The 111110-nt window shown below is 65.9% G+C and carries 114 protein-coding genes (1 of these 114 running past the window's edge); 58 read left to right on the top strand and 56 right to left on the bottom strand.

Features of this window, described 5'->3' with window-relative positions:
* The 3 genes from HMJ39_RS17245 to HMJ39_RS17235 form a co-directional block, all read right to left on the bottom strand.
* On the bottom strand, window positions 1–974 hold the 5' portion of the coding sequence (locus tag HMJ39_RS17245) for an AraC family transcriptional regulator (protein WP_194298242.1). Its footprint begins 82 nt before the window's first position; 974 of the gene's 1056 nt are visible here — the first part of the coding sequence; its start codon is at window positions 972–974; the stop codon falls past the left edge of the window.
* Window positions 975–1051: 77 nt separating this feature from the next.
* Window positions 1052–1864, bottom strand: coding sequence for a 2,5-didehydrogluconate reductase DkgB (gene dkgB / locus HMJ39_RS17240; RefSeq protein WP_194298241.1), 813 nt, complete (start codon window positions 1862–1864; stop codon window positions 1052–1054).
* An 82-nt stretch (window positions 1865–1946) separates the two neighbouring features.
* Window positions 1947–2825 (bottom strand): LysR family transcriptional regulator, encoded by an 879-nt coding sequence (locus tag HMJ39_RS17235; protein ID WP_194298240.1) that lies wholly within the window; start codon window positions 2823–2825, stop codon window positions 1947–1949.
* A 105-nt stretch (window positions 2826–2930) separates the two neighbouring features.
* Here HMJ39_RS17235 and HMJ39_RS17230 point away from each other — a divergent pair, with 105 nt between their 5' ends.
* Both HMJ39_RS17230 and fghA read left to right on the top strand, forming a co-directional pair.
* Window positions 2931–4040 carry an S-(hydroxymethyl)glutathione dehydrogenase/class III alcohol dehydrogenase gene (locus tag HMJ39_RS17230; RefSeq protein WP_194298239.1) on the top strand — a complete coding sequence of 370 codons (1110 nt, stop codon included), beginning with the start codon at window positions 2931–2933 and terminating at the stop codon, window positions 4038–4040.
* Window positions 4041–4171: 131 nt separating this feature from the next.
* Complete coding sequence (fghA, locus tag HMJ39_RS17225; protein WP_306801141.1) at window positions 4172–5029, top strand: S-formylglutathione hydrolase; 858 nt, start codon at window positions 4172–4174, stop codon at window positions 5027–5029.
* 62 nt (window positions 5030–5091) lie between these two features.
* On the opposite strand, the gene HMJ39_RS17220 is transcribed toward fghA, so the two are convergent.
* The 8 genes from HMJ39_RS17220 to HMJ39_RS17185 form a co-directional block, all read right to left on the bottom strand.
* Window positions 5092–6366: an MATE family efflux transporter gene (locus tag HMJ39_RS17220; protein ID WP_194298261.1), complete on the bottom strand. Its 1275-nt coding sequence runs from the start codon at window positions 6364–6366 to the stop codon at window positions 5092–5094.
* A 205-nt stretch (window positions 6367–6571) separates the two neighbouring features.
* Window positions 6572–7663 carry a patatin-like phospholipase family protein gene (locus tag HMJ39_RS17215; RefSeq protein ID WP_194298238.1) on the bottom strand — a complete coding sequence of 364 codons (1092 nt, stop codon included), beginning with the start codon at window positions 7661–7663 and terminating at the stop codon, window positions 6572–6574.
* Between the two features lie 76 nt (window positions 7664–7739).
* Window positions 7740–8531 carry a hypothetical protein gene (locus HMJ39_RS17210; protein ID WP_194298237.1) on the bottom strand — a complete coding sequence of 264 codons (792 nt, stop codon included), beginning with the start codon at window positions 8529–8531 and terminating at the stop codon, window positions 7740–7742.
* The gene (locus tag HMJ39_RS17205) at window positions 8528–9637 is read right to left on the bottom strand and encodes an AI-2E family transporter (protein ID WP_194298236.1); all 1110 of its coding nucleotides are present in this window, start codon (window positions 9635–9637) and stop codon (window positions 8528–8530) included. The genes HMJ39_RS17210 and HMJ39_RS17205 overlap by 4 nt, the downstream gene beginning before the upstream one ends.
* Before the next feature lie 27 nt (window positions 9638–9664).
* Window positions 9665–10657, bottom strand: coding sequence for a calcium/sodium antiporter (locus tag HMJ39_RS17200; RefSeq protein ID WP_194298235.1), 993 nt, complete (start codon window positions 10655–10657; stop codon window positions 9665–9667).
* A gap of 96 nt (window positions 10658–10753) precedes the next feature.
* Window positions 10754–11341, bottom strand: coding sequence for a 16S rRNA (guanine(966)-N(2))-methyltransferase RsmD (gene rsmD / locus HMJ39_RS17195; RefSeq protein WP_194298234.1), 588 nt, complete (start codon window positions 11339–11341; stop codon window positions 10754–10756).
* Window positions 11316–12731, bottom strand: coding sequence for a M16 family metallopeptidase (locus HMJ39_RS17190; protein ID WP_228462441.1), 1416 nt, complete (start codon window positions 12729–12731; stop codon window positions 11316–11318). The genes rsmD and HMJ39_RS17190 overlap by 26 nt, the downstream gene beginning before the upstream one ends.
* Complete coding sequence (locus HMJ39_RS17185) at window positions 12728–14050, bottom strand: M16 family metallopeptidase (RefSeq protein ID WP_194298233.1); 1323 nt, start codon at window positions 14048–14050, stop codon at window positions 12728–12730. The genes HMJ39_RS17190 and HMJ39_RS17185 overlap by 4 nt, the downstream gene beginning before the upstream one ends.
* Before the next feature lie 192 nt (window positions 14051–14242).
* Between HMJ39_RS17185 and ftsY the strand changes: the two genes are divergently transcribed.
* The 8 genes from ftsY (at window position 14243) to trmB (ending at window position 20677) form a co-directional block, all read left to right on the top strand.
* The gene (ftsY, locus tag HMJ39_RS17180; RefSeq protein ID WP_194298232.1) at window positions 14243–15424 is read left to right on the top strand and encodes a signal recognition particle-docking protein FtsY; all 1182 of its coding nucleotides are present in this window, start codon (window positions 14243–14245) and stop codon (window positions 15422–15424) included.
* A gap of 17 nt (window positions 15425–15441) precedes the next feature.
* Entirely contained in the window at window positions 15442–16173 is a 732-nt protein-coding gene (gene ftsE / locus HMJ39_RS17175; protein WP_161382534.1) for a cell division ATP-binding protein FtsE, read from the top strand.
* The gene (gene ftsX, locus HMJ39_RS17170) at window positions 16163–17143 is read left to right on the top strand and encodes a permease-like cell division protein FtsX (protein WP_194298231.1); all 981 of its coding nucleotides are present in this window, start codon (window positions 16163–16165) and stop codon (window positions 17141–17143) included. The genes ftsE and ftsX overlap by 11 nt, the downstream gene beginning before the upstream one ends.
* A 243-nt stretch (window positions 17144–17386) precedes the next feature.
* A complete protein-coding gene (rpoH, locus tag HMJ39_RS17165; protein ID WP_161382536.1) occupies window positions 17387–18253 on the top strand; it encodes an RNA polymerase sigma factor RpoH in 867 nt (288 codons plus the stop codon).
* A 142-nt stretch (window positions 18254–18395) separates the two neighbouring features.
* Window positions 18396–18764 carry a DUF423 domain-containing protein gene (locus tag HMJ39_RS17160; protein WP_161382537.1) on the top strand — a complete coding sequence of 123 codons (369 nt, stop codon included), beginning with the start codon at window positions 18396–18398 and terminating at the stop codon, window positions 18762–18764.
* Between the two features lie 30 nt (window positions 18765–18794).
* Window positions 18795–18995: a sulfur carrier protein ThiS gene (thiS, locus tag HMJ39_RS17155; RefSeq protein ID WP_194298230.1), complete on the top strand. Its 201-nt coding sequence runs from the start codon at window positions 18795–18797 to the stop codon at window positions 18993–18995.
* 173 nt (window positions 18996–19168) lie between these two features.
* On the top strand, window positions 19169–19954 hold the full coding sequence (locus HMJ39_RS17150; protein ID WP_194298229.1) for a thiazole synthase: 786 nt from the start codon (window positions 19169–19171) through the stop codon (window positions 19952–19954).
* 6 nt (window positions 19955–19960) lie between these two features.
* Complete coding sequence (trmB, locus tag HMJ39_RS17145; RefSeq protein WP_194298228.1) at window positions 19961–20677, top strand: tRNA (guanosine(46)-N7)-methyltransferase TrmB; 717 nt, start codon at window positions 19961–19963, stop codon at window positions 20675–20677.
* On the opposite strand, the gene HMJ39_RS17140 is transcribed toward trmB, so the two are convergent.
* A complete protein-coding gene (locus tag HMJ39_RS17140; RefSeq protein WP_194298227.1) occupies window positions 20674–21273 on the bottom strand; it encodes an outer membrane beta-barrel protein in 600 nt (199 codons plus the stop codon). The two genes, trmB and HMJ39_RS17140, sit on opposite strands and share 4 nt — an antisense overlap.
* 162 nt (window positions 21274–21435) lie before the next feature.
* Between HMJ39_RS17140 and HMJ39_RS17135 the strand changes: the two genes are divergently transcribed.
* Entirely contained in the window at window positions 21436–22029 is a 594-nt protein-coding gene (locus HMJ39_RS17135) for an exopolysaccharide biosynthesis protein (RefSeq protein WP_194298226.1), read from the top strand.
* Between the two features lie 14 nt (window positions 22030–22043).
* Here HMJ39_RS17135 and HMJ39_RS17130 read toward each other — a convergent pair whose 3' ends face one another.
* The gene (locus HMJ39_RS17130; protein WP_194298225.1) at window positions 22044–23378 is read right to left on the bottom strand and encodes an MFS transporter; all 1335 of its coding nucleotides are present in this window, start codon (window positions 23376–23378) and stop codon (window positions 22044–22046) included.
* A 102-nt stretch (window positions 23379–23480) separates the two neighbouring features.
* Here HMJ39_RS17130 and HMJ39_RS17125 point away from each other — a divergent pair, with 102 nt between their 5' ends.
* Window positions 23481–23996: a hypothetical protein gene (locus HMJ39_RS17125; protein ID WP_194298224.1), complete on the top strand. Its 516-nt coding sequence runs from the start codon at window positions 23481–23483 to the stop codon at window positions 23994–23996.
* A 50-nt stretch (window positions 23997–24046) separates the two neighbouring features.
* Here the strand turns inward: HMJ39_RS17125 and HMJ39_RS17120 are convergent, their stop codons facing one another.
* The gene (locus tag HMJ39_RS17120) at window positions 24047–24619 is read right to left on the bottom strand and encodes a type 1 glutamine amidotransferase domain-containing protein (protein ID WP_194298223.1); all 573 of its coding nucleotides are present in this window, start codon (window positions 24617–24619) and stop codon (window positions 24047–24049) included.
* Window positions 24620–24794: 175 nt separating this feature from the next.
* Between HMJ39_RS17120 and metX the strand changes: the two genes are divergently transcribed.
* The 6 genes from metX (at window position 24795) to HMJ39_RS17090 (ending at window position 32755) form a co-directional block, all read left to right on the top strand.
* Window positions 24795–25949 carry a homoserine O-succinyltransferase MetX gene (gene metX, locus HMJ39_RS17115; RefSeq protein ID WP_194298222.1) on the top strand — a complete coding sequence of 385 codons (1155 nt, stop codon included), beginning with the start codon at window positions 24795–24797 and terminating at the stop codon, window positions 25947–25949.
* Window positions 25942–26538: a methionine biosynthesis protein MetW gene (metW, locus tag HMJ39_RS17110; protein WP_161382547.1), complete on the top strand. Its 597-nt coding sequence runs from the start codon at window positions 25942–25944 to the stop codon at window positions 26536–26538. The genes metX and metW overlap by 8 nt, the downstream gene beginning before the upstream one ends.
* 14 nt (window positions 26539–26552) lie before the next feature.
* Window positions 26553–27152: an RdgB/HAM1 family non-canonical purine NTP pyrophosphatase gene (rdgB, locus tag HMJ39_RS17105; RefSeq protein WP_161382548.1), complete on the top strand. Its 600-nt coding sequence runs from the start codon at window positions 26553–26555 to the stop codon at window positions 27150–27152.
* A gap of 23 nt (window positions 27153–27175) precedes the next feature.
* Window positions 27176–28321, top strand: a complete 1146-nt coding sequence (gene hemW / locus HMJ39_RS17100) for a radical SAM family heme chaperone HemW (protein ID WP_194298221.1) — start codon at window positions 27176–27178, stop codon at window positions 28319–28321.
* A gap of 193 nt (window positions 28322–28514) precedes the next feature.
* Complete coding sequence (locus HMJ39_RS17095) at window positions 28515–29663, top strand: efflux RND transporter periplasmic adaptor subunit (protein WP_228462440.1); 1149 nt, start codon at window positions 28515–28517, stop codon at window positions 29661–29663.
* A gap of 8 nt (window positions 29664–29671) precedes the next feature.
* A complete protein-coding gene (locus HMJ39_RS17090) occupies window positions 29672–32755 on the top strand; it encodes an efflux RND transporter permease subunit (protein ID WP_194298220.1) in 3084 nt (1027 codons plus the stop codon).
* A gap of 189 nt (window positions 32756–32944) precedes the next feature.
* Here the strand turns inward: HMJ39_RS17090 and HMJ39_RS17085 are convergent, their stop codons facing one another.
* The 3 genes from HMJ39_RS17085 to mutM form a co-directional block, all read right to left on the bottom strand.
* Window positions 32945–33502: an outer membrane beta-barrel protein gene (locus tag HMJ39_RS17085; RefSeq protein ID WP_194298219.1), complete on the bottom strand. Its 558-nt coding sequence runs from the start codon at window positions 33500–33502 to the stop codon at window positions 32945–32947.
* Window positions 33503–33509: 7 nt separating this feature from the next.
* Window positions 33510–33875, bottom strand: a complete 366-nt coding sequence (locus HMJ39_RS17080) for a hypothetical protein (RefSeq protein ID WP_161382552.1) — start codon at window positions 33873–33875, stop codon at window positions 33510–33512.
* Between the two features lie 173 nt (window positions 33876–34048).
* On the bottom strand, window positions 34049–34858 hold the full coding sequence (gene mutM / locus HMJ39_RS17075; RefSeq protein WP_194298218.1) for a bifunctional DNA-formamidopyrimidine glycosylase/DNA-(apurinic or apyrimidinic site) lyase: 810 nt from the start codon (window positions 34856–34858) through the stop codon (window positions 34049–34051).
* Window positions 34859–34966: 108 nt separating this feature from the next.
* Between mutM and HMJ39_RS17070 the strand changes: the two genes are divergently transcribed.
* Together HMJ39_RS17070 and HMJ39_RS17065 are read left to right on the top strand one after the other, a co-directional pair.
* On the top strand, window positions 34967–36931 hold the full coding sequence (locus HMJ39_RS17070; protein ID WP_194298217.1) for a hydantoinase/oxoprolinase family protein: 1965 nt from the start codon (window positions 34967–34969) through the stop codon (window positions 36929–36931).
* Window positions 36932–36954: 23 nt separating this feature from the next.
* Window positions 36955–38157, top strand: coding sequence for a DesA family fatty acid desaturase (locus tag HMJ39_RS17065; protein ID WP_194298216.1), 1203 nt, complete (start codon window positions 36955–36957; stop codon window positions 38155–38157).
* A 21-nt stretch (window positions 38158–38178) separates the two neighbouring features.
* On the opposite strand, the gene HMJ39_RS17060 is transcribed toward HMJ39_RS17065, so the two are convergent.
* From HMJ39_RS17060 to radC, 15 genes are all read right to left on the bottom strand, one after another.
* On the bottom strand, window positions 38179–40044 hold the full coding sequence (locus HMJ39_RS17060) for a hypothetical protein (protein WP_194298215.1): 1866 nt from the start codon (window positions 40042–40044) through the stop codon (window positions 38179–38181).
* A gap of 50 nt (window positions 40045–40094) precedes the next feature.
* A complete protein-coding gene (locus HMJ39_RS17055) occupies window positions 40095–41822 on the bottom strand; it encodes a pilus assembly protein TadG-related protein (RefSeq protein ID WP_194298214.1) in 1728 nt (575 codons plus the stop codon).
* Between the two features lies 1 nt (window position 41823).
* The gene (locus HMJ39_RS17050; protein ID WP_161382558.1) at window positions 41824–42096 is read right to left on the bottom strand and encodes a hypothetical protein; all 273 of its coding nucleotides are present in this window, start codon (window positions 42094–42096) and stop codon (window positions 41824–41826) included.
* Window positions 42093–42767, bottom strand: coding sequence for a tetratricopeptide repeat protein (locus tag HMJ39_RS17045; RefSeq protein ID WP_161382559.1), 675 nt, complete (start codon window positions 42765–42767; stop codon window positions 42093–42095). Before HMJ39_RS17045 ends, HMJ39_RS17050 begins: the two co-directional genes overlap by 4 nt.
* A gap of 21 nt (window positions 42768–42788) precedes the next feature.
* A complete protein-coding gene (locus tag HMJ39_RS17040) occupies window positions 42789–43658 on the bottom strand; it encodes a type II secretion system F family protein (protein WP_194298213.1) in 870 nt (289 codons plus the stop codon).
* A complete protein-coding gene (locus HMJ39_RS17035; protein ID WP_194298212.1) occupies window positions 43651–44568 on the bottom strand; it encodes a type II secretion system F family protein in 918 nt (305 codons plus the stop codon). The genes HMJ39_RS17040 and HMJ39_RS17035 overlap by 8 nt, the downstream gene beginning before the upstream one ends.
* The gene (locus tag HMJ39_RS17030) at window positions 44561–45727 is read right to left on the bottom strand and encodes a CpaF family protein (RefSeq protein ID WP_194298211.1); all 1167 of its coding nucleotides are present in this window, start codon (window positions 45725–45727) and stop codon (window positions 44561–44563) included. Before HMJ39_RS17030 ends, HMJ39_RS17035 begins: the two co-directional genes overlap by 8 nt.
* Window positions 45728–45730: 3 nt before the next feature.
* Entirely contained in the window at window positions 45731–46918 is a 1188-nt protein-coding gene (locus HMJ39_RS17025) for an AAA family ATPase (RefSeq protein ID WP_194298210.1), read from the bottom strand.
* A 3-nt stretch (window positions 46919–46921) separates the two neighbouring features.
* Entirely contained in the window at window positions 46922–48091 is a 1170-nt protein-coding gene (locus HMJ39_RS17020) for a type II and III secretion system protein family protein (RefSeq protein ID WP_194298209.1), read from the bottom strand.
* Window positions 48081–48992 carry a Flp pilus assembly protein CpaB gene (gene cpaB / locus HMJ39_RS17015; protein WP_161382565.1) on the bottom strand — a complete coding sequence of 304 codons (912 nt, stop codon included), beginning with the start codon at window positions 48990–48992 and terminating at the stop codon, window positions 48081–48083. Before cpaB ends, HMJ39_RS17020 begins: the two co-directional genes overlap by 11 nt.
* A gap of 45 nt (window positions 48993–49037) precedes the next feature.
* Window positions 49038–49514, bottom strand: coding sequence for a TadE/TadG family type IV pilus assembly protein (locus HMJ39_RS17010; protein WP_161382566.1), 477 nt, complete (start codon window positions 49512–49514; stop codon window positions 49038–49040).
* A 17-nt stretch (window positions 49515–49531) separates the two neighbouring features.
* A complete protein-coding gene (locus tag HMJ39_RS17005) occupies window positions 49532–49780 on the bottom strand; it encodes a hypothetical protein (RefSeq protein ID WP_161382567.1) in 249 nt (82 codons plus the stop codon).
* A 420-nt stretch (window positions 49781–50200) separates the two neighbouring features.
* On the bottom strand, window positions 50201–50371 hold the full coding sequence (rpmG, locus tag HMJ39_RS17000; RefSeq protein WP_161382568.1) for a 50S ribosomal protein L33: 171 nt from the start codon (window positions 50369–50371) through the stop codon (window positions 50201–50203).
* A gap of 21 nt (window positions 50372–50392) precedes the next feature.
* Complete coding sequence (rpmB, locus tag HMJ39_RS16995; protein WP_161382569.1) at window positions 50393–50629, bottom strand: 50S ribosomal protein L28; 237 nt, start codon at window positions 50627–50629, stop codon at window positions 50393–50395.
* Window positions 50630–50728: 99 nt separating this feature from the next.
* On the bottom strand, window positions 50729–51406 hold the full coding sequence (radC, locus tag HMJ39_RS16990) for a RadC family protein (protein ID WP_194298208.1): 678 nt from the start codon (window positions 51404–51406) through the stop codon (window positions 50729–50731).
* Between the two features lie 221 nt (window positions 51407–51627).
* On the opposite strand from radC, the gene coaBC reads away from it, so the two are divergent.
* The 5 genes from coaBC (at window position 51628) to slmA (ending at window position 56937) form a co-directional block, all read left to right on the top strand.
* Window positions 51628–52824 (top strand): bifunctional phosphopantothenoylcysteine decarboxylase/phosphopantothenate--cysteine ligase CoaBC, encoded by a 1197-nt coding sequence (coaBC, locus tag HMJ39_RS16985; RefSeq protein ID WP_161382571.1) that lies wholly within the window; start codon window positions 51628–51630, stop codon window positions 52822–52824.
* Between the two features lie 115 nt (window positions 52825–52939).
* Complete coding sequence (gene dut, locus HMJ39_RS16980) at window positions 52940–53392, top strand: dUTP diphosphatase (RefSeq protein WP_161382572.1); 453 nt, start codon at window positions 52940–52942, stop codon at window positions 53390–53392.
* Between the two features lie 93 nt (window positions 53393–53485).
* Window positions 53486–55366, top strand: coding sequence for a phosphohexomutase domain-containing protein (locus HMJ39_RS16975; RefSeq protein ID WP_194298206.1), 1881 nt, complete (start codon window positions 53486–53488; stop codon window positions 55364–55366).
* Window positions 55367–55386: 20 nt separating this feature from the next.
* On the top strand, window positions 55387–56286 hold the full coding sequence (gene argB / locus HMJ39_RS16970; RefSeq protein WP_194298205.1) for an acetylglutamate kinase: 900 nt from the start codon (window positions 55387–55389) through the stop codon (window positions 56284–56286).
* 63 nt (window positions 56287–56349) lie between these two features.
* Window positions 56350–56937 (top strand): nucleoid occlusion factor SlmA, encoded by a 588-nt coding sequence (gene slmA, locus HMJ39_RS16965; RefSeq protein ID WP_194298204.1) that lies wholly within the window; start codon window positions 56350–56352, stop codon window positions 56935–56937.
* A gap of 5 nt (window positions 56938–56942) precedes the next feature.
* Here slmA and HMJ39_RS16960 read toward each other — a convergent pair whose 3' ends face one another.
* From HMJ39_RS16960 to rph, 3 genes are read right to left on the bottom strand one after another with little or no spacing between them, the layout of a single operon-like run.
* The gene (locus HMJ39_RS16960) at window positions 56943–57563 is read right to left on the bottom strand and encodes a hypothetical protein (RefSeq protein ID WP_194298203.1); all 621 of its coding nucleotides are present in this window, start codon (window positions 57561–57563) and stop codon (window positions 56943–56945) included.
* On the bottom strand, window positions 57560–58231 hold the full coding sequence (gene pyrE, locus HMJ39_RS16955; RefSeq protein ID WP_161382577.1) for an orotate phosphoribosyltransferase: 672 nt from the start codon (window positions 58229–58231) through the stop codon (window positions 57560–57562). The genes HMJ39_RS16960 and pyrE overlap by 4 nt, the downstream gene beginning before the upstream one ends.
* 14 nt (window positions 58232–58245) lie before the next feature.
* Window positions 58246–58965, bottom strand: a complete 720-nt coding sequence (rph, locus tag HMJ39_RS16950; protein WP_161382578.1) for a ribonuclease PH — start codon at window positions 58963–58965, stop codon at window positions 58246–58248.
* Window positions 58966–59128: 163 nt separating this feature from the next.
* Between rph and HMJ39_RS16945 the strand changes: the two genes are divergently transcribed.
* The 3 genes from HMJ39_RS16945 (at window position 59129) to HMJ39_RS16935 (ending at window position 60760) form a co-directional block, all read left to right on the top strand.
* The gene (locus HMJ39_RS16945; protein ID WP_161382579.1) at window positions 59129–59992 is read left to right on the top strand and encodes a YicC/YloC family endoribonuclease; all 864 of its coding nucleotides are present in this window, start codon (window positions 59129–59131) and stop codon (window positions 59990–59992) included.
* Between the two features lie 220 nt (window positions 59993–60212).
* On the top strand, window positions 60213–60470 hold the full coding sequence (locus HMJ39_RS16940; RefSeq protein ID WP_161382594.1) for a type II toxin-antitoxin system Phd/YefM family antitoxin: 258 nt from the start codon (window positions 60213–60215) through the stop codon (window positions 60468–60470).
* The gene (locus HMJ39_RS16935; RefSeq protein WP_161382595.1) at window positions 60458–60760 is read left to right on the top strand and encodes a type II toxin-antitoxin system RelE/ParE family toxin; all 303 of its coding nucleotides are present in this window, start codon (window positions 60458–60460) and stop codon (window positions 60758–60760) included. Before HMJ39_RS16940 ends, HMJ39_RS16935 begins: the two co-directional genes overlap by 13 nt.
* A gap of 47 nt (window positions 60761–60807) precedes the next feature.
* Here the strand turns inward: HMJ39_RS16935 and HMJ39_RS16930 are convergent, their stop codons facing one another.
* Window positions 60808–62190: an aminotransferase-like domain-containing protein gene (locus HMJ39_RS16930; RefSeq protein ID WP_323370928.1), complete on the bottom strand. Its 1383-nt coding sequence runs from the start codon at window positions 62188–62190 to the stop codon at window positions 60808–60810.
* A 126-nt stretch (window positions 62191–62316) separates the two neighbouring features.
* On the opposite strand from HMJ39_RS16930, the gene HMJ39_RS16925 reads away from it, so the two are divergent.
* From HMJ39_RS16925 to HMJ39_RS16890, 8 genes are read left to right on the top strand one after another with little or no spacing between them, the layout of a single operon-like run.
* Window positions 62317–63603: a hydroxymethylglutaryl-CoA reductase, degradative gene (locus tag HMJ39_RS16925; RefSeq protein WP_194298202.1), complete on the top strand. Its 1287-nt coding sequence runs from the start codon at window positions 62317–62319 to the stop codon at window positions 63601–63603.
* Window positions 63600–64508 (top strand): hydroxymethylglutaryl-CoA lyase, encoded by a 909-nt coding sequence (locus HMJ39_RS16920; protein ID WP_194298201.1) that lies wholly within the window; start codon window positions 63600–63602, stop codon window positions 64506–64508. Before HMJ39_RS16925 ends, HMJ39_RS16920 begins: the two co-directional genes overlap by 4 nt.
* A 39-nt stretch (window positions 64509–64547) precedes the next feature.
* Window positions 64548–65777 carry a CaiB/BaiF CoA transferase family protein gene (locus HMJ39_RS16915; protein WP_161382598.1) on the top strand — a complete coding sequence of 410 codons (1230 nt, stop codon included), beginning with the start codon at window positions 64548–64550 and terminating at the stop codon, window positions 65775–65777.
* Window positions 65778–65820: 43 nt separating this feature from the next.
* On the top strand, window positions 65821–66972 hold the full coding sequence (locus HMJ39_RS16910; RefSeq protein ID WP_194298200.1) for a C4-dicarboxylate TRAP transporter substrate-binding protein: 1152 nt from the start codon (window positions 65821–65823) through the stop codon (window positions 66970–66972).
* A 47-nt stretch (window positions 66973–67019) separates the two neighbouring features.
* Window positions 67020–67475 carry an FAS1-like dehydratase domain-containing protein gene (locus HMJ39_RS16905; protein WP_194298199.1) on the top strand — a complete coding sequence of 152 codons (456 nt, stop codon included), beginning with the start codon at window positions 67020–67022 and terminating at the stop codon, window positions 67473–67475.
* A gap of 5 nt (window positions 67476–67480) precedes the next feature.
* Complete coding sequence (locus HMJ39_RS16900) at window positions 67481–67891, top strand: hotdog family protein (RefSeq protein ID WP_194298198.1); 411 nt, start codon at window positions 67481–67483, stop codon at window positions 67889–67891.
* A gap of 39 nt (window positions 67892–67930) precedes the next feature.
* Window positions 67931–68509 carry a TRAP transporter small permease gene (locus HMJ39_RS16895; protein WP_194298197.1) on the top strand — a complete coding sequence of 193 codons (579 nt, stop codon included), beginning with the start codon at window positions 67931–67933 and terminating at the stop codon, window positions 68507–68509.
* Complete coding sequence (locus HMJ39_RS16890; protein WP_161382603.1) at window positions 68502–69809, top strand: TRAP transporter large permease; 1308 nt, start codon at window positions 68502–68504, stop codon at window positions 69807–69809. Before HMJ39_RS16895 ends, HMJ39_RS16890 begins: the two co-directional genes overlap by 8 nt.
* A gap of 43 nt (window positions 69810–69852) precedes the next feature.
* On the opposite strand, the gene HMJ39_RS16885 is transcribed toward HMJ39_RS16890, so the two are convergent.
* On the bottom strand, window positions 69853–70815 hold the full coding sequence (locus HMJ39_RS16885; RefSeq protein ID WP_194298196.1) for an MBL fold metallo-hydrolase: 963 nt from the start codon (window positions 70813–70815) through the stop codon (window positions 69853–69855).
* A 32-nt stretch (window positions 70816–70847) separates the two neighbouring features.
* Complete coding sequence (gene doeB, locus HMJ39_RS16880; RefSeq protein WP_194298195.1) at window positions 70848–71843, bottom strand: N(2)-acetyl-L-2,4-diaminobutanoate deacetylase DoeB; 996 nt, start codon at window positions 71841–71843, stop codon at window positions 70848–70850.
* A gap of 108 nt (window positions 71844–71951) precedes the next feature.
* On the opposite strand from doeB, the gene gmk reads away from it, so the two are divergent.
* From gmk to HMJ39_RS16850, 6 genes are all read left to right on the top strand, one after another.
* Window positions 71952–72584, top strand: a complete 633-nt coding sequence (gene gmk, locus HMJ39_RS16875) for a guanylate kinase (protein ID WP_161382606.1) — start codon at window positions 71952–71954, stop codon at window positions 72582–72584.
* Window positions 72585–72613: 29 nt separating this feature from the next.
* Complete coding sequence (gene rpoZ, locus HMJ39_RS16870; RefSeq protein WP_161382607.1) at window positions 72614–72877, top strand: DNA-directed RNA polymerase subunit omega; 264 nt, start codon at window positions 72614–72616, stop codon at window positions 72875–72877.
* A gap of 184 nt (window positions 72878–73061) precedes the next feature.
* Window positions 73062–75185 carry a bifunctional GTP diphosphokinase/guanosine-3',5'-bis pyrophosphate 3'-pyrophosphohydrolase gene (gene spoT, locus HMJ39_RS16865; RefSeq protein WP_194298194.1) on the top strand — a complete coding sequence of 708 codons (2124 nt, stop codon included), beginning with the start codon at window positions 73062–73064 and terminating at the stop codon, window positions 75183–75185.
* A 42-nt stretch (window positions 75186–75227) separates the two neighbouring features.
* Window positions 75228–75614, top strand: coding sequence for a RidA family protein (locus HMJ39_RS16860; protein ID WP_194298193.1), 387 nt, complete (start codon window positions 75228–75230; stop codon window positions 75612–75614).
* 337 nt (window positions 75615–75951) lie between these two features.
* A complete protein-coding gene (locus HMJ39_RS16855; protein WP_228462439.1) occupies window positions 75952–77700 on the top strand; it encodes an alpha/beta hydrolase in 1749 nt (582 codons plus the stop codon).
* Between the two features lie 183 nt (window positions 77701–77883).
* Window positions 77884–79362 carry an alpha/beta hydrolase family protein gene (locus tag HMJ39_RS16850; protein ID WP_323370927.1) on the top strand — a complete coding sequence of 493 codons (1479 nt, stop codon included), beginning with the start codon at window positions 77884–77886 and terminating at the stop codon, window positions 79360–79362.
* 77 nt (window positions 79363–79439) lie between these two features.
* Here HMJ39_RS16850 and HMJ39_RS16845 read toward each other — a convergent pair whose 3' ends face one another.
* The 3 genes from HMJ39_RS16845 to HMJ39_RS16835 all read right to left on the bottom strand — a co-directional run bounded on the left by HMJ39_RS16845 (window position 79440) and on the right by HMJ39_RS16835 (window position 82008).
* Window positions 79440–80546, bottom strand: coding sequence for a 5-(carboxyamino)imidazole ribonucleotide synthase (locus HMJ39_RS16845; protein ID WP_194298191.1), 1107 nt, complete (start codon window positions 80544–80546; stop codon window positions 79440–79442).
* Entirely contained in the window at window positions 80543–81043 is a 501-nt protein-coding gene (purE, locus tag HMJ39_RS16840) for a 5-(carboxyamino)imidazole ribonucleotide mutase (RefSeq protein ID WP_194298190.1), read from the bottom strand. Before purE ends, HMJ39_RS16845 begins: the two co-directional genes overlap by 4 nt.
* Before the next feature lie 137 nt (window positions 81044–81180).
* The gene (locus HMJ39_RS16835) at window positions 81181–82008 is read right to left on the bottom strand and encodes an NAD-dependent epimerase/dehydratase family protein (RefSeq protein WP_194298189.1); all 828 of its coding nucleotides are present in this window, start codon (window positions 82006–82008) and stop codon (window positions 81181–81183) included.
* A gap of 51 nt (window positions 82009–82059) precedes the next feature.
* On the opposite strand from HMJ39_RS16835, the gene HMJ39_RS16830 reads away from it, so the two are divergent.
* Together HMJ39_RS16830 and recG are read left to right on the top strand one after the other, a co-directional pair.
* Window positions 82060–82962 (top strand): hydrogen peroxide-inducible genes activator, encoded by a 903-nt coding sequence (locus HMJ39_RS16830; RefSeq protein WP_194298188.1) that lies wholly within the window; start codon window positions 82060–82062, stop codon window positions 82960–82962.
* Between the two features lie 10 nt (window positions 82963–82972).
* The gene (gene recG, locus HMJ39_RS16825) at window positions 82973–85054 is read left to right on the top strand and encodes an ATP-dependent DNA helicase RecG (RefSeq protein WP_194298187.1); all 2082 of its coding nucleotides are present in this window, start codon (window positions 82973–82975) and stop codon (window positions 85052–85054) included.
* 13 nt (window positions 85055–85067) lie between these two features.
* Here the strand turns inward: recG and HMJ39_RS16820 are convergent, their stop codons facing one another.
* A complete protein-coding gene (locus HMJ39_RS16820; RefSeq protein ID WP_161382615.1) occupies window positions 85068–85544 on the bottom strand; it encodes a sll1863 family stress response protein in 477 nt (158 codons plus the stop codon).
* Window positions 85545–85639: 95 nt separating this feature from the next.
* Between HMJ39_RS16820 and HMJ39_RS16815 the strand changes: the two genes are divergently transcribed.
* Window positions 85640–85933 (top strand): hypothetical protein, encoded by a 294-nt coding sequence (locus HMJ39_RS16815; protein ID WP_194298186.1) that lies wholly within the window; start codon window positions 85640–85642, stop codon window positions 85931–85933.
* A gap of 96 nt (window positions 85934–86029) precedes the next feature.
* A complete protein-coding gene (locus HMJ39_RS16810) occupies window positions 86030–86920 on the top strand; it encodes a DUF3298 and DUF4163 domain-containing protein (protein ID WP_194298185.1) in 891 nt (296 codons plus the stop codon).
* Between the two features lie 3 nt (window positions 86921–86923).
* Here the strand turns inward: HMJ39_RS16810 and HMJ39_RS16805 are convergent, their stop codons facing one another.
* Window positions 86924–87814: a LysR substrate-binding domain-containing protein gene (locus HMJ39_RS16805; protein WP_194298184.1), complete on the bottom strand. Its 891-nt coding sequence runs from the start codon at window positions 87812–87814 to the stop codon at window positions 86924–86926.
* A gap of 149 nt (window positions 87815–87963) precedes the next feature.
* Between HMJ39_RS16805 and HMJ39_RS16800 the strand changes: the two genes are divergently transcribed.
* The 4 genes from HMJ39_RS16800 (at window position 87964) to HMJ39_RS16785 (ending at window position 92101) form a co-directional block, all read left to right on the top strand.
* On the top strand, window positions 87964–88740 hold the full coding sequence (locus HMJ39_RS16800; RefSeq protein WP_161382620.1) for a ferredoxin--NADP reductase: 777 nt from the start codon (window positions 87964–87966) through the stop codon (window positions 88738–88740).
* Window positions 88741–88964: 224 nt separating this feature from the next.
* A complete protein-coding gene (locus tag HMJ39_RS16795; protein ID WP_228462438.1) occupies window positions 88965–90170 on the top strand; it encodes an ISL3 family transposase in 1206 nt (401 codons plus the stop codon).
* Window positions 90171–90273: 103 nt separating this feature from the next.
* Entirely contained in the window at window positions 90274–90894 is a 621-nt protein-coding gene (locus HMJ39_RS16790) for a hypothetical protein (protein ID WP_194298183.1), read from the top strand.
* Between the two features lie 7 nt (window positions 90895–90901).
* Window positions 90902–92101, top strand: coding sequence for an FAD-dependent oxidoreductase (locus tag HMJ39_RS16785; RefSeq protein ID WP_194298182.1), 1200 nt, complete (start codon window positions 90902–90904; stop codon window positions 92099–92101).
* Between the two features lie 33 nt (window positions 92102–92134).
* On the opposite strand, the gene HMJ39_RS16780 is transcribed toward HMJ39_RS16785, so the two are convergent.
* The 3 genes from HMJ39_RS16780 to prlC are packed head-to-tail and all read right to left on the bottom strand — an operon-like array spanning window position 92135 to window position 94668.
* Window positions 92135–92410: a YrhK family protein gene (locus HMJ39_RS16780; RefSeq protein ID WP_194298181.1), complete on the bottom strand. Its 276-nt coding sequence runs from the start codon at window positions 92408–92410 to the stop codon at window positions 92135–92137.
* Between the two features lie 18 nt (window positions 92411–92428).
* Entirely contained in the window at window positions 92429–92623 is a 195-nt protein-coding gene (locus tag HMJ39_RS16775; RefSeq protein ID WP_194298180.1) for a YheV family putative metal-binding protein, read from the bottom strand.
* Window positions 92624–92631: 8 nt separating this feature from the next.
* Window positions 92632–94668: an oligopeptidase A gene (gene prlC, locus HMJ39_RS16770; protein WP_194298179.1), complete on the bottom strand. Its 2037-nt coding sequence runs from the start codon at window positions 94666–94668 to the stop codon at window positions 92632–92634.
* Between the two features lie 50 nt (window positions 94669–94718).
* Here prlC and HMJ39_RS16765 point away from each other — a divergent pair, with 50 nt between their 5' ends.
* Entirely contained in the window at window positions 94719–95255 is a 537-nt protein-coding gene (locus HMJ39_RS16765; protein WP_161382626.1) for a gamma carbonic anhydrase family protein, read from the top strand.
* Window positions 95256–95365: 110 nt separating this feature from the next.
* On the opposite strand, the gene HMJ39_RS16760 is transcribed toward HMJ39_RS16765, so the two are convergent.
* The 6 genes from HMJ39_RS16760 to HMJ39_RS16735 form a co-directional block, all read right to left on the bottom strand.
* Window positions 95366–96352 (bottom strand): lipid A deacylase LpxR family protein, encoded by a 987-nt coding sequence (locus HMJ39_RS16760; protein WP_194298178.1) that lies wholly within the window; start codon window positions 96350–96352, stop codon window positions 95366–95368.
* A 194-nt stretch (window positions 96353–96546) separates the two neighbouring features.
* Window positions 96547–97359 carry a shikimate dehydrogenase gene (gene aroE / locus HMJ39_RS16755; RefSeq protein WP_194298177.1) on the bottom strand — a complete coding sequence of 271 codons (813 nt, stop codon included), beginning with the start codon at window positions 97357–97359 and terminating at the stop codon, window positions 96547–96549.
* A complete protein-coding gene (gene hemF / locus HMJ39_RS16750) occupies window positions 97356–98264 on the bottom strand; it encodes an oxygen-dependent coproporphyrinogen oxidase (RefSeq protein ID WP_194298176.1) in 909 nt (302 codons plus the stop codon). Before hemF ends, aroE begins: the two co-directional genes overlap by 4 nt.
* Window positions 98265–98290: 26 nt before the next feature.
* Window positions 98291–98836, bottom strand: coding sequence for an L-threonylcarbamoyladenylate synthase (locus HMJ39_RS16745; RefSeq protein ID WP_194298175.1), 546 nt, complete (start codon window positions 98834–98836; stop codon window positions 98291–98293).
* Window positions 98837–98876: 40 nt separating this feature from the next.
* Entirely contained in the window at window positions 98877–99926 is a 1050-nt protein-coding gene (dprA, locus tag HMJ39_RS16740; protein ID WP_194298174.1) for a DNA-processing protein DprA, read from the bottom strand.
* A gap of 45 nt (window positions 99927–99971) precedes the next feature.
* Window positions 99972–101045 carry a LysM peptidoglycan-binding domain-containing protein gene (locus tag HMJ39_RS16735; protein WP_194298173.1) on the bottom strand — a complete coding sequence of 358 codons (1074 nt, stop codon included), beginning with the start codon at window positions 101043–101045 and terminating at the stop codon, window positions 99972–99974.
* A 167-nt stretch (window positions 101046–101212) separates the two neighbouring features.
* Between HMJ39_RS16735 and def the strand changes: the two genes are divergently transcribed.
* Genes def through HMJ39_RS16710 form a run of 5 tightly spaced genes read left to right on the top strand, consistent with a single transcriptional unit; the run spans window position 101213 to window position 106833 of the window.
* Window positions 101213–101719, top strand: a complete 507-nt coding sequence (gene def / locus HMJ39_RS16730; RefSeq protein WP_161382632.1) for a peptide deformylase — start codon at window positions 101213–101215, stop codon at window positions 101717–101719.
* The gene (gene fmt, locus HMJ39_RS16725; RefSeq protein WP_194298172.1) at window positions 101719–102675 is read left to right on the top strand and encodes a methionyl-tRNA formyltransferase; all 957 of its coding nucleotides are present in this window, start codon (window positions 101719–101721) and stop codon (window positions 102673–102675) included. Before def ends, fmt begins: the two co-directional genes overlap by 1 nt.
* Window positions 102668–103999 carry a 16S rRNA (cytosine(967)-C(5))-methyltransferase RsmB gene (gene rsmB, locus HMJ39_RS16720; protein WP_194298171.1) on the top strand — a complete coding sequence of 444 codons (1332 nt, stop codon included), beginning with the start codon at window positions 102668–102670 and terminating at the stop codon, window positions 103997–103999. Before fmt ends, rsmB begins: the two co-directional genes overlap by 8 nt.
* Window positions 103996–105372, top strand: a complete 1377-nt coding sequence (trkA, locus tag HMJ39_RS16715) for a Trk system potassium transporter TrkA (RefSeq protein ID WP_161382635.1) — start codon at window positions 103996–103998, stop codon at window positions 105370–105372. The genes rsmB and trkA overlap by 4 nt, the downstream gene beginning before the upstream one ends.
* A gap of 9 nt (window positions 105373–105381) precedes the next feature.
* The gene (locus tag HMJ39_RS16710) at window positions 105382–106833 is read left to right on the top strand and encodes a TrkH family potassium uptake protein (RefSeq protein WP_161382636.1); all 1452 of its coding nucleotides are present in this window, start codon (window positions 105382–105384) and stop codon (window positions 106831–106833) included.
* Between the two features lie 134 nt (window positions 106834–106967).
* Here HMJ39_RS16710 and HMJ39_RS16705 read toward each other — a convergent pair whose 3' ends face one another.
* Window positions 106968–108116: an alkane 1-monooxygenase gene (locus tag HMJ39_RS16705; protein WP_194298170.1), complete on the bottom strand. Its 1149-nt coding sequence runs from the start codon at window positions 108114–108116 to the stop codon at window positions 106968–106970.
* A 196-nt stretch (window positions 108117–108312) separates the two neighbouring features.
* Between HMJ39_RS16705 and HMJ39_RS16700 the strand changes: the two genes are divergently transcribed.
* Together HMJ39_RS16700 and HMJ39_RS16695 are read left to right on the top strand one after the other, a co-directional pair.
* Window positions 108313–108978: a GntR family transcriptional regulator gene (locus tag HMJ39_RS16700; protein WP_161382638.1), complete on the top strand. Its 666-nt coding sequence runs from the start codon at window positions 108313–108315 to the stop codon at window positions 108976–108978.
* Between the two features lie 38 nt (window positions 108979–109016).
* Window positions 109017–109184 carry a hypothetical protein gene (locus HMJ39_RS16695; RefSeq protein ID WP_194298169.1) on the top strand — a complete coding sequence of 56 codons (168 nt, stop codon included), beginning with the start codon at window positions 109017–109019 and terminating at the stop codon, window positions 109182–109184.
* Here the strand turns inward: HMJ39_RS16695 and HMJ39_RS16690 are convergent.
* From HMJ39_RS16690 to HMJ39_RS16680, 3 genes are all read right to left on the bottom strand, one after another.
* Entirely contained in the window at window positions 109181–109570 is a 390-nt protein-coding gene (locus HMJ39_RS16690) for a DUF2834 domain-containing protein (protein WP_228462437.1), read from the bottom strand. The genes HMJ39_RS16695 and HMJ39_RS16690 overlap by 4 nt on opposite strands.
* Window positions 109571–109958: 388 nt before the next feature.
* A complete protein-coding gene (locus HMJ39_RS16685; protein WP_194298168.1) occupies window positions 109959–110369 on the bottom strand; it encodes a DoxX-like family protein in 411 nt (136 codons plus the stop codon).
* On the bottom strand, window positions 110344–110781 hold the full coding sequence (locus HMJ39_RS16680) for a thiol-disulfide oxidoreductase DCC family protein (protein WP_228462443.1): 438 nt from the start codon (window positions 110779–110781) through the stop codon (window positions 110344–110346). Before HMJ39_RS16680 ends, HMJ39_RS16685 begins: the two co-directional genes overlap by 26 nt.
* Between the last annotated feature and the right edge of the window lie 329 nt (window positions 110782–111110).

Raw genomic sequence — 111110 nt, 5'->3', positions numbered from 1 at the left:
TCGATGGCGTCGCTGGGCGTCATGGCGAAGGCGCGGCGGAACAGCCGGCAGAAATGGCTCTGGCTGTCGAAGCCCCAGCGCAGAGCCACGTCCACCACCCGGTCGCCGGTGATCGGGGCGCGGCGCAGATCCCGGAAGCAGCGCTCCAGGCGCTGCTCGCGGACATAGGCGGCGATGCCGCCCAGGGGCTGGAACAACCGGTAGAGCCGGCTGCGCGAGCAGCCAAAGCGACGGCACAGCCGCGTCGGCGACAGGTCCTCATCGAGATGGGCCCGGATGTAGACGAGCATGGCGTCCAGCCCGGCCCGCTCCAGGGCCAGGCCGCCGGCCTCCGACGGCCGGGCGCCCGGGGCGTCCGGGCCGGCGAAGGCGCCGGCCACGGCCCCCACCAGAAGGCGGTTGACGCCGTCCAGGTCGGCCAGGGTCAGCGACGGCAGGCTGTGCCACACCGACACCAGATGATGGGCGAGGATGGTGGTCACCGGACGGCCCGCCGCCAGCACCTGGCCGTGGCGGGGCCGCACCCCGGGGGTCAGCGCCGCGAACACTTCCCGGGGAATCACCACGGACAGCACCTGGGAGGTGGGCGCCCGGGTCTCCAGGGTGCGGCCCAGGTCCAGCAGGCCGATGTCCCCGGCGCCCACACGCACCGGCCGGTCGCCGTTGTGGCCCAGGTAACCACCCTGCTGGTAGAGCTGCACCAGCCAGTGATCACCGCCCTCGGCCTCGTCGCGGCCGGGGTGGCGTTGAAACGCCAGCGGCGTGAACCCGCAGCGGGCCATGAACACCTCGCGCAGGTCGTAGCTTTCCACCCAGGCGTGGAAGTCACCGCCGGCGGCGGGCACGGAATCGAACAGGGGGCGCACGCTTTGCCGCCAGACCGGGAAGCGGTCCGCCTCGGGAAAGCGTTCGGCGCGGAACAAATCGTGGGGCAGACCAGCCTCCTGGCGGTCCGCCTGCCCGGAAGACGTCACCCTCGACCTCCAAAAACCGGAACCAGTTCAAAGAACAGGTACCATGGAGGCCAGTGGCGTACAAGTCACGGCGCGGCCTAGCGGTCCCAGTCCGGGGCGAAATCCGGGTCGGCGATGCGTTCGCCGCGATCCAGGCTCTCGATGATGGCCACGTCGTCGTCCTCGATGCGCAGATCCAGGGCCGCCAGGTTGGCCTTCAGGTGCGCTTCCTTGGTGGACGAGGGGATCACCACGATGCCCTGCTGGTGCAGCCAGGCCAGCACCAGCTGGGCCGGGGTGGCGTCGTACTTCTCGGCCAGCTTCTTGAGGGTGTCGTCCTCCATCACCTTGCCCACCGCCAGGGGCATGTAGGCGGTAACGGTGAGGCCGGCGCTCTTCACCGCCTCGATCACCTTGCGGTTGGTGAGGAAGGGGTGCACTTCCACCTGGTTGGTGATCAGGTGCTCGCCGCCGGGCAGGCCGCGTGCTTTCTCAAGCTGGGCGACGGTGAAGTTGGATACGCCCACTTGCCTGGCCAGGCCCCGTTGTTTGGCCTCCGCCAGGGCGCCGATGTATTCCTCCATGGGCACTTCGTCGCCGGGGCTGGGCCAATGGATCAGGGCCAGGTCCACGCTGTCGACGCGCAGCCGGTTGACGCTTTCCTGCAGGCTCTTCAGCAGGTCGTCGTGGCGCAGCCGGTCGTGCCAGATCTTGGTGGTCAGGAACACCTCATCGCGGGGCACGTCATGGGCGTCCAGGGCGGCGCCCACGGTTTCCTCGTTGTCGTACATCTGGGCGGTGTCGATGTGGCGGTAGCCCAGATCCAGGGCCTTGTGGATGCTGCCCATCAGTTGCTCGCCCTTGAGCCGGAAGGTGCCCAGCCCCAGGGACGGAATGCTCGCCTTAGCCATGTTCTCTCCTTGCCGATCGGGTTAATCCGTCAACGGGATGTACCTGACGGCGGGTGAAGCACCTTTCAAGGCCCGGACCGCTTCAGTCGCGATCCGCCATGGCCGCCACCAGGAAGTCCACGAACTGCCGCACCTTGGGCGAGAGATGCCGGTGCCGGGGGTAGACCACCCAGACCGCCGTGTGATGGCAGGCGTACTGGTCCAGCACCGAAATCAGCGAGCCATCGTCGAGCCCGTCGCGCACGTAGTAATCCGGCAGCTGCACCAGGCCCAGCCCCTTGCGGGCGGCGTCCAGCAGGGCCAGGCCGGAATTGGCCCGCCAGTTGCCCTGCACCCGCAAGGTGCGATGCTGGCCGTCCACGTCGAAGGCCCAGTGGTCCATGGAACCCAGCAGGCAGTTGTGGCCGCCCAGTTCCCCCAGGGTGTGGGGGCGCGGATGGCGGTCGAAGTAGGCCGCCGAGCCGACCACGTACTCGCGCCGCTCGCACAGCTTGCGGGCGATCAGGGTGGAATCGGGCAGGGCGCCGGTGCGAATCGCCACGTCGAAGCCTTCGTCGATGATGTCCACGCGGCGGTTGGTGAAGTCCATGCGCACCGACAGCTGCGGGTGGGCGACCAGGAAATCGTTGACCACCGGGGCGATGAATTTCTCGCCGAAGGTGGTGGCGCAGGTGAGCTTGAGCACGCCCTTGGGCTGCTGCTGGTAGTCGCTGATGGCGGTGAGCGCTTCCTGGAAGCCGTCGAACAGCTGGGCGCAGTGTTCGTAATAGACGGTGCCGGCGTCGGTGAGGCCCAGCCGCCGGGTGGTCCGGTAGAGCAACTGAGTGCCCAGCTCCTTCTCCAGCCGCGCCACCAGCCGGCTCACATGGGAACTGGAGACGCCCAGGGCACGGGCGGCGCCGGCGAAGGATTCGTGCCGCACTACTTCGACGAAGGCCTCGATGCGGTCCCAGTGCTGCATTGTTGCTCTCCAGCAATAATCTATTGCGCCATGATGCCTTAATCCGCGCCCCGGCGCTGCTCTACCATGGACACCAATGCGATATGGACTCACAGGGAGAACACCATGAAATCAAGAGCCGCCGTGGCCTGGGAAGCGGGCAAACCGCTGGTCATCGAGGAAATCGACGTGGCCGGCCCCAAGGCCGGTGAAGTGCTGGTGCAAATCGTCGCCACCGGCGTCTGCCACACCGACGCTTACACCCTCTCCGGCAAGGACCCGGAAGGCCTGTTCCCCTCGGTGTTCGGCCACGAGGGCGCCGGCATCGTCCAGGAAGTGGGCGAGGGCGTCACCAGCGTGAAACCCGGCGACCACGTGATCCCGCTGTACACCGCCGAGTGCGGCAAGTGCAAATTCTGCCTGTCCGGCAAGACCAACCTGTGCTCCGCGGTGCGCGCCACCCAGGGCAAGGGCCTGATGCCGGACAGCACCAGCCGTTTTTCCCATAACGGCAAGATGCTGCACCACTACATGGGCACCAGCACCTTCTCCGAGTACACCGTGGTGCCGGAAGTGTCCCTGGCCAAGGTCAGCAAGGAAGCACCGCTGGACAAGATCTGCCTGCTCGGCTGCGGCGTCACCACCGGCATCGGCGCGGTGCTCAACACCGCCAAGGTGGAGCCCGGTTCCACGGTGGCGGTGTTCGGCATGGGCGGCATCGGCCTGTCGGTGATCCAGGGCGCGGTGATGGCGAAAGCCGAGCGCATCATCGCCATCGACATCAACGACGACAAGGAGAAGATGGCCCGCCAGTTCGGCGCCACCGACTTCGTCAACCCGACCAAGTACAGCGACTCGATCCAGGAAGTGATCGTCGAGCTCACCGACGGCGGCGTGGATTACTCCTTCGAGTGCATCGGCAACGTCAACGTGATGCGCTCCGCCCTGGAGTGCTGCCACAAGGGCTGGGGTGAATCCATCATCATCGGCGTGGCCGGCGCCGGCGAGGAAATCTCCACCCGCCCGTTCCAGCTGGTCACCGGCCGGGTCTGGAAGGGCTCCGCCTTCGGCGGCGTCAAAGGCCGCACCGAATTGCCCGGCTACGTGGACCGTTACATGAAGGGCGAGATCAAGATCGACGAGTTCGTCACCCACACCATGCCGCTGGATGACATCAACAAGGCGTTCGATCTGATGCACGAAGGCAAGAGCATCCGGTCGGTTATTTTGTACTGAAGCAGGTTTGCTCTGTAGGAGCGGCTTCAGCCGCGATGCAAGCGCCCGCTCACTACGCCCGGGCTGATCGCGGCTGAAGCCGCTCCTACGGCGCGCTCCGCATGTTTCGAATATGACCAAGGGAGTCACCGATGACGACCTCCAATGAACTGGAACTGGTTTCCGCCAACAAGAGTTTCGGCGGCTGGCTGAAGCGCTACAAGCACCACAGCCAGGTGCTCGGCTGCGACATGGTGTTCGCCATCTTCCTGCCGCCGGCGGCGGAGGAACACGACGTGCCGCTGCTGTGGTGGCTGTCCGGGCTGACCTGCACCGATGAGAACTTCACTCAGAAGGCCGGCGCCCAGCGGGTGGCGGCGGAGTTGGGGCTGGCGTTCGTCTGCCCGGACACCAGCCCGCGCGGCACCGACCTGCCCGGTGAGCACGACAGCTACGACTTCGGCTCCGGCGCCGGCTTCTACCTGAACGCGGAGCAGGCGCCCTGGAACAAGCACTACCGGATGTACGACTACGTCACCGAGGAATTGCCGGCGCTGGTGCGCGAGCACTTTCCGCTCAACGGTCGCGAGGCGATCAGCGGGCATTCCATGGGCGGCCACGGCGCCCTGGTGTGCGCCCTCAAGAACCCGGGCCGCTACACCTCGGTGTCCGCGTTCGCGCCCATCGCCAACCCCACGCAATGCCCCTGGGGCGAGAAGGCGTTCGGCGGCTATCTGGGCGACGACCGGGAAAGCTGGAAGCAATGGGACGCCTGCGAGCTGATCGCCGCCGGCGCCAGGGTGGACGAGATCAAGGTGGACCAGGGCGACGCGGACAACTTCTACCAGGATGGGCAGCTACGCCCGGAAGCCCTGGAGAGCGCCTGCCAGGACGCCGGCATTCCACTGACGTTGCAGATGCGGCCCGGCTACGACCACTCCTACTTCTTCATCGCCAGCTTCATCGACGACCATCTGCGCTACCACGCGCATCACCTGCGCAGCGCCTGAAAGCAGGGATGGCTCGCGGGGATGGCTGAAGCGATACGCCGCCCGGCCGATCCTCCGGGGGCCTACAGAGCATCCAGGTGGCGGCGCAGGCCTTTCTTATAGAAGGTCCAGGCCATGGCGCCGGCGAGCAGATTGCCGGCGCCGGCGCCGATGGCCAGCCCGGTGAGCCCGCCCAGCCAGGCGCCCAGCCATAGCAACGGCAAGTAACAGGCGAACAGGCGCAGGAAGGAAATCAGCATGGCGCGCATGGGCCAGCCCAGGGCGTTACTGGCCGATACCACCAGCATGCACACGCCGAGCAGCCCGTAGCTGGGCGGCAGGAAGCGGATCAGTTGGGTGAGGGCTTCACGCACCGCCGGGCTGTCCACCAACAGCGCCGCCAGGGGCGCGGCGCACAGCGCCACCAACAACCCCAGCAGCACCTGCCAGATCACCACCATGCGCGCGGCGGCGGCCATCACCCGCTCCACCTCTTCCCAGCGGCCGGCGCCGTAGCAGCGGCCCAGCCAGGGCGGCAGCGCCATGGTCATGCCCAGCACCAGCACGATGGAGAAGCTTTCCAGGCGGCTGGTCAGGCCCCAGGCGGCCACCGCCGATTCCCCCAGCCGCGCCACCAGGCCGGTGGCGAGCATGGCCGCCAGGGGCGGCATCAGCTGGCTGACCATGGCGGGCCCGGCGATGTGGGCGAACGGGCCGGCGGAAACACGCACCTCCGCCAGCACCTGGTCGAGCTCCAGCCAGCCGCGCCCGCGCAGGAAGAAGGCGGTGATCAGGCCGCCGCTGACGAACACCGCCAGCGACGCCCAGGCGGCGCCCTCCAGGCCCAGGGCCGGCACCGGCCCGAGGCCGAAGATCAGCAATGGGTCCAGGACCAGGTTCAGCAGGCTGGTGACCATCATCATGGTCCCCGGAAAGCGGGTATTGCCGTGGGCGCGGAACAGGCTGTAGCCGAAATACATCATGGCGCTGGCCCAGGAGGCGCACACCTGAATGTTCCAAAACGGTCGGATCACCTCGCGGATGCGCTCGCTGGCGCCGAGCAGGGCGAAGGCCGGGTCCTGGAGGGCCCATAACAGCAACAGCAATACCGCCATGACGGCGCCGCCGCCGGTGAGCACCAGCACCCCCAGGCGCCCGGCCCGGTGTTCCTCGCCGGCGCCGATGGCCCGGGAGATCAGGGCGGCGATGGCGATGCCCATGCCCACCTGCACGCCGATGGTGAGAAACACCAGGGGGAAGGTAAACGACTGGGCGGCCAGGGGCTCGGTGCCCAGGCGCGCCACGAAGACGCTGTCGACCAGATTGAAGCCCAGCAGCGACAGGGCGCCCAGGGTCATGGGCCAGGTTTGCCGCCAGATTTGACGGGTCAGGGAGGAATCGGCGTGGCGCACGGAGGCTCCGGCGGATTACGGGAGCGGCAAGCCTAACACAGGAGGGGTGACCGCATGGACGGGGGGGATCGCGACTGAAGTCGCTCCTACAACGGGACGGAGGTCCTCGCCGTAGGAGGGACCGGGCGGCGCACCGCTTCAGTCGCGATTGTCACAGCGGCGTAAGGCGGTCCGCGAACTTGCCGGTCTCCACCAGCTCCAGGAACTCGTCGCCCAAACGCCGGCTCTCGTCGATGGCCTGGCGCCAGGCCCGCTCGCGGGCCGGGTCGTCGCCCAGGTAGCGCTTGAAGTCGGAGCGGTCCGGCAGCTTGCCGTCCGGCAGCCGCGCCAAGTAATCCGCCGACGGCGCCACCAGTAAAGTGCGCGACAGCCGGCCGGCGTCGCCGTTGCGCCAACGCAGGGGCTTGTCGAACCAGCCCGGAATCACCCGGTCGGTGAAGTGTGGATACAGCACCAGCCCCTCGCTGCGATAGGGCAGGTCCAGGTGGTAATCGAGCAGCCCGCCGTCCCGGTACACGCCGGGCGGCGCGCCGGGGATGTCACGCACGCCTTCCAGCACCATGGGGATGGCGGCGCTGGCCAGCAGCACCGCGCGCAGGTTCTTCACATCCAGAGGAATGGCGTGGGTGGTGAAGTCGCGCAGTTGCTCCAGGGGCAGGTCCGGCTCGCCGGTGTAGGCCAGGCCGCGCTCCATGAACGCGCCCAGGGCCCGGCGGCTGAGCAGGTTGCCGCCGATCACCCCGGCCAGACCGAGGCCCAGGCCCAGGGGGTGGTCGCCACCAATCGCGCCCCGGCTGCGGATCACCACCACCACCAGCCGGTAGTCCGGGTTGGTGAGGATGCGGTCGTCGCTGTCGGCCAGCAGGTCCGCCAGCATCTTCTCGCAGCGCCGCGTGACTTCCCGGGGGCGCACGCCCTTGGGAAACCGTTGGGAGGTGTAGAGGTCGGCCAGCCGCGCCAGCCGGTGGGCGGCGTCGCGGCCATCCCGGGCGCCGGCCACGGCGGCGAATCGCCAGCTGCCGATGGAGGCGCCGATCAGGGTGCGCGGGCGCGGCGCCCGGGGCAGGAAGTCGCCGAACACGGCCCGGTCCAGGCCGGCCAGCCCCACCGCTTTGGGACCGCCGGCGGCGCCGGGCACGATGTCCACGTCGCCGGCGCGCAGGCCGTGCTCGAGAAGGTGCGCGCGGGCTTGGGCGCCGGCGCGCAGTATCAGCGCCGGCTCACGGGTATGAATGGCGGGCAAGACGGTTCCCCCGGCTAACGGACCCCGGCCATGCTAACCGCTGGCACGGGAAACACAATGCCGAAAACCGGAGCCGTCAGTTGCGCTCCTGGGGATGGCAATAGATCACCAGTTCGTCCTCCGCCTCGCTTTCGCTGAGCGGCGGATTGAGCGGATCGTTCGCCGCCAGGATTACATCGTAAGTGCGGGAACCGCTCAACGAGCAGTCCACGCGGGCGAAACGCTCTTCGGGATCCACTCCGGTGCGGGCCACCACCAGATTGAGACTGCCCGCATTGGTGCTCTGGTACTCCGTCGCGTCCCCTTGACGGACGCCAGTGGAGAAGTAGTTGCCGGTACCCGAGTCGCTGTAACGCAACGCGAACCCTGACGCATTCAGGTCTTCAGGGTCCACGGTATTGATCACGCGAAACCGGACTCCCGAATCCACATCGCTGGCATTCTGCTCAAAAAGAGCGATGTCCGTGGAGTTGAAACTGGTGTCACCGTAAGAAACCGCAGTGTAGTTGCTGTTATTGGCCAGGTTCACCCGCGTTCGGAATAACCGGCCGCCACTGCTGTTCACGCCTTCCAATGAAACGCTGTTGTCATCGTTATCATTGGCGTCGTCGATGCGGACCCGAAGCTCCGGCCCTTCGTCCTCTCCGGAATAGCCGACACCCGAGACACTATCGCTATCGTCACCGGACAGAGTCACATCGGCCGTCAGCGTGCTCTGATCGGCGGCGCCGTTGCTGGTGATCTGGTTGTAGTAGAACACCGAGGCGTCGGAGCGCAATGAGCCTCCGAAACCGTCGTCATCGTCGTCCCCGCAGCTGCTGGCCACGGCGGCGGCCACCACCAGCGGCGTGAAATACAACAGATTCATGATCGTCTCCCGGGATTACTTCCCTGTTCTTCGTCTCCGGTAGGACCGATGTCCACGTCCGCCGGTTCCGTGTTGAATTCCTGAATGAAGATCTGCCAGAAGGCCACGAACAGGCCCGCCAGCAGCGGCCCCAGGGCGAACCCGGTGATGCCGAACAGCGCCAGCCCGCCGAGGGTGGAGTAGAGCACCACATAGTCCGGCAGCTTGGTGTCCCGGCCCACCAGGATGGGCCGGAGCAGGTTGTCCACCAGGCCGATCACCACGGCGCCGAAGGCGGTCAGGATCACCGCCTCGGCGATGTCGCCCACGGCATACAAATACAGCGCCACTGGCAGCCAGATCAAGCTCGCGCCCACCGCCGGGATCAACGACAGCAGGGCCATGGCCACGCCCCACAGCAACGCCGCCGGGATGCCCAGGATCCAGAAGATCAGGCCACCCAGGGCGCCCTGCACCGCCGCCACCACCAGGTTGCCCTTGATGGTGGCCCGGGTGATCTCGGCGAATTTGTTGAACAGCAGGATTTCCCGGTCATCGCCCAGGGGCAGGGCGCGGATCAGCATGCGCACCAGCTTGGGCCCGTCGCGCAGCAGGAAGAAGGTGAGATACAGCATCAGGCCCAGGTCGATGAAGAACTGGAAGGTGTTCTGACCCACCGCCAGGGCCCGTTTGCCGAGGAACTGGCCGGCGCTTTTCAAGGCGCTGATCAACTGCTGGCCCAGGTTGCCGAACTCCACCCCGGCGCGCTCGAGCATGTGGTAGGCGGTGGGGAAGCCGGTGCGGAAGGCGTCGATGTATTTCTGCGGGTCCAGATCGCCCTGCTGCAGCTTCTGATACATGGCCACGCCCTCGGTAACGAAGGAAGCGGCCACCGCCAGCACCGGGATCACCACCACCACGGTGCAGATCAGCAGGGTGGTCAGGGCCACCAGGTTGGGCCGGCCCGGCCATTTGCGCAGCAGCCGCTGCTGGGCCGGATAGAAGATCAGCGCCACGGCGCAGGCCCAGAAGATGGGCGCGAAGAACGGCTTGAGCACCCACATGAAGGCCACGCTGACCAGCAGCAGCAGAGCCAGGAAGGATTTTTGTTCCAGCGGCGCGCGCATCGCGTCTCCTTGTTAGCGGGCCGGGCGTCAGCCGGCGGCGCCCGGGGCCTTGACCAGGGTGGAGATCAGATAGCCGGTGTAGCCCAGGTAGGCGGCCAGCAGAATCGCCCCCTCGACGCGATTGATGCGGCCGGTGCCGGCGCCCCGAAAGCCGTAACCGAACAGGAACAGCGCCACGGTGAGCGCCGCCATCACCACCCAGTCCCGGTACAGCACCGCCGGTTCCGTGGGCACCGGCGTGATGGCGCCGGCGATGCCGACCACCGCCAGGGTGTTGAACAGGTTCGAGCCTAGCACATTGCCCAGCGCCAGATCGTGCTCGTTCTTGCGCACCGCCGCCAGCGCCGAGGCCAGCTCCGGCAGGGAGGTGCCCACCGCCACCACGGTGAGGCCGATGATCAGGTCGCTGACGCCCAGGGATTCGGCGATGAACACCGCCCCCCACACCAGCAGCCGGGAACTGACCACCAGCAATACCAGGCCGGTGACCAGCCAGAACAGCGCCCGGCCCAGCGGCAGGGGCTGGGCCTCCAGCTCGCCTTCCACGCCGCCACCGAGAGGGTCGCCCTTGCCGCTCATGCCCTGATACACGGACCAGCCCATGAGGGCGGCGAACACCGACAACAGCACGGCGGCGTCCAGGCCGCTGACCTGGCCGTCGAGGAGCTGGTAGCCGGACAGCACGGTGATCACCGCCAGCACCGGCAGCTCCCGGCGCAGCACCGTGGAGTGCACGGCGATGGGGCTGATCACCGCGGTGAAGCCCAGGATCAGGGCGATGTTGGTGATGTTGGAGCCGTAGGCGTTGCCCAGGGCCAGGCCGGGGTTGCCGTCCAGGGACGCCAGGGCGGAGACCACCATTTCCGGGGCCGAGGTGCCGAAACCGATCACCAGCATGCCGATCAGCAGGGTCGGCATGCCCGCGTGGCGGGCGGTGGCGGAGGCGCCGTCCACGAACCGGTCGGCGCTCCAGATCAGCAGGATCAACCCGGCGATCACCGCTCCTATGGCAAGACTCAAGATGGACCTCCAAAATCAGTTGAAAGTTACAAGTTGCAAGTTACAAGCGCGGGCACGTCCGCTGCCACCGGCTGGTTGCCGGTCGCGTTTCAACTTTCAACTTGTCGCCGTTGGCTTTCTGTATAGTTCGGCGCGCACATCCCCGCCGTCCTTTTTTCGTATCAGTTCCCAGCCGTCCGGCACCGCCGGGGCGTCCGCCTGGCGGCGGGATTCCACGTAGATCAGGGCATCGTCGGCGAGCAGTCCCAGTTCCTCCAGGGCCGCGCAGGCCGGTTCCGCCAAACCCAGATCATAGGGCGGATCGATGAACACCAGATCAAAGCGTTCGCTGCTGCGCGGCAACCATTTGAGGGCGTCGGCGCATTGCACCCGGACCCGCTCGCCGAACAGCGGTGCCAGTTGCCGGCTCAGGTCGGCGCAGCGCTCGCGCTTGCGCTCCACCAGCACCGCGTGGGCGGCGCCCCGGCTAAGCGCCTCGGCGCCCAGGGCCCCGGAGCCGGCGAACAGATCCAGCACCCGGGCGCCGGGCACGTCCGCCTGCAGCCAGTTGAACAGGGTTTCCCGCATGCGGTCCGAGGACGGCCGCAGGTCACCGCGCTGGTCGACGAAGTTCAGCCGGTGGCCGCGCCGCTCGCCGCCGATGATCCGAATCTGGCCCCTACTGGTCTTGCCCCTGGGTTTCATCCTTGCCGCCTTGTGGCAGGCGCGGCGCCTCCGGGCCGATGCTGACGATGGCCAGCCGGTCGGCGTCGAGGGCACGCTGGAACGCCTCGCGAATGTCCGCCACCGTGACCGCCTTGACCTGCCGGTTGAAGCGCTGGAGATAATCCAGGGGCAGGTCGTAGAAGCCGATGGCGCCAAGCTGGCCGATGATATCGCTGTTGTCGGCGGTTTCCAGTGCCCGGCGGCCAAGAATGTTGGCCTTGGCGTTGTCGAGCTGTTCCTGGGTGGGGCCGTTGGCGATGAAATCGCGCAGCAGCCCCATGGTCACGCCCAGGGCCTGGTCGGCGTTGTCGTTGGCGGTCTGCAGCTGCAGCCGGAAGGGCCCGCCGGCGGCCATGGGCTGGAAGAAACTGGACACGCCGTAGACGTAGCCGTGCTTCTCGCGCACTTCCTGGGTGAGCAGGGAGGCGAAGCCGCCGCCACCGAGGATGTAGTTGCCCACGTACAGGGCCGCGTGGTCCGGATTGCCGCGCCAGGTGGCCTGGCCGCCGATCAGGATGTGGGTCTGGTTGGAGGGGAAGGTAAGGTGCTCAACGACCCGCTCGGCGGCTTTCTTCGCCCGGGGCAGGTCCGGCGCCGGGCCGCCGTCGGGCAGCGCGGCGCTGAGTTCGGCGGCGATGGCTTCCGCCTGCTCGCGGCTGACATCGCCCACCAGGGCGATGACCGTGTTGCCGGCGGCGTAGTAGCGCTCGTGGAAGCGGCGCAGGTCCTCCCGGGTGATGCCGGGCAGGCTTTCCAGGGTGCCGGAATCGGCGTGGCCATAGGGGTGATCGCCGAACACGGCGCGCTGGAAGGCCTTGTCCACCTGGGGCCCGGGCACCTGCTTCTCCATCTTCAGGCCCTGCATGGCGCGGGTGCGCAGGCGGTCCAGGGCGTCCTGGGGGAAAGTGGGCCGGCCCACCACCCGGGCCAGCAGGTCCACGGCGTCGTCCCGCCATTCCGGCTTGGACAGGGTGCGCAGGCTGACCACGCCCATGTCCTGGTAGCTGCCGGTGGAGAAATGGGCGCCCCGGTCCTCGAAGCCACGGGCGATGTCGTCCACGCTCAGCCCCTCGGCGCCCTCGCCGATCAGGGCGCTGGTCAGCGATGCCAGGCCGGGCTGGTCGCCATCGCGGGCGCCGCCGGCGTGCATCACCAGGCGCACATCGAGCATGGGCAGCGCCTCGGAGGGCACGAACAGCACCTTGGCGCCCTGGTCGGTTTGCCAGGACTGGATCGCCAGCTCCGGAGCCGCCGGCTCCGCCTTGCTCACCTTGCCGGCGGTGGTGGGAAAGCTGGCGCAGCCGGCCAGGGCCAGGGCGCAGGCCGCCGCGGCGAGGATCTTCAGGGGGCTCTGGGCGGTCATCATCATTGCTGCTCCTCCGGAATCACATGGGCCACGGCACGGCGCTCGGCCACCAGCCAGTCCCGGGCGGCCCGTTGCACCTGCTCCGGGGTCACCTTCGCCAGGTTCTCATCGAATTGCTCGGCCAGGCGCCAGTCCACGCCCAACACCGACAGACGGCCCAGCTCCATGGCCTGGCCCATCACCGAATCGCGCTGGTAGACCTGGCCGGCCAGCACGCTGGCGCGCACCCGGTCCATCTCTTCCTCGCCCGGCGGTTGCTCGGCGATCTTGCGCACCTCCTGCTCGAAGGCGGCCTCCAGCTCATCCAGGCTGACGCCCGGGTTCGGGGAGGCGGTGAAGGTGAAGGTGCCGTTGCCGCGCTGCAGGCCGTCGTAGCCGGCGCCGGCGCCGGCGGCCAGGCGCTGGCCGCGCACCATGTTGCTTTCCACCCGGGCGCTGAGGCCGCCGTCCAGCACGCCGCCGAGCATGGTCAGGGCGTAGAAGGTGGCCGGGTCCTCGGCGGTGGCCAGGGAGGGCACGTTGTAGAGCATGTAGAGCGCCGGCACCCGCACCGGCAGCCGCAGGGTCATGCGCCGCTCGCCGGCGGGCGGGTTGAGCGTCGGGTCCGGGCGCGGCGGGGTCTCGCCGGCGGGCATGTCGCCGAAGAACTTCTCCACCAGGGGCCGGGCCTCGGCCTCGGTGACGTCGCCGGCGATCACCAGGGTGGCGTTGCCGGGCACGTAAAAGCGCTGGTACCAGCTGCGCGCCTGCTCCGGCTTGAGCTGGGCGAGCTGGTCCCGCCAGCCGATGATCGGGTGGGCGTAGCCGGTGCCGGGCCGCGCCACCGCCTGGAATTTCTCCCAGGCCAGGGCGGTGGGTTTGTCGTCGGTGCGCTGGCGGCGCTCCTCCATCACCACCTGCAGCTCGCGATGGAAGTCCTCGTCCTCGATGCGCAGGTTCTTGAGCCGCTCCGCCTCCAGTTCCAGGGCCAGCGGCAGCCGCGAGGCCTCGTATTGCTGGTAGTAGGCGGTGAAGTCGTAGCTGGTGAAGGCGTTGACGTCGCCGCCGAAGCGGGCCGCCAGGCGCGAGAATTCGCCGGGGGCCAGGTGCTTGCTGTTGCGGAACATCATGTGCTCCAGCAAATGGGCCACGCCGGTCTCGAAGGGGGCCTCGTCGATGCTGCCGGCCTTGAACCAGATCATCACGGTGACCACCGGGGCGCGGTGATCCTCGCGCACCAGCACGTCCAGGCCGTTGTCCAGCTGGAATTCATGGGTGGGCAGGTCGGCCCGGGCGGATACCGCCAGGGCGCCCAATGCCAGGGCGATCCACAATGCTTTCATGCGCTTTCCTCTGAGCAGCGAAGGTCAGGGCGTCGTTCCGATGGGTACGACTGGCCGGACCGCCGGAAGTTTCTCGGCCCCGGCGAGGGTACGCCACAAACGCCCGGGGCGGAAACGGAGACGCCGCCGGGCGGGCGGTGGTAGGATACCGGCCGCCTTTGCATCGACCTCACTGGCCAGGAAGACAGCCCCATGAACGACGATTCCCGCGACGACGATCAGCGCGCCGACGAGACCCCGCAGAAAGGCGGTTTCTTCTCGCGCATGTTCAAGCGCAAGCCGGAGGAACCGGGCCAGGAGCAGAGCCAGAGCGAGCCGGCGAAGCCCGCTGATTCGCCCGCCGAACCGCCCGCTCCGCCACAACCGGCGCCTCCGCCCGCCCAGGAAGCACCGCCGGCGCCGCCCCGGGAGGACGCCCCCGCCCCGGCCGCCGAACCGGAAGAAGGCGGCGGCTTCTGGTCGCGCATGAAGCAGGGCATGAGCAAGACCAGCAAGAACCTGGGCAAGGGCCTGGCGGACCTGCTGGTGGGCGCCAAGGAGATCGACGACGAGATCTTCGAGGAAATCGAGACCCAGCTGCTGGTGGCGGACGTGGGCGTGGAAGCCACCGACACCATCATCGGCAACCTCACCGAGCGGGTCGGCCGCCAGGAACTGGTGGACGCCGACGCTCTCTACGAAGCCCTGCAGGAAGAACTGCGCAAGCTGCTGGTGCCGGTGGACCAGCCCCTGGAGATCGACCCGGGCAAGAAACCCTATGTGATCCTGATGGTGGGCGTGAACGGCGTCGGCAAGACCACCACCATCGGCAAGCTGGCCTGCCGCTTCAAGGCGGAGGGCAAGGGCGTGATGCTGGCCGCCGGCGACACCTTCCGCGCCGCCGCCGTGGAGCAATTGCAGGTGTGGGGTGAGCGCAACGACATCCCGGTGGTGGCCCAGCACACCGGCGCCGACTCCGCCAGCGTGGTCTACGACGCCGTCCAGGCGGCCCAGTCCCGGGGCGCCGACGTGCTGATCGCCGACACCGCCGGCCGCCTGCACACCCGCGGCAACCTGATGGAGGAGCTCTCCAAGGTGACCCGGGTGATGAAGAAGCTGTCCCCGGACGCGCCCCACGAGGTGCTGCTGGTGCTGGACGCCGGCACCGGCCAGAACGCCATCAACCAGGCCGAGGAGTTCCGCGATACCGCCGGTGTGACCGGGTTGGTGCTCACCAAGCTCGACGGCACCGCCAAAGGCGGTATCCTGTTCGCTCTGGCCAAACGCACCGGGCTGCCGATCCGCTTCATCGGCGTGGGGGAACGCCTGGAGGATCTGCGCCCGTTCAACGCCGAGGAGTTCGTGCAGGCGTTGTTCGAGGACGTGGCCAAATAACCGACTGACGGGTTCACATGATCAAGTTCGACCGGGTGGGCAAGCGCTACCCGAACGGCAAGGACGCCCTGCGGCAGGTCAGTTTCGAGCTGCCCGCCGGGCAGCTGACCTTCCTGACCGGGCATTCCGGGGCCGGGAAGTCCACCTTGTTGAAGCTGATCATGATGCTGGAGCGGCCCACCCAGGGGCAGGTGTTCGTGGAAGGCCTGAACCTGAACGGCATCGGCAGCCGCCATATCCCCTTCCTGCGCCGCAAGATCGGCATGGTGCACCAGAACCACCAGCTGCTGTTCGACCGCAGCGTGTTCGACAACGTGGCCCTGCCTCTGGTGATCGCCGGCTTCGCCCGCGCCGACATCGGCAAGCGGGTGCGCGCCGCCCTGGACAAGGTCGGCCTGCTGGACAAGGAAAAGCTCAACCCGATCATGCTCTCCGGCGGTGAACAGCAACGCATCGGCATCGCCCGGGCGGTGGTCAACAAACCGCCGCTGCTGCTCGCCGACGAGCCTACCGGCAACCTGGACCCGGCGCTCAGCGCCGAGATCATGGACCTGTTCCACGATTTCGCCCGGGTCGGCGTGGCGGTGCTGATCGCCACCCACGACCTGTCGCTGATCGCCCGCTACCGGCACCGGCTGCTGACCCTGCGCGAGGGCCGGCTGATCCACGACGGCGAGGAAGCCGCCTCCCAGCGCGACCAGGATCTGGCCCTCTACGCCGGGGTCCGGGAGGACCGCCGTGGCCCGTAACCCCCGCCAGCGGCGCCCCGCCGGCGCCCGCAGCACGCGCACCTCCCTGGCCGACCAGTTCACCGCCTGGCGCCACCACCACCGGGATTCCCTGGCCGACGCCCTGGGCCGCATGCGCGCCGCGCCCTCCAGCGCCCTGATGACGGTGCTGGTGATCGCCATCGCCCTGGCCCTGCCCGCCGGGCTGGCGGTGCTGATGGACAACGCCCGGGCCCTCACCAAGGGCTGGGACGGCCAGGCGCACCTGTCCGTGTTCCTGCAACTGGACGTGGACAACGACCGCCAGCGGGCCCTGGCCGAGGAATGGACCGGCTTCGACACGGTGGCGCGCACCGAGGTGATCACCCGGGAGCAGGCCCTGGACGAGTTCAAGACCCTGTCCGGCTTCGGCGACGTGCTCGAGGCCCTGCCGGACAACCCGCTGCCGCCGCTGATCGTGGTCTACCCGGAGGATGTGGCGCCCGGGCAGATCGAGGCCCTGCAGCGACGCCTCAACGGCCTGCCCGAGGTGGACAACGCCCAGCTCGACGTGGCCTGGGTGCGGCGCCTGCACGCCATCATCGAGCTGGGCGACCGCCTGATCAGCGTGCTCACCCTGGGCCTGGCCATCGCCGTGGTGCTGGTGGTGGTGAACACCATCCGCCTGGCCATCGAGAGCCGCCGGGAGGAAATCGTGGTGATCAAGATCGTCGGCGGCACCGACGGTTTCGTGCGCCGCCCCTTCCTCTACAGCGGCTTCTGTTTCGGCTTCGCCGGCGGGCTGCTGGCGCTGATCCTGGTGAGCCTGGCCCTGTGGTGGCTGGGCGGCCCCATCAACGAGCTGCTGCGACTCTACGAGAGCGAGCACTCGCTAACCGGCATGGCCGCGTCCACCGCCCTGGTACTGCCCCTGTTCAGCGGCACCCTGGGCCTGCTGGGCGCCTGGCTGGCGGTGAGCCGCCATCTCGGCGACATCGAACCGCAGTTCTAGGGCCTGTTCACACCGCCGGTTTTTCCTTTCTTTACCCATGAACCCGGGGCTCTTCCCCTAAAGTAGGGAATTCACGGCGGTGGAAGGCGGTCTATATTGACGGATGTCATCACGACGTCACCGCCCACGCCGCAAGCTGTTCGCAGCCGATTGACGGTTTGAATGGCGGGGAACTATTCCGGCTATTAGCACTCATATATGCCGAGTGCTAATATCGGCCCCATCCAATCAGGGAGAAGGGACATGACCACCCAACAACTGCAACAGGCCCAAGCGTTACCGCTGGCGGTGCCGGGCGACGACCTGGATGCCTATATTCGCGCGGTCAACTCGGTGCCGGTGCTCAGCGTCGAGGAAGAGCGACAGCTGGCCGAGCGGTTGTACTTCGAGGACGACCTGGACGCCGCCCGCAACATGGTGCTGGCCCATCTCCGGTTCGTCGTGCACATCGCCCGCAGCTACACCGGCTATGGGCTGCCCCTGGGCGATCTGATCCAGGAAGGCAACGTGGGCCTGATGAAGGCCGTGAAACGCTTCGATCCCAACAAGGGCGTGCGCCTGGTGAGCTTCGCGGTGCACTGGATCAAGGCGGAAATCCACGAGTACGTGATCAAGAACTGGCGCATCGTGAAGGTGGCCACCACCAAGGCCCAGCGCAAGCTGTTCTTCAACCTGCGCGGCCAGAAGAAGCGCCTCGGCCGGCTGACCACCGAGGAAGCCAAGCGGGTCGCCGACGACCTGGGCGTGACCCCGGCCCAGGTGAAGGAAATGGAAGGCCGGCTGGGCGCCTTCGACGCCAGCTTCGACGGCCCCACCAACGACGACGATGACAACACCATCCCGTCGCCGGCCGCTTACCTGCACAGTGACAACAGCGACCCGGCGGATCTGGTCGCCGAGCAAGACCACCAGGAACGCAGCTCCCGCCAGCTGGGTTCCGCCATCCTGACCCTGGACGACCGCAGCCGCGACATTCTTGAACGCCGCTGGCTGGCCGACCAGAAGGCCACGCTCCAGGAGCTGGCCGACGAATACGGCGTGTCCGCGGAGCGGATCCGTCAGCTTGAGAACAACGCGCTGAAGAAACTGCGCAACGCCATCGCCGCCTGACGCGGCGACGGCTTCGCGGAACCCTTTCGCCCCGGCGCCCTCCGCCGGGGCTTTTTTATGGTCTTCCAGGCGGTTGAAGAGCCCCCTCCCAATCCCAATTTCCAGTACAATCGGGTCTCCACGGATCAACACGCCGGTGACCATGAAATATCTGCTTTTCCTGGGCGCCCTGAACGGCGCCCTGGCGGTCACGCTCGGGGCCTTCGGCGCCCACGGGCTGAAGAACCGCGTCGACGCGGCCATGCTCGACATCTGGGCCACGGCCAGCCAGTACCACTTCTACCATGCCCTGGCGATTCTGCTGGTGGGGGTGCTGGCGCGCCAGTTCGGCGCCGGCCTCACCACCGCCGGCTGGATTCTGTTCGCCGGCATGCTGGTGTTCAGCGGCAGCCTCTATGTGCTGGTGCTCAGCGGCCAGAAGTGGCTCGGCGCGGTCACGCCGCTGGGCGGCGTGGCGCTGATCGTCGGCTGGCTGTGGCTGGCCTGGTCGCTGTGGCGCGCCCACGGCTGACACCCACACCCACGGATAGCGAGCACCACCATGACTTCCCTGACCGTCAATGGCGACCCAATGACCCTGGATGGCACCACCGTCGCGGATCTGGTGGCCCAGCTCCAACTGAGCGGCCGCCGGCTGGCGGTGGAGGTGAACCGGGATATCGTGCCCAAGAGCGAGCACGGCCAGCATCGCCTCCACGACGGCGACGTGGTGGAAATCGTGCACGCCATCGGGGGTGGGTAAATCGCGCTTACAGCGCGATTTACGACCGGACAGGACGTCCGGGCCGGGCGTTCAGACCGGCACGGCGCCGCGCCAGGGATGGCGGGCACGGCGCCAAAGAATGGTACGCGGAAGAGCCGCCAGGAATGGCGGAAATCAGCCCGAACCCTGTTTCACCAACGCTGGAAACCACCATGTCCGACCCGCTCCACATCGCAGGCAAGACCTACCAATCCCGGCTGCTGATCGGCACCGGCAAATACAAGGATTTCGAGCAGACCCGCCAGGCCGTGGAGGCCAGCGGCGCGGAGATCGTCACCGTGGCGGTGCGTCGCACCAACCTGGGCCAGGAACCCGGCGAGCCCAACCTGCTCAACTTCGTCACCCCGGACAAGTACACCATCCTGCCCAACACCGCCGGCTGCTTTAACGCCGAGGACGCGGTGCGTACCTGCAAGCTGGCCCGCGAGCTGCTGGACGGCCACAACCTGGTGAAGCTGGAAGTCCTGGGCGACCAGAAGACCCTCTATCCGAACATCGCCCACACCGTGCGCGCCGCCCAACAACTGGTGGACGACGGCTTCGACGTGATGGTCTACACCAACGACGACCCGATCGTCGCCAAGGAGCTGGAAGACATGGGCTGCGTCTCGGTGATGCCCCTGGGCTCGCTGATCGGCTCCGGCCTGGGCGTGCTCAACCCGCACAACCTGCTGCTGATCATGGAAGAGGCCAAGGTGCCGATCCTGGTCGACGCCGGCGTGGGCACCCCCAGCGACGCCACCCTGGCCATGGAACTGGGCTGCGACGGCATCCTGATGAACTCCGCCATCGCCCACGCCCGCGAGCCGGTGCTCATGGCCAGCGCCATGAAGAAGGCCATCGAGGCCGGCCGCGAGGGCTTCCTGGCCGGGCGCATGCCCAAGCGGGTGTTCGCCAACCCGTCCTCCCCCTCCGAAGGCCTGATTTCCCGGGATTGAACCACGATGCTCGATTTTCTCCATCAGGACCGCGACCCGGAAACCGGCAAGGTCATGCGCCGGGTGCGCAGTTTCGTGCTGCGCGAGGGCCGGCTCACCGCCGGGCAGCGCCGCGCCCTGGAAACCCTGTGGCCACGCTTCGGCCTGGAACGGGGCCAGGGCGAGCTGGACCCCACGGCGGTGTTCGGTCGTGACGCGCCCCGGGTGCTGGAAATCGGCTACGGCATGGGCCAATCCCTGGCGGACATGGCCCAGGCGGATCCGCACAAGGACTTCATCGGCATCGAGGTGCACCGGCCCGGCGTGGGCGCCCTGCTGATGGAAATCGAGCAGCGCGGACTCACCAACCTGCGCAGCTACTGCGACGACGCCGTGGACATTCTCAAGCTGTGTATTCCGGACGGCAGCCTGGAGCGGGTGCAGTTGTACTTCCCCGACCCCTGGCACAAGAAGAAGCACCACAAACGCCGCATCGTGCAGCCGGACTGGGTGGCGCTGGTGGGCCGCAAGCTACGCCCCGGCGGCGTGCTGCACATGGCCACGGACTGGGAAAACTACGCGGAATACATGATGGACGTGATGGCCGGCGCCGACGGCTTCGAAAACCGGGCCGGCGCCGGCCGGTTCGCGGACCGGCCGGCCTGGCGCCCGGAAACCAAGTTCGAGCGCCGTGGCGCCGGCCTGGGCCACGGGGTGTGGGACTTGCTGTTCGAACGAACCTAGAAGCGGTATTCAAGACCCACGGCGAGGCTGTCGTATTCGATATCCTCGTCGGCGTCTTCCACTTCAAACTTGTACCGATTGAACGATCCGGTGATGGCGGCCTGCTCACTCAAGAACCAGGCAGCACGCAATCCGTAAAAGAAGTCCCTTGCATCGTCCTTAATCTTCTCCGCGCCCCCCGGGCCACGGATGGTGAAATCCATGTCTACGTCCTGGTTACCCAGGGTGCCACCCACATAGAAGGTTTCAGTGACGGCGAACATTGCATCCACGGCAAGATAGATACCGTCAGCCTCCAACTCCGCCTGCCCCACGGCGAAGCCGTCCGTAATGTCCGTTTCCGCATCACCAAAGCTTCGGTGGCCGAGCCGGAAAGTAATCATGTCGTTCGCGGCCAGCCCAATATAGATATCAGTGCCGATTTCCGCATCCGCGGAGCTCGCCGACAACGGGGAATTCTTGTCGATGAAATCGTCCAGGTTGCTCTGGTCCCGGGCAGCGGCGGCGCCGACCAGGAAACCAACGTCCGCCTGGGCGGTCAGGGGCAGGATGGTCAGGCTGGACACAGCGGCGGCCAATAGAAATTGTTTTTTCACGGGTTCCCTCCGATCTTTATTTTGTTGAATAAGAGCGAGGCACTTTACCTAAAAACGTTATAAAAGGTAAATCCTGATGCCCCTTCCTGGTGCTCGCCGCCCGGATCGGCGAGGCTGGGGCCACCGCCGGCGGCGGTACGCTCACAGCAACGAGGAGGGTCGATGCGCGACTCCCAGCCCGCCCTGGGCCTGACCGACATACTGCGGGAACTGGCGGAGCGGCCGGACGGCGGCCGGATTTCCCTGGTCTCGGTGGTGGATACCATGCAGGGGCGGGGTTTCGGTCCGCTGCTGCTGGCCCCGGCGCTGCTGGTGGTGCTGCCCACCGGGGCGATTCCCGGGGTGCCCACACTGTGCGCCATTCTCATCGTGCTGGTGGCCGGGCAGCTGGTGCTCGGCCTGCGCGCCCCCTGGGTGCCGAGACGGCTGCGCAAGGTGGACTTCGACCAGGACCGTTTCCGCGCCATGGTGGAACGGGCCCGGCCCTGGACCGAGCGGGTGGACCGGCTGCTCAAGCCGCGCCTGCAGGCACTGACCCGCTGGCCGTTCAACCGGGTGGGCGCCCTGGCCTGCCTGTTGCTGGCGGTGGCCATGGTGCCCCTGGAGCTGGTGCCCTTCGCGGCGGCGATCCCGGCGCTGATCATTCTGCTCTATGCCCTGGCCCTGGCCGCGCACGACGGCGCCCTGGCACTGATCAGCGGTACCGGCATGGGCGCGGCCGGGGTGGCGGCGGTGCATTTCTGGCCGATTATCTAGGCCTTCAGTCGCGATCAGACCTCTTTCAGGCGCCAGGACCAGAAAGTACCCAGTGCCCCCATCAACCCCAGGAACACCAGCGCCCACTGGGCGCCGGCCAGGGACACGCCGGTGCTGACGCCGCCCACCGCCAGCAGCAGCACGCCGATGACGGTGTTGCTCACCGCCGTGTAATCGGTGCGCTTGGTGCCGCCGGCCATGTCCACCAGATAGGTCTTGCGACCGATACGCACGCCTGAATGGGCCACGGACAGCACGAAGAAGGCCAGCGGATAGAACCAGGCCAGCCAGGGCTGGTCCGGAGCGAGCAGCGCCACGGCGGCCACCGCCAGGCACACCAGGGCCGCCAGCCCGCCGCCGCGCATCATTACCTGGCGACTGGAGGCGTCGGCCATGTAACCCCAGATCGTGGCGCTAAGCGTGCTGGCCAGGCTGGAAGCCACCAGGAAACCGCCCAGCAGGGCGGCGCCGGGCCCGCGATCCTGAGCCAGCACCACCAGAAAGGGGGAGCCCAGGGCGGAGGCCATGAGCAGTGCCCGGGCGATCACGAAATTCCGGAACGGCGGGTCGGTGACCAGCAGGTTCAGGCTGCCCAGGGCCTCGCGCAGGGCATGGCCTCCGCCGGCGGTCTCGCCCTGGTACTCCTCGACGCTGGCGAACACCGCCGCCGCCAACCACCAGGCCAGCCCGGCGGCCACCAGCAGCAGGGTGTAGAACAGCAACCCGGGCTCGCTGTCCTGGCCGAACAGCACCAGCCCCACCGCCAGGGTGGCCAACCCGGAGAGCGTGGACGCCAGGCCGGTGAGCCGGCCGCGCCGGGACTTGGGAATGCACTTGCCCTGCACGTCCTTCATGGCCACGGAGCAGAACCCGCGCCCCAGGCTGAAAACCACCAGCAGACCGACGATGGCCAGGCCCGCGGCCAACCCTTCCCAGTGCCACACCGCCAGCGCCATGCCCAGCACGCACAGCCCCTGGATCACCGCGCCCAGGGCCCAGAAGCCCTTGCGTACCGGATGGCGGCGCACCCAGGCGCCGATCAGCAGCTGCGGAATCAGCGAACCGGACTCACGGATCGGCACCAGGGCCCCGGCCAGGGCGCCGGGAGCGCCCACCGCGCCGATCAACCAGGCCAGCACGGTCTTGGGGTTGATCAAAAGATCACCGATCTTGGAGAGCACGTTGGCGGCGATGATGCGGAAGAAATTGCCGGGCACCTCCCGGCAGGCCGCCTCGCTGATGTCCTTGCAGGTGCGCGCGTCCTCGTCGTTCGCCACCAGCGCATAAAGGCGGTCCAGCGCCGCCTGATCGCCATCGCGGCGGCCGGTGGCGCTTTCACGTTGGTTCATGGTGTCCCCTTAACGTTTCTTAACCTTCGTTTACCCCTTGTTTACGCGCTGCGGGAGTAGCATCGAAATCAGGAGGTCAGACCACTCAGGGAGAGTAGCACTATGTACAGAGTGTATTATCTCGTCCGCAGTCTCGATCAGGTAAAGGTCGCCTTGAACGGCCTGAAACGCGCCCGGGTCGGCGCCAACCGTGTCCACGTGATGGCCCGCGACAACGGCGAACTGGCCAGCGAGGGCATCCACGCCACCACGCCCTGGGAAGACACCAACATCATGACCACCGGCTTCTATGGCGCCCTGATCGGCGCCGGCATCGGCCTGCTGGTGGGCTGGGCGTTGGCCTCCATCGACCCCTGGGGCGTGCAAATCGGCTTCTTCGGCGTGCTGCTGAGCATCCTGTTCTTTGGTGCCCACGGCGCCTGGGCCGGCGGCATTCGCGGTATTTCCCACAGCAACTACCACCTCAAACCCTACCTCAAGGACATTCGCCGGGGTCGTTATCTGATTCTGGTGGACGTGGATCGCGAGGAGCAGCGGGCGCGGGTGCACCAGGCGCTGGACCGTAGCCTGAACGCCGATCGCCAGGACGACGAGGGGTCCTTCAGCCCCCTGTTCTGAGCGGCGCGCGACACGCGCCCGCCCCGCCTCGGCGGGGCGGGCCGCTCCGGTCAGCCGTGCTGGCCGGCATGGCGCCCTTCGGCCAGTTCTTCTTCCAGCCGTTTGCAGAAGGCGTCCAGGTCCTTGGGCGTGCGGCTGGTGACCAGGCCATTGTCCACCACCACCTCGCTGTCTTCCCAGTGGGCACCGGCGTTCTTCAGGTCCTGGGCCACGGAGGCCACCGAGGTCAGTTTGCGGCCTTCCACCACGCCGGCGTTGATCAGTACCCAGGGCGCGTGGCAGATGGCGGCCACCGGCTTGCCGGTCTCGAAAAAGGCGCGCACGAAATCGAGCGCGGCGTCGTCGGTGCGCAGGGTATCCGGGTTGAACAGGCCGCCGGGCAGCACCAGGGCGTGGTAATCCGCCGCCTTGGCGTCGTCCAGGGTGCGGGTCACCTCGTAGGTGTCGCCCCAGTCGGTTTCCGCCCAGGCACGGATGCCGTCCTTCTTGCCGCTCGGGGCGATCACTTCCACGTCCACGCCGTGGCCGGCCAGGGAGGCCTTGGGCACGGACAGCTCGGATTCCTCGAAACCGTCGGTGGCCAGAATCGCCACCCGTTTGCCGTTCAGCGCTTGGCTGTTCATGACGTACTCCTTTGATCGCGCATGGAAGGCCCCATCCTAGACCCTCCATGGCGGCCCGCCCGGCAACGGCCCTTAAAAAACTGCAAAATAACGCGCGCCCACCGGGCGACGGCGCGCGTTGCACGGCCGGGGGGGGGCCGATAGACTTTGCCCCACCTTTGGATGGTTACCCGAAATGCCCGAATCGATTCCCCAGGACTCCGTTGGCCTGGTACAACCGCAGACCCTGCACGTGGACCAGCCTCTGGAGCTGGAGTGCGGCCGGGTTCTGCCCGCCTATGACCTGGTGTACGAGACCTACGGGACCCTCAACGCGGACGCCTCCAACGCGGTGCTGATCTGCCACGCGCTGTCCGGCCACCACCACGCCGCCGGCTACCACGGCGCCGACGACAAGCGCCCCGGCTGGTGGGAAAACTGCATCGGCCCGGGCAAGCCCATCGACACCAACCGTTTCTTCGTGGTCTGCCCGAACAACCTGGGCGGCTGCCACGGCTCCAGCGGCCCCACCTCCACCAATCCGGAGACCGGCCAGCCTTGGGGCCCGGATTTCCCGATGATGACGGTGAAGGACTGGGTGAAGAGCCAGACCCGCCTGGCGGACGCCCTGGGCATCGCCCAGTGGGCGGCGGTGGTGGGCGGTAGCCTGGGCGGCATGCAGGCCATGCAGTGGGCGATCGACTTCCCCGAGCGGCTGCGCCACGCGGTGGTGATCGCCGGCGCGCCCAAGCTATCGGCGCAGAACATCGCCTTCAACGAGGTGGCCCGCCAGTCGATTCTCACCGACCCCCATTTCCATGGCGGTCGTTATTATCTGCACGACACCTACCCTCGCCAGGGGCTGATCCTGGCCCGCATGGTGGGCCATATCACCTACCTGAGCGACGACGCCATGCGCATGAAGTTCGGTCGCGACCTGCGTTCCGGTCGCTTCCACTTCGGCTTCGACGTGGAGTTCCAGGTGGAATCCTACCTGCGCCACCAGGGCGAGACCTTCTCGCGCAATTTCGACGCCAACACCTACCTGCTGATGACCAAGGCGCTGGACTACTTCGACCCGGCCCGGGAGTACGACCATTCCCTGGAAAAAGCCATGGAACAAACACGCTGCAATTTCCTGGTAATGTCGTTCAATTCCGACTGGCGCTTCGCCCCGGAGCGCAGCCGCGAAATCGTCAACGCCCTGGTCCAGGCGGGCCGCGACGTGAGCTACGCGGAAATCGACACACCCAAGGGCCACGATGCCTTCCTGCTGCCGATTCCCGAATACACCAAACTGTTCGGCGCCTACATGGGCCGCGTGGCCGACGAGGTGACCGCCCATGTCTGAGCGCGACGACCTGCGGTTGATCAGCGACTGGATTCCCCACGGCGCCACGGTGCTGGACCTGGGCTGCGGCGACGGCGCCCTGCTGGCACGGCTGCGTGACGAACGCGCGGTGACCGGCTACGGCCTGGAGATCGACCAGGACAATCTGGCGGCCTGCTTCGAGAAGGGCGTCAACGTGATCGAGCAGGACCTGGACAAGGGCCTGGGCAACTTCCAGAGCGAGCGCTTCGACTACGTGATCATGACCCAGGCCCTGCAGGCGGTGCTGCGCCCGGACGCGATTCTCGACGAGATGCTGCGCGTCGGCCGCGAGGCGATCATTACCTTCCCCAACTTCGGCTACTGGCGCATCCGCGCCTACCTGGGCTTCAAGGGCCGCATGCCGGTGTCCTCGGCGCTGCCCTATGAATGGTACGACACCCCCAACATCCACCTGTGCACGGTGACCGATTTCCAGACCCACTGCCGGCGCAACGACATCCGCATCATCGAGCGGACCGTGGTCAACCGCCGCCACCGCAGCGGCCCCCTGACCCGGCTGTGGCCCAACTTCTTCGGCGAAATCGCCGTCTACCGTGTGACCCGCTGACGCGGAGATAAACCATGAACACTCTGGTGCTGGCCTCCGGCAACCGTAAGAAACTCGACGAGATGCGCGCCATCCTCGAACCGCTGTCCCACCAGGTGGTGCCGCAGAGCGACTATGACGTGCCCGAGGCGGAGGAAACCGGCCTCACCTTCGTGGAGAACGCCATCCTCAAGGCCCGCAATGCCTGCCTGCACACCGGCCTGCCGGCGATCGCCGACGATTCCGGCCTGGAGGTGGACGCCCTGAACGGCGCGCCGGGGATTTTCTCCGCCCGCTTTTCCGGCGCCGACGCCAACGACGCCAAGAACAACAAGCTGCTGATCGAGATGCTCGGCGACCTGCCCGAGGCGCCGCGCACCGCCCGCTACCAGGCCCTGCTGGTGATGATGCGCCACGCCGAGGACCCCACGCCGCTGATCTGCCAGGGCACCTGGGAGGGCGAGATCGTGCTGCAGCCCCGGGGCGAGCACGGCTTTGGCTATGACCCGCACTTCCTGCTGCCGGACCTGGGGCTCACCGCCGCGGAAATGGACCCGGCGGAGAAGAACCGCGTCAGCCACCGAGGGCGGGCCATGGCCGAATTGATCACCCGGCTGAAGGGGGATCGCGGCTGAAGCCGCTCCTACCGCGCCCGCCCATGACCGCCTCCGACGACGCGCTCGGCCTCTATATCCACGTGCCCTGGTGCGTGCGCAAGTGCCCCTATTGCGACTTTAATTCCCACGAACGCGCCGAGATTCCGGAGCAGGCCTACCTGGCGGCGCTGCTCGCCGACCTGGACCGGGACCTGCCCTGGGTAACCGGCCGCTCGGTGGGCACGGTGTTCATCGGCGGCGGCACGCCCAGCCTGATGAGCGCCGCCTTCTACCAGGCGCTGTTCCAGGGCCTCCGTGAGCGCCTGGCGTTCAGCGACGACGCCGAGATTACCCTGGAGGCCAACCCGGGCACCCTGGAGGCGGGCCGCTTCGCCGGCTTCCGCGAGGCGGGCATCAACCGGCTGTCCATCGGCGTGCAGAGTTTCCACGCGGAACATCTGGCCAGGCTGGGCCGCATCCATGGCCCCAACGACGCCCGGGCGGCGGTGGCGGAGGCCCGCGCCGCCGGCTTCGACAACTTCAACCTGGATCTGATGCACGCCCTGCCGGGCCAGACCACCGAGCAGGCGCTGGACGATCTGCGCCAGGCCCTGGCGCTGTCGCCCACCCATCTGAGCTGGTACGAGCTCACCATCGAGCCCAACACCGCCTTCTTCCGGGCGCCGCCGGAGCAACCCGACGGCGACCGCCGGGCGGATACCGAGGAAGCGGGCCTGGCGCTGCTGGCCGATGCCGGCTTCCACCGCTACGAGGTCTCCGCCTTCGCCCGGGACGGCCGCGCCTGCCGGCACAATCTGAATTACTGGCGGTTCGGGGATTACCTCGGCATCGGCGCCGGCGCCCACGGCAAACTGACCCTGCCGGACCGGCGTCTGCGTTACCAGAAGACCCGGCTGCCGGAACACTATCTCGCCGACCCGGCGAGCGCCCGCCGTCAGGAAACCGTCATCGAAGCGCCGCTTGAGGAAGCCCTGATGAACGGGCTGCGTCTGGTGGACGGCGTGCCCTCGAAACGGCTCGCCGAACACAGCGGCTGGTCGCCGCCGGCGTTGCACGCGGCGCTGGCGCCGTTCCGTCAGCGCGGCCTGCTGGTCGACGAAACGGAACGGGTAGCGTGCACGCCCCTGGGGTTCCGTCATCTGGATACCGTGCTCGAACAACTCTTCGCCGCTCTGCCCGATCGCTGACGCAACGTCAAAAATCGCTCCCGGCGGGGCGGCCTGACCGGGTGTTCACACTGCCATTTCAATATCCCATTACCGTGGCGTATGCTCTTCGCTCAGTTTAACGCCACGGATGGCAGGCACGGCGTCGCGCGGGACGCCGCCCTCCACGGGCACAAGAATCAATAACACCGCCGTCTATCAGGGGTTTAGACCGATGAGTAAGCGCATTCTCAGCAAGCGCATGGTGATCATGCTGATCATCCTGGCGATCGTGTTCGGGGCGATCTTCGGCTTCAAGGCGTTTGTCAGCATGAAGATGAACGAATTCTTCGACAACATGCCTCAGCCGGCGGCGGCGGTATCCACCTATGAAGCACGTTCGGACAGCTGGGCCCGGATCCTGGAAGCGGTGGGCACGGTCAACGCGGTGAACGGCGTGGACGTGACCAGCCAGGTGGCCGGCGAGGTGGAAAGAATCCAGTTCGAATCCGGCGACACGGTGAGCAAGGGCGACACCCTGGTGGTGTTGGAATCCGCCGCCGACCGGGCCCAACTGAACGCCCTGGAAGCCACCTCGCGGCTGTCGCGCCAGGAGTTCGATCGCTACCAGCGGCTCTATAAGCAGGGCAGCATTTCCAAGTCCGAGCTGGACAACCGCCGCGCCCAGCGCGACCAGGCCGCCGCCCAGGCCGCCGCCCAGCGCGAGCAGATCAACTACAAGACGGTGCGCGCGCCCTTCGACGGCATCCTCGGCATTCGCCAAGTGGACCTGGGGCAGTTCCTGCAGCCGGGCACCCCGGTGGTGAGCCTGACCCAGCTTGAACCGATCTACGTGGACTTCTCCCTGCCCGAACAGGAGCTCGGCAAGGTGGAGAAGGGCCTCAAGGCCCGGGTGCGGCTGGACGCCTACCCGGAGCAACCGTTCGAGGGCGAGATCACCGCCATCGAGCCGGGCGTCAACGAAGCCACCCGCAACGTGGCCCTGCAGGCCACCTTCGACAATGCCGACGGCAAGCTGCGCCCGGGCATGTTCGCCGACGTGACCATCCAGCTGCCGCAATCCCAGGACGTGGTGGTGGTGCCGCGCACCGCGATCAGCTTCGCCCCCTACGGCAACGCCGTGTTCGTGGTTCAGGACGGCGAACAGAAGAACGAGGACGGCGAGGTCCAGAAGGTGGTCAAGAAACGGTTCGTGAAACTGGGCCGCCGGCGCGGCGATCTGATCGCCGTGGTGGAAGGCCTCAAGGCCGGCGAGGTGGTCGCCACCAGCGGCCTGCTCAAGCTGCGCAACGATGCCACGGTGACTATCGAGAACGATGTGGAGCCATCCGCCGAAGCGACGCCGACGCCGGATAACAGCTGAGGCCGCCCATGAAATTCACGGACATATTCATCAGTAAGCCGGTGCTGGCCATGGTGGTCAGCCTGTTCATCTTTTTGCTCGGGCTGCGCGCCGCCACCGAGCTCAACGTGCGCCAGTATCCGGAAATGGAAAACGCCGTGGTCACCGTGACCACGGTGTACACCGGCGCCGACGCGGACCTGATCCAGGGTTTCATCACCACCCCCCTGGAGCAGGAAATCGCCTCCGCCGAGGGCATCGACTACCTGGTGTCCACGTCCCTGCAGGGCGCCTCCTCGATCCAGGCCTACATCCGCCTGGGCGAGGACCCCAACGAAGCGCTCACGCAGATCGTGGCCAAGGTCAACAAGATGCGCAGCGAGCTGCCGGAGGAGTCCGAGGACCCCACGGTGGAGCTGGCGGTGGGCGAGAGCATCGCCTCCATGTACCTGTCGTTTTCCTCGGAGATTCTCGACAACAACCAGATCACCGACTATCTGGTGCGCGAGGTGCAGCCCAAGCTGGCCACCATCTCCGGCGTGCAGCGCGCGCGCATTCTCGGCGACCGCACCTTCGCCATGCGCGCCTGGCTCAAGCCGCAGCGCATGGCGGCCCTGGGCATCACGCCCTCGGACGTGTACGGCGCGCTGCAGCAGAACAACGTACTGGCCGCCGTGGGCAGCACCAAGGGCACCAACGTGGCCCTGGACCTGAAGGCGGGCACCGACCTGAATTCCGCCGAGGAGTTCGAGCGGCTGATCATCCGCGCCGAGGACAACGCCATCGTGCGCCTGGGCGACGTGGCGGACGTGGAGCTGGGCTCGGAGTCCTATCAGTCCTCGGTGACCTTCAACGGTCGCCAGGCCACCTTCATGGGCATCGAGGTGGGCACCGACGCCAACGCCCTGGACGTCATCGCCGAGGTGCGCCAGGTACTGGAAAACCAGATCTTCCCGCAGCTGCCCGAGGGCATGCAGGGCGACATTCCCTACGACGGCACCGACTACATTCAGGATTCCATCGACGAGGTGGTGAAGACCCTGATCGAGGCGGTGCTGATCGTGATCCTGGTGATCTATCTGTTCCTGGGCTCCCTGCGTTCGGTGCTGATCCCGGCCATCGCCGTGCCCTTGTCCATGGTCGGCGCCCTGTTCCTGATGCTGCTGATGGGTTTCTCCATCAACCTGCTGACCCTGCTGGCCATGGTGCTGGCCATCGGCATCGTGGTGGACGACGCCATCATCGTGCTGGAGAACGTGCACCGACACGTGGAGGAGGGGCTGTCGACCTTCGACGCCGCCATCAAGGGGGCCCGGGAACTGGCCTGGCCGGTGGTGGCGATGACCACCACCCTGGTGGCGGTGTATCTGCCCATCGGCTTCATGGGCGGCCTCACCGGCACCCTGTTCGTGGAGTTCGCCTTCTCCCTGGCCGGCGCCGTGCTGCTCTCCGGCGTGGTGGCGTTGACCCTGTCGCCGATGATGTGCGCCAAGATCCTCAAGGCCCACGACCCCAACCGGGAAGGTCACCGCTTCGAAAGATGGCTCAACCGCCGTTTCGAGAAACTGGAAAAAGGCTACGAACGCCGGCTGCATGGCGCCCTCAACGACCGCCCGGTGGTCTATGTGTTCGGCGTGGTGATCCTGGTGTCCTGTTACTTCCTGTTCGTGACCTCGCCCAGCGAGCTGGAACCCAAGGAAGACCAGGGCTTCGTGCTGGCGTCCTCCACCGCGGACCCGTACGTGACCCTGGATTACCTGGAACCCTTCACCCAGGAGTTCAACAAGATCGCCGACACCATTCCGGCCATCGACAATGTGTTCCTGCTCAACGGCATCGGCGGCGGCGGCTCCACCACCGCCTCCAACACCGCGCTCACCGGCTTCGTGCTGGACAGCTGGAACGAGCGGGACCTGACCACCGACGAGGTGAACAACGAACTGACCCAGAAGGTGAACCAAATCGCCGGGCTGCAGGTGGCCACCTTCGTGCCGCCGTCCCTGCCCACCGCCGGCGGCATGCTGCCGGTGGAGTTCGTGATCGGCACCACCGAGCCGACCCAGAACCTGCAGGAGTTCGCCAACGAGGTGCTGGACAAGGCGCGGGCCAGCAACAAGTTCATCTTCATGGACACCGACCTGAAGATCGACAAGCCCCGCTACAACATCGTCATCGACCGGGAAAAAGCGGCCACCCTGGGCATCACCATGCAGCAGCTGGCCCTGGAAATGGGCGCCATGCTGGCCGGCGGCTACGCCAACCGCTTCTCCCTGGAGAACCGCTCCTACAAGGTGATTCCCCAGGTGCAGCGCTCCGATCGGCTGACGCCGGAGCAGCTCAAGCAGTTCTACGTGCGCACCGGCACCGGTGAGCTGGTGCCCCTGGCCACGGTGGTGAGCCTGGAGGAAACCGTGCAGCCCCAGCAGCTGAAGCGCTTCCAGCAGCTCAACGCGGTGACCATCTCCGGGGTGCAGCGGCCCGGCGTGACCCTGGGCGAAGCCCTGGGCGTGCTGGAAAACGCCGCCGACCAGGTGCTGCCGCCCGGCTACTCGGTGGATTACTCCGGCCAGTCCCGGCAGTTCAAGAACGAAGGCAGCGACCTGATCATCACCTTCTTCTTCGCGCTGATCGTGATCTACCTGGTGCTGGCCGCCCAGTTCGAATCCTGGCGGGACCCGATCATCATGCTGATCACGGTGCCCATGTCCGTGTGCGGCGCCATGATCTTCGTGAGCCTGGGCCTGACCACCCTGAACATCTACACCCAGGTGGGCCTGGTGACCCTGATCGGGGTGATCTCGAAACACGGGATCCTGATCGTGGAGTTCGCCAACAAGATGCAGGACGAGGGCATGAGCAAGCGCCAGGCCATCGAGCACGCCGCCTCCGTGCGGCTGCGGCCGGTTCTGATGACCACCGCCGCCCTGGTGCTGGCCATGGTGCCCCTGCTGATCGCCGCCGGCCCCGGCGGCGGGGCGCGCTTCGCCATCGGCCTGGTGGTGGCCGCGGGCATGACCATCGGCACTTTGTTCACCCTGTTCGTGGTGCCGGCCATGTACATGCTGCTGGGCCGCGACGAAGGCCACGACGACAGCGACCACGCCGCCGCCTGACGGCGAGGGCGGTGCCCCCGCTGGGCACCGCCCTCGCTGTAGGAGCGGCTTCAGCCGCGATTCGGCCTTGATGGAGACGCAAACGTGGGTCGCAAACGTGGGTATCGCGGCTGAAGCCGCTCCTACATAATGAAAAAGCCCCGCTACGTGGCGGGGCTTTTTTGTGTCCGGGCGGTTTGAAGCGCCGGCTCAGAACTTCCAGTAGACCGAGGCGGCGGGGCCCTTGAGGGTCACGTTGTCCTTATCGTAGTAGAACATGTATTCCACGTTCAGCCCGACCCGCTCGTTAACGTCCATGTCCACGCCGGCCCCGTAGGAGGAATCGTAGAATTTCTGATCCTCCTCGCCGAGGTCGGTATCCAGCTTCTCCTTGCCTTCCGTGTAACCGCCCAGCAGGTAGGGCGTGAAGGCGGTGCGGTTGGCCCAGCTGAGCTTGGCGTAAAGGCCGTAGAAATACTCGATGGCGTACTCGCCTTTGACGCCGGGCAAACCGCGCAGGTCTTCCTCGTTCTTGTTGATCGTGGTGCCGGCGCGCATTTCCACGCCGAACCAGTTGTTCACCCGGCCACCGAGCTTGCCAATCAGCTCACCGGTTTCGAAACGGTCGTCCCCGAAGAAGCGGTCGTCCTGTTCGTGGTGGCCGTAACCCAGGGACAGATAGGCGGGAGAGTGCTCGTCCGCGTGCACGGACGACAGCAGGCCCAGGCCGATCAACGGAACGGCCAGGGCGGCGATGTTGGCTTTCATTGTGGTGTCAGTCCTCTTCCTTGGCGCGATTCGCTTCCGCTACCCGCTTGTCCGCCTGCAGACGCTCGTGCTGACGGGGCGTGCAGCCCAGGCAGCGCGCGAAGGCGGTGGCCGCCGGCGTCTTCACCAGGGTGTCCGCCGCTTCCTGCGGGTTGCCGCCGATCAGACTGAACGGCAGGGTGACCGCGTAGACGGCGATGCCCCCAACGGTGCCCACGGTCATGATCGGCCGCACGATCAGGGCGTCGCCGAACATGGCCAGCGCGGACGGACGGGCGCCGTCCAGCTCCATGTCGCGAGCCTGGGCGGGACCGGCAAGCGAAAGCGTCGAGGCGAGAGCGGTGGCCGCGACCAGGCGCAGGGCTCGCTTCATGGTGGTTCCCTCTTGCTTTGAATCGTCGATGTGCTCCGGCACGCCCAGGGCGTCCACCGGGAGCTTGTTAATGTAATACTGCTATTGTCGTTCCTAAGTAATTCTTCTTCCGACAATCACATCACAATCTACAGCTTTGTTATGAGCCCGGCAATATGGCCGCTGGCGGCCACTCAGCGCTGGCAGGCCGCGCAAAATACCGTGCTCCGCTGGCCATGACGGGCACTGCGCAGCGGCGCCCCACACTGGGGGCAGGGCTGGCCGGCGCGGCCGTAGACCAGCAACTGCTGGGCGAAGTAGCCGGGCTGACCGTCGGCGCGGGTGAAATCCCGCAGGGTGGTGCCGCCGGCCTCGATGGCCTTGGCCAGCACGGCGCGGATCGACAGGGCCAGGCGCTCGTAACGGGCCCGGCTGATGCGCCCGGCGGGGCGCGACGGATGAATGCCGGCCAGGAACAGGCTTTCCTGGGCATAGATGTTGCCCACCCCGACCACGGTGGCGTTGTCCATGATGAAGCTCTTCACCGACACCCGCCGCCCCCGGCTGCGCTGGTACAGCCAGTCGCCGCCGAACGCCTCGTCCAGGGGCTCCGGCCCGAGATTGGCCAGCAGCGGATGGGTCAGCCCCTCCGCCAGATAGAGCAGGGCGCCGAAGCGGCGCGGATCGTTGAAGCGCAGCAGCCGGCCGGAGTCCAGGTGCAGGTCCACGTGGTCGTGCTTGCGCAGCGGCGTGTCCGCCTCCACCACCCGCAGGGTGCCGGACATACCCAGATGGATCCCCAGCTCCAGGTCGCCCAGGTCAATAAGCAGGTACTTGGCGCGCCGCCGCAGGGCGCGGATGGGCCGGTCGCGCAGCTCGCCCACGCGGGCGTCCACCGGCCAGCGCAGGCGCGGCTCGCGCACGGTGACGGCGGTGAGCACGCGGCCGGCCACGTGGGGCTCAATGCCGCGCCGGGTGGTTTCCACTTCGGGTAGTTCGGGCATAGTCGGTCAATTCTGGCAGGGGAATCCGGGGCCGGGGCCAGTGCACCCACCCGCCCGGGACATTAACATGGGCCTCGCATTGTAGTGGACACGGAACACGGAGACACCATGGCGTACTGGCTGGGCGTGGATACGGGCGGCACCTTCACGGATTTCGTGCTGCTCGGCGAAGGCGAACCGCGCATTCACAAGGTCCTGTCCACGCCGGCGGCGCCGGAGGAGGCGATTCTCCAGGGCATCCGCGAGCTGGGGCTGGAAGAGCGCCTGGGCGCCGGCGAGCTGGTGATCGTGCACGGCACCACCGTGGCCACCAACGCCGCCCTGGAAGGCAAAGGCGCGCGTACCGTGATGGTCACCAACCAGGGCCTGGAGGACGTGCCTCTGATCGGCCGCCAGAACCGCCCGGAACTCTACAATCTGACCCCCAAGGCGACGTCCTCGGCCCTGCGCGACACGCCGGTGGAGGGGCTGGCCGCCCGCCTCGGCGCCGGCGGCGAGGAAGTGGAACCGCTGGACGACGCCGTGATTCAGGAGCTCGTGTCGAGAGTGAGCACCCACAAACCTGAATCCGTGGCGGTGAACTTGCTGTTCAGCTACCTGGACGACGACCACGAAACCCGGCTGGGCCGGGCCCTGGAGGACGCGGGCCTGACGGTGAGCCTGTCCAGCCAGGTGCTGCCGCTGCGCGGCGAGTACGAGCGCGGCCTGGCCACCTGGCTGAACGCCTGGCTGGCGCCGCGCATCCGCCATTACCTGAACCGCCTGTCCGCGCACACCCGGCCCTCGCCGCTGACCATCATGCAGTCCAACGGCGGCACCGTGGCCGCGGACCAGGCCGCCGGGCGCGCCGTGAACCTGCTGCTCTCGGGCCCCGCCGGCGGCCTGAGCGCCGCCCGCCGCCTGGGCCGGGACCTGGGCCGCGACAACCTGATGACCTTCGACATGGGCGGCACCTCCACGGACGTGGCGCTGCTGGACGGCGACATCCGCCTCACCCGGGACGGCCGCATCGGCCCCTACCCGGTGGCGGTGCCCATGGTGGACATGCACACCATCGGCGCCGGCGGCGGCTCCCTGGCCCGGGTGGACGAGGCCGGCCTGCTCCACGTGGGCCCGCAATCCGCCGGCGCCGACCCGGGGCCGGCCTGCTACGGCCGTGGCGGCACCGAGCCCACGGTCACCGACGCCAACATGGTGCTGGGGCGCCTGCAGCCGGAATTCGCCCTGGGCGGCAGCCTGGCCCTGGACGTGGACGCCGCCCGGGCGGCGGTGGAACGGCTGGCCACCCGCCTGGGCCTGGACCGGGAAGCCGCCGCGCGGGGCATTCTGGACCTGGCCAACGAGCACATGAGCCAGGCCCTGCGGGTGATCTCCATCCAGAAGGGCTTCGACCCGGCGGACTTCACCCTGGCCAGCTTCGGCGGCGCCGGCGGCCTGCATGTGTGCGCCCTGGCGGACAACCTGGGCATGCGCCAGGCGGTGGTGCCGGTACGCGCCGGGGTGCTGTCCGCCGAAGGGCTGGTGTACGCGCCGCGCAAACGAGAGCTGATCCAGGCCCTGCCGGCGGAGGCCGGCGCGGACACCGTGGACGCCCTGGCCCGGGCCCTGGACCGGCGCGGGCGCGCCGAACTGGCCGCCGAAGGCGTGGCCGAAACGGACATCGAGACCACCGTGAGCCTGGATCTGTGCTACCAGGGCCAATCCTCCACCCTGGCGCTGGCCTGGCAAGGCGACCCGGCGGCCTGCGAGGCCGCTTTCCACGCCCTCCACGAGCAGCGCTATGGCCACCGGCTGGCCCTGCCGGTGCGGCGCGTCAACGTGCGCGTGCGCTGCCAGGCGGCCGCCCGCTCCCCGGCCCCGGCGGCCCTGGCCGGCGGCACCGGCGCGCCGGCCTGGCACGCCCGCCTGCCGGAACTGTCGGCACCGGCGCCGGTCTACCGTAGAGAGGATCTGGCACCGGATCAGCAGCTCGACGGCCCGGCCCTGATCTTCGAGCCGGTCGGTACGGTTTATCTGGCACCGGGCTGGCAGGCTCGGGTACACTCCCTGGGTCATCTGCTGATGACCCGCTAGTCACCACAACGATACGCATTCCCATGAACGACGTACTTAATTTCCTTTCCGGCGGCCTGCTCTCACCCGGCCCCTGGACCCTGGTGCTGATCACCCTGGCAATGACGCACGTGACCATCGTCAGCGTGACCGTCTACCTGCACCGTTATTCAGCCCACCGCAGCCTGGAGCTGCATCCGGCCCTGAAGCACTTTTTCCGATTCTGGCTGTGGCTCACCACCGGCCAGAACACGCGCGCCTGGACCGCCATCCACCGCAAGCATCACGCCCGCTGCGACACCGAGGAAGACCCGCACAGCCCTCAAGTGCTGGGTATCCGCAAGGTGCTCGGCGAAGGCGCCGAGCTCTACCAGGCGGAAGCCGCCAACCAGCAAACCCTGGACAAGTACGGCGGCGGCTGCCCGGATGACTGGGTCGAACGCCGCGTCTATAGCCGCTACAGCTTCCTGGGCATCGCCCTCATGGGCGCTATCGACCTGGCCCTGTTCGGCGTCGCCGGCATTACCGTCTGGGCGGTGCAGATGATCTGGATTCCCCTGTTCGCCGCCGGCGTGATCAACGGCATCGGCCACTACTGGGGCTACCGCAACTTCGAATGCAGCGACGCCTCCCGCAACGTGCTGCCCTGGGGCATCCTGATCGGCGGCGAGGAGCTGCACAACAACCACCACACCTACCCGAACTCCGCCAAGCTCTCCGTGCGGCGCTTCGAGTTCGACATGGGCTGGGCCTGGATCCGCACCTTCGAGGTGCTGCGGCTGGCCAAGGTGAAAAAGGTGGCGCCCAAGCCGGTGGTCGCCCGCGACAAGCACACCGTGGACCTGGACACCCTGCGCGCCCTGGTGCAGCACCGCTTCCAGGTGATGGCCCACTACCGCCGCGAAGTGATCAAACCCGTGTTCGAGCAGGAAAAGGCCCGCGCCTGCGACGCCACCCGTGGCCTCTACAACCGCGCCGCCGCCCTGCTGCACCGCGACCAGCGCTTCTTCAAGGTGCGCCACACCAAGCGGCTGACCACCCTCACCGAGCACAACTCGACCCTGGCGACGATCTACGATTACCGCCTGCGCCTGCAGGAAATCTGGAGCCAGACCAGCCACAGCTCGGCGGAAATGCTCGACTCCCTGGCGCAATGGTGCCGCGACGCGGAAGCCTCCGGCATCCACGCCCTGCAGGATTTCGTGCGCACGCTGAAAGGCTACCGGGTTACCCCGGCCCGAGCCTGATCCGAAAGCGGCCCGGTCGGCTCAACAGCCGTCCGGGCCGCAGTATTCGAGTAGCTCCACGGCCGGCTGATCCGCGGCGATAACATGCACTTGAGCCGTGGCCAGATCGACGCCCAGCGTTTGCAGCAAAGGCCCGATCAGGTATTGCGAGAGGGGCTCCAATACGCCGTTGATGGCCGGACGCAGAACATCCAGCGTGAAATTCAGGGCATCCCCCAAAGGCAAGCAAGCCAAGCTGGCGTGAGTAACCTCGATGCCTTCCAGTAGCCCATTAACGCTGCTTGCCAGCACGTCACCGGTGTCGCCACGCACTTCCTTGGTCTGCGCGTCAAACTGATTCAGAGGCAAATCGTCGAAATACAAAGGCGTGCTCACCACTGACCGACCGGTAACCGGCGAGGAATCGATCTGCACATCCAGCAGACCGCGACCACAGGCCTCAATCGGCGGGTAACAGCAGTCCCCGTAATCCTCCCCCAACAACCCGCTGTACTTATAATTCCAGTTCACGCCTTCCCTCTCCACCGGGCAGGCCCAGTCAGCAATCGCGGGAAAGCAAATATCATCCGGTGGTTCCTCGGCACCGAGCAGCAATACTTCAATACCATTGTAACCGTCGCCCTTCATGGTACTCAGGGTCAGGGCACTGCGTTCCACCTCAAAATCAAAGCCCACCTCGTTTTGAGTTCCCGCCGCACAACGGGCGCCGACCAGCTTGGCACGAGTGGCTCCCGTGGAAAGCTCAATGGGTACGCGTAGCCGCAATGGCGTAAACGCCGCGCCTCCCAAATCCAACAGGATATCCAATCGCAACCGGATATCGGCCCCCGTGACCGTACCCATCCACTCAAGACCGTCCTCACCCTCCATCATACGGGCCGGCGCCACCACCGGCTTCGGGGTGTTGTCGATCTCCAGGGCCAGCTCCAGCTTGATGTTGTCGTCCAGCCCCAAGGCGCCGGTCAAACCATCAAGATTCAACTCAATCACGCCATTTAAAGGCGGCTGTTGGGCAAGATTGAAGATCAGCGACGACACCACCTCCAGCAACGGCACCCTTGCACCGGAGTCCACGGCACTCTCACCGAGCACACCCACCACATCCTGCAATTTCACATTGGTATCGATACCGGGCGTGGCGATAATGTCATCCAGTAACCCCGCCGCATCGTAGGCCAGCCCATCCACCGCCTTGAGCGCACCGACGACGACATAGGCAGGCACCTCCGACCCGAGCACCTCATCCAGCCCCAAATGGGTCTCTTCCGCAATATAGCCGACGATATCCTCGAGATCCCCCACCGTTGCCGCCAACTGTTCGAGAGACAGCGCGCGCAAGTTCAGCTGATTATCACCAAGAACATACTGGAAGATGGGCTCTAGCAGCGGCGAACCGGCGGTGGATAACTGAGCCGTAAAGGATTCCGTATAGAAAGTCGCATAGACCTCCTTGCGCGCGGCAGCATCCGCGGTCAAGTTGACGGTACCGAAGACGCTCTCGGGCAAAAGCCGGCTGATCGGCTCTTGCCTCTCGATGTGCACCGACACGCCGTTCGTAAGCAGATAATTATCTTCCGGCTTGAAGGAGAGAACTTTCTCCCCATCTGCTTCCACGACCCCGGTCCGCACCGCCATGCTGGAGGCCGCCTCATCGAAGCCCTGTGCTTTGGCCGCGACGGTTGCCGCATTGAGCATCGCCGCCTGCCCCGCCCCACCGCAAGCTTGCACGCCACCGGCCGCCGCAGTGGCGGCGGCATTTGCCTGACTCTGCAGCTTTTTCTGCAGGGACATCAATCGGGCGCCATCCAGCGCCATCACCCCCAGCATTACGATCAACACCATCAAAAGCGGCGTGACCACCATCAAGGCGCCCTTTTGACTGCGCATAACTTCTCTCTTGAATAAATTAAGCTTGTTGTTACCCGACGGCCACACGACTAGGATTCAGCCCCAAGCTCCACAATGGCGACGTTTTCGATCAGTTGAATATTCTGCTGATTCGCGTTCGAAACCATTACGGACATACTGCCCAACCCCAGGCCAAGAGTTTCAAGGAGCGGATTGATCAAAGCCGTGGCGAGAAGAGAAACGACACCATCCAAAAGATCCGTGATACCGTTAAGAAGGGGATTGAGAAGCCAACCCAACGGAAGTTCAAGAAGTTTGGTATCGCTGATATCGATATCCAAATCAAGGCCGGAGAGGCCCTGCCCGTAATCCTCGAATGCTACCTCGGCGCAACCCTCATCATCACAATACAAAGGATATTCCGGATCCAGGATTACATTCTCGCTCACCCCCGGCACCTCCCCTTCAATCTCAGCTTCCACGGACAGAACAGACAGCAACGGCAACAAGTTCAGCAGTTCAATCTCCACTGGCTCCGTTACCGCCGACCCGGTGGCCGGATCAATCCGACCAGAAGCGATACGCGCAACTGATCGGTTAAGTTGTATCCCCATAAGAACATCGTTATCGGTTCCCCGTGCGCACAAGGCGGAGGTGAAAGCGCCGTTACCTCCACCGGCATTTACTGCCAGAGGCAAACTGATATCCGCAACGCCCACGGAGACACCAGGGAGTGAAAGCACATTGACCGTGGCATCCACAAGAAGAGTAATGTCAGGCGCGTAGAAACGTGTACGCCAGTCGCCATCCAATCCCCGTCGTGCCGGCCCTATGGCCACGGTTGAGGGCTCTCCAACATGCAAACCCACCACCGCGCTGATATCCGCCACGGCGGGCAAACTAAGATCCACATTCACAGGCAAAGCCAGAATGCCATCGGGCCCGGCCTGTTGTTGTTCCGCCAAATTTAGGACCAAGCTGATGACTACATCATAAAGTGGAAACTCACTGCTCTCCGGGACAGAGGAACCTTCCACCACGCTGATGATGTCGGAAACCTTAATTGTCTCAATACCACTAGCGCCAGCCAGGTCATCCAGGACATTGGCCACGGGCGCTGTTATACCACCTACCTCCCGCAAAGCATTAGCCAGATCTTCGCCACCAAGGGGAAGAACGTCGGTCACCTTATCAACCTGTAGGACCTGAAGCAGGTTCCCAAGTTTAACCGTCGTATTTCGGAGACTACTCAAGCTGGTGGGATCAAGGGTATAACTTGGCTGCCCCAACACAGCACCCAGCACCCCACCCAGCGAGCCCGCGTCAATCCCCGCCGTGCCTCCAGACGCACTGATCGTGGCAATCACTTCCTTTCTGGCGGCGGCATTCACATCAATTGTCACCGCGCCCAACAGCTCGCTAGGCAGCAATGCCGATATAGGTTCGTCTCTTTGATATCTCACCATTACCGCGTTCGTTTGCTCGATCGAAGCCGTCTCATGGAATACCAGTGTTCCGCTGTCTTCACCATCCTCGATTAAGCCCGCGGTGATCAGAAGGTCGTCGTCGGTGCCATCGTAGCCCTGAGCCCTGGCGGCGATCAGGGCACGCTGACGGATTCCGGCGGCAGTGACGGAACTGCCACCGCAACTTTTCGCCGAATCCGCTGCTGCAAGCGCTGCCGCGTTGACCTGGCTTTGCATTTCCTGGCGCAAGGAATAAAGGCGCGCTCCGTCCATAGCCATCGTCGCCAGGATAACAATGAGGACGATGAGCAGAGGGGTCGCGAAAGCCAGAACTCCTCGCTGTCGGCGCATACTATTCCTCGTCGCGGGTCTGTATACCAAAACTTTCCGGAATGGGGGTCCGAAAGGTTTCCGCCAGACGCTTCTGACTATCCACATATAACGGCGCAGCGATCTCACTGCTTTCAGAGGAGATTGATGATCGCTGTTGGTCAAGCGCCTTTTCAGTATCGGTGCGGGGGGGATCGGCCACCACCACACCCGCTATCCCATACTCTGGCGACGAGGGACCATTTGCCATCGCCGCAAGCGGGGCCATAAAAATCATGCAGATTAATATTTTCATTGCACGCTCCTGAACGTCGCAGCAAGGCGCTCCGCGTAGGCCCGCTCCTCACCATTGAAATCGTACTCCTGGGTCATCCATTGAAGACCCGCCCAGTTTTCGGTCAACAGATAAGCCACCGCAAGGTTCTGCCTAACCGGCCCCTGCCCATCGCCCAGTTCCATAGACGTTCGTAACTCATACGAAGCATCCTGGTAACGACCCACCATCAAGAGAACGTATCCATAGTCATTTCGAACCTGCGCTGAAGCAGGCGTTAATTCTCGTGCTTTTTTAAGGTGCTTTAACGCCTCCATCACGTCGTCTTTTTTTAGCAAGACCATCCCAAGACCATGATGGCCTTGGCCGCTTTCGCATTGATCGACAAGGCCTCGAAAAATACGTTCCGCCTCATCAAGGCGGCCGGTGGATGCCTGAAGCTGACCGTAGCGCACCCAGTGATCCACGGTCGACATTCTTCGCGCTTCAAGTTGTGCAAGCGCCGCGTGGTTGTGTTCTCGCGCCATGAGTGTGTCAACGCGATCCAACTGAACCTGCTCCTCGGGCTGTATTTTCCCATTGCAGGTGAGTTCCGCCGGCGCACCGTTCACCCGTTCCCCGGAGGCCGGCGGATGATAAGCGCAACCGGTCGCGAGCAACGCCGCCATTATTCCAAACATGATAGCTCGCATCCCTTCACTCCCTTCTATCGTTTATTTCGCCAACGCGTCGGCAATAGAGATGACCGCCGGCCCACCGATCAATATAAACAACGCCGGCAACATAAACGTCATCATTATGACGGTCATCTTGGCCCCAATGCTGTTTGTCTCTTCCCGGATACGGTTTCGTTCCGTGGTTTGAGCCTCAGTGATAATCTGGTCGAGACTTTCGGATACGCCGGAACCAAGCTGGCTGCTCTGCTTCATAAGCACAACATAGCTTCTTAGGACTGGTATCCTTCGATTCTCTCCAAGTTCCTCCAAAGCCTTGGTACGCTCCGCGCCTGATTCCATCATTCGATTGAATCGATCCAATCTGATGGATAGCATCGGCAGCATCGGCCTCGCCTGCGTGGCGATAAGACGAAGAACCCGCTCAAGAGAGAGCCCCGCTTCCATTAGCATTCTCGTCATATGACAGAGCTCAACGGCTTCATGATTCTGGCGCTTTTCGGCATTCCTACCCATTGAGCGAATCGTCCGACGGGGCAAAACGAAACCCGCCGCCGCCATCAACATTCCCCCCAAAGGTCCGAAGGCCAAGAATCCAATCAAGATAACGAAGGCAGGGAGCATCCAGCAGAATATAAGATAAAGAATCTGGGCGTGCTCCCGTGACCGGCCGGTCGCAGCGAACGCTTCACGGATTTCGCTGAAATCTTCTTTGGCAAGCCCCGATTCTGTTAGTCGGTCAGCCATGCGCATCAGCCAGAAGGAAGACCTCTCCTCCTCGCTCTCTCCGGGATGTTGCAGCCGCGTATGAATTCTAGCCTTCCGCGCCCAACGGGGGGACATAAACAAAGCAACCCAAATGGCCAGAATTGCGAGCAGTCCTGCGGCCAAAAACCATAGGCTAGTCACGGCCCACCCCCTGAATCATTCGCCAGATCAATACCACCCCCAAAGTCTGAAGGCCACCCGCGATAGCCAGCATCCAATTACCGGTAGAGGTATCCAGCAAGACTTCGGCGTAATTATCGTTCATCAAGATCATATAGGCGGCCAGCCCCATGGGGAGTAGCGCGAAGGCGGCGGCGGTAAAGCGTATCTCGGCGGTCGCGGCCATGAATTCACGGCGTATCTCCTGCTGAGAACGCAGGGACTCCGAAACTTGCTTGAAGACCGGCTGGATGGAGGAGCCAAAGCGCGCCGCCGTACGCAAGGCGATTGAAATGAGAATCAATGATGGAACACGGTATAAAAGCGCGAAGTCCTCGAAAAGACCGGTGTAATCACGACCGGCTTCCACCGCGCTGCGCAACCGGAAATTCAGGGGCTCGAAAACCGGTGGTGCATCACGAAAGGCTTCTACCAAAGCGTTTTCCAGGGAACGCCCTGCGCTCATATATCGCAGCACCGAATCAATGATTGATGGCAGCTCTTCATAGATACGACGCCTCTGTTGTTGGAACCGGAAGCGCCAATACATCCAAAGAGTCACAATCAGAAGCCCTGCCGTAATAAGAGCAACCAGGAAACCTTTAAGTGCAACAATGACGGACAGAAAGATCAGTATCAGAATACCAACTAGAACCAATTGCTGGCGTGGTATTCGAATATCGGCACGCAAAAGCACCTGCTCCAGGGCAGTGAGCTTCACCCGGGCAATAGCGTCATCGCTTATACGGCCGGCGTCGATCATTCGGCGCCGCACATTCTCATTGAGCAGGCGCCGGGCGCGATAACGGAACCAAAGCCCCTGTACCGCCAGCACCAGCAGGGCCAGTACCGCCAGGGTTTGGGCGGCGCCGAGCAGAGCCAGGCTACTCATGGTCCTGGCTCCGGTAGAGGTAATCCATGTGGTAAGGCTCGGCGTCGGTGGGACTCAGCGACACCACATCGCTTACCATGCGTTTGCCGTCCGGGCGGCGTACCAACTGGATGATGATGTCGAGGGCGGAACCGATCAGCCGGCCAATGGCTTTTTCGCTGGCGTCGTAGCCGCTCACCGCCAGCAATGTCTCGATGCGCACCAGGGCATCCCGGGTGCTGTTGGCGTGGATGGTGCTCATGGAGCCTTCGTGGCCGGTGTTCATGGCCTGGAGCAGCTCAATGATTTCCGCGGAACGCACTTCGCCGAGAATGATCCGGTCGGGGCGCATGCGCAGCGCGTTGACCACCAGCTCCCGGGCCGTGATGCGGCCCTTGCCCTCGGTGTTGGCCGGGCGGGTTTCCAGGCGCACCACATGGGGGTGATGCAGCACCAGTTCGGCGGAATCCTCGATGGTAAGAATCCGCTCCTGCCGGGGAATGTACTGGCTGATCAGGTTGAGCATGGTGGTCTTGCCGGTACCGGTACCCCCACTGACGATAATGTTGCGTCGCGATTCCACGGCGCGGATGAGCACTTCCAGGCAGGCCTCGGTCATGGACCCGCTGTTGATCAGCTCCCGGGCGGTGAGGTGATTGCGGGTAAACTTGCGGATACTGATGGACGGACCGTCCAGCGCCAACGGCGGAATAATGGCGTTGACCCGGGACCCGTCCGGCAGGCGCGCGTCCACCATGGGGCTGGCCTCGTCCAGCCGCCGGCCGAGCGGCGCCAGCATGCGGCGGATTACCCGGATCACATGGTCATTGTTGATGAAGCGGGTGCGCGCCCGCTGCAGTACACCGGCCACTTCCACGAACACATCCTCCGGCCCATTGACCAGAATGTCGTTGATGCTTTCGTCGGCGAGCAGCGGTTCCAGCGGACCGTAGCCCACCACTTCGTTAAGCGTATCCCTGGACAGTTGATTCAGATCCCGCGTGGACAGGGGCACCCGGTTCTGGGAAATAAACTGGCTCAGGTTGTGATGCACGAACTCCGCGATGGTGTCGACCTTGGCGCGGCCCACCTCGATGCCTTCTTCGTCGAGCCGCTCCACCACCCAGCGGTGGGCGCGCTCCTTGAGCTCCTGGAACTCCTGATCAATACGGCCGGGCACGGCTTAGCTCCCCAGCAGACGCGTCAGCAAACCGCCGCGTCGCGATTTCTCCATTCCGCCATCCAGGGCATCCAGCACCGCCCCGAGATGGCGGCTGTAGGCGCAGCGCGGCGATTGCTCGAGAACCGGCCGGCCGGAATTCACCGCCATCAGCCGGTGACGCCAATCCATGGGCAGGGTGCCGGCCAGCGCCGCGCCCACGGTTTCGCTCAGTTCTTCAAGATCCGGCGGCACCTTGCTGTCGTAGCCGTCGATGACCAGCCCGATCTCCGCGTTGCGCCCCAGGTGGGAACGCCAGTCCTGCACCAGGCCGCGGGCCTCGTGGGCGTGCTCCACCAGAGGCTGCATGGCGACCATAAGGTGACGGGTATGAACGCCGAGGGCGCGGATCCAGTAGCTGCTTTCCAGTACACCCACGTTGATGATGATGTGGTCGAACATCTGCATCAGGCGGTTCAAGGCGATGAACAGATCCGCGCTGCGGTCGCCTTCCAGGTCCTTGGTGCCGGCGCCGCCGGCGAGCAATCTCAGGCCGGGACGGTATTCTTCCAGGGCCGTATCGATGAGCGTTTCGTCCAGGGTTTCCGGGCTGGTGATGAGATTGTCCAGGGTGAACTGGTTGCTGGCATCCAGATAAAAAACACCGCGCTCGCCGGCCTGGGTATCGATGGCCAGGCAACGCCACTCCGGGTGCCGGCGATTGGTGCCTATGGCAAGACTCTGGGTGAGGAAGCGGGTATCCACGGTGGGATCGGCCCCGGCCACCAGGGTAAGGTTGTTCACCGCCGAACGAGTCTCGTCTCCGTAGTGACCGCTGCGCACCAACTGGTGACGACGCAGACGGTCACGGATTTCACCGGCGTCATTGCCCGCCAGGAAACAGTCACGGGCGCCGGCCCGCATGCTTTGCAGCAGCAATTCCTGGTTGGCGTAACCGCACACGGTAATCACCGTCACCCAGGGCCGTGCGCTGGTGAGCGCGGTGATGATGGCCAGGGACTGGTCCATCTCCTCTTCGTTGATTTCCACCAGCACCAGGTGGGCGGTGGTCGCTTCCAGCAGACGCAGAACCCGGGTCATGTCGGCCCGGCTGACGAATTCCAGCCGAAAGGGCTCTTCCACGGTTCGGTCCAGCCAGGCTTTGATGCCCGGGTCGTCGACCACGGTCAGGACAATATCGTTATCGCTCATGGCTCACCAGCTCACTCCGTGACGGATGGGTTGTGAACCGCGCCGCGGTTCGGTGGCCATGTCCAGCCACCCGGTGCTGCTTTCGTGGTAGGCGCCACCCGGCAGGGTGACCGGAGGACGGCCAGCCTTGCGCGGCGTCACTAGGTGCGGCGTCACTACCATGACGAGTTCCTTGTCGTCGCGGGAAATGCGGCTGGAGCGGAAGAACGCGCCCAGCACTGGGATGTTGCCCAGGCCCGGGATGCGATCGCTGTTATTAACGGTGCTCCGGCTCACCAACCCACTGATGATGAAGGTCTCACCGGGCGCCAGGGACACCGTGGTTTCCGCCCGCCGTACCCGCAAGCCGGGTACCGCCACCCCGCCGGTTTCCACGCCGGCGGAGTAGTCCAGCTCGCTGACCTCGGGCGCCACCTTGAGAATAATCTGCTCCCCACTGATCACAGTGGGGGTCAGGCTCAGGCCGACACCGAACTCTTTGTACTCAACCTGGACGCCATCGTTGGAGCTGCGGGTTGGTACCGGAAACTCACCACCGGAAAGAAAGGAAGCGCTTTGGCCACTGAGGCTGGTGAGCGAGGGCTCCGCCAACGTGTAGGCGAAACCGCCACCTTCAAGAGCGTTGATGATGGTCAGGGAATTGCTGCCAAAACCAAACAGGTTGAAGCCATCCGCGTTGATCGGCGCCTGGGTGCCCCCCGGGCCCGAAAAGCCCCGATAGCTGGTACCCGGCGGGGCGATGCCAATGGCGGAGTCCCCACCGTCAAACAGGTTGGCGTAGTAAACGCCCAGGCTGTTGAGCTCGGAGCGGCTTACTTCCAGCACGCGGATATCGGTTTGGACCTGGGTTCCAAAAGGCAAACTTCCCCCTAGAGTCGTGGCCACCGCCACGCTACTCCTCATCGGAGCCTGGCGATTGCGGACCCAGATGGTCAGCTCCGCGGAGCCTTCCTGGATGGCGGTTAGCAGTACCTCCCTGTCGCCGCTGACAGTGAGCTTGGCCACTTCCGGATTGGACGTGGCTACCTTGGTGATCGGCGCCGGGAAGGTGAGGACCTTCTGATCGCCAGGGGCGAGCCGAGTGGAACTCCCCATGGGCTCGGCCTGAACCGCCGCCGACCAGCACAAAGCCAGTACGACGACCAGGGCGGATTTGCATCGCCTAGCGAACATAGGTGCTCCTTGATTCCGCTCCCTCGAACACCTGCACGCGGCGGCCCGGCGAAGCGCGCCGTGCCGGTGCCGCCGCCTTGGGCGGTTCCGGGAAGAAGTCCTCGAAATAGAAAGGCTCGGTGTCGTCTGCGGCTTCATTCACCGCAACCATGGGCGCCTTGTCCTGGCCGTCTGGTGTAACGGGCTCCGGCACCGAGCCGGGAAGCGGGCTCTTCTCATTACCACCCACCACCGCCAGGCGAAGCTTGCCTTCAGAGGAAGCCAGCATCAGCGCGGACACTTTTTCTTCCGGGACGGACAGAACGACGGTGTCATTGCGACGATTATTCTCATCGCTGGTGTCGGAGTCGCTCATCAGGCCGCGCAACGCCAACACCTGAATGCGTTTGAGCATGACCAACGCAACCGGGGCATCCTTGTCGGAGCGGCGGAAAGCGGTGATCACATCGACCCGGTCACCGGGCCGTAACAAGCCGCCGGCGACGGTGACATTGTCCACGGGAATAGCGATGGCGCGGTGGCCCACAGGCAGATTCGCCGGCAGGGAGCCACCAGCCTCAAGATGACGAGCAGCAAGCAATTCGCCGGCTCGCACGGTACTTTGCACCTGCTTGCCGGCTATTGCCTCATCGGCGCTTAAAGCGCCGGTGATGGGCGTATCCGCGGACACCACCGCCAACTGCTCGGCATCGAGGGTCTGTCCCGCTTCCACGCGCTGGCGTACCACCCAGTACTCATAGGCGGGCTCATCCTCCGCCGGCGACGCCGAAGGCGCGGACACAGGCGCGGCCCTCTCGACCGAAGCCGGCTCAGGCTCCCGGCTTAACCCCACCAAAGCGAGAATGAGGGCCAGCAAGGCCAGCAGCATTGCTGGCAGGGTATACAATAATTTTGATCCCATAACCCCTCCAAAACATCCCTGTTTTTGGCAACTGGTTGGAAGAGGTCAGAAAGCCGCGTGCGCCTCCGCCTTCAACTCATCCGGCATAGGCGGAAAGGTACCGAGCATGCCAAAACTCATCGTCGGCACGATCGGGTTGGCCTTGTAGTTATAGGTCAAGGTGCACCGAAGCATTTCCACTCCACCCACGGATTCCACACCGCAGGCGCCGTCTACCGGCGACATGCTCTTCAAGGGTTCAGGCTGCTGCAGGAGCAGCCCGTTCAGAGCATCACTGGCACGGCCTTCCACTTGATTTTGCAGCTCGGCGGCGGAATAGGCGGATCGGTCCACGTACAGGGCCGTGGCCACCGCCCGATCCACCACACTCTGCAACCGGTACTGGCTGAAGAACACCATTCCGTAAGAGGCGGCCGCGTACAAAATACCGACCACCATCGGGAACAGAAAAAGAAACTCGATGCTCAGGGAACCCAGAGCCCGCGACCTTCTTGCCCGTCCGGGAATGGCGGAGAAAGGCATCTCAGCCTCCAGTTAAATCAGCCGCCAGCCGCGTCCTGAGCCGCCTTCCCGCCAGTGTTGAACACATCAGCGAAGGCGTCACGCAACGCATTCTGCACCGCGGTATTCGTTGAAAGAAAAACCAGGATGGCGATGATGACGGCCGCCAACATGATGTATTCGAGGGCGCTGGCGCCACGCTGCTTGTCGGCGCGGGTCGGTGCGGCCGTGTACAGGCGCGCGGCGAGTTTCTGGATAATGAGTTGGACGTTAGTGATCGCTTTCATAGTGAGCTCTCTGTGGCGCTTTGTTTGGAAATCAGTAACGAATCCTTTCCGGATAGTAGACATTCTGTGAGACCGATCACAATGACCAAATTTGACATGACTTTTCATCTCCCCCGCTAAATCAGTGATTTAGCTGCGATAACCAAATGATAAGTGGTGTCGTGAGAGCGATGACCGGTAGGTACCCGTCCCAAATTACCGGACATCACGGGCTCGGCGAAATGCTCTCGCTGACCTCACGTTCGTCCCAATATGGCCAAATTAAGCGGGATGCGGAAGGTATTCTTTGTGTTGTTATGAAATTTTTTGTTTTTTTGACGACTTTATGACGAAGACAGGCGGGACGGGATGACGGACACACAAAAAACCCGACGCGGCGAGCCGCATCGGGTTTCTGTTGCCCCTTGCCAGGCGGGAAGCTTACTTGATCTTCGCTTCCTTGTAGATCACGTGCTTACGCGCCACCGGATCGAACTTTTTGGTTTCCATCTTTTCCGGATGGAGACGCTTGTTCTTGGTGGTGGTGTAAAAGTGACCCGTGCCCTCGGAGGACACCAGACGGATCTTTTCGCGAATCGGACCGGCTGCCATGATTCAGCTCCTCTCTTGGCCTTAAACCCGCGCGCCGCGGGCGCGGATATCGGCCAGCACGCTGTCGATACCCTTCTTGTCGATGATGCGCATCCCTTTGGAGGACACACGCAGACGCACGAAGCGTTTTTCGCTCTCCACCCAGAAACGGTGGTAGTGGAGGTTCGGCTCGAAGCGGCGCTTGGTCTTGATGTTCGAGTGGGACACGTTGTGGCCCGTTACCGGCCGCTTGCCGGTCACCTGGCAAACCTTGGACATGATTCTTGCTCCCGTGAGACACACTTTGGGGCGGGGCAGCCCCGGAAAAGGCGCGTTTTATACCATCCCACTGGCCATTGTTCAAGCAAAGAGTGGCTCTCAGACCCAACCTCGCCGGCTGAAGGACTCCCAGTGGCCGTCGCCGATCACCAGGTGATCCAGCACCCGCACGTCCACCAGATCCAGCGCCTTGCGCAGCCGGTCGGTCACGTCCCGGTCCGCCTGGCTGGGCTCCGCCACCCCGGACGGGTGATTGTGGGCCACGATCACGCTGGCGGCGTTGTACTCCAGCGCCCGCCGCACCACCTCCCGGGGATAGACGGCGGCGCCGTCCACGGTACCGTAGAACATCTTCTCGAAGCCGATAACCCGGTGCTTGTTGTCCAGGAACAGCACCGCGAACACCTCGCGCGGCTCGCCGCGCAGCTCGGCGGTGAGCATGCGCGCCGCCGGCTCCGGATTGTCCAGGCTGAAGCCGCGCTCCAGTTCTTCCGCCAGATAACGCCGGCCCATCTCCAGGGCCGCCAGCAGCAGCGCCCGGCGGCCCACCGACGCCAGCCCCGGCAGGTGCTTCATACGGCCCGGCGACAGATCCAGCAGCTTGCGCAGCCCGCCGGCGCGATGCAGCAGCGCGCGGCCAACGTCCACCGCGGTGCGGCCCCGGCTGCCGGTGCGCAGGAAAATCGCCAGCAGTTCCGCGTCGCTGAGCGCCGCCGCGCCCCGGGCCAGCAGTTTTTCGCGGGGCCGCTCGTCCTCGGGCCAGTCGCTGATCGCCATCATCCACCTCCTTGTGCCGTGACCACGGCCGGCCGCGGCATCACTCGCTTGGTCATCTCTCCCAGCGTGGTCATAACTACGCTTGGTCATACCTTGGTGCTACCCTAGGACCCCTCTGAGAGTCACCACCCCATTAAACCAAGCCATCCACGGACCCTGGCAGACGACATCGGCTCCGAATCGTGTCAGCCAAATCCCAAAACACTGTACGGAATAACAGTATGCAGCGACTGGTCAACAAGCGAATCCTCCTCGGCGTGACCGGCGGCATCGCCGCCTACAAGGCCGCCGAACTGGTCCGCCGCCTGCAGGACGCCGGCGCCGAAGTGCGCGTGGTCATGACCCAGGGCGCCTGTGAATTCATCACCCCGCTGACCATGCAGGCCCTGTCCGGCCACCCGGTGCATACCGATCTGCTCGACCCCCGCGCCGAAGCGGCCATGGGCCACATTGAACTGGCCCGCTGGGCGGACCTGGTGCTGATCGCTCCGGCCTCCGCCAACTTCCTGGCGCGGCTGGCCTACGGCCATGGCAACGACCTGCTCAGCACCCTGTGCCTGGCCACCGGCGCACCCATCGCCGTGGCGCCGGCCATGAACCAGCAGATGTGGGCCGACCCGGCCACCCAGAAGAACCAGCTGATTCTTCAAGAGAAGGGCATTCATATTTTCGGGCCGGGGGACGGCAGCCAGGCCTGCGGCGAAGTGGGCCCGGGCCGCATGCAGGACCCGGAAGCGATCATCCACCAGGCCGCCGAGGTGTTCGACTACGACCTGCTCACCGGCAAGCACGTGGTGATCACCGCCGGCCCCACCCGGGAACCCATTGATCCGGTGCGCTACCTGACCAACAAGAGCTCCGGCAAGATGGGCTTCGCCCTGGCCGCCGCCGCCGCCGAGGCCGGCGCCCGCGTGACCCTGATCGCCGGGCCGGTGGCCCTGCCCACCCCCAACCGGGTGCAGCGCATCGACGTGGTGCGCGCCGAGGACATGCATCAGGCCAGCCTGGACGCGGTGGAAAAGGGGTGCGACATCTTCATCGCCACCGCCGCCGTGGCGGACTACCGGCCGACGGTGACGGCGGACCACAAGATCAAGAAATCCACCGAGGAGATTCACCTCACCCTGGTGAAGAACCCGGACATCATCGCCGCCGTGGCCAGCCACGAGCATCGCCCCTTCACCGTGGGCTTCGCCGCCGAGACCCAGGACGTGATCCAGTACGCCCAGGGCAAGCTCAAGAACAAGAATCTGGACATGATCGCCACCAACGACGTGTCCGGCAGCGACGTGGGCTTCAACAGCGACAACAATGCACTGACGGTGATCTGGCCCGGCGGCCACAAGGTGCTGCCACTGGCCTCCAAGGCGCAGATCGCCAAGCAACTGGTGGAGTTGATCGCCATCCGCCAAAGCTGACCCCGGCCTCTGCAAATCGCGACACCCGGTGTTAAAGTAGCGGCTTCACGCGCCGGCCCGGCCGGCGATGCCCACCCGACCGGCCGCACCGGCCCGAATGGAGAGCTCCGACACCGTGGAACTGCAATACCGCCTTCTCGATCCGCGCCTGGGCGAGGAATTTCCGCTGCCCGCCTACGCCACCGACGGGTCCGCCGGCCTGGATCTGCGCGCCATGGTGGAGGCGCCGCTGACGCTGGCGCCCGGCGACACCAGCCTGCTGCCCACCGGGCTCGCCATCCATATCTCCGATCCGGCCTACGCCGGGTTGATCCTGCCGCGTTCCGGGCTGGGCCATAAACACGGCATCGTGCTCGGCAACCTGGTGGGCCTGATCGATTCCGACTACCAGGGCCAGTTGATGGTGTCGTGCTGGAACCGGGGCCGGGACAGCTTCACCGTGGAGCCGGGCGAGCGCATCGCCCAGCTGGTGGTGGTGCCGGTGATGCAGGTGGCCCTGCGCCAGGTGGACAGCTTCGAGGGCAGCGAGCGGGGCGAGGGCGGCTTCGGTCACAGCGGTCGACAGTAAGAAGGCCGGAAAAGACCGGCCACGGGCGCGGGGGCGCCCACGCGGCTGAAGCCGCGATAACAAGACGGCAAGAAGCACGAAAAGGGGGAGAGCATGGCGCGCACCAGCAGCCCGTTCAGCGGGCGGGCGCTGCTGCTGATCTTGGCGGTGCTGATCGGCGGCGGCGCGTACGGCTTCCATGAATACCAGCAAGGCCAGTCGCGGGCGCAGGCCCGGGACGACGCCCAGACGCTGTCGCGGCGATTCGCCGGCACGCTCACCGGCCTGCTCAACCGGGACCGGGAGCAACTCCAGCGGCGCGCCGGCGAGACCTCGGTGCGCGCGCGCCTGGCCGCCGGCGAGCTGGAAACCGGCCCCTGGGAGGCGGACACCCGCCTGTGGCTGATCCCCGAGCAAAGCCCGGAAGAAGCCAACCTGTCCTTCGTTCTGCAGGACCTGCTGCGGCAATGGCGCGAGCGCGGCGAGCCCACGGTCTCATCCCGGGGCGGCGACCAGCCCGCCCTGCTGCTGGCCCGGGGCGCCCCCGGCGGGGCGCTGATTCTGGAGCGCCGGCTGGGCTCCTGGCTCGACGAGGCCGCCCGGGCGCTACCGCCGGGCGCGGCCCTGACCCTGGAACAGGGCGACCTGACCCTGCTCCGCCACGGCCAGCCCCGCGCCGGCGCCCCGCGGGCCCGGGGTAGCGCCGGCCCGCTCGCCGTCACCATCACCGTGCCGCCCGCCACGCCGTTCTGGTCCGCCTGGTTGATCCCCGGCGGCACCGGCATCGCCCTGTTGCTGCTGGTGGCGGCGCTCGTGCCGACCCTGCTGAGCCGGCGAAGCCCGCCGGACACGGCGCCGGCGAAGCCGGCCGCCCGCCCCAAGCCCAAACCCGCCGCCACCCCGGCGCCCACCAGGCCGGCCGAGGCGGCCCGACCCGAGCCGGAGCCGGCACCCGCCCCGGAACCGGCGCCCTCGGTGCCGGCGGCCCTGTGCCATGACGACCACCTGGGCGGCCCCACCCTGGACGCGGAGTCCCTGGCCGGGCTGGCCCGCTCCCTGGGCGCCGCCGCCGGGGACGCCGGCCAGCACGGGCTGTTCACCGCCCACGGCCCGGATACCGACCCGGCGCTGTACGCGGCGCTGCTTGACGGCCTGGCGGCCAGCGGCCGCGAGGTGACGGACCTGGGGGCGGTGCCCCGGCCGGTGCTGAATTACGCCACCGAGGTGCTGGAAAGCCAGACCGGCCTGTACCTGAGCGGCCAGCGGCTCTCGGCGCGCCTGGCGGGCGAGCCGCTCACCGGCGAGGCGCTGGCCACCGCCGCCGCGCACGCCGGCCCCCCGGCGGCGGCGCCGGGCACGGTGACGTCCCGGGACCCGATGCCCCGCTACCTGCGGGCGCTCTCCGACGACATCATTCTGGCCCGCCCGATGAAGGTGGCCGTGCTCACCGCCGGCGGGCCCATGGCCGGGCTGACGGCGGCCATGTTGGAGGAACTGGGCTGCCAGGCGGTGCCGGTGGAGGGCCAACCGGACCTGGCGGATCCGGCCACCCTGGCCCCGCTGAGCGAGGCGGTCGGCGCCCGGGGGCTGGACCTGGGGCTGGCGTTCGACGGCGAGGGCGACCGGCTGGCGGCGGTGGATTCCGCCGGCGTGGCCCAGGGCGCCGACCGGCTGCTGATGCTGTTCGCCCGGGACCTGCTGAGCCGGAACCCGGGCAGCGACGTGCTGTTCGACGTAGAATGCAGCCCCGGGCTGGGCACGCTGATCCGCAAGGACGGCGGCCGGCCGGTGATGGTGCCCGCCCGTGCCGGCGCCCTCGCCGCGCGGCTGCGCGAAACCGGTGCCCCCCTGGCCGGCGGCATGAGCGGGCATATATGCTTCGCCGATCGCTGGTTCGGGTTCGAGGACGGCCTTTACGCCGCCGCCCGGCTGCTGGAAATTCTGTCCCTGCAGGCCGGGGACAGCGCGGCGGCGTTCGCCGCGCTCACTGACTGATTTGATGGCTGGAGACACAGATGGACACCAAGAGCGCCCAGGAAACCGCCCGCGTTCTGATCGAGGCACTGCCCTATATTCAGCGCTTCTCCGGCACCACCGTGGTGATCAAATACGGTGGCAATGCCATGGAAAACGACGAACTCAAGAACAGCTTCGCCCGCGACGTGGTGATGATGAAGCAGGTCGGCATCAACCCGGTGATCGTGCACGGCGGCGGCCCGCAGATCGGTGACCTGCTCACCCGCCTGGGCAAGGAAAGCAAGTTCGTCCAGGGCATGCGCGTCACCGATCGCGAGACCATGGACGTGGTGCAGATGGTGCTCGGTGGCCTGGTGAACAAGGACATCGTCAACCTGATCCAGCACAACGGCGGCCAGGCGGTGGGCCTGACCGGCAAGGACGGCCGCCTGATCAAGGCGCGCAAGATGGTGCTCAAGAACCTGGACACCAGCGACCCGGAGCTGAACACCTCCGAGATCATCGACATCGGCCATGTGGGCGAGGTGCAGGGCATCGACACCAAGGTGCTGGACCTGCTCGGCGGCAGCGACTTCATTCCGGTGATCGCGCCCATCGGCGTGGACGAGCAGGGCGTCAGCTACAACATCAACGCCGACCTGGTGGCCGGCAAGGTGGCGGAGGTGCTGCGCGCCGAGAAACTGATCCTGCTGACCAACGTGGCCGGGCTCAAGGACAAGGAAAGCCGGGTGCTCACCGGGCTGAGCGCCGACCGAGTCAACGAGCTGATTCAGGATGGCACCATTCATGGTGGCATGCTGCCCAAGATCCGCTGCGCCCTGGAGGCGGTGGAGAACGGCGTGCAGACCTCGCACATCATCGATGGCCGGGTGGCCCATGCCGTCCTGCTGGAGATTCTGACCGACAAAGGCGTGGGGACGCTGATCAGCAAGCACTGAATTTGGACTGGCGGGTCGTGGCGCACGCCGCGTCCCCGCCCGGGGGAATAAGGGAACCACCGAATGACAGAACAGAAACCATCCAGAAAGGATCAGATCCTGCAGTCACTGGCGCACATGCTGGAGGCGGAGCCCGGGGGGCGCATCACCACCGCCGGCCTGGCCCGGGAGGTGGGTGTCTCGGAAGCCGCCCTCTACCGGCATTTTCCCAGCAAGGCGAAGATGTTCGAGGGGCTGATCGACTTCATCGAGGAGGCGATCTTCTCGCGCATCAATCGGATCACCGCCGAGGGCGATGCCCTGACCCAGGTGGAGCAGATCCTGACGCTGATTCTGGCGTTCACCGAGCGCAACCCCGGCATCACCCGGCTGCTCACCGGCGACGCCCTGACCGGCGAGAACGAGCGCCTGCGCAAGCGCATCCTGCAGTTCTATGACCGCGTGGAAAGCCAGCTCAAGCAGGTGGTGCGGGACGCCGAATTCAAGGAAGGCAAGCGCACCCGGGCAACCCCCACTATCACCGCCAACCTGCTGCTGGCCGTGGTGGAAGGGCGCATCGCCCAGTTCGTGCGGTCCGGGTTCAAGATTCGCCCCGCCCAGGACTGGCCGGAGCAGTGGGCGCTGCTGGCACCCACCGTGTTCCGCGATTAACCCCCTTACGGGGTGCCGGCTTCCAGCTGCCGCAGCCGCTCGATGATCGGCTCGTACTGCTTGCGCACCGCCTCGATGTCGCGCTGGTAGGCCTCGATCTCGGCGCGGGTGTCCTCCATGCGCCGGTTGTAGCGGCGAATCGCTTCGCGGGTGCCCTCGGGCACCGCCCGGCCGGCGCGCTCCGCCCTCGCGGCGTCACTGACCTCGGCGTCGCGCTTGTCCTCAAGCTGGCCCAGGGTGTTGCGGGCGTAGCCGATCTTCAGCTCCAGCGCGTCCACCTGACGCTCTCGGGCCCGCTCCGCGTCCTCCGGCCCGGCGTACAAACGCTTGAGCTCCTCGTCCCGGGCGGCCTGTTGCTCGGCGCGCCGCTTCGCCTCCATCTCCCGGCGCAGGCGCGCCTGCGCCTCCGGCGGCGCCGGGGCCACTTCCTTGAGCACCTGGCCCTTGTGATCCAGCACCTGATAGCCGGAATGGATCGCTTGCTGGGTGAGCGTGGCGCTGAGCGCCAGATTGCCGTCCGGGGTAGTGTAGCGGTACATCACCTCCCCAGCGCCATCATTATCCCGGGCCGGCGCGGCCATCGCCAGAACCGGCAACAACAGCAATCCGACCCAGAAACCTCTCACTCGTCGTCCACTCCGTACTGTTCCCGATAGCTCTGCATGGCGGCGCGGTCCGCCTCCCGCTCCGGCTGTTCCTCCAGCCAGGTGATGATGTCGCCCATGCTGACGATGCTGCGCACCGGCACGCCCAGGCTCTGCTCCACCTCCTGGATCGCCGACAGCGGCTTGCCGTCCGCGGACGTCGCCGCCTGACCGCGCTCCTGGCGGTCCACCGCCACGAACACGCCGGCGATGCTGGCCTCGGTCTTCTCGAACAGGGCCGCCACCTCGCGAATCGCGGTGCCGGCGGTGATCACGTCGTCGATCACCAGGGCCCGGCCCTGCAGGGGCGCGCCCACCAGCCAGCCGCCCTCGCCGTGGTCCTTGGCCTCCTTGCGGTTGAAGGCCCAGGGCAAATCACGGCCATGGTGCTCGGCCAGGGCCACGGACACCGCCGCCACCAGCGGGATGCCCTTGTAGGCCGGCCCGAACAGCATGTCGAACTCGATGCCCGACTGAACGATGGCGTCCGCGTAGTGACGCCCCAGCCGGGCCAGCGCCTCGCCGGTATAGAAGGTGCCGGCATTGAAGAAATAGGGGCTGATGCGCCCGGACTTGAGCGTGAACTCACCGAACTTCAGCGCCTGGCGCTCCTCGGCGAAGCGCAGAAAGTGCTTTTTGTAGTTCTTCATGCGTTCCCCCGGGGCTACCAGCCCAACACCGCCTGCTGTTCACGAACGATCTCGCCGATGCCTTTCTCCGCCAGACCCAGCAACGTATCGGACTGCTGGCGGGTGAACGGCTCGTCGCCCTCGGCGGTGCCCTGAATCTCCACGAAGCCGCCATGTTGCGTCATCACCACGTTCATGTCCGTGTCGGCGTTCGAATCTTCGTCATAATCCAGGTCCAGAACCGGCTCACCCTTGTACAGGCCCACCGACACCGAAGCGATCAAACCGTTGAGCGGGTCTTCCTTGATGCGCTTGCGCTCCAGCAGCTTGGTGAAGGCGTCCACCAGCGCCACGCAGGCCCCGGAAATCGCCGCCGTGCGGGTACCGCCATCGGCCTGCAGAACGTCGCAATCCAGATAGATGGTATTCTCGCCCAGCTTCTTCAGATCCACCGCCGCCCGCAGGGAGCGGCCGATCAGGCGCTGGATCTCCAGGGTGCGGCCACCCTGCTTGCCACGGGCCGCCTCGCGGCCGGACCGGGTGTGGGTGGAGCGCGGCAGCATGCCGTATTCGGCGGTGATCCAGCCCTGCCCCTTGCCCTTCAGGAAGCGCGGCACGCCGTCCTCCACGGACGCGGTGCACAGCACCTTGGTGTTACCGAAGGACACCAGCACCGAACCCTCGGCATGCATGGTGAAATCGCGCACGAAGGAAACCTCGCGCATCTGGTCGGGCTGTCGGCCGGAAGGGCGCATGAAAACTCCTTGATGGGACGTGGAAGGCGACCCATTGTAACGAACCCCCGGCACCCAGTGCGAGGCACCCCTCCGCCAGCGCCCCGGCCCCGTGCCCGGTCAATGTCAACGGCGCCGTGAACCGTTACACTGCCCCTCCACTCGCCACCCCACGGGGACGCCCATGATCCGTAGCATGACCGCCTTCGCCCGCGCCGACCGCCGCCTGCAGGGCGCCGACCTGGCCTGGGAACTCCGCTCGGTGAACCACCGCTACCTGGAACTCATGCCGCGCCTCCCCGACGCCCTGCGCGGCCTGGAGAACGCCCTCCGCGAACGCTGCCGCCAGCGCCTGGGCCGGGGCAAGGTGGACATCACCCTGCGCTACCAGCCCGACGACACCGACGCCGAGCTGGAGCTCAACGAGGACCTGGTCAAGCGCCTCTCCGAAGCCGCCCGCCGGGTCGGCGACCTGGTGCTCCACGCCGGCCAGGTGAACCCCCTGGAAATCCTCCAGTTCCCCGGCGTGCTCAGCGCCCGCCAGATCGACAACGACGCCCTGGAAACCGCCGCCCTGGAATTGCTGGACGAAGCCCTGGACGCCCTCATCGCCACCCGCGACCGGGAAGGCGAACAGCTCGCCAAACTGATCCACGACCGCCTCGACCGGGTCGAGCACGAAGTGGAACGGGTCCGCCAGGCCTTGCCCGGCATCCGCGGCGCCCTGCGCCAACGGCTCAAGCAACGGGTCGAGGAAGCCACCGACAGCCCGGACCCGGACCGCCTGGAACAGGAACTGGTGCTCGCCGCCCAGAAAATGGACGTGGACGAGGAACTGGATCGCCTGGTGACCCACGTCGCCGAAGTGCGCCGCGTGGTCCGCAAGGGCGGCCTCATCGGCCGCCGCCTGGATTTCCTGATGCAGGAACTGAACCGGGAAGCCAACACCCTGGCCTCCAAGTCCGTGGACGCGGACACCACCGCCGCCGCCGTGGAGCTCAAGGTGCTGATCGAGCAGATGCGCGAGCAGATCCAGAATATCGAGTGACCACCACGGAAGACCGGCGAGCCCCTAACGCATTGATATCCAGATATATTCCCCGCTTCCCGCCCCCGCTTTAGTCCGACCAAATCCGCCAGTGCCCACCAAAAAGGTGGGCAGATTGGTGGGCAGTGCCTTTCCTGACTCCGGAGGAAATTGGGCGGGATTGCCTCACTCGAATAGTGACACTATAGTGTCACTATTCGTCCGATTAAGAGTGATCGTCATGAAAGTTGAGCTTGTTACAAACCTCAAGCGCCAGGCCACAAAGATCCTCGCCGACCTCCACGCGTCCAAGGAACCGGTCCTGATCACGGAACATGGTCAGCCATCCGCTTACCTTGTCGATGTGCAGGACTACGAGTTCATGCAGCGTCGGCTTGAGCTTCTTGACGGGCTCTCACGGGGAGAGCGGGCTGTACTTGAGGGAAGAACGTGCAGTCAAAGTGAAGCCAGGGAGAAAATGAGTAAATGGCTGAAGTAATCTGGACGGAGCCCGCTCTTCAAGAACTGGATGCCATTGCTGAGTACATTGCCTTGGATAATCCTGTTGCCGCAAGTCGCCTTGTCCAGGAAGTTCTTGATAAGACCGAGCGCCTGGAGGGGTTTCCCCGATCCGGACGGATTCCGCCAGAGCTCCCCAATTCAGTTTACAGGGAGGTAGTCGCTCCACCCTGCCGCATTTTTTATCGGGAGGATGAGCACAGGATTTTCGTCCTCCACGTCATGCGGGAGGAGCGGCAGCTTCGTGCGTACATGCTTGGGAACGGATAACCAGGCGCATCATTTGTATATCCTTGTCTCCCCTTCGCCGGGTCAACTCAGCCTTGCAGGCTGGCGCGGAAGGCGGGATCGTCCAGGTAGGCGACGTTAAGGCGGGTCCAGGGCACCACCGGGTCGCGGGTGGCGGAGAAGATCGAGCCGGGGGCGAGCATCACGCCCCGTTGCAGGCAGCGGCGGGTGAGTTCGTTGGCGTCCTCGATGCCGGGGAAGCGGGCCCATAGGTAGAGGCTTTGTTCCGGACGGCAGAAGACGTCCGCGCCCAGTTCATCGAGCACCTGGAGGCCTCGGGCGGTGGCGTCGCGGAGCCGTTGCTGGAGCCGGGACAGGTGGCGCAGGTAATTGCCCTCTCTCAGGATCACGTCCACGGTGCGTTCCGCGTATTCGGCACCGCCAATGTGCATGAGCATCTTGATGTCCGCCAGTTCCGAGATGAGGGCGTCGCCGCCGGCGATGAAGCCGACCCGCAGGGCGGCGGAGATGGGCTTGGAGAAGCTGCCCAGGTAGAGGGTGCGGCCGAGTTGGTCGAGGGCGGAGAGCTTGGTGGCGGAGTTGAGTTTGAAGTCCGCCATGGCGTCGTTTTCGACGACGATCAGGTCGTGGCGTTCCGCCAGGGCCAGGATGCGGCGCGCTTTGTGTTCGCAGAGGTCGGTGCCGGTGGGGTTGTGGCCCACGGACTGCATGAAGAACAGGGCGGGCCGTTCGCGGAGCAGCAGGCGTTCCAGTGCCTCCAGGTTGGGGCCGTCCACTTCGCGGGGCACGGAGAGCATGCGCGCGCCGTTGAGCTGCAGCTTGCCGAACAGGGGGTAATAGCCGGGGTTTTCCACCAGCACCGCGTCGCCGGGCCGCGTGAAGCGGCGCAGGATGAGGTCCATGGCGTGGTTGGCGCCGAAGGTGGTGAGGATTTGCTGGGGCAGGGCATTGATGCCGTAGCTGGCGATTTTCTTGGTCAGTTGCTCGCGCAGGCTGGCGTTGCCGAAGCGGTTGCCGTAGCGGAACAGGGTGGTGACGCCGCCGCGCACCACCTGGCGGTGAAACTTGTCCAGGCGCATGTCCATGAGCCAGTCCACCGGCGGGAAGCCTTCGCCCAGGTGGGAGTGGCCCGGCTCGCGCACCAGTTGCTGGCGCATCATCCAGATGGTGTCCAGGGCGCGGGCGTAGGGCGGGGTCTGGGTGTCGTCGTCCGGGCGTTGGGGCGCTTCCCGCACGAAGAAACCACGGCCGTGACGCGCTTCCACCAGGCCTTCCGCCGCCAGGTATTCGTAGGCGGTGATCACGGTGTTCTTCGAGTAGCCGTGCAGCCGCATGTATTCGCGCAGCGAGGGCAGCTTGTCGCCCCGGCGCAGTATGCCGTCGGCGATCTGTCCCGCGATGTCGGAAGCGATTCGCTGGGCCCGGGTTTGACGCTGCATCGGGATGGTCACGGTTGGCTCCCACTGTTTGCCCTAACTGTACCTTTTTCATGGGTACAGGCGCCGATATGTTAGAGCAAATGCCGGCGCGGCGACACGCGCCTCTAACAACAATCGGTCCCAGAAAAGGGGTATTCAGTGAGTTCCAGTTCCCAGCTCCCCGGTTTTCGTAACCTTTCACCGTCGGAACGCGTCGACTTCGTGTCCCGGCATCTCGGACTGGCCGAGGAAGACACCGCCCTGCTCCGCGACAGCGGCGCCCTGCCCATCGACATCGCCGACGGCATGATCGAGAACGTGCTCGGCAAGTTCGAGCTGCCGCTGGGTCTGGCCGGCAACTTCATGGTCAACGGCCGCGACGTGCTGATTCCCATGGCCGTGGAGGAGCCGTCCGTGGTGGCCGCCGCGTCGTTCATGGCGAAGCTGGCGCGACCCGCCGGCGGCTTCCTGACCTCCAGCAGCGCGCCGCTGATGCGCGCGCAGATCCAGATCGTCGGCCTGGCCGATCCGGCCAATGCCCGCCTCAGCCTGCTGCGCAACAAGGCGCGCCTGATCGAGCTGGCCAACACCAAGGACCAGCTGCTCAACAAGCTGGGCGGCGGCTGCCGGGATCTGGAAGTACACACCTTCCTGGACAGCCCGCGGGGGCCCATGGTGGTGGCCCACCTGGTGGTGGACGTGCGCGACGCCATGGGCGCCAACACGGTCAACACCATGGCCGAGGCGGTGGCACCGCTGATCGAGGAAATCACCGGCGGCACGGTGCGGCTGCGCATTCTGTCCAACCTGGCGGACCTGCGGCTGGCGCGTGCCCAGGTGCGCGTCGCCCCCGAACACTTTGAAACAGATGCGTTTAGTGGCACCGACGTCATCGACCATATCATCGACGCCTATACGTTCGCGGCCATCGACCCGTACCGGGCGGCGACGCACAACAAGGGCATCATGAACGGCATCGACCCGCTGATCGTGGCCACCGGCAACGACTGGCGCGCGGTGGAAGCCGGCGCCCACGCCTACGCGTGCCGCGACGGCCATTACGGCTCCTTGACCACCTGGGAAAAAGACCGCGAGGGCCATCTGGTGGGCACCATCGAGATGCCCATGCCGGTGGGCCTGGTGGGCGGCGCCACCAAGACCCATCCGCTGGCGCGGCTGGCGTTGAAGATTCTCGGCGTGAAGACCTCCCAGGAGCTGGCCGAGATCGCCGTGGCCGTGGGCTTGGCACAGAACCTGGGCGCGTTGCGGGCGCTGGCCACCGAGGGCATCCAGCGCGGCCACATGGCGCTGCACGCGCGCAACATCGCCTTGTCCGCCGGCGCCCGGGGCGCGGAGGTGGATCAGCTGGTGCGGCAAATGGTGCAGGACCACGATGTTCGCTCCGACCGCGCCGAAGCCCTGCTCAAGGCACTGCGCGAGCAATGAGCCCCACGGCGGTACGCCTGGTGGAGGTCGGCGCTCGGGACGGGCTGCAAAACGAAGCCCGTACCCTGCCGCCCGAAGCCCGCGCGGAGCTGATCCGGCGGCTGGCCGCCGCCGGCCTGCGCCACATCGAGGCGGGCGCCTTCGTGTCACCCCGCTGGGTGCCGCAAATGGCCGGCACCGACGCGGTACTGGCCGCCCTGCCGGCCGGGGACGACCTGACGCTGAGCGTGCTGGTGCCCAATGAGCGTGGCATGGCCATGGCCATCGAAAGCGGCTGCCAGGAGGTGGCCGTGTTCACCGCCGCCTCCGAGGCCTTCAACCGGCGCAATATCAATTGCTCCATCGAGGAAAGCCTGGCCCGGTTCGAGCCGGTGATGGCGATGGCCAAGGAAAAGGGCATCGCGGTGCGCGGCTATGTGTCTTGCGTGCTCGGATGTCCATATGACGGACCTATACCGGTGGCCGATGTGGTGGCCACGGCGTCCCGGCTGTACCAAATGGGATGCTACGAAATAAGCCTGGGCGACACCATCGGCGCCGGCGTGCCATCGGCGGTACGCGATCTGGTCGCCGCCTGCGCCATGGCAATGCCGGTGGCCCGGCTCGCCGCTCATTTTCACGACACCTGGGGCATGGCCGTGGCCAATTGCGTGGCCGCCCTGGAAGGCGGCATCCGAGTTTTCGACAGCTCGGTGTCCGGGCTGGGCGGCTGTCCGTATTCCCCCGGGGCCACCGGCAACGTGGCCACGGAAGATTTGATCTATCTGTTCGAAGGCATGGGCCTGGATACCGGCGCCGATCTGGAAGGCGTGATCCACGCCGGCGACTTCGCGGACCGGCAACTCGGCCGGGAAACCGCGTCCCGGGTGGCCCGCGCCTGGCGGGCACGGCAAGCGGCGGGCTGAGCCACGGCGCGACAATACGACAACAAATCAGGAGGACGAATGACTGAAACCACAGGCATGCCGACGGCGGCGAAGGGCGCTCTGAAAGGCGTCATCATCCTCGACCTGACCCGCGTGGTCGCCGGCCCGTATTGCGCCATGTTGCTCGCCGACATGGGCGCCACCGTTATCAAGATCGAGCATCCGAAGGACCCGGATCTCACTCGCGAATTTCCACCGGCCCTCGGCGGAGATGACGAAGCCGTGAGCGGCTTCTTTGCTCAATACAATAGAAACAAGATGGCGATCAGCCTCGACCTCAAGGCCAAGGAAGGCCGCGAGCTTTTCTTCGACATGGTCCGCAAGGCCCATATCGTGATTGAGAATTTCCGCCCCGGAACCATGGACAAACTGGGCCTGAGTTACCAGACCCTCAAGGAGATCAACCCGGCCATCGTGATGACCAGCATCAGCGGCTTCGGGCAGAGCGGCCCGAACGCGCCGCGGCCGGCGTTCGACAGCAGCGCCCAGGCCTCCGGTGGCCTCTGGTCGATCAACGGCACCGTGGAGGAACCCATGCGCGTGGGCACGGTGCTGGGTGATCTCAGCGCCGGTCTGTACGGCGCCATCGGCACGCTGGGCGCGCTGCGCGAGGCGGAGCGCGACGGCCAGGGCCAGCACGTGGACGTGTCCCAGCAGGATTCCATTATTTCGCTGACGGAAAACGCCCTGGTGACCTACACCACCACCGGCAAGGTGGCGATCCCGGAAGGCAACGGCCATCCGTTCGTGAAGCCCTATGGCCGCTTCGCCTGCAAGGACGGCTATGTGTTCTTCGGCGCCTACACCGACAAGTTCTGGCGCGAAGCCTGCCAGGTGTTCGGCGACGAGGATCTGATCACCGACCCGGAGATCGACACCATGGCCAAGCGCTTCGACAGCGAGGTCTACCAACGGCGCGTTCATCCGGTGGTGGAACGCTGGTGCGCCAGCCATACCAAGGCGGAACTGGAGGCGATGACCGGTTCCCGATTCCCGCTTTCCCCGATCAAGACCATCGACGAAGTGGTGGCCGATCCCCATGTGCGCGAACGCGAGATGGTGATTCCGGTGGAATACCAGGGCCACCGTTTCGAAGTGTTCGGCAACCCGATCAAGATGTCCTCGGGCACCAATGAGCATGGCGCCCACGCGCCGCTCAGCGGCGAATCCAACGACACCGTCTATGCCGGCTGGCTGGGCCGCTCGGAGGAGGAACTGGCCCGGCTGCGCGAGAGCGGCGTGATTTGAATCCCGATCCCTGACCATTAAACAACAATTCAAAGGTGACATTATGAGTATCAAATCCCTGGCCGGCGCGGTGCTCGCCGGCGCCCTCCTGTTCAGTGGCCTGACCACGGCGGTGGAAGCGCGAACCCTGCGTTACGCCATCGGCCACCCGCCCAGTTCCTTCGTGGTGGACGTGACCAAGCAATACGCCGAGGAGGTCGAGACGCTTTCCGACGGCGACCTCAAGGTGCGCGTTTTCCCCATGTCCCTGCTCAACTTCGCGGAAACATCCGGCGGCGTCCGCGACGGCATGGCCGACATCGGTTTCGTGCTGACCTCGTACTTCCCCTCCGAGTACCCGCACAGCAACGTGGCGGTGGAAGCGTCCATGCTGGTGGGCCTGCTCGGCGAGAAGGCACGCGGCCGCGAGGGCATGATCTTCATGGGCGCGCTTTCCGAATTCACCTTCTTCCACTGCCCCGAGTGCAATCAGGAATTCAAGAAACAGAACCAGGTGTACACCGGCAGCACCGGCGGCACCTCCTACGGCCTGGTGTGCAACGAGCCGGTCAAGAGCGAAGCGGACCTGAAGGGCATGCGCCTGCGGGTGGGCGCCTCCAACTGGTCCCGCTGGGCGGAATCCGTGGGCGCGTCCCCGGTGACCATGTCCGCCAACGAAATGTTCGAGGCGCTCAGCCAGGGCGTGGTGTCCTGCATCGTGCTGGCTTCGCCGGAGATTCATAATTTCGGGCTTACCGACGTGGTCACCGACATCAACATGGACGTGCCCGGCGGGCCCATGCCGATCGCCGGCACCAACATCAACGCCGACACCTGGAAAAGCCTGAGCCCGGAACAGCGCGAAGTGATGCTGCGCGCGGCCAGCGTGTTTTCCGCCGGCGTACCGTGGATCTACCACCAGCATGAAGACCGCATTCTCGCCGAGGCCGAGGAACGCGGCGTGGGCATCCATCATGCCGAGCCGGCGTTGATCGAGAAAACCCGGGCGTTCATTGAAGACGACATGCAGCACATCGCCGAGGACTACCGTTCCCGGTACGGCGTGGAGAACGGCGACAAACTGATCGCCGATTTCCGGAAGCTGCTGGAGAAATGGACCGGCCTGGTGCAGGACGTGGAAACCGAACAGGACCTGGCCGACCTCTACTGGGACGAGATTTTCTCCAAGGTGGACGTGGAAAAACACGGGCTCTGAAACCGGAACCGGGCGCGCCGCGCCCGGTTCTCCGAGAGGAGAAAATAATGACGGTTCTTACCGATGAATTGCGCGCGCTGATCGGCACCGAGGTGGCGCCCTTCGAGTTCGAGATCACCCGCAGCGACATCAAGAAGTACGCGGTAGCCACCGGCCAGCGCCAGCGCCGTTATCTGGACGGCGACGAGGCGCCGCTGCTGTTTCTGTTCAGCGCCATGATGCCGGTGATTCCCCTGGATGAGCTGTTGCCGGACGGCCGGCAACCGGACAGCCCGCTGATCCCGGAGCTGCCGCTAAAGCGCATCATGGCCGGTGGCAGCGACTACCGCGTGCACCGGCCCGCCCGCGCCGGTGACGTGCTGGTCTGCCGGCAGAAACTGGCCGACCTGTACGAAAAACAGGGCGGCTCCGGCCCGCTGATTTTCATGATCTTCGAGAACCGCTTCGAGACGCTCGCCGGCGAGCCGGTGGTGACCGAATATCTGACCCGTATCGCGAGGTGAGCACCATGTCCGAATTCAATATTCAGCCCGGCGACACGCTGCCCGGCCGCGACTTCAAGGCGGATACCGTTCAGCTTTTTCTCTACAACGCGGCGATCTGGAATCCGCACCGGATTCACTACGATCTTCCCTACACCCGCGAACGGGAAGGGCACCCGCAACTGCTGATCGACGGTCCGCTTCAGGGAGACTGGCTGACCCAGATCGTCGAGGAGTGGCTGGACGATCGCGGGGTGCTCGCCGCGTTCCGCTACAGCAACCGCCAGGCCGCCTATATCGGCGACGTGCTCACCGCCGAAGGCCGGGTCACGGCGCTGGACGGCCCGGTGGCGGAGCTCGCCCTGACCCTGCGCAACCAGGACGGCGTCACCACCACCGAGGCCACCGCCAGCGTCCGGTTCGAGACCGGCCGCTGAGGCCGCCACAGGCCGCGCTGCCCTTTCAGGAGAACTGCTATGTACCGGCTTGGCCGTTGGCTTTCCGGCCTGACGAGCGCCACCACGCTGCTGGGCGGCGTGGCCATCGCTCTGATGATGCTGCACATCACCGCCGACGTGGTATTGCGATACCTGTTCTCGGCGCCGTTGCCCGGCACCATCACCTATGTGTCCAACTACTACATGATCATCGCCACCTTCGTGCCGCTGGCCTACGCGGAAAAACTGGACGCCCACATTACCGTGGAAGTGGTGGCCGAACGTCTGCCGCGACGGATTCAGCGCCATCTGGCGAACTGGCTGTTGCCGGTATGCGCGGTGGTGCTCGCCTTCATGACCGTGAAGACCTGGACCGAAGCGGTGGGCAAATACGAAATGAAGGCGTCCCTGGTGGAGGGCGGCACCACCATCATCACCTGGCCGGGCTACTTCATGCTGCCCCTGGGGCTGGGCCTGATGGTGCTGGTGCTGCTCTACAAGTTCCTGGTGTATCTCACCGGCGCCCGTTGCGGGCTCACGCTCAGCGACGCGGAACGGGCCGTCGCCCAGGACGTGCACGCGGATAACCCGGCCTCACCGGGAGATCGCCATGAGTGACGTTCAGATCGGGCTGTCCGGGCTCGCCGTGCTGTTCGTACTGATCGCCCTGCGCATGCCCGTGGGGCTGGCGCTGATCGGCGTTTCCTTCGGCGGCCTCTGGTATCTGATGGGCTGGGGCATCGCCTGGGGTTCCCTGGGCCTGATTCCCTACCAGTTTTCCGCCAACTGGGTGCTCAGCTCGGTGCCCATGTTCCTGCTGCTGGGCTATGTCTGCTACCACGCGCAGCTCACCCAGGGCCTGTTCCGGGCGGCCAGGCTGTGGCTGTCCCGGGTGCCCGGCGGGCTGGCGGTGGCGTCGATTTTCGGCACCACCGGGTTCGCCGCGGTGTGCGGCTCCTCGGTGGCGTGCTCCGCGGCCATGGGCCGGGTGGCGGTGCCGGAGATGATCGAGCATCGCTACAACCCGGGGCTGGCCACCAGCACCGTGGCCATCGCCGGCACCGTGGGGGCGCTGCTGCCGCCGTCCATCATCATGATTCTGTACGGCATCATCGCCCAGGAGCCGATCACCAAGCTGTTTCTCGGCGGCATCACCGCCGGCCTGCTCACGGTGCTGGGTTACATCATCGTCGTCACCATCCGGGTGAAGCTGAACCCGGAGCTGGCGCCGGCCCCGGAGGAGCGTATTTCCACCGAGGAGCGGCTCAAGGCGCTGTGGGAAGTCTGGCCGGTGGTGATGATCATGGTGGGCATTTTCGGTGGCCTGTTCGCCGGCCTGTTCACGCCCACCGAGGCCGGTGCCGTGGGCGCGTCCCTGGCCTGCGTGGTGGCGCTGTGCAAGGGCACCCTCACCTGGGCGCGCCTGCGCGACGCGGTGCTGGAAACCCTGCTCACCACCGGGACCATTCTCATCATCGCCATGGGCGCCAGTCTGCTGACCCGCTTCCTGTCCCTGTCCGGGGCCGGCGATTACCTGTCGTCCATGGTCATCGACGCCGGCGCCAGCACCTTCGCCATCCTGATGATCATCGTGCTGATCTACCTGCTGCTGGGCATGTTCCTGGAACCCATCGGCGCCATGCTGCTGACGCTGCCCATCGTGCTGCCGATCGTCGACAGCGTCGGGCTCAGCCTGATCTGGTTCGGCGTGGTGCTCACCAAGTTGCTGGAGATCGGCATGGTCACGCCGCCCATCGGCATGAACATCTTCGTGATAAAAAGCGTGGTCGGGAACCTGGTCAGTACCGGCGCCATCTTCAAGGGCGTGCTCTGGTTCCTGCTCATGGACGTGCTGGTGCTGGCGCTGCTGATGGGCGTGCCGGAGCTGGTGCTGTTCCTGCCCGAGCACTTCGGCTAATGCCGGGCGGGCCGCCGAACGGCGGCCCGTTCCGGCCATGCCTTCAGGCGGCCTTGCGCGCCTCCAGCCACACCGCCAGCCCCTGGCTGTTGAGCTTCACGTCCATGCCCAGGATCGCATCCAAGCGCTCGTCGTCCTGCTCGCAGCCGTGCTCCCGGGCGCGCCGGAACAGATAGTCGCGCAGGGCGGTTCGCAGCGCCGGCTCCAGGTCCTCGCCGCCGTGGTCGGCGGCCACCCGCTCCGCCAGATCCACGTAGTCGTCCACCATGCCGCGCAGGCGTTCGCCCAGGGGCCGGGGGTTCTCCACCGGGCCATAGTGGGTGAGGTACATGCGTCGTGGTTCGAGCGCCAGCAGGCGGGCGATGGAATCCTTCAGCGCCGGCGGGTCGAACTGCACCGGGGTGGTGGTGGGCAGGATGAAGGGGCCCTTCTCCGTGGTCAGCGGCGGGTAGGACAGCCCGAAGGTGTCGCCGGTGAACACACCGCCGGAGGCCGGGTCGTGCACGCAGAAGTGGTGTTTGGCGTGGCCGGGGGTGTCCAGGAACACCAGGCGCCGGCCGTCCAGGTCGATTTCGTCACCGTCGTTCATGGTGCGTACCCGCGCCTCCGGCACCGGCAGGATCTCACCGTACATCTTCCTGAAAGCGGCTTCGCCATAAACGGCGGTGGCCCCGGCCACCAGTTTCGAGGGGTCGATCATGTGCCGGGCGCCACGCGGGTGCACCAGCAGGGTGGCGTCCGGCAGCGCCTCCATGAGCCCGCCCACGCCACCGGCGTGGTCCAGGTGCACATGGGTGGGGATCACGTAACGGACCCGGCCGCGATCGATGCCGCGCCGTTCCAGCAGGTCCAGGATGATCGGCACCGTGTGATGGGTGCCGGTCTCGATGATGGCGTAGTCCTCGCCGCCGCGCATCAGGTAGCAGGCCGCCAGTTCCTCGCGGACCATGGCGGTGTCGATGCGGGTGATGCCGTGGCCGAGGTCTTCGTAAACGTGGAAAGACATGGGTCCCGAGCGCTCCGATTGTGTCGTTCTTGTCATGGCTCCAGGGGCACCGCCAGCACGGCGAAGGTGTCGCCCGGGGTGACCCGGGCGGGGTGGCGGCGGCCGATCAGGAGGCCATCCACGGTAGCATGATATTCCGCCGGCGGGGTGCCGGTGCGCTCCAGGTCGTGGACCCGGGCGATCAGGTCGCCGGCGCGGACCGGGTCGCCGAGGTCCAGGGTGAACTCCAGCAGCCCGCGGTGCTCGGCCTGCAGGTAATGGGCGGCGTCCGGAATCTCCAGCCGGCGGGTGTTCGCCGGCGCCGGGGCACCGGGCAGAATGCCGGCATGGCGCAGCAGGTTGTCCACGCCGCGCTCGGCCAGGGCGACGCTGGCCGGGGTGGTGGTGCCGCCGCCGCGCAGTTCGGTGCTGACGAACACCTTGCCCTGGCTTTCCACCGCGGTATCGAACAGGGCGTCGCCCTCCAGTTCCGCCATCAACAGGGTATTGGGGGCGCCGAAAGCGAGGGTGGCGTCCAGGCAACGGCGCGCCAGGTCCGCATCGTCCAGGCGGTGGGTGGCGGCGAAGGGCAGCAGGTCCAGGGTGCGGCCGCCGGAGTGCAGGTCCAGCACCAGGTCCGCCAGGGGCACCAGGTAGCGGGTGAAGTAGTCGGCGATGCGCTCGGTGAGGGTGCCCGTGGGGCTGCCCGGGAAGGCCCGGTTCAGGTTGCCCTGGTCCAGGGGCGAGGTGCGGGTGCCGTTGAGCACGGCGGGGTGGTTCATCATCGGCACGATGATCACCCGGCCAGTGATGTCCCCGGCCCGCAGGCGGCCCGCCAGCTTCAGCAGGGCGGTGATGCCCTCGTATTCGTCGCCGTGGTTGCCGCCGGTGAGCAGGGCGGTGGGGCCGTCGCCGTTGCGCGCCACGGTGATCGGGATCATCAGGCTGCCCCAGGCGGAATCGTCGTGGGAATGGGGCAGCTTGAGGAAGCCGTGCTGCACGCCGTCGCGGTCGAAATCCACGGTGGCGGTGACCGGGCTGGGTTGCATGGATGTCTCCTGACAGTTGGGGCCGGCGGCCATGACGGGCCGGATCTTTGTCCCTATAATGCCGGTTTTCGCGGCACGGCCGCGCCCTCCGTAATACAGGACGCCCCCATGACCGACAAAGGCAACCTCTACATCGTGTCGGCCCCCTCCGGCGCCGGCAAGACCTCGCTGGTGGCGGCGCTGGTGGAGAAACTGCCGCGCCTGCGGATTTCCGTGTCGCACACCACCCGCCCGCGCCGCGAGGGCGAGGTGGAGGGGGTGAACTACCACTTCACCAGCCGCGAGCACTTCGTGCGCATGATCGAGGAAGGCCGCTTCCTGGAGCACGCCGAGGTGTTCGGCAACCTGTACGGCACCAGCGCCGACTGGGTGGCCGACACCCTGCGCGACGGCGAGGACGTGGTGCTGGAGATCGACTGGCAGGGCGCCGCCCAGATCCGCCATCTGATGCCCGAGGCGGTGAGCGTCTTTATCCTGCCGCCGTGCCTGAAGACCCTGGCCCAGCGCCTGCGCGGCCGCGCCTCGGACCACGACCACGTGATCGAGAAGCGCCTGGCCGGGGCCCGGGAGGAGATGAGCCACTACGCCGAGTTCGACTATCTGGTGGTCAACGACAACTTCGAGCGGGCCCTGCACGAGATGGGCAGCATCGTCGAGGCCAACCGGCTGGTGACCACCCGTCAGGCCGTTCGTCAGGCCGCCACCCTGGCCGACTTGTTGTCGGGCACGGAAACCCAGTAAAATCCCGCTCCCGCAACAGGAGAACCTCCATGGCCCGTGTAACCGTAGAAGACTGCCTGGAAAAACTGGATAACCGTTTCGAGCTGGTCCTGGTGTCCAGCCGGCGCGCGCGCCAGCTGCAGACCGGCGGCAAGGAGCCGCGGGTGGCCTGGGAAAACGACAAGCCCACCGTGGTGGCGCTGCGCGAGATCGCCGACGGCCACGTGACCGCCGAATCGGTGGAAAACCCGATGGCCGATCAGGGCGCCGAGGTGGACGACCTGGCACTTCTGACCCAGTCGTTCGGCGAATAATCGCCGCCCCTGGCGCCGTCCGAGCGAGCCCGCCCTTCGAGGCGGGCTTTTTCGTTGCGGCTCCGAATGCGAAATTCCAGCCTTATCAAGCACTCACGAGCCTCATCGTAGACAAATTGTCACGCCAATTCTAAGCTAGGAAACATCGTTAACTTCCAACGCCCTGGCGGCACGGCGAGGCCCCTTGCCCTCCATTCGTAACCTGCAAAAACGGCTGCGCAGCTACCTGACGGACGATCAGATCGCCCAGGTGGTGCGTGCCTACCATTTCGCCGAGAGCGCCCACGAGGGCCAGTACCGGCGAACCGGGGACCCCTATATCACCCATCCGCTGGCGGTGGCCAACATCCTGGTGGACATGCACATGGACTACGCCTCGCTGATGGCGGCCATGCTGCACGACGTGATCGAGGACACCGGCTACAGCAAGGAGCAGCTGGCCGAGGAGTTCAGCGAGGAAGTGGCCGAGCTGGTGGACGGGGTCTCCAAGATCGCCCAGATCAAGTTCGAGTCCAAGGCGGAGCAGCAGGCGGAGAACCTGCGCAAGATGATGCTCGCCATGACCCGGGATATCCGCGTGATCCTGGTGAAGCTGGCCGACCGGTTGCACAACATGCGCACCCTGCACGTGATGAAGCCGGAGAAGCGCCGCCGCATCGCCACCGAGACCCTGGAGATCTACGCCCCCATCGCCTTCCGCCTGGGCATGTACAACATGCGGGTGGAATACGAGGATCTGGCCTTCCACAACATCCACCCGATGCGCGCCCGGCTGATCGGCAAGGCGGTGCAGTCGGCGCGGGGCAACCGCAAGGAGATTCTTTCCTCGATCAAGGCGAGCATCGAGCACAGCCTCAAGGAGGAGGGCATCGAGGCGCGGGTGCTGGGCCGCGAGAAGCACCTGTACAGCATCTACCAGAAGATGAAGGAACAGCATAAGCCGTTCTCGGAGATCATGGACGTGTTCGGCTTCCGCATCATCGTCGACCGGGTGGACACCTGCTACCGGGTACTGGGCGCGGTGCACAACCACTTCATCCCGATTCCCGGGCGCTTCAAGGACTACGTGGCGATCCCCAAGGCCAACGGCTACCAGTCGCTGCACACCACCCTGAAGGCCCACTCCGGCATTCCGCTGGAGATCCAGATCCGTACCGAGGAAATGGAGGCGATGGCCAACAACGGCATCGCCGCCCACTGGCTGTACAAGGCCAACGACGAGTCCGGCTCGCCCACCCATACCCGCGCCCAGTCCTGGATGCAGCGCCTGCTGGAGATCCAGCAGAAGGCGGGCAACTCCATGGAGTTCATCGAGAACGTCAAGGTGGACCTGTTCCCGGACGAGGCCTACGTCTTCACGCCCAAGGGCGACATCAAGGAGCTGCCCGCCGGCGCCACCCCGGTGGACTTCGCCTACGCGGTGCACACCAAGGTGGGCAACCGCTGCGTGGCGGCACGCATCGACGGCAAGCTGGCGGCGCTGTCCACGCCGTTGGAATCCGGCCAGACCGTGAAGATCATCACCGCGCCCAACGCCAGCCCCAACCCGGGCTGGCTGAATTTCGTGGTCACCGGCAAGGCGCGCTCCAACATCCGCCATTTCCTCAAGCAGCAACGCCGCGAGGACGCCGCGGAACTGGGCCGGCGCCTGCTGGACAAGGCCCTGGGCGCCTACGAAATGGAGCTGGCGCGGCTTTCCGACGCCACCCTGGCCACGGAGCTCACCGACAACAATTACGCCACCGTGGACGATCTGCTGGAGGACATCGGCATGGGCAACCGGCTGGCGCCGCTGGTGGCGCGCAAACTGGCCGGGGCCCGGGAGGACGCCGAGGAAGCGGAGAGCGGCGAGAGCGACCGCCGCCCGCTGGCGATCCGTGGCAGCGAAGGCCTGATGGTCACCTACGCCAAGTGTTGCTATCCGCTGCCCGGAGACACCATCATCGGCCATCTGAGCGCCGGCAAGGGCATCGTGGTGCACCGCGACACCTGCAAGAACCTGCTCTCGGAAATGCGCGGCGCCCCGGAGAAATGCATCGCGCTGGACTGGGACAAGGACGTGGCCCAGGAATTCACCGCCGCCCTGCGCATCGAGCTGATCAACAAGCGCGGCGTGCTGGCCACCCTGGCCAACAGCGTGTCCGAGCTGGGCTCCAACATCGACACCATCGACATGGCCGAGAAGGACCCGACCCTGTCGGTCATCAACGTCACCCTCACGGTCAAGGACCGCATTCATCTGGCGCGCATCATCAAACGTTTGCGTACGCTGGACAATGTTGTGAGGATTCACCGTATCAGCGCCTGAGGCCGCCGGCCCGGCGCCGTCATTCATTGGGAAAACGTCATCATGTCCAATCATTCCGTGATCAAAACCGACCGGGCGCCCGCCGCCATCGGCACCTATTCCCAGGCCATCAAGGCCGGCACCACCGTCTACCTGTCCGGCCAGATCCCGCTGGATCCGGCCACCATGGAGCTGGTGGACGGTGACATGGAAGCGCAGATCCGCCGCGTGTTCGACAACCTGACCGCGGTCTGCGAAGCCGCCGGCGGCGGCCTGGCCGACATCGTCAAACTGAACATCTTCCTCACCGACCTGAGCCACTTCGCGCTGGTCAACGAGGTGATGGCCAGCTACCTGCAGGAACCCTACCCGGCCCGCGCCGCCATCGGCGTGGCGGCCCTGCCCAAGGGCGCCGGCGTGGAAATGGACGCCATCATGGACATCGCCTGACGGCATCCGGAAGTGACAATGTCACTTCGTTCCGCACCAGGGGGCATCATTGTGATGCCCCTTTTTATTATTCACCGCACAGCTTTGGACCACCGTACCAACCCGGGCCGCCGGGCAGCGGTCTCACTCCGGACCTACCAACGGGTAGGTGAGCCCGGGCTATTTCCTTAATAAATCAAGGGCTTTGCCTTTTTCCCTGTAAACATCTGTTCGCCTTTTTGTCCCGGGTGGCACCCAAATTGCCTTGTAGACCCCCGTCCAGATTTTGGGCTTTTGCCAACTCATTGACGGGGAACAAAGCATGACAATCGCAATGTCCTCCCTTCGACGTAAGGGAATGAGCACCTTTGTTTTATCCGCCGCCCTGGTGTTGAGTGCCTGTGGCGGTGACTCCGACAGCAACGATGATTTCAGCGAAGCACCGGCGCCACGGACGCAACCGGACCCGGTCACCAACACCACCGCCGCCGACGCGGCCACCATGGGCGACTACGCCGTGGCCGAGGAGGAATACGACTTCGGCCGCATGACCGTGTACGACAACAAGAACGGCGACAGCTACGACACCGACATCCACGGCTACATCCAGTACCCCCAGGACGCCGACGGCCCCTTCCCGGTGGTGCTGTTCCTGCACGGCCGCCACGGCACCTGCTACGACGGCTGGGGCATCGATGACGATGACTGCGCCAACCCGATCCCCAGCTTCCGGGGCTATGAGTACATCTCCGAGAACCTGGCCAGCCACGGCTACGCGGTGATCTCCGTGGACGCCAACGACATCAACGACAACGACAGCGGCCCGTCCAACGGCGACACCGGCGGCCTGGCCCGCGCCATGCTGGTGGTGCGCCACCTGGATGAATTCCGCGACATCAACGCCGCCGGCGGCCTCGGCCTGGACGCCCTGATGGGCAAGCTGGACATGAGCGAGATCGGCATCATGGGGCACTCCCGGGGCGGCGAGGGCGTCAACCAGACGGTGCTCTACAACCGCGCCCAGCCGGAGCCGCACAACATCACCGCGGTGTTCTCCCTGGCGCCCACGGACTACAACACCCAGACCGTGAGCCAGGTGAATTTCGTCGCCCTGGCCGGTTACTGCGACGGCGACGTGGAAGACCTGATGGGCAACTTCGCCTACGACACCAGCCGCTATGCCGTGGATAACGACCCCTACCCCAAATTCCAGCTGATCCCCATGGGCGCCAACCACAACTACTACAACACGGTGTGGACCACGGACAGCCGGCCGGACGACTGGACCATCCTGGACAGCGACGGCGACGATCCCTGGTGCGGCGAGAACGCCGCCGGCAACGGCCGCGACACCCCGGAGCTGCAGCAGGCCCAGGGGTTGTTCTTCATCGCTTCCTTCTTCCGCTATTTCATCGGCCATGAGTCGGATTTCGCCGCCTACTGGAACGGCCAGACTCCGGTGCCCGGCGGCATCTGCCCGGACGGCCAGGGCCCCTGCGACGACCGTTACCTGCTCAGCGTCCACGCCCCGGCGGCGGACCGGCTGGTGATCGATGACACCCTGGACCCGGCCAGCCTGACCACCAACAACCTGGGCGGCTCGGTGTGGTTCGACGGCTTCTCCTCCTACGGCATCTGCCAAACCAACGGCCGGCCCGGCGAGGGCTGCGACGTGGCCACGCCCACCTTCAACATCGCCGAGCAGCTGTTCATGGCCTGGGACACCAGCGCCACCTACCGCTCCGAGCTGCTGGGCCTGAACGCCACCGACTACCAGGTGCTGTCCGTGCGGGTGGGCGTGTCCCACGGCGATGCCGACAACGAGAGCGGCCAGGATTTCCACGTGATCCTGGAAGACCGCGACGGCAACCGGGTGGAAGCCCTGGCCAGTGATTACAGCGACGGGCTGTTCTACCCCCCGGGCCGGGCCTTCTACGACAGCAACCACGGTTCCCAGAAGACCACCCTCAACGCCGTGGACATTCCGCTCACCGCCTTCAAGGGCGTCGATTTCACCAACCTGAACGCGGTGGAACTGGCCTTCGACGAAACCCCGGCGGGCACCGTGCAGATCACTGACCTGGTGATGCAGCGCGTGGATTTCTGACGCCACGCCCTCTCCACGTTTTCCCACTATCCGGGACGCCCCGCCTCACGCGGGGCTTTTTTATTGACAGTCTCTTCTCCCCGGTCCGATATTGGAGCCACGCTGTTTCGGAAATTCTATTCCGCATAGCGAAACAACAATACAAAAACACCAATAACATCAAGAACAAAGGGAGAAGCGACCGTGAATTTCGATTCTGGAAAAGCCACCAAGACCCTGCTGTGTGGCCTGTTCGCCGCCGGCCTGCTGACCGCCTGCGGCGGTGACAGCGATAGCGACAGCGACACCGGCGGCAACCCGGAGCCACAGCGCGCCCAGGACAGCCGCTCGTTCAGCATCAACGAAGCCAGCCTGCCCTTCGACGAAACCGACATCAGCGGCCACGACAACGCGGACCGCTGGTGGGGCGTGCGCCCCAGCGGCGCCGGCTATCGAATCGAAGTGCCGGTGAACTGGAACGGCATGCTGGTGATGTACGCCCACGGCTACCGGGGCGAGGGTCAAACACTGACCGTCTCCAACCCGAGCATCCGCCAGTGGCTGCTGGACAACGGCTACGCCTGGGCGGCCTCCAGCTATTCCACCAACTACTACGACGTGCGCGCCGGCGTGGAGGACACCAACGAGCTGGCCCTGGCGTTCAACGACATCGCCGAGGCCGAGGGCCGCACTCTGGCGACGCCCACCAAGATCTACATCACCGGCCACTCCATGGGCGGCCACGTGACCGCGGCGGCCATCGAGCAGGAAACCTACGCCACCGCCAACAATCACGTGGAATACGACGGCGCGGTGCCGATGTGCGGCGTGGTCGCCGACACCTTCGAGTTCCAGTACCTGGCCCGGGTCACCATGGCCGCCCAGCACCTGGCGCACTTCGAGAACCCGGACGCGCCGCCGCTCAACGGGATCCCGGCCAGCAACTTCGACCTCGACGCCATCAACGCCGTGGTCTGGGAGACCCCGCCCACCCTCACCACTCTCGGCGTGCCCAGCGAGGCCGGCGAGAAAATGCAGGCCCTGGTGCGCAATCTGTCCGGCGGCCAGCGGCCACTGGCGGACACCGGCTTCCGCACCTATTACTGGGGCGTGGTGATGGGCACCGGCGGTCGCGGCGGCGACGTCAACGGCATCCTCGCCGGCAACCTCACCGGCAACGCCGGCGTCACCTACCAGTTCGACAACTTCCCGCCGCTCACCGCCGAGGAACAGGCGTTCAACGACACCATCCTGCGCGTGGAAGGCGACCCGTCCGCCAACCCCCGGCGCGACGACGGCCTGCGCTGGATTCCGGTCATCAACGGCGAGTTCACCATTCCGGTGGTGAGCCTGCAGGGGCTGGGCGACCTGTACGTGCCGTTCCGCCACGGCCAGCTCTACCGCGAACGGGCCGAGGACAACGGCAACGGCGGCTGGCTGGTGCAGCGGGCGATCCGTTCACCGGGGCATTGCGACTACACCCTGGCGGAGCAGGAAACCGCCTTCGCCGACATGATCGACTGGGAGCAGAACCAGAACAAACCGGCCGGCGACGACTTCCTGACCCCGTCCACCGTGGCCGCCGACACCTTCGGCTGCGCCTTTTCCACCAACGCCAGCGGCGATGACGAGGCCGCGGTCCAGGCCACCCGGCCGTCGGCCATGGCCGCCTGCGTTCCCTGACCGGCGGCTGGCCCGCCCTGAAACGACAACGCCCCGCGATGCGGGGCGTTGTTTTTGGGCGCTGGGGGTGATCGCGATCAGCCCAGCGACAACTCCGAGTCCAGCACCTTCTCGAACCCTTCCGGCAGCACATCCGCCCAGGCCTTCAGGCCTTTGCGCAGGCCATCCAGGCTGTCGGCGGTGAGGTTCGCATGGCCCACCTTGCGGCCCGGACGCACCGACTTGCCGTACCAGTGCACCACGCCGGGGTGCTGCAGCCAGGCCTGATCGAAGGGCGTGCCGATCAGGTTCACCATGGCGGTGGGCCCGTGCACGTTCAGCGAATGCAGGGGCACGCCGGCCAGGGCATGGACGTGCAGGTCGAACTGGGACCAGTCGGCGCCTTCGTGGGTCCAGTGGCCGGAGTTGTGCACCCGGGGCGCGATCTCGTTGACCAGCAGCTCGCCGTCCTGCTCGAAGAATTCCACCGCCATGACGCCGGCGTAGTCCAGCTCCTCCATGATGCGCCGCAGGATGTCCTCGGCCTGGGGCTGGAGGGCGGCGCTGGCCACCGCCGGCGCCAGACTCAGGCGCAGGATGCCGTCCACGTGCCAGTTCCGCGTGAGCGGGTAGAACAGAGTCTCGCCGGCCGGGTTGCGGGCGCCGACGATGGACAGCTCGCGGCGGAACGGGATTTTCTTCTCGACGATGGCGCGGCCGGCCAGTTCCTCGGCGGGCACCGCGCCGGTATCACCGCCTTCACCGATGATCCAGGTGCCGCGGCCGTCATAGCCGCCGCTGCGCGCCTTGACCACCACGCCGCCGAATTCCCCGACCGCCGCCGCCAGGTCCTCGACCCGGTCCAGCAGCCGCCAGGGCGCGGTGGGAATGCCCAGGCGGTCGAGCATGGACTTCTGATCGAAGCGGTCGGGGATGGTGGCCAGGGCACCGCGCGCCACGCACCGGTCGCTGGCCGCCAGCCGCGCGGACAGGCCGGTATCCGGGAAGGCTTCCCGTTCCACGGTGATCACCGGATAACGCTCCAGGCACTCTTCCCAGGTAATCGGCACCGCCAGATCGGAGGTGCCGGGGAGCAGCACCGCCCGTTCCGGATCGTAGCGATCCACCACCAGGCCAAGCCGGGCCGCGGCCTCGGCCATCATCAGGCCGAGCTGGCCGCCGCCGAGTACCAACACCCGGTTCATTGGGAGGGTTCCTGGCCGAGGGACGCGTCCGCCAGCACCTCGTCGGCCCGGGACGCTTTCCAGTCGGCGATGCGCTTGAGCAGGGCATCGTCCTGGGTGCCCAGCATCTGCGCCGCCAGCAGGCCAGCGTTCCAGGCCCCGGAGGTGCCGATGGCCAGGGTGCCCACGGCCACGCCCTTGGGCATCTGCACAATGGAGAGCAGGCTGTCCAGGCCGGACAGGGCGCGGCTCTTCACCGGCACGCCGAGCACCGGCAGCGGCGTCATGGAAGCGATCATGCCGGGCAGGTGGGCGGCGCCGCCGGCGCCGGCGATGATCACCTTGTAGCCCTCGTCCACGGCGGTCTCGGCGAATTCCACCAGGCGCTTGGGCGTGCGATGGGCGGACACGACTTCCGCCTTCCAGCCCACGCCGAACTGGCTGAGCGCGTCGCACGCTTCCTTCATGGTGTCCCAGTCGGATTGGGACCCCATCACCACGGCTACCGGTATCGTCATGTTTCACTCCCCTTGGGCGGTCGCGCCGCCTCGGCGCCTCGAAGGCGCACACTCTACTGATTCCGTGACCGGGCACAAGTCCGGCCGGGGGCGCTAAAGATACCGCAGAGGGCGGGCCAGGCCCAGGACTCGCGCGGTCAGCGCGCCTCCAGCACGGTCTGGTACCCGGCGCGGTAATCCGGATAGCGCAGCCGGTAGCCCCCTGCGGCGATGAAGCCGCTGCGCAGGCGCTTGCCGGTGGCTTCCGTGTCCGGCACCGCCAGGGTGCCGCCCAGGCGTTCCGCCAGCCATTGATAGACGTCCAGGTTGCGGGCCGGATGGTTGTCGGTGCCCACCACCAGCGGCGGCACCGTTTCGCCGGCCAGCCACTGGCCGGCCAGGGTGTGCAGCAGGCCGACGCAGTCGTCCCGGTGGATGCGGTTGCTCCACGCCGGCGCGGGCAGGGCCTCCTCGCCGCGCATCAGCTTTTCCACCTTGCTCAGCAGGCGTCGGCGGCCCGGGCCGTAGATGCCGGAGAAGCGCACCACCGTGGCCAGGGTTCGGGCGCTGATCTCCTGCTCCGCCGCCAGCACCACCTTGCCGTTATAGCGGCTCGGGCGGGGCGGCGTGGTCTCATCCAGGTCGCCGTCCTGGTCGCCGAACACCGCCGTGCTGGACACGAACAGCACCGGCGGCAGGGGCTGGCGGGCGGCCAGGGCGTCGAGCAGGTTGAGCGGCGCGCGCACATAGGCCTTGAGATAGCCTTCCTCGTTGTATTCCGAAGGCGTCATGATCACCACCGCCAGGTCCACCTGGTCCGGCGGCAGCAGATGGGCGCCGTCGAGCAGGTCCTGGCTGTACAGATCGACGCCGGCGGGGGCGTCGTGGCCACGGCGGATACCGCTCACCCGGTGGCCGTCGGCGAGCAGCCGTTCGGCCAGGCCGGTGCCCAGGTCACCGAGTCCGGCGATCAGAATATGGCTCATTGGGAGTCAGTCCGGCAGAATGGGGGTTCATCGAAAATACTTGTTGCGCTTATGACCCTAACAGAACTTCGCTATCTGGTCGCTCTCGCCCGTGAGCGTCACTTCGGCCACGCGGCGCAGGTGTGCAACGTCAGCCAGCCCACCCTCAGCGCGGCGATCAAAAAGCTGGAAGAGCAGCTCGGCATGCCGCTGTTCGAACGGCGCCCCCGGGAGGTGGTGGTCACGCCCCAGGCGGAACCCATCGTCGCCCAGGCCCAGCGGGTGCTGGAACAGGCGGACCTGCTGGAGCAGATGGCCATGAGCCAGCGCGACCAGCTCGGCTCACCCCTGCGCGTGGGCGCCATCTTCACGGTGGCGCCTTACCTGTTCCCCACCATGGTGCCGCGGGTGCGGGCGGAAGCCCCGGAAATGCCGCTGTTCATCGAGGAGAACTACACCCACGTGCTGCGCGGCAAACTGGACCGCGGCGAGCTGGACGCCATTATCGTGGCGCTGCCGTTCTCCGGCGGTGGCCTGGTGCGCGCCAAGATGTACGAGGAATCCTTCTCGGTGCTGCTGCCCGGCGACCATCCCTGGACCAAGCAACAGCAGATCCGCCCGGAGCAACTGCTGGAGGAAACCCTGCTGTTGCTGGGCGAAGGGCACTGCTTCCGCGACCAGGTCCTGGAGTTGTGCCCGGCCATCGATTCCGAGCGCCAGCGCAACCTGGTGCAGATCGAGGGCGGCTCCCTGGAAACCCTGCGTCACATGGTGGCGTCCGGCCTGGGCATCACGGTGCTGCCCAACTCGGCGCTCCACCAGCACGGCTACGACAAGGCCACCTTCGCGGTGCGGCCGTTCGCGCCGCCGGTGCCTTCGCGCACCATCGCCCTGGTATGGCGGGACAGCTTCCCCCGGCCCAAGGCCATCGAGGTGCTGCGCCACGCCGTGCCCCGCGAGGGGCTGGCGGCCTGACCGGCGCCGCATGAGCGAGCCCGCCGCCGCCCCGGACCGCGTCGCCATCACCCGCTTCAAGGGGGTGGGCCCGAGGGCGGCGGAGCGCCTGGCCAAGCTGGGCCTTCACACCCTGGAAGACGTGCTCTTCCACCTGCCGTTCCGCTACGAGGACCGCACCCGCATCACGCCCATCGGCGCCCTGCGCCCGGAGCAGGGCGTGGTGATCGAGGGCGAGGTGCTGGCCGCCGACGTGGTGTTCGGCAAGCGCCGCTCGTTGTTGTGCAAGGTGGCGGACGGCACCGGCATGGTGGTGCTGCGTTTCTACCATTTCAGCGCCGCCCAGAAGAATTACCTGGAAAAAGGCCGCGCGATCCGCGTCTACGGCGAGCCGCGCCCCGGCGCCGCCGGCCTGGAGTTCTACCACCCCGAGTATCAGACCGGCCCGGATCTGCCGCCCCTGGAAAAGGCCCTGACGCCGGTCTATCCGACCACCGACGGCGTCAGCCAGAAGCTGCTGCGCAACCTGGCCGGCCAGGCGCTGCAGTGGCTGCGCGGCCACGAGCCGGAGGAATTGATCCCCCGGGAGCTGCTCGACCAGAGCGGCTTGCCGCGCCTGGCCGAAGCGCTCACCAAGCTGCATCACCCGCAACCGGACGACCCGGTGGATCTGCTGCTGGACGGCAACCACCCGGCGGTGAAACGGCTGGTGATGGAAGAGATGGTGGCCCATCAACTGGGCATGCTGGCCAAGCGCGCCGGACAGAAGGCGCTGTCCGCCCCGCGCCTGGAGGGCGAGCGGCTCACCGCCCGGCTGCTGGAGAGCCTGCCGTTCCGGCTCACCGGCGCCCAGCAACGGGTGATCGGCGAGATCCGCGCGGACCTGTGCCGTGACCACCCCATGCTGCGCCTGATCCAGGGCGACGTGGGGTCCGGCAAAACCCTGGTGGCCGCCGCCGCCGCCCTGGTGGCCATGGAAAGCGGCTACCAGGTGGCCTTGATGGCGCCCACCGAACTGCTCGCCGAACAGCATCTGAACAACTTCCGCCACTGGCTGGCGCCCCTGGGCATCGACGTCCACTGGCTGGCCGGCAGCGTGGGCGCCAAGGCCCGCCGGGAGACCCTGGCCGCCCTGGCCGGCGGCAGCGCCGCCCTGGTGGTGGGCACCCATGCCCTGTTCCAGGACGCGGTGGCGTTCCAACGGCTGGGGTTGATCATCATCGACGAGCAGCACCGCTTCGGCGTGCAGCAGCGGCTGGCCCTGCGCGAGAAGGGCCGCTTCGACAATCAGGTGCCCCACCAGCTCACCCTCACCGCCACGCCGATTCCGCGCACCCTGGCGATGAGCGTCTACGGCGACCTGGACACCTCGGTGATCGACGAAATGCCGCCGGGGCGCAAGCCGATCCAGACCCTGGCGCTGCCCGCCGGCCGCCGCGACGCCGTGGTGGAGCGTATTCGCGCCGCCTGCCGGGACGGCACCCAGGCCTACTGGGTGTGCACCCTGATCGAGGAATCCGACGAACTGCAGGCACGGGCCGCCGAGGCCACCTTCGAGGACCTGCGCGAGGCGCTGCCGGACCTCACCGTGGAGCTGGTCCACGGCCGCATGAAGGCGAAGGAAAAACAGGCACGGATGGCGCGCTTCGCCAGCGGCGAGGCGCAGTTGCTGGTGGCCACCACCGTCATCGAGGTGGGCGTGGACGTGCCCAACGCCACCCTGATGGTGATGGAAAACGCGGAACGGCTGGGCCTGGCCCAGCTGCATCAGCTGCGCGGCCGGGTGGGCCGGGGCGGCGACCAGAGCTACTGCCTGCTGCTCTACGACACGCCGCTGTCGCAAACCGCCAAGAAACGCCTGGCGGTGATGCGCGACACCAGCGACGGCTTCGTGATTGCCGAGGAGGACCTGAAATTGCGCGGCCCCGGGGAATGGCTGGGTACGCGCCAGACCGGCGACCTGGCGTTCCGGATCGCGGATCTGGTGCGTGACGAAGCCTTGATGGCGCCGGCGCGGGACGTGGCGGCGGCGCTACTGGCCCGTTATCCGCAGCGGGTGGATCGCCTGCTGCGCCGCTGGCTGCGGGGTGGCGAGCACTTCGCGGACGTCTAGGGCGGGGTAGGGTTCAGTTCCGGTCTTGTCGCGGATCCGGGGCGGTCAGCTTGGACCAGGCGTCCTTGGTGGATTCCCAGGCGCCGCCGAAACGGGCCTTGGCCGCTTCCCAGTTGTCCTCGGACGAGGCTTCCAGCTGCTGGTAGCGGGTCTGCAGCGCTTCGCGCTGTTCCTTGAGTTCGCTGAGCGCGTCCTGCTTCTTCAGGCGGGCGTCCTGGGACATGTCCTGCCAGTTTTCATCAATCCGCTCGCTGGCCTGGTCGATGTCCTCGTCCAGGGCGTCCATGGCGTGCCGCAGGGCGGCCAGGGCCTGATCCTTCTGATCGGCGGAAAATTGCTTGATGGTTTCCCAGGTATCCCGCATTTGCGCCTGGATATTCTCCTGGTCGGGCTGCTTGATATTGGGCACGCCGTCGGTGGCGTCCTGAGCCCAGCTGTTGGCGGTGGTGGCCAGCATCAGAGCGGCGGCCAGAAGATAGGAAGGTCGCATCGGTTCTCTCCGAGAGTGTGACACTAAGACTCCTCTATTATGACTTTGCCCTTCCTACATGGGTGCAAAACACTGAAAAACAAGGGGTTGGGCTCATGACCGCCTTCCTGAAGGCCGAGGAGACCCTGGACGTGCACGAGAAGCTGGGCTTCGAGTTCGCCGATTCCGGCCGCGCCTTCACCCTGGAGATCCGCCGTGGCGTGGCGGTGGTCCACGACGGGCTGGACCCGGACACCGTGGCGGTGCTGGAAACCCGGGAACCGGTATGGAAGGCGATCGCCGCCGGCAAGCGCGGCGCGGTGGCGGCCCTGGCCGGTGACGACCTGGACATTCGCGGCGGCAAGGTGGCGGCGCTGCGCATCCTGGGCTACTTCGAGAAGGTGGATTGATCCCCCTTGCCCGGCAACGGGCAATCAGGGCATGCTCCCGCATTACGGCGTGGCTCCAGCCGCGCCGCTTTTTTCATGGAACCGACGGGAAACCCCATGCCGCGCCTGCCCGGGCAATCGCCCTTCGTGATCACCGCCCTGGCGGCCCTGACGCTGTCACTGGCCGCCTGCGACAACAGCAACGACGCCGCCTCCGGCGAAGCGGAAACGTCCGCCCCGGCCGAACAGGCCGACAGCGGCCCGGACGCCTCCGAACAGACCGCCAGCAGCGGCGACGATGCCGGCGCGGACCTGGCCTCGCCGGTGCCGGACAAGCTCACCCACCACACCGAGACCCTGGAACGCCGCCCGGAGGGCTGCGACGGCGACGGCTGCCCGGTGTTCGAGGTGAGCCTGCAGGTCTACGACGGCCAGCCGGCGCTCAACCGGGCGGTGCGCGAGCGCCTCACCTCGCAGCTGGTGGTGTCCGGCGAGGAGCCGGCCACGCCGGACAGCCTGGAAGCGGCCGCCGAGCAATTCCTGGCCACCGCCACCAGCACCGGCGACGAGGGCCCGGCCTGGGAGCTGTCCGGCGGCACCCAGCAGGTGGGCCGCTGGAAAAACCTGGTCACCGTGGCCATCAACAGCTATGAGTTCACCGGCGGCGCACACGGCATGCCGATCACCCAGTGGCTCAACTGGGACCTGGCCGAAGGCCGGCCGGTGACCCTGGGCAACCTGGTGGAAACCGGCCATGAGCAGGCGTTCTGGGACGCCGCCCGCGCGGCCCACGACCGCTGGCTGAACCGGGAAGCGCCCGCCGACGACAACACCTTCCAGGACGACTGGCCGTTCCAGCAAACCGATTCGTTCCGCCTCACCCGCAAAGGCGTGGTCCTGCATTACGACGTCTACAGCATCGCGCCCTATTCCATGGGCCAGCCGCAATTCACCCTGCCCTGGAACGAGCTGGACGGCGTGATCCGGCCGCGCTACCGCCCGGACTGAGCGCTAGCCGGACGTGGTCGACATCCGGCACAGCTCCAGCCAGCGCTCCACGCCGGGACTGCGGTATTTCTCCCGGTGCAGCACGAAGTAGAACTCGCGGTTGAAGTCCCGGTGCGGCACCGCCAGTGGCACCAGCGAGCCGCGCCGGAATGCCTCGCGCAACGACACCCGCGACAGGCAGCTGATGCCCAGCCCGGTTTCCACCGCCCGCTTGATCGCCTCGGTGTGCTCCAGCTCCAGCAGCAGGTTGAGGTCGGGCAGGATGCCGTGCATGCCGCGCTCGAAGGTCTGGCGGGTACCGGAGCCGGGCTCGCGCACGATCCAGGTGGCCGCCTTCAGGTCATGGTCATCGAGACGCTCCCGGGAGGCCAGGGGGTGCTCCGGGGCGCAGAACACCACCAGGTCATCGCCGCGCCAGGGCAACAATTCCAGATCCCGGTGATTGATTTCGCCTTCGATCAGACCCAGATCAAGATCGAAACCCAGCACCCGGTCGACAATGGTGCTGGTGTTGGCCACCTCCAGTTGCACCCGGGCGCCGGGCTGTTCCGCCATGTAGCGAGCCATGATGCTCACCGCCAGGTAGTTGCCGATGGTCAAAGTGGCCCCCACCTTGAGTTGCCCCAGTTCCTGGTGGGCCAGCAGGCCGGCCTCCAGATCCCGGGCCTGGCCGATCAGGGCCTCCGCCCGGGGCCACAGCTGGCGGCCCAGTTCGTTCAGGCGGAGTCGCTTGCCGGCGCGCTCGAAGAGTTTCACCTCGAACTGGGATTCCAGCTCCTTAAGGGCCCCGGACGCGGCGGATTGGGACATGTTCAATTGGGCCGCCGCCCGGCTCACGTTTTCAAAGTGGGCGGTGGCGAGGAAGACTTCCAGTTGCCGAAGGGTATAGCGCATGGCGATCATCCGGTATATAAATGAGAACCATTGACATTTAGATATCGGCTCTGTCAATATGAAATATCGGAATTACCCATTTTACCGATATCCATGAAGTGGTTACATTCTCACCAACTGGAGATTTCGGAATAAAAGCGTATTAGCTTATGTCAAATTTGAATACTGAAACCGTCACCAGCGTGCACCATTGGAACGACACGCTGTTCAGCTTCACCACCAGCCGGGACCCGGGTTTCCGGTTCAAGAACGGCCACTTCACCATGATCGGCCTGGAACAGGACGGCGGTCGCCCGCTGCTGCGCGCCTATTCCATCGCCAGCGCCAACTACGAGGAAGAGCTGGAGTTCTTCAGCATCAAGGTGCCGGACGGCCCGCTCACCTCGCAGCTGCAGAAGATTCAGCCCGGCGACAAGATCTACGTGAGCCGCAAGCCCACCGGCACCCTGGTGGCGGACCATCTGCTGCCCGGCAAGCGCCTGTGGCTGCTGTCCACCGGCACCGGCCTGGCGCCGTTCATGAGCATCATCAAGGATCCGGAGATCTACGAGAAATTCGATCAGGTGATTCTCACCCACGGGGTGCGCTACACCTCGGAGCTGGCCTACAAGGACATCATCGAGCAGGAGCTGCCGAACAACGAGTTCTTCGGCGAGATCATCCGCGATCAGTTGCTCTATTACCCCACGGTGACCCGTGAGCCCTACCGCAACAAGGGCCGGCTCACCGATCTGATGACGTCCGGCAAGATCTACGAGGACCTGGACCTGCCGAAGCCGAACCTGGACGAGGACCGCTTCATGCTGTGCGGCAGCCCGGCCATGCTCAAGGACCTCACCGACATTCTCGACGGCTGGGGCTTCCGGGAATCCCGGGGCGGCAAGATGCACGAGTACGTGATCGAGCGCGCCTTCGTCGAAAAGTAAGCCTTGCGCTGTTTTCTCCAGTTGGTTGTTAGCATTACTACAGGCCCCGCTTCGGCGGGGCTTTTTTATGGTTCATCGCGCTTTAGCGGGAACGCTCCCTTCGGTCTGGGGCGCGACGGGCCGATTCAGAAGTCAGTAAACAGGGGAACTAAGAGGTAGGGGCGGACAGTGAACCGAGTTAAGTTGTTTGTGCGACCAAATAACGAGACAAGGACACTGCCGCCATGGTTGATGCTACGTTCCCCGGCTCGGGCTGGGAAGGCTTTATCGCCACCCGATTCGTTCCGATCTCGGATTCCGAGTGCCTGATTCACCTGGTTCCTGACCCTCAAGTGCCGCCTCGCTGCCCAGGCTGTCGGCGATCCTGCCCCCTGATCCACGACACAACAGTACGCCGCATTCGGGACCGGGACCTGTTCGAGTATCGGGTTTGGTTGTCAGTGCCAATAAGGCGGGTACGCTGCGCCACGTGCGGTGTTGGCCGGGAAGCATTGTCCTGGCTTGAGCCCCGGTCTCGCATCACCCACCGACTACGTCAGCACGTCGAGGTCTTGCTGACCCTCCTGCCGATCAAGCAGATCGCCGGCCTTACCGGGCTGCACTGGCACACCCTCAAGACCCTCGACAAGGCCCGGCTGGCCCGGGACCTGCCCGAGCCAGACCTCAGTCTGGTCCGTTACCTGGTTATGGACGAGTTCGCCCTGTTCAAGGGCCACCGTTATGCCAGCGTGGCGATCGATGCCGAGACCCGGCAGGTGCTGTGGGTGGGTGAAGGTCGATCCCGCGAGGCGGTCCGTCCCTGCTTCAAGTGGTTGGGGCCTCATTGCGAACATATCGAGGCGGTGGCGATGGACATGAATACCGCCATGGACCTGGAGGTACAGGCCTGGTGCCCCAAGGCCCGGGTGGTCTACGACCTGTTCCATGTGATCGCCAAGTTCGGTCGGGAGGTGATCGACCGGGTCCGGGTGGATCAGGCCAACCAATTGCGCCAGGACAAGCCCGCACGGCGGGCCGTGAAGCGCTCACGCTGGTTGCTGCTGCGCAATCCAGAGAACCTGAAGGCAGATCAAGCGGGCGAGTTGAAGACCTTACTGGACCTGAATCAGCCGTTGATGGTGGTGTATCTGATGAAGAGCCAGCTCAAGGAACTCTGGTACGCCCGCACCGAACGGGCCGCCCGGTGGCGTTGGACACGGTGGTTCAACATGGCCCAGGCCAGTGGTCTGGCGCCGTTGATCCGCTTCGCCCGGCGTCTGAAGCCCTACGCCGAGGGCATCATCGCCAGCGCCACCTATCGCCTCAATACCAGCGTGCTGGAGGGCATGAACAACCGCATCAAGGTCATCAAGCGCATGGCCTATGGCTACCGGGACAGCGACTACTTCTTCCTAAAGATCAAAGCCGCCTTTCCCGGTAATCCGCGATGAACCTTTTTTATTCATTGTTTATGGATTCCGTGGCGGCCTTCCATGACAACCGCCATGCGGACCGGTATGTTTCCGCGATTCAGCCGCCAAGGAGATTCACGCCATGTCCTCCCTGATTTCCAGCCTAACGGCCATTCTGCCCCTTGTGATCCCCGCGCTGGTGGGCATCGTGCTGGGCATCGTCTTCCACAAACGGGCGCCCAAGGCGGCAACCATGGTGATCATCGCCTGCATTCTGATGCTGCTGCAGTCGGTGTTCATCGTCTTCACCATGACCGTGCTGACGGATCTGGCCGGCAGCGGCTCCTTCAGCTGGGACATGTACGGCCTTCTGGTTTCCTCGGTGCACTTCGTGCTCGGCGTCTCGGTGACCGGCCTGATGCTGGCGGCGGCGTTCGTGGAGCGCCCGGCGGCGCCGGTGCCGGCCACCACGGCGCACGCCGCCGCCACCAACACCGCCCTGCGCCCGCACCGGGGCACCGCCGTGCTGGTCATGGGGCTGCTGGGGATGCTGGTGTTCGCGCCGATCGGCACCGTGGCCTGGATCCTGGCGGCACGGGACCTGGGCGCCATGAACCGGGGCGAGATGGACCCCGAGGGCCGTGGCCAGACCACCGCCGGGCTGGTGCTGGGCATCATCGCCACGGTGCTGATGGTGCTGGCGCTGATCGGCGCCGGGTTCTTCGTGTATTCATTGAGTCAGATGAGCTGGTCCCCGCACTGACGCCGCCATGAAGCCGCAAACCATCGCCGTGGTCGGCGCCGGCACCGCCGGCCTGGCCAGTGCCTGCCTGCTGGCCCGGCAAGGCCACCGTGTCACCCTGATCGAGCAGGCCCCGGCACCCGCGCCGGTGGGCGCCGGCCTGCTGCTGCAGCCCTCCGGGCTGGCGGTGCTCACCGAGATGGGCCTGGCCGGCCCGATCCGCGAACGCGGCGCGCCGATTCACAGCCTGTTCGGCGACACCCCGGAAGGCCGCACCGTGATGCGGGTGCGCTACGCCAGCCTGGAACCGGGCCTGGACGGCCTGGGCGTGCACCGGGCCAGCCTCTGCCAAACCCTGGACGAAGCCCTCCAGGCGGAGCCCCACGAACGGCTTACCGGCACCCGGGTGCGCGCCCTGGCCCACGGCGAGGACCGGGTGTGGCTGGATCTGGACCAGGACGGCCACCACCGGCGGCGCCGCTTCGACGCGGTACTGGTGGCCAACGGCAGCCACAGCCGGCTGCGTCCGCCGGCCTGGGTGCGCTATGACCGCCGCTACCCCTGGGGGGCGATCTGGGCGATGCGCCCCATGGCCACGGACCTGGACCCGGATTGCCTGCGGCAACGCTACCAGGGCGCCCACACCATGGCCGGCCTGCTGCCCACCGGGCGCTCGCCGGCGGCGCCGGACCAGGATCTGGTGAGCTTCTTCTGGAGTCTGCCGGTCACGGAACTGGACCGCTGGCGGGCCGGCGAGGTGGATTTCCATGCCTGGAAGGCCCGGGCTCTGGAGGCCTGGCCCCGGCTGGCGCCGGTACTGGAGGGCTTGAACGCGCCCTCGGACCTGCTGGTGGCCACCTATCGGGATGTGATCATGCGGCGCTGGGGCGCCGGCCGGCTGGGCTTCCTGGGCGACGCCGCCCACGCCATGAGTCCGCAGCTCGGCCAGGGCGCCAACATGGCGCTGCTGGACGCCCGGGAAATCGCGGCGGCGGTGGCCGCCAGCGCCGACTGGCCGGCGGCCTGGGCCCGTTACCACCGCGCCCGCCGGGGCGGCATCCGCTTCTATCAGCGCATGAGCCGCTGGCTGACGCCGGCGTTCCAGTCCCACGGGCGCCTGGTGCCGGCCGCCCGCGACGCCCTGTTCCCGGCCATGGACCGGGTGCCCTGGCTGCGCCGGGAAATGGCGCGCACCACGGCGGGTCTTAAGACCGGTTTTATGCGGTAGGGAACGGCCGGGCGCTCCTGCAACGCCAGGCCGCTAGCGTTCCCAGCTGTTCTCCGGCATGCGCTGTAGATGAACATGGCTGATCAGGCGCAGGGTGGGGCGGATCATGAACTGGAAACTGCCGATGATGAACAACCAGACCGCCGGCTTTTCCAGGCTCGGGTAGAGGAAGAAGATACTCCCCAGCAAGAACCAGATGGCGATCAGAAAGTCGTTGATGATGCTCAGCGTCTCATAGCGCCGCCGGATGACCAGCTCTTCGTGTCCCAGATGCAGGGTGAGCGGGTCATCGACTCGCGGGTTGGCCATCGTCCTTCCTCCCTCGGCTTATTTTTTGCTGGGCTTTTGCAGGGTCACCGGCTGCTCGTTGGCGTCCGTGGCCGGGGGCTGGTCATCCAGATTGCGGACCAGCCCGCAGGCCACGCACTCCATCCAGATGGTCTCGCCTTCGATGCAGCGTTGAATGCGGTCAACGGCGCCGCAGGACGGGCAGGCGGCGCCGGCGATGAACTGGCGTTTCATGCTTCGGCTTATCCTTCGATGCCGCTGTGGCGCAGCAGGGGCTCGACGCTGGGCTCGCGGCCACGGAACGCCACGAACAGCTCCATGGGCTCCTGGCTGCCGCCCCGGGCGAGGATCTTCTCGCGGAAGTCGCGGCCGGTGTCGGCGTTGAACGGGCCTTCTTCCTCGAACCGCGAGTAGGCGTCGCAGGACAGCACCTCCGCCCATTTGTAGCTGTAGTAGCCCGCCGCGTAACCGCCGGCGAAGATGTGCGCGAAGCCGTTCTGGAAGCGGTTGAACGCCGGCGGTTTGATTACCGACACTTCCTCGCGCACTTCGTCGAGCACCTTCTGGATGCTCATGCCATCCCGGTATTCGGCGTGCAGACGCATGTCGAACAGGGAGAATTCCAGCTGGCGCATCATGCCCATGGCGCTCTGGAAGTTCTTCGCCGCCAGCATCTTGTCGAGCATGTCCTTGGGCAGCGGCTCGCCGGTTTCGTAATGGCCGGAGATCAGCGCCAGGCCTTCCTCGGTCCAGCACCAGTTTTCCAGGAACTGGCTGGGCAGTTCCACCGCGTCCCAGGCCACACCGTTGATGCCGGAGATGCCGGGCACGTCCTGCTCGGTGAGCATGTGGTGCAGGCCGTGGCCGAACTCGTGGAACAGGGTGACCACTTCATCGTGGGTGAGCAGGCCGGGCTTGCCGCCGGCCGGCGGCGCGAAGTTACAGGTCAGGTAGGCCACCGGGGTCTGCAGGGAACCGTCCAGCCGGCGCCGGCGGATGCGGGCGTCGTCCATCCAGGCGCCGCCACGCTTGCCGGTGCGCGCGTACATGTCCAGGTAGAAGGCGGCGCGCACGGTGCCGTCCTCGTCCACCAGTTCGTAGAAACGCACGTCCGGGTGCCAGGTGTCCACGTCCTCCCGGGGGCGGAAGCGGATGCCGAACAACTTGCCCACCACCTGGAACATGCCGTCGATCACGGTTTCCGCCGGGAACCAGGGGCGCAGGGCTTCCTCGGACAGGTCGTAGCGGGCCTCGCGGAGCCGCTCGCTCCAGAAGCCCAGGTCCCAGGGCCGCACATCGTCGGCGCCCTGCTCGGCGGCGAACGCCTTCAGCTCCGCCAGCTCCTGTTCCGCCTGGGGCTTGGCGCGCCGCGCCAGGTCCTGCAGGAAGGTCATCACCTCGTCCACGTCCCGGGCCATCTTGGTGGCCAGGGATTCCTCCGCGTAGTTGGCGAAACCGAGCAGGATCGCCTGCTCATGGCGCAGCTTGAGGATCTCGTCCATGATCTCGGCGTTGTCGTACTCACCGGCGTGGGGGCCCTGATCGGAGGCGCGGGTGGTGAAGGCGCGGTACATCTCCTCGCGCAGGGCCCGGTTGCGGGCGTGGCTCATCACCGCCAGGAACACCGGCACGTCCAGGGTCAGCAGCCAGCCTTCCTCCAGGCCCTCGGCGCGGGCCCGGTCGGCGGCGCCGGCCAGGGCGGTTTCCGGCACGCCTTCCAGCTCGCTTTCGTCGGTGACATGCTTCTTCCAGGCCTGGGTGGCGTCCAGCAGGTTGTTTTCGTAGCGGGTGGTCAGCTCGGAGAGGCGCTTGGCGTTCTCCATGTACTGCTTTTTCTGCTCGCCGGACAGCGCCACGCCGGACAGCCGGAAATCGCGCAGGGTGTTGTCGATGTCCTTTTGCCCGGCCGGGCTGAGCCGCTGGAATTCGTCGCTTTCGCGCAGAGCCTGATAAGCGGCGAACAGGTCCGCGTTCTGGCCCACCTCGGTGCCGTATTCGCTGAGCAGAGGCAGGCAGGCGTTGTAGGCTTCACGCAGGGCCTCGTTCTGGGCCACGGCGTTGAGATGCCCCACCGGGCCGAACGCCTTGCCCAGCCGGTCGTCCTCCTCGGCCAGGGTCTGTTCCAGGGCGCGGTAGCTGAAGTCGCCCTTGGCCAGCACCTCGCGGATGCGTTCGCGGCCGGCCGCCACCAGGCTTTCCACCGCCGGCTTGACGTGCTCGGGGCGGATTTCGGAAAACGGCGGCAGATCCGGGTAATCGATCAGCGGATTGTGGCTCATGGGACCTCTCGGTATAAACGGGCACTAACGAAATGTTCAGGAGGAGAGAGATGGGGATTCGCCCCTTCCAAGACAAGGCACCGGCCCTCGGCGAGCGGGTTTACGTGGACCCGGCGTCCACCGTGATCGGCGACGTGACACTGGGCGACGACTGCTCGCTGTGGCCGGGGGCCGTGGTGCGCGGCGACATGCACCGCATCCGCGTGGGCGCGCGCACCAGCATCCAGGATAACGCGGTGCTGCACATCACACACGCCTCCGAGTTCAACCCGGGCGGCTTCCCCCTGGAAATCGGCGCCGACGTGACCATCGGCCACCAGGCCATGCTGCACGGCTGCACCGTGGGCGACCGGGTGATGATCGGCATGCAGACCATGATCATGGACGGCGCCGTGGTGGAGAGCGACGTGATGCTGGCCGCCGGCAGCCTGGTGAGTCCGGGCAAGCGGCTGGAGTCCGGCTGGCTGTACCGGGGCCGCCCGGCGCGGCCGGTGCGCGAGCTCACCGAGCAGGAAGTGCGTTTCCTGCCCTACGTGGCCGGCAACTACGTGAAGCTCAAGGACGATTACCTAAACGCGCAGCCGTAAACCGGTAGGAGCGGCTTCAGCCGCGAAAATCGCGCCTGGGCAGCAGCACGGCCCGATCGCGGCTAAAGCCGCTCCTACAGCGAGTGGCATGAATCCGGTGGGCCAGTGAATCAGATCGCCCACATGAAGGACATGTTGCCGAAGCTGAGCGGGTCGCTGCTGTCGCGAATCGGCGAGGTGGAGGTCTGCAGGGTCAGGGTGAAACTGAAGCCGCTGTTGCGCAGGCCGAAGCCGGTGATCAGGCTGCCGGTGAAGTCCCGCGTCTCGATGTCGTAGCGGCCGGCGTGTTCCTCGATGTAGGAATAACCGTTGTACTGGCCGGCGGCGCCCAGGAACACTTCCCAGCCGAAGCCCGGGTTGTCGAACAGGCCCACCAGGGAGCCGGCGGTGCCGATGCCGGCGTAATCCGGGATGAAGTTACCGGGCAGGTTGCGGCCGAAGCGGATGAAGCCGCCGGCCTGGGCGTTGCCGTCGAAGTTGTTGGCGTCGATGCCCCAGGCGGTGCCCAGTTCGATCTGGTAACCACTGTCGCTGGTATTGCGGAACAGGCGGTGGGCGTGCAGGAACCAGACGCCGCCGATGGTATCCGGCCCGAGCTGGTTGTCCCAGCCCTGGGGCTCGTTGGAGCCGGTGACCCGGTGCACCATCTCCTGGCTGCGCTCGGCGCCGGAATCCGGGCCCACCACGCCGCCGCGTAGGCCATAGCCGTACAGATTCTTGCGGTCCCAGCTGAACAGGCCCACTTCCAGGTTGGCGTAGCCCACGTAGGGTAGGTCGTTGTAATCCGGGGTTTCCCGCTCGATGTCCGACGGGGTGATCATGATCTGCTGCAGGCTCACGGTGAGCGCGTGGCGCTCATCGGCGGCGGACACGCCGGGCAGCGGGTCCAGGGTGCGCGCCACGCCGCAGGTGAAGCCGCCGTTGTTTTCGCAGTCGGCCTGGCCGTCGCCGACCCAGCTCAGGCGCACGCCGTTGGTGTAGTTCTTGTCCTGACCGAGAAAGAGATCATTGTCCCAGGAAAAACCGAAGGTATTGGCCAGGCCCAGGGCGGGCGTCAGGCAGCCTGCCAGAACCAGGGCATGAAACACTGAACGCATGGCGTTCCTCCAGAGCAACAAACGGGCAAGCAATCGCCGTCCGGGACGGCGCAAGGCGAAAGGGCAAGGCAGGGCGGACAGGCCCCCGGCCGATCCCGAAAAATCGGGCGCTCAGCGGCGCCCGTGTACGCATTTCACCGCGATTGCCGCGGCGCCGCCAGCATGGGGACGGCAAAAGTTGTAAAACCCGGAACTCAGCCGTGCCGCAGCCGCGCCAGCACCGGCGCCGTGTCCGGCCGCCAGCCGCGCCACACCTGGTAGGCCTCGGCGGCCTGCTCCACCAGCATGCCCAGGCCATCGCGCACCGCCGCCGCGCCGGCGGCGTCGGCCCACTCCATGAACGGGGTGGGGCGGGCGCCGTAGACCATGTCGTAGGCCACGGTGGCGTCGCCCACCAGGCCCTCCGGCAGCGCCGGCATGTCGCCGTGCAGCCCGGCGGAAATGGCGTTGATGATGACGTCGAAACGGCCGTTCAGGGCCTCCAGAGCGCTGGCGTGGAGCGCCACGCCCTGGCCGGAGAACCGTTCCACCAGGGTTTCCGCCCGGGCCAGGGTGCGGTTGGCGATCACCAGTTCCGCCGGGGCCTGGGCCAGCAGCGGGCCAAGCACACCGCGCACGGCGCCGCCGGCGCCCAGCACCAGCAGCCGCTTCCCGGCCAGGGCCCAGCCCTGGCCGCGCAGGTCCGCCACCAGGCCGGCGCCGTCGGTATTGTCACCGTGCAGCACGCCGTCCCGGTGCCACAGGGTATTCACCGCGCCGGCCTGGCGGGCCCGCTCGGTGAGCGCGCCGCACAGGCCGTGGGCCTCTTCCTTGAAAGGCACGGTGACGTTGGCGCCACGGCCACCGCCGTCGAAGAAGGCCGTCACCGCCGCCGGGAAGCCGTCCACCGGCGCCTCGATGCGTTCGTAGACCAGGTCCTCGCCGCGCTGGGCGGCGAAGGCGTGGTGAATGTCCGGCGAGCGCGAATGGCTCACCGGGTTGCCGAACACGGCGTAGCGGTCGCTCATAGCCACTCCCGGTGGATCAGGAATTTCTCGTACAGCTCGGCTTCCGGGGTGCCGGACTCCGGCCGCCAGTCGTAATCCCAGCGCACCAGGGGCGGCAGGGACATAAGGATGGATTCGGTGCGCCCGCCGGACTGCAGGCCGAACAGGGTGCCCCGGTCATAAACCAGGTTGAACTCCACGTAGCGGCCGCGCCGGTAGAGCTGGAAATCCCGCTCGCGCTGGCCGAAGGCGGTGGCCTTGCGGCGCGCCACGATGGGCCGGTAGGCACGAATGAAGGCATCGCCGATGCTGCGCGTGAGCGCGAAGCTGTCCTCGAAGCCCAGGCGGTTGAAGTCGTCGAAGAACAGGCCACCGACGCCGCGCGGTTCATCGCGATGCTTGATGAAGAAGTAATCGTCGCACCAGGCCTTGAACTCCGGATAGAGCTCATCGCCGAACGGCTGGCAGGCGTCCCGGGCCACCCGGTGCCAGGCCACCGCGTCCTCTTCGTAACCGTAGAAAGGCGTCAGATCGAAGCCGCCGCCGAACCACCACACCGGCGCCTCGCCGTCTTTTTCGGCGATGAAGAAGCGCACATTGGCGTGGCTGGTGGGCACGTAGGGATTGCGCGGGTGGATCACCAGGGACACGCCCATGGCCTGGAACGACCGCCCGGCCAACTCCGGCCGGTGGGCGGACGCGGACGGCGGCAGGCGTTCGCCGAACACATGGGAGAAATTCACTCCGGCCTTTTCGAACACGGCACCATCGGCCAGTACCCGGCTGCGGCCGCCGCCGCCCTCGGCCCGGTCCCAGGCGTCCTCGATGAAGCGGCCCTCACCGTCTTCCGCCTCCAGTTCCGCCACGATGCGGTCCTGCAGATCCAGCAGCCAGGCCTTCACGGCATCCGGGGAAATCTCTTGCATCTTGCTCGCTCCTTGGAGCCGGTTCATTAACGCAGCACGCGGCCGCTTTCCAGATCGATGATGGTGGACGGCCGGGCCAGCGGATCGCACTGGCCGGTGACCACGAAATCCACGTCCGCGCCCAGATTGCGCGCCGCCAGAAAGCGGTTGCGCGCTGACGGCCGCCCGGCCCGATTGGCGCTGGTGGACACCAGCGGCGAGCCCAGCCCCCGAGCCAGGGCGCGGGCCAGCGGATGGGGCCCCACGCGCACCGCCACCTTGTCGTGGGCGCCGCGAATCCAGGCCGGCACCCGATCCGTGGCCGGCAGCAGATAGGTCACCGGCGCCGGCCAGACCGCCGCCAGCTCCCGACGCTGGTCCGGGGTCAGGCTGACCAGCCCGTCCAGCTGATCCAGGTCCGCGGCCAGCAGGATCAGGCCCTTGTCCACGGGCCGGTCCTTGATCGCCAACAGGCGCGCCACGGCGGCTTCGTCAAACGGGTCGCAGCCCAGGCCGTAGACGGTCTCGGTGGGGTAGGCGATGACGCCGCCGGCGCGGAGGATACGGATGGCCGTGTCGAGATGCTGATTCATGCGGCGAGAGGATACCCGCTGCGGCCGGTACGCCGCCAGTTCAGCGGCGGATCACATAGCCGCCCCGGGCGCGCGTCACCCGGCCGTCCAGCTCCAGCTCGGCAAGCCGGTCGGCCAGCTCCGCCATGCCCAGGCCGCTGCGCCGACACAGCGCGTCCAGGTCGTTGACGCCGCCGGTGAAGTGCCGGAGCAGGGCCGGCTGGTCCGTGTTCAGGGCGGGGCTGTCGTCGATCACGCGGCGGAAGTCGCCGAACGCTTGCAGCACGTCGTCCACGCTTTCCAGCCAGTTGGCGCCGTCGCGCAGCAGGCGGTGGCAGCCCTTGCTGAGCGGGTTGTGCAACGAACCGGGCACGGCGAACACCTCGCGGCCCTGCTCGGCGGCGGTGCGGGCGGTGATCAACGAGCCGCTGCGCGGTGCCGCCTCCACCACGATGGTGGCCAGGCTGAGCCCGCTGATCACCCGGTTGCGCATGGGGAAGTGCCGGGCTAGGGGGCCGTCGCCGGGGGCGAATTCGGTGATCACCGCGCCGCCGCCATCGACGATGGCCTCGGCCAGGCCGCCGTGGCGGGCCGGGTAGACGCGGTCCGGACCGCAGCCGAGCACCGCCACCGTGGGCCCCGGCGCCTCCAGCGCGCCCCGGTGGGCGGCGCCGTCCACGCCCAGGGCCAGGCCGCTGGTGATGGTGAAGCCGGCGCCGGCCAGGGCACGGGCGAAGCGGTGGGCATTGTCGAGGCCGTCCGCGGAGGCGTGGCGGGCGCCCACCATGGCCAGCTGGGGCGCGGCCAGGGCGGCGGGGTCGCCGCGCACCGCCAGCACCCCGGGGGCGTCGTCCAGGTCGGCGAGCAGCGGCGGGTAGTCGTCGTCGCCCAGGGCCAGCCAGCGCCAGCCGTGGGCGGCCAGGCTGTCGCGCACCGGCGTCAGGACGCCGGGATCGCGGAGCAGGCGCGCCTGCCCACCGGCGCTCAGGCGCGGCACGAAGCGCAGCAGATCATCCCGGTCCGGGTTGAGTTCACGCAGGGCCCGGCCTAGCCGGGCGGAGTCGGGGGAAAAGGCGGCGCTCAGAGCCAGCCGCCGGAGTTGTCCATCCATCGCGCACCTCCTTGTGCGCCGGTTGAAGCGATGTCGGTCGCGGTGTCAGTAACTGCCCTCCGGGCTTTCCACGATGTCCTGCATGTAGATGGGACGGAGGGATTCCATGATCAGGCCGTAGCTGACCTTCTCGTAGACCCGGAACAGCACCAGGCTGCCGGAGCGGGTGCGCGGCAGGCGCACCATTTCGTCACGCTGGCGGTCGCGGACCAGCTCGCCCTGCTGGAAGATGTCCAGCACGTGGCCGGGCTCCATGCCCTCGCGTTCGCCCAGATTCATCACCACCACGTCATTGCGGGCGACACTGTTGATGCGGTCGAAGAAGCGGATGATGTGACCAGTGGTTTTCTCATCCGGCGCGTGGGGATAGAGCACGGCGCGCACGCGGCGGTCCGGTTGCGGGAACAGCCGGTCGTCCACGCGGATGTCCTCGGAGGAGCGCACCACTTCCATGGTCACCATGTCGTCCTCGTGGCCGGTGATGCTGGCCAGGCCGATCTGCCGCGCCTCGTAGCCGAGCACTTCGTCGGTTTCCGGGTCCACGTATTCCTCGCCCACCCGGTAGATGCCGTAGCGGGGCGGGGCGTTCTCGAACTGGCTGTCCGGGTCGCGGGCGTAGATGGTGTCGCCCATGCCGTAGACCACGCGCCGGTCCTGGCCGCCCACCACGTAGGGGGCATCGGCGATTTCCTCGCGGCTCACCACCAGGGCTTCCTTCAGATAGCTCTGGATGGCGCTCATGGGGATGGCGGGGATGGCGCTGTCGCGGTCCAGCTCCCGGGCGCGGGGCGTCAGTTTGATGGTGCCGTCGGGCAGTTGGGTGCGGCTGTTGCCGTCCCGGTTCACGGTGAGGCGCGGCTCGCCGCCTTGCCAGGACAGGCGGATCTCATCCCCGGGGTAGATCAGGTGCGGGTTGTCGATCTCCGGGTTGTCGTGCCAGAGTTCCGGCCACTGCCAGGGGTTCTCCAGGAACCGGGCGCTGATATCCCAGAGGGTATCGCCCTTCTTGACGTAATAGACGTCGGGATGACCGTCACGGAGCTGGATGCTGTCGGCCATCGCCTGGGACGCCACCAGCAGTACCCCCAGACACAGGATTCGCTGCAGCGATTTCATCATCAGCGGATTCCTTTTATGATTATCGGCATCCGCGACAAGGCGGACGCACCCCTGGATCGAACACAGTCGTCACCGGATATTAGCAACGCGATCATAGATTTAGCAACCAAATTTAAAGCAGCTTCACAAGTAGCTGGCAAGCAGCTGGATAGAGACGCAGGAGCCCCATGGCCAAGCTGGAGATATTGGAATTTCCCGACCCACGACTCCGCACCGTAGCAAAACCGGTGGAGCAGGTGGATGACGCGCTTCGCAAACTGATCGACGACATGATCGAGACCATGTACGACGCGTCCGGGATCGGTCTGGCGGCCACCCAGGTGAACGTGCACCAGCGCGTGCTGGTGATCGACGTGTCCGAGGAACGCGACCAGCCCCAGGTGTTCATCAATCCGGAAATCACGCCCCTCACCGAGGACCTGGCCCCCTACGAGGAAGGCTGCCTGTCGGTGCCCGGCTTCTACGAGAAGGTGGAGCGCCCGGCCAAGGTGCGCATCAACGCCCTGGGCCGGGACGGCGAGCCGTTCGAGATCGTCACCGACGGCATCCTGGCCACCTGCATCCAGCACGAGATCGATCACCTGGACGGCAAGCTGTTCGTGGATTACGTGTCGCGGCTGAAACGGGACCGGATCAAGAAGAAACTCCAGAAAATCCACCGCCAGAACGCCTGATGAGTACTTCGCCTCTCCGTATTGCGTTCGCCGGCACCCCGGATTTCGCCGCCGCCAGCCTGCAGGCCCTGATCGACGGCCCCCATGACATCGCCGCCGTGCTCACCCAGCCCGACCGGGGCGCCGGGCGCGGCAAGAAAGTCGTGCAGAGCCCGGTGAAGAAGCTGGCGTTGGCCAACGACCTGCCGGTCTGGCAACCGGAATCCTTGAAGGACGAGGCGATCCAGCGGCAAATCGCCGAGCTGGAGCTGGACGCCCTGATCGTGGTGGCCTACGGCCTGATCATCCCCCAGGCGGTGCTCGACCTGCCACGCCTGGCCTGCGTCAACGTGCACGGCTCGCTGCTGCCGCGCTGGCGCGGCGCGGCGCCGATCCAGTGGGCGATCCTGGCCGGCGACACCGAAACCGGTAACACCATCATGAAGATGGACGCCGGCCTGGACACCGGCCCCATGCTGCTCAGCGAGGCACTGCCCATCGGCGACCGGGAGACCGGCGGCGAGCTGCACGACCGCCTGGCCGCCCAGGGCGCCCGCCTGCTGAGCACGGTGCTGGACGACCTGCCCGGCCATCTGGCCCGCGCCGAGCCCCAGCCCGAGGACGGCGTCACCTACGCCAGCAAACTGAGCAAGGCCGGCGCCCGCCTCGACTTCGGCCTGCCCGCCCGGGGCATCGCCAACCGGGTGCGCGCCTTCAACCCCTGGCCGGTGGCCTGGGTGGAGCTGGGCGGCCAGCCGCTGCGCATCTGGGACGCGGACGAGGCCCCCGAGGCCGGCGACGGCGAGGCCGAGCCGGGCCGCATCCTCACGGTGAGCGACGAGGGCCTGATCGTGGCCTGCGGCGACGGCGCCGTGCGCCTCACCCGGCTGCAACTGCCCGGCAAGAAACCCCTGACCGTGGCGGACATCCGCCGTGGCCATCCCGATCTGTTCCAACCAGGAGCCTTCCTTGGCTGAAAGCCCGGATCCCCGCCTGGCGGCGGTGCGCGCCCTCAACCGCGTGCTGCCCGGCCAGGGCGACGGCGCCAGCCTGCGCGAAGTGCTGCGCCGCGGCGTCCCCGACGGCAGCGCCGGCGGCCTCACCCGCGACCTGTGTTTCGGCGTGTGCCGCTACCTGCGCCCGCTCAATCAATGGCTCAACGACCAGCTCGACAAGCCCATCAAGGCGAAGGCCCAGCCGGTGCGCCTGGCGCTGCTGTGCGGCCTCTACGAGCTGTGGTTCACGGACCGCCCCCAGCACGCCGTGGTGAACGCCTACCCGGACCTGTGCCGGCGCCTCAAGGCCGGCTGGGCCAGCGGCCTGACCAACGCGGTGCTGCGCAAGGCCGGCCGCCTGGACGCGGCCACCGCCTTCGCCGGCTATGCGCCGGCGGTGGCCACCTCCCTGCCGGACTGGCTGTGGCGCCAGCTCCAGGAGGACTGGCCGGAGCAGGCCGACGCGCTGGCCCGGGCCAGCCTGACGCCGCCGCCGTTCACCCTGCGCGTGAACCGCCAACGGCACAGCCGCGAACAGGCCCTGGCGGCGCTGGGCGAGGGCGCCCGGCCCGGCGAGCTGGCGCCCTGGAGCCTCTACCTGACGCCGCCCCGGTCGGTGACCGCGCTGCCCGGCTTCGACATCGGCGACTTCTCGGTGCAGGACGAAGCGGCGCAACTGCCGGCGGAACGCCTGGCGGTGCCGCCCGGCGGCCGGGTGCTGGACGCCTGCGCCGCCCCCGGCGGCAAGACCGGCCAGATCCTGGAAGCCTTCCCCGAGGCGCGGGTGGTGGCTCTGGACCGGGTGGCCGAGCGCCTGGAGCGGGTGCGCGAGACCCTGGCGCGGCTGGGCGTGAGCGCCGAGCCCCGGGTCGGCGACGCCGCCGAGCCGTCGGGCTGGTGGGACTGCGAGCCCTTCGACGCCATCCTGCTGGACGCGCCCTGCTCGGCCACCGGCATCCTGCGCCGCCAGCCGGACGTGAAATGGCACCGGCGCCGGGCCGACCTGCCGCCGCTGGTGGATTTACAAGCGCGCATGCTGGATGCACTATGGCCGCTTCTGCGGCCCGGCGGCCGGCTGGTGTACGCCACCTGCTCGGTGCTGCGCGAGGAGAACGACCGCCAGGTGGCGGCGTTCCTGGCGCGCACGCCGGACGCCGCCGACCTCACCGAGCGACCGCCCGCGGCGCCGGCGGTGGCGGCGGGCTGGCAACTGCTGCCCCGCGAGGACGGGCCGGACGGCTTTTACCTGGCTTGCCTGCGCAAGCACGAAGCGCCGGCGCCTGACGAACAAAAAGGCGATCGATGAAGATCATCATTCTGGGGGCCGGCCAGGTCGGCGGCACCCTGGCGGAGAACCTGGCGGGGGAACGCAACGACATCACCGTCATCGACATCGACGGCGAACGGCTGCGGGAACTGGGCGACCGCCTCGACATCGGCACCGTGCAGGGGATGGGCTGTTACCCCTGGGTGCTCAAGGACGCCGGCGCCGAAGACGCCGACATGCTGATCGCGGTGACCAACTCCGACGAAGTGAACATGGTCGCCTGCCAGGTGGCCTACACCCTGTTCCGCACCCCCACCAAGATCGCCCGCATCCGCACCGCCTACTACACCAGCCGCGCCGACAAGCTGTTCAACGAAAGCGCCATTCCCATCGACGTGATCATCAGCCCGGAGCAGGTGGTCACCGACTACATCAAGCGCCTGATCGAACACCCGGGCGCCCTGCAGGTGGTGAACTTCGCCACCGGCCGGGTGCAGCTGGTGGCGGTGCGCGCTTATTACGGCGGCCCGCTGGTGGGCAACGAGCTGCGCGAACTGCGCAAGCACATGCCCAACGTGGACACCCGGGTGGCGGCCATCTTCCGCCGCAACCGGCCGATCATTCCGGAAGGCAACACGGTGATCGAGGCGGACGACGAGGTGTTCTTCATCGCCGCCAAGAACGACATCCGCGCGGTGATGAGCGAGCTGCGCCGCCTGGAGCACAACTACAAGCGCATCGTGATCGCCGGCGGCGGCAACATCGGCTACCGCCTGGCCAAGAGCATCCAGCACCGCTACAACGTGAAGATCATCGAGCGCTCGCCGAAGCGCGCCGAGTGGCTGGGCGAGCGGCTCAATCACACCGTGGTGCTGCAGGGCCTGGGCACCGACCGGGACGAGCTGCTCAAGGCCAACATCGAGAACACCGACGTGTTCTGCGCGCTCACCAACGACGACGAGGCCAACATCATGGCCTCGCTGCTGGCCAAGCGCCTGGGCGCGCGCAAGGTGATGACGCTGATCGCCAACCCGGCCTACGTGGATCTGGTGCAGGGCCACGACATCGACATCGCCATCTCGCCGCAGCAGTCCACCATCGGCAGCCTGCTCACCCATGTGCGCCGGGGCGACGTGGTCAACGTCTACTCCCTGCGCCGGGGCGCGGCGGAAGCCATCGAGGCGATCGCCCACGGCGACGCCAAGTCCTCCAAGGTGGTGGGCCGCGCCATCGAGGACATCGACCTGCCGGAGGGCACCACCATCGGCGCCATCGTGCGCGGCGAGAAGGTGCTGATCGCCCACGATGACCTGGTAATCGAGCCCAACGACCACGTGATTCTGTTCCTGATCGACAAACGCCGCACCCGGGACGTGGAAAAACTGTTCCAGGTCGGGTTCACCTTCTTCTAGGACGCCGGGATGCACTTCGCGCTGATCTCGAAAATCCTCGGCCTGCTGCTGGTGGTGTTCAGCTTCACCATGATGCCCCCGGTGGCGGTGGCGTTCTATTACGGCGACGGCAGCGAAGGGCCCTTCCTCACCTCGTTTTCGATTTCCATGCTGCTGGGCCTGATGCTGTGGCTGCCGTTCTTCCGCCAGCGGGCGGAGCTGCAGGCCCGCGACGGCTTCCTGGTGGTGACCCTGTTCTGGTCGGTACTGGGGGTGATCGGCGCGCTGCCGATGCTGATTTCCGACGCCGTGCCGGTGGGCTTCACCGACGCCGTGTTCGAGTCCGTGTCCGGCCTGACCACCACCGGCGCCACCATTTTGTCCGGCATCGACGAGCTGCCCAAATCAATGCTGTTCTACCGCCAGCAGCTTCAGTGGCTGGGCGGCATGGGCGTGATCGTGCTGGCGGTGGCGATCCTGCCGATGCTGGGCATCGGCGGCATGCAGCTCTACAAGGCGGAGATTCCCGGCCCCATGAAGGAGGCCAAGCTCACGCCGCGCATCGCCGAAACCGCCAAGGCCCTGTGGTACGTGTACCTGGCGATCACCGTGGCCTGCGCCCTGGCCTACTGGGCCGCCGGCATGAGCCTGTTCGATGCCATCTGCCACAGCTTCAGCACCGTCTCCACCGGCGGCTTCTCCACCCACGACGCCTCCATGGCCTACTGGGACAAGGCCGCCATCGACTGGGTGGGGGTGATCTTCATGCTGATCGGCGGCATGAACTTCGCGCTGCATTTCGCCGCCTGGCGGGGCCGCTCCCTGCTCACCTACGTGCAGGATCCGGAGTTCCGCTTCTTCATGGGGCTGATGCTGATGTACATCGCCCTGGTGGGCATCGGCCTGATGTTCTTCCACATTCACGACCACCCGGACCAGGCCGCCCGGCACGCCGCCTTCCAGGTGGCCTCCTTCGGCACCGGCACCGGCCTGACCAGCACCAACGCCGCCGCCTGGCCCGGTTACATCCCCTATCTGCTGATCTTCACCAGCTTTATCGGCGGCTGCGCCGGCTCCACGGCGGCGGGCATGAAAGTGGTGCGCGCCGCCCTGATCGCCCGCCACAGCCTCCGCGAACTGCGCCGCCTGATCTACCCGAACGGCATCTTCGCCCTGCGCTTCGGCAAGCACGTGGTCAACGACCGGGTGCTGCAGGCGGTGTGGGGGTTCGTGGGGGTCTACATCACCATCGCGGTGATCTTCACCCTGCTGTTCACGGTCACCGGCATGGACCTGACCACGGCGGTGAGCGCCGTGGCCGCCTCCATGAACAACCTGGGCGTGGGCATCGGCCAGGTGGGCGGCGGCTTCGCCAACATCACCCCGGAAGCCAAATGGATGATGACCCTGCTGATGCTGCTCGGCCGCCTGGAGATCTTCACCTTCCTGGTGCTCTTCACGCCCCTGTTCTGGAAGCAATAGGAACCGGCTAGGGCCGTAGGACTGTAGGAGCGACTTCAGTCGCGATCAAAGGCCGTGCCGACGGCATCGCGACTAAAGCGGAATGCCGCCCAGTCGCTCCTACAACATCTCCTCCCCCGGGGCCCGATACCGAATCAGGCGATGTTGTTGACCCGGCGGCTGTCGCGGAACAGCTGGTCCATCTCGCCCTCGTAGTAGGCTTCCACCCGCGGGTTCATCACCTTCTTCCACAGCGGCGGAAACAGCGCCAGCACGTACATGGCCGCGTAACCGCCGGGCAGCTGCGGGCTCTCTTCATAGTGGCGCAGCACCTGATAACGACGCTTGGCGTAGGCGTGGTGGTCGCTGTGGCGCTGCAGCTGGAACAACGCCAGGTTGGTGAGCAGGTAGTTGGAGTTCCAGCTGTGCGCCGGCGTCACCCGCTCATAGCGGCCGTTGTCCTTGACCCGGCGGTGCAGGCCGTAGTGCTCGATGTAGTTGATCACTTCCAGGGTGAAGGCGGCGACGAAACTCTGGGCGCAGAAGAACAACACGCCCTGCCAGCCGAACAGCACGCCAAAGGCCACCGCGAACAGAGCCGAGATGCCGTACCACCAGATCAGCTCATTGTGGACGCTCAGGTTCTTCTTGCCCTTGCGCTCCAGGTACTGCTTCTCCAGCCGCCAGGCGTTCAGGAAGTTGTGCTTGAACGCGTGGGGCAGGAACGCATAGAGCCCCTGGTTGTACTGCGAGGAAGACGCGTCCTCCGGCGTGGACACATGCACATGGTGGCCGCGCACGTGCTCCACCTTGAATCCCGCATAGGTCACCGACGACAACAGCAGACCGCCCATCCAGTTTTCCGCCTTGGGGTCCTTGTGCACGAACTCGTGGCCCAGATTAATGGCGATGATGCCACCCACGGTGCCCATGGACACGATCCAGCCCAGCTTGCCCAGCCAGGAATAGTCGTTGTTCACGAACACCCAGCCGCCGAAAAACAGCGCGCCCAACCAAACGAACCCCATCAAGAACAGGGACCCGGTGTAGAAACGCTCCTGGCTGAGCGAGGGCACCTGCACCTGTTCGTCCGGGTTGGAGGGGTCCTTGCCGATCAGATAGTCCAGCACCGGAATGATGCCGAACACCACGAAGTAGATGAACCAGGCCCAGTAATCCTGGGTGCCGGCCTCCCGGCCCACCAGGGCACTGAACGGCAGCAGCGGCAGAACCAGGGCCCAGAACCCCAGATATCCCCATTTTTTTATTTTCAGCATGGTGTCGGAATGCATCTTGGCGAACATCGTTTGGCCTCCTCCCCGGTACGCCGGGGGCAATCGGTGCGTCCTGTTTTCGTGGAATGACGGACGCGGGTCTCCCATGACTTTGTCAGTCCTCGATGGCAACATTAGCAGGGTTTCTTGAATTGTCAAACAACTCAATTCGTGACACAGGATCACCGGAGGCGGATAATGGCGGCTCAACGAAGGAGGAGTCAGGATGTCGCTGAAAGCGGTGAGTTTGAGCGAGCAGATCGCCGAACATCTGGCGGAACGGATCATTCGCGGGGAACTGGCCCCGGGAGAAAAGCTGCCCGAAGCGGAACTGGCGAAAAGCCTGGATGTGAGCACTAACTCACTCCGGGAGGCCTTCAGGCTGCTGGAAAAGCGGCACCTGATCGAACTGCAACCGCGCCGGGGCGCACGGGTCTGCGAGGTCACCGAAAGCCAGGTCCGCGACCTCTACGACTTCCTGTTCCTGTTGCTCTCGCACATGGCCGCCCGCGCCGCCCGGGACTGGCAACCCGGCCAGATCGAAGACCTGGCCGCCATGCTGCCGGAACTGGAGCGCCACTATCAGGCCGACGACATGCCCGGCGCCCACCAGGTGGCCTTCCGCTTCGTGGAGCTCGCCACCCGCCGGTTCGCCAACAACAGCTACCTGGCCGCCGACATCGAGGACCTGGTCCCCCTGCTCAAGCGCTTCTCCTACATCGCCCTGCAGGAAGAAACCACGGAATTCGACGGCTCCCTACGCATCTTCCAGCGCCTGCTGGAGAACGTCCTCGGCCGCAACCCCGAGCAAGCCGCCGCCGACATCCGCGAATACGGCGACAACCAGTGCCGCATCGTGCTCAGAGCGGTAGCCAAGCGCTACGCGGCCTAGCCTAAAGGGTATAAGTCGAACTACATTCAGGAGCTATGATGCTGCAGACAAGTAAACGCAGAAAGCTTGAGAAAAGCGGCTGGAAAATTGGTGGTTGCGAAGATTTTCTTGGGCTCACGCCTAAAGAATCCGCTGGCATTGAAATGAAGCAGACTTTCCACCGTTCCCTCAAAGAGCGCCGGCGTAAGAAAACCCGAACCAGCTAAACCTCGCCTTCAAGCCCGCGATTTGCGGGTATGGGCAGCTGCCTATCGTCACGTATCAGGTTTGAACTCCCGGATTTGCTTGGCTCGAAGCAGCAGATACAGCGCAAACCCGACCGCCACCCAGGCACAATGCCAAGCAGCAGGCAAATCCACCCCTTTCGAACCTCATAGGCCTTGGCCTCATAAGCCACCCAGACAGCAAGGATGACCCAGCAAACAAGCACATCCGTCGAATAGCCGCTCGAATAAGGGTTCACGAACCCCGCCGCGAACGCACCCCATATATCGGGCTTCTCAAAAAGCGGTGGCAAAACGGTCACAGTAAAGAACGCCGTGAAGAAAAGAGCGGCGACGACCAACATTCCTTTATAGATTGATTCGGGCATCTTTATTCTCTCTCTGTCGTAAGCCATAACGCCATTAATAATTGGCGCCGGCTGATTTATTCCATATAACTCATCTAGTTCCTTATATGGTGGTGGGCTTCTCCCTCTTTCACCACATCAACGCGCTTTCGGGAATCCAGTCTAATACCGCCTGCGCGGTACTACTCCTGCGACCACCAACACATAATCGGATGAATATTCAGCCCCGCGACGACCTGCCGGCACTACCCTCGCTTGATGGCTCAGCTAGACAGCCTTCACCTCGAAATCCGACGAGTACTGCCAGGTCTTCCTCGAATGCTTGTATCTGGGCATTGCCCACCTCCTCGCGTTAGGAGAAGGTGTCCACCAAAACGGTGGGAGCTACACGGTCGGCTTCATTCACTTGTCAGCCACCGCTCTCGATAACATTCAGAAGGTGCAAACTAACGATAGCAAGCGCAGCCGTAGCAATATTCGTTGACACAGGGTTAAAAGCTGCCGCCAGCAATATGGGCTTCATCAGGGCCACAAATGCCAGCAAACCGATCATTGCAATCACTGTAAGCACCATTGGCCATCGATGACGCCAAAATACCAAGACAACAATTGACATGACGATCTCCAGCACGCCGCCGATGGTTGCCAACTGCAATGCGCCAGCTGGTGAAAAACCAGCTGCCACATTCATGGCCAGTTCATCCTCGTGGGGATAAAGCAGTTTCGGGATCAAGCCATGATAGAACCAAATAAAGGCGATAGCGCCACGGCAAACTGCATAGCTAAAAGATGGACTACTCGCCCAGGAACCTGGATTCATGGTCTTTATCCGGAATCACGCAAGCCTCATGGCGGCCAAAAAGCTTGTAACGATTTAAAGCGACACGGTCGTACAGCCAGTCCCGAATGACTGAGGGAACAACCCAGCCAATACAGACGAATGGCCATGGCCACGGCAGCCGAAACATCACTCTGAAAAACGCAGAGGACTTTGTGTAAACGTTGCCCCCTTCAACAAGCAGCATAGTTTTGTAGTAATCCTTTGAAAAACCATGCGATTCCAAAATCGCTTGGCCATCAGGTGACTGAACGGTAGCCAACTTAAACCGACGTTTTTTATCGAACCTAATCAGGAACCGAGCCCAAAAGGAGCACAGTCGACAAACTCCGTCGAACAGGACCACCCTATCTTCGGGGGGAATCTTTGGTTTAGATCGCGATTGCTGTTTCATCATCAAGACAACGCTTAGCACAGCCGCCGAAGGTCGATCTGCTGCTTATTTTTAGGTTCGATACAGCATTCAGACACATCAAGTCACCCTTAATTTTCTGACCAGAGGAAAATAACATGCAGCCAAAATCGCTGTGCCACCTAAGAACCATTCTCCACCCCCGCCAAAATATGCTTTTACCCATTCTCCTCCCTCTGGTCCAGCGAATAGGAACGCGGCCAAGAAGAAAAGAACAAGGTTTGTAACTAGCTGTGACCTTTCAGTAGGTTGTTCATTCGGGGCGTACCCGGAAGACTGGAGGTGTGAGACTACGCAGCCCTCCAGGAGCC

The organism is Alloalcanivorax profundimaris (assembly GCF_015265435.1).
Lineage (GTDB): Bacteria > Pseudomonadota > Gammaproteobacteria > Pseudomonadales > Alcanivoracaceae > Alloalcanivorax > Alloalcanivorax profundimaris.
This window is presented reverse-complemented; position numbering and strand designations above follow the sequence as displayed.

Coding starts and splice junctions, on each gene's coding strand:
- HMJ39_RS17125 (WP_194298224.1), top strand. CDS start 23,481: ATGTACAGAGTGTATTATCTCGTCCGCAGTCTCGATCAGGTAAAGGTC.
- HMJ39_RS17035 (WP_194298212.1), bottom strand. CDS start 44,568: ATGAGTAGCCTGGCTCTGCTCGGCGCCGCCCAAACCCTGGCGGTACTG.
- HMJ39_RS16790 (WP_194298183.1), top strand. CDS start 90,274: ATGTCCTCCCTGATTTCCAGCCTAACGGCCATTCTGCCCCTTGTGATC.
- HMJ39_RS17150 (WP_194298229.1), top strand. CDS start 19,169: ATGTCCGACCCGCTCCACATCGCAGGCAAGACCTACCAATCCCGGCTG.
- rpoZ (WP_161382607.1), top strand. CDS start 72,614: ATGGCCCGTGTAACCGTAGAAGACTGCCTGGAAAAACTGGATAACCGT.
- HMJ39_RS17185 (WP_194298233.1), bottom strand. CDS start 14,050: ATGAAAGCATTGTGGATCGCCCTGGCATTGGGCGCCCTGGCGGTATCC.
- HMJ39_RS16935 (WP_161382595.1), top strand. CDS start 60,458: ATGGCTGAAGTAATCTGGACGGAGCCCGCTCTTCAAGAACTGGATGCC.
- HMJ39_RS16975 (WP_194298206.1), top strand. CDS start 53,486: ATGGCGCGCACCAGCAGCCCGTTCAGCGGGCGGGCGCTGCTGCTGATC.
- HMJ39_RS16835 (WP_194298189.1), bottom strand. CDS start 82,008: ATGAGCCATATTCTGATCGCCGGACTCGGTGACCTGGGCACCGGCCTG.
- HMJ39_RS17065 (WP_194298216.1), top strand. CDS start 36,955: ATGAACGACGTACTTAATTTCCTTTCCGGCGGCCTGCTCTCACCCGGC.
- hemW (WP_194298221.1), top strand. CDS start 27,176: ATGACCGCCTCCGACGACGCGCTCGGCCTCTATATCCACGTGCCCTGG.
- metX (WP_194298222.1), top strand. CDS start 24,795: ATGCCCGAATCGATTCCCCAGGACTCCGTTGGCCTGGTACAACCGCAG.
- HMJ39_RS17205 (WP_194298236.1), bottom strand. CDS start 9,637: ATGCGCGCGCCGCTGGAACAAAAATCCTTCCTGGCTCTGCTGCTGCTG.
- HMJ39_RS16735 (WP_194298173.1), bottom strand. CDS start 101,045: ATGATGAAATCGCTGCAGCGAATCCTGTGTCTGGGGGTACTGCTGGTG.
- HMJ39_RS17085 (WP_194298219.1), bottom strand. CDS start 33,502: ATGAAAGCCAACATCGCCGCCCTGGCCGTTCCGTTGATCGGCCTGGGC.
- dkgB (WP_194298241.1), bottom strand. CDS start 1,864: ATGGCTAAGGCGAGCATTCCGTCCCTGGGGCTGGGCACCTTCCGGCTC.
- HMJ39_RS16900 (WP_194298198.1), top strand. CDS start 67,481: ATGTCCGAATTCAATATTCAGCCCGGCGACACGCTGCCCGGCCGCGAC.
- HMJ39_RS16695 (WP_194298169.1), top strand. CDS start 109,017: ATGCTGCAGACAAGTAAACGCAGAAAGCTTGAGAAAAGCGGCTGGAAA.
- HMJ39_RS16905 (WP_194298199.1), top strand. CDS start 67,020: ATGACGGTTCTTACCGATGAATTGCGCGCGCTGATCGGCACCGAGGTG.
- HMJ39_RS16815 (WP_194298186.1), top strand. CDS start 85,640: ATGACCGCCTTCCTGAAGGCCGAGGAGACCCTGGACGTGCACGAGAAG.
- HMJ39_RS16700 (WP_161382638.1), top strand. CDS start 108,313: ATGTCGCTGAAAGCGGTGAGTTTGAGCGAGCAGATCGCCGAACATCTG.
- HMJ39_RS16830 (WP_194298188.1), top strand. CDS start 82,060: ATGACCCTAACAGAACTTCGCTATCTGGTCGCTCTCGCCCGTGAGCGT.
- HMJ39_RS17095 (WP_228462440.1), top strand. CDS start 28,515: ATGAGTAAGCGCATTCTCAGCAAGCGCATGGTGATCATGCTGATCATC.
- HMJ39_RS16785 (WP_194298182.1), top strand. CDS start 90,902: ATGAAGCCGCAAACCATCGCCGTGGTCGGCGCCGGCACCGCCGGCCTG.
- HMJ39_RS16805 (WP_194298184.1), bottom strand. CDS start 87,814: ATGCGCTATACCCTTCGGCAACTGGAAGTCTTCCTCGCCACCGCCCAC.
- rpmG (WP_161382568.1), bottom strand. CDS start 50,371: ATGGCAGCCGGTCCGATTCGCGAAAAGATCCGTCTGGTGTCCTCCGAG.
- HMJ39_RS16845 (WP_194298191.1), bottom strand. CDS start 80,546: ATGAACCGGGTGTTGGTACTCGGCGGCGGCCAGCTCGGCCTGATGATG.
- rpoH (WP_161382536.1), top strand. CDS start 17,387: ATGACCACCCAACAACTGCAACAGGCCCAAGCGTTACCGCTGGCGGTG.
- HMJ39_RS16820 (WP_161382615.1), bottom strand. CDS start 85,544: ATGCGACCTTCCTATCTTCTGGCCGCCGCTCTGATGCTGGCCACCACC.
- prlC (WP_194298179.1), bottom strand. CDS start 94,668: ATGAGCCACAATCCGCTGATCGATTACCCGGATCTGCCGCCGTTTTCC.
- HMJ39_RS17045 (WP_161382559.1), bottom strand. CDS start 42,767: ATGCGAGCTATCATGTTTGGAATAATGGCGGCGTTGCTCGCGACCGGT.
- argB (WP_194298205.1), top strand. CDS start 55,387: ATGGACACCAAGAGCGCCCAGGAAACCGCCCGCGTTCTGATCGAGGCA.
- aroE (WP_194298177.1), bottom strand. CDS start 97,359: ATGAGCGACCGCTACGCCGTGTTCGGCAACCCGGTGAGCCATTCGCGC.
- rpmB (WP_161382569.1), bottom strand. CDS start 50,629: ATGTCCAAGGTTTGCCAGGTGACCGGCAAGCGGCCGGTAACGGGCCAC.
- ftsY (WP_194298232.1), top strand. CDS start 14,243: ATGAACGACGATTCCCGCGACGACGATCAGCGCGCCGACGAGACCCCG.
- radC (WP_194298208.1), bottom strand. CDS start 51,406: ATGGCGATCAGCGACTGGCCCGAGGACGAGCGGCCCCGCGAAAAACTG.
- rph (WP_161382578.1), bottom strand. CDS start 58,965: ATGCGCCCTTCCGGCCGACAGCCCGACCAGATGCGCGAGGTTTCCTTC.
- HMJ39_RS16705 (WP_194298170.1), bottom strand. CDS start 108,116: ATGTTCGCCAAGATGCATTCCGACACCATGCTGAAAATAAAAAAATGG.
- HMJ39_RS17020 (WP_194298209.1), bottom strand. CDS start 48,091: ATGTTCGCTAGGCGATGCAAATCCGCCCTGGTCGTCGTACTGGCTTTG.
- HMJ39_RS17190 (WP_228462441.1), bottom strand. CDS start 12,731: ATGATGATGACCGCCCAGAGCCCCCTGAAGATCCTCGCCGCGGCGGCC.
- HMJ39_RS17220 (WP_194298261.1), bottom strand. CDS start 6,366: ATGACCCTGGGCGCCCTGTCGCTGCTGGGCTTCAATCTGGTCGACAGC.
- HMJ39_RS16775 (WP_194298180.1), bottom strand. CDS start 92,623: ATGAAACGCCAGTTCATCGCCGGCGCCGCCTGCCCGTCCTGCGGCGCC.
- HMJ39_RS17230 (WP_194298239.1), top strand. CDS start 2,931: ATGAAATCAAGAGCCGCCGTGGCCTGGGAAGCGGGCAAACCGCTGGTC.
- gmk (WP_161382606.1), top strand. CDS start 71,952: ATGACCGACAAAGGCAACCTCTACATCGTGTCGGCCCCCTCCGGCGCC.
- HMJ39_RS17130 (WP_194298225.1), bottom strand. CDS start 23,378: ATGAACCAACGTGAAAGCGCCACCGGCCGCCGCGATGGCGATCAGGCG.
- trkA (WP_161382635.1), top strand. CDS start 103,996: ATGAAGATCATCATTCTGGGGGCCGGCCAGGTCGGCGGCACCCTGGCG.
- HMJ39_RS16885 (WP_194298196.1), bottom strand. CDS start 70,815: ATGTCTTTCCACGTTTACGAAGACCTCGGCCACGGCATCACCCGCATC.
- pyrE (WP_161382577.1), bottom strand. CDS start 58,231: ATGAAGAACTACAAAAAGCACTTTCTGCGCTTCGCCGAGGAGCGCCAG.
- HMJ39_RS16710 (WP_161382636.1), top strand. CDS start 105,382: ATGCACTTCGCGCTGATCTCGAAAATCCTCGGCCTGCTGCTGGTGGTG.
- mutM (WP_194298218.1), bottom strand. CDS start 34,858: ATGCCCGAACTACCCGAAGTGGAAACCACCCGGCGCGGCATTGAGCCC.
- HMJ39_RS16780 (WP_194298181.1), bottom strand. CDS start 92,410: ATGGCCAACCCGCGAGTCGATGACCCGCTCACCCTGCATCTGGGACAC.
- dprA (WP_194298174.1), bottom strand. CDS start 99,926: ATGGATGGACAACTCCGGCGGCTGGCTCTGAGCGCCGCCTTTTCCCCC.
- HMJ39_RS16760 (WP_194298178.1), bottom strand. CDS start 96,352: ATGCGTTCAGTGTTTCATGCCCTGGTTCTGGCAGGCTGCCTGACGCCC.
- rdgB (WP_161382548.1), top strand. CDS start 26,553: ATGAACACTCTGGTGCTGGCCTCCGGCAACCGTAAGAAACTCGACGAG.
- HMJ39_RS16855 (WP_228462439.1), top strand. CDS start 75,952: ATGAGCACCTTTGTTTTATCCGCCGCCCTGGTGTTGAGTGCCTGTGGC.
- HMJ39_RS17050 (WP_161382558.1), bottom strand. CDS start 42,096: ATGAAAATATTAATCTGCATGATTTTTATGGCCCCGCTTGCGGCGATG.
- HMJ39_RS17080 (WP_161382552.1), bottom strand. CDS start 33,875: ATGAAGCGAGCCCTGCGCCTGGTCGCGGCCACCGCTCTCGCCTCGACG.
- doeB (WP_194298195.1), bottom strand. CDS start 71,843: ATGCAACCCAGCCCGGTCACCGCCACCGTGGATTTCGACCGCGACGGC.
- HMJ39_RS16915 (WP_161382598.1), top strand. CDS start 64,548: ATGACTGAAACCACAGGCATGCCGACGGCGGCGAAGGGCGCTCTGAAA.
- rsmD (WP_194298234.1), bottom strand. CDS start 11,341: ATGAAACCCAGGGGCAAGACCAGTAGGGGCCAGATTCGGATCATCGGC.
- thiS (WP_194298230.1), top strand. CDS start 18,795: ATGACTTCCCTGACCGTCAATGGCGACCCAATGACCCTGGATGGCACC.
- HMJ39_RS16860 (WP_194298193.1), top strand. CDS start 75,228: ATGTCCAATCATTCCGTGATCAAAACCGACCGGGCGCCCGCCGCCATC.
- ftsE (WP_161382534.1), top strand. CDS start 15,442: ATGATCAAGTTCGACCGGGTGGGCAAGCGCTACCCGAACGGCAAGGAC.
- HMJ39_RS17060 (WP_194298215.1), bottom strand. CDS start 40,044: ATGCGCAGTCAAAAGGGCGCCTTGATGGTGGTCACGCCGCTTTTGATG.
- HMJ39_RS17005 (WP_161382567.1), bottom strand. CDS start 49,780: ATGAAAGCGATCACTAACGTCCAACTCATTATCCAGAAACTCGCCGCG.
- HMJ39_RS16940 (WP_161382594.1), top strand. CDS start 60,213: ATGAAAGTTGAGCTTGTTACAAACCTCAAGCGCCAGGCCACAAAGATC.
- def (WP_161382632.1), top strand. CDS start 101,213: ATGGCCAAGCTGGAGATATTGGAATTTCCCGACCCACGACTCCGCACC.
- HMJ39_RS16810 (WP_194298185.1), top strand. CDS start 86,030: ATGCCGCGCCTGCCCGGGCAATCGCCCTTCGTGATCACCGCCCTGGCG.
- HMJ39_RS16680 (WP_228462443.1), bottom strand. CDS start 110,781: ATGAAACAGCAATCGCGATCTAAACCAAAGATTCCCCCCGAAGATAGG.
- HMJ39_RS16945 (WP_161382579.1), top strand. CDS start 59,129: ATGATCCGTAGCATGACCGCCTTCGCCCGCGCCGACCGCCGCCTGCAG.
- HMJ39_RS17070 (WP_194298217.1), top strand. CDS start 34,967: ATGGCGTACTGGCTGGGCGTGGATACGGGCGGCACCTTCACGGATTTC.
- HMJ39_RS17210 (WP_194298237.1), bottom strand. CDS start 8,531: ATGAATCTGTTGTATTTCACGCCGCTGGTGGTGGCCGCCGCCGTGGCC.
- HMJ39_RS16685 (WP_194298168.1), bottom strand. CDS start 110,369: ATGAATCCAGGTTCCTGGGCGAGTAGTCCATCTTTTAGCTATGCAGTT.
- fmt (WP_194298172.1), top strand. CDS start 101,719: ATGAGTACTTCGCCTCTCCGTATTGCGTTCGCCGGCACCCCGGATTTC.
- HMJ39_RS16800 (WP_161382620.1), top strand. CDS start 87,964: ATGTCAAATTTGAATACTGAAACCGTCACCAGCGTGCACCATTGGAAC.
- purE (WP_194298190.1), bottom strand. CDS start 81,043: ATGACGATACCGGTAGCCGTGGTGATGGGGTCCCAATCCGACTGGGAC.
- HMJ39_RS16895 (WP_194298197.1), top strand. CDS start 67,931: ATGTACCGGCTTGGCCGTTGGCTTTCCGGCCTGACGAGCGCCACCACG.
- HMJ39_RS16690 (WP_228462437.1), bottom strand. CDS start 109,570: ATGCCCGAATCAATCTATAAAGGAATGTTGGTCGTCGCCGCTCTTTTC.
- HMJ39_RS17055 (WP_194298214.1), bottom strand. CDS start 41,822: ATGCGCCGACAGCGAGGAGTTCTGGCTTTCGCGACCCCTCTGCTCATC.
- HMJ39_RS17090 (WP_194298220.1), top strand. CDS start 29,672: ATGAAATTCACGGACATATTCATCAGTAAGCCGGTGCTGGCCATGGTG.
- HMJ39_RS17235 (WP_194298240.1), bottom strand. CDS start 2,825: ATGCAGCACTGGGACCGCATCGAGGCCTTCGTCGAAGTAGTGCGGCAC.
- HMJ39_RS17160 (WP_161382537.1), top strand. CDS start 18,396: ATGAAATATCTGCTTTTCCTGGGCGCCCTGAACGGCGCCCTGGCGGTC.
- fghA (WP_306801141.1), top strand. CDS start 4,172: ATGACGACCTCCAATGAACTGGAACTGGTTTCCGCCAACAAGAGTTTC.
- trmB (WP_194298228.1), top strand. CDS start 19,961: ATGCTCGATTTTCTCCATCAGGACCGCGACCCGGAAACCGGCAAGGTC.
- HMJ39_RS16795 (WP_228462438.1), top strand. CDS start 88,965: ATGGTTGATGCTACGTTCCCCGGCTCGGGCTGGGAAGGCTTTATCGCC.
- slmA (WP_194298204.1), top strand. CDS start 56,350: ATGACAGAACAGAAACCATCCAGAAAGGATCAGATCCTGCAGTCACTG.
- HMJ39_RS16890 (WP_161382603.1), top strand. CDS start 68,502: ATGAGTGACGTTCAGATCGGGCTGTCCGGGCTCGCCGTGCTGTTCGTA.
- HMJ39_RS16745 (WP_194298175.1), bottom strand. CDS start 98,836: ATGAATCAGCATCTCGACACGGCCATCCGTATCCTCCGCGCCGGCGGC.
- HMJ39_RS16910 (WP_194298200.1), top strand. CDS start 65,821: ATGAGTATCAAATCCCTGGCCGGCGCGGTGCTCGCCGGCGCCCTCCTG.
- cpaB (WP_161382565.1), bottom strand. CDS start 48,992: ATGGGATCAAAATTATTGTATACCCTGCCAGCAATGCTGCTGGCCTTG.
- recG (WP_194298187.1), top strand. CDS start 82,973: ATGAGCGAGCCCGCCGCCGCCCCGGACCGCGTCGCCATCACCCGCTTC.
- HMJ39_RS16920 (WP_194298201.1), top strand. CDS start 63,600: ATGAGCCCCACGGCGGTACGCCTGGTGGAGGTCGGCGCTCGGGACGGG.
- HMJ39_RS17120 (WP_194298223.1), bottom strand. CDS start 24,619: ATGAACAGCCAAGCGCTGAACGGCAAACGGGTGGCGATTCTGGCCACC.
- coaBC (WP_161382571.1), top strand. CDS start 51,628: ATGCAGCGACTGGTCAACAAGCGAATCCTCCTCGGCGTGACCGGCGGC.
- HMJ39_RS17025 (WP_194298210.1), bottom strand. CDS start 46,918: ATGAGCGATAACGATATTGTCCTGACCGTGGTCGACGACCCGGGCATC.
- HMJ39_RS17010 (WP_161382566.1), bottom strand. CDS start 49,514: ATGCCTTTCTCCGCCATTCCCGGACGGGCAAGAAGGTCGCGGGCTCTG.
- HMJ39_RS16765 (WP_161382626.1), top strand. CDS start 94,719: ATGGGGATTCGCCCCTTCCAAGACAAGGCACCGGCCCTCGGCGAGCGG.
- metW (WP_161382547.1), top strand. CDS start 25,942: ATGTCTGAGCGCGACGACCTGCGGTTGATCAGCGACTGGATTCCCCAC.
- hemF (WP_194298176.1), bottom strand. CDS start 98,264: ATGCAAGAGATTTCCCCGGATGCCGTGAAGGCCTGGCTGCTGGATCTG.
- HMJ39_RS17135 (WP_194298226.1), top strand. CDS start 21,436: ATGCGCGACTCCCAGCCCGCCCTGGGCCTGACCGACATACTGCGGGAA.